101 protein-coding genes and 1 tRNA gene (1 of these 102 running past the window's edge) are annotated in these 115343 nt (G+C 68.2%); 59 read left to right on the forward strand and 43 right to left on the reverse strand.

The window, feature by feature from the left end:
• Positions 1 to 67 precede the first annotated feature (67 nt).
• A tRNA-Ala gene (locus B4V04_RS14640) sits at positions 68 to 139 on the reverse strand.
• 255 nt (positions 140 to 394) lie between these two features.
• Here B4V04_RS14640 and B4V04_RS14645 point away from each other — a divergent pair.
• From B4V04_RS14645 to B4V04_RS14655, 3 genes are all read left to right on the forward strand, one after another.
• Positions 395 to 1168, forward strand: a complete 774-nt coding sequence (locus B4V04_RS14645; protein ID WP_498232467.1) for a DUF120 domain-containing protein — start codon at positions 395 to 397, stop codon at positions 1166 to 1168.
• A complete protein-coding gene (gene ribB / locus B4V04_RS14650) occupies positions 1168 to 1920 on the forward strand; it encodes a 3,4-dihydroxy-2-butanone-4-phosphate synthase (protein ID WP_498232468.1) in 753 nt (250 codons plus the stop codon). Before B4V04_RS14645 ends, ribB begins: the two co-directional genes overlap by 1 nt.
• A gap of 383 nt (positions 1921 to 2303) precedes the next feature.
• Positions 2304 to 3233: a branched-chain amino acid transaminase gene (locus tag B4V04_RS14655; protein ID WP_498232469.1), complete on the forward strand. Its 930-nt coding sequence runs from the start codon at positions 2304 to 2306 to the stop codon at positions 3231 to 3233.
• A gap of 66 nt (positions 3234 to 3299) precedes the next feature.
• Here the strand turns inward: B4V04_RS14655 and B4V04_RS14660 are convergent, their stop codons facing one another.
• Together B4V04_RS14660 and B4V04_RS14665 are read right to left on the reverse strand one after the other, a co-directional pair.
• A complete protein-coding gene (locus B4V04_RS14660) occupies positions 3300 to 4004 on the reverse strand; it encodes a DUF502 domain-containing protein (RefSeq protein WP_498232470.1) in 705 nt (234 codons plus the stop codon).
• 152 nt (positions 4005 to 4156) lie between these two features.
• A complete protein-coding gene (locus tag B4V04_RS14665; protein WP_498232471.1) occupies positions 4157 to 4996 on the reverse strand; it encodes a proline dehydrogenase family protein in 840 nt (279 codons plus the stop codon).
• A 106-nt stretch (positions 4997 to 5102) separates the two neighbouring features.
• On the opposite strand from B4V04_RS14665, the gene B4V04_RS14670 reads away from it, so the two are divergent.
• The 5 genes from B4V04_RS14670 to B4V04_RS14690 all read left to right on the forward strand — a co-directional run bounded on the left by B4V04_RS14670 (position 5103) and on the right by B4V04_RS14690 (position 9619).
• A complete protein-coding gene (locus B4V04_RS14670; protein WP_498232472.1) occupies positions 5103 to 5645 on the forward strand; it encodes a CDP-2,3-bis-(O-geranylgeranyl)-sn-glycerol synthase in 543 nt (180 codons plus the stop codon).
• 257 nt (positions 5646 to 5902) lie between these two features.
• Positions 5903 to 6085, forward strand: coding sequence for an HVO_0416 family zinc finger protein (locus B4V04_RS14675; protein ID WP_144799872.1), 183 nt, complete (start codon positions 5903 to 5905; stop codon positions 6083 to 6085).
• 88 nt (positions 6086 to 6173) lie between these two features.
• On the forward strand, positions 6174 to 6332 hold the full coding sequence (locus B4V04_RS14680) for a DUF7563 family protein (protein ID WP_008002314.1): 159 nt from the start codon (positions 6174 to 6176) through the stop codon (positions 6330 to 6332).
• An 84-nt stretch (positions 6333 to 6416) separates the two neighbouring features.
• Positions 6417 to 8261, forward strand: a complete 1845-nt coding sequence (locus B4V04_RS14685) for a UvrD-helicase domain-containing protein (protein ID WP_498232473.1) — start codon at positions 6417 to 6419, stop codon at positions 8259 to 8261.
• Positions 8258 to 9619 carry a M24 family metallopeptidase gene (locus tag B4V04_RS14690; protein ID WP_498232474.1) on the forward strand — a complete coding sequence of 454 codons (1362 nt, stop codon included), beginning with the start codon at positions 8258 to 8260 and terminating at the stop codon, positions 9617 to 9619. The genes B4V04_RS14685 and B4V04_RS14690 overlap by 4 nt, the downstream gene beginning before the upstream one ends.
• 15 nt (positions 9620 to 9634) lie before the next feature.
• Here B4V04_RS14690 and B4V04_RS14695 read toward each other — a convergent pair whose 3' ends face one another.
• Positions 9635 to 9907 (reverse strand): DUF7533 family protein, encoded by a 273-nt coding sequence (locus B4V04_RS14695; protein WP_498232475.1) that lies wholly within the window; start codon positions 9905 to 9907, stop codon positions 9635 to 9637.
• A gap of 124 nt (positions 9908 to 10031) precedes the next feature.
• On the opposite strand from B4V04_RS14695, the gene B4V04_RS14700 reads away from it, so the two are divergent.
• Positions 10032 to 10649 carry a riboflavin synthase gene (locus B4V04_RS14700; protein WP_498232476.1) on the forward strand — a complete coding sequence of 206 codons (618 nt, stop codon included), beginning with the start codon at positions 10032 to 10034 and terminating at the stop codon, positions 10647 to 10649.
• 32 nt (positions 10650 to 10681) lie between these two features.
• On the opposite strand, the gene B4V04_RS14705 is transcribed toward B4V04_RS14700, so the two are convergent.
• Together B4V04_RS14705 and B4V04_RS14710 are read right to left on the reverse strand one after the other, a co-directional pair.
• On the reverse strand, positions 10682 to 11380 hold the full coding sequence (locus B4V04_RS14705; protein WP_498232477.1) for a phosphoglycerol geranylgeranyltransferase: 699 nt from the start codon (positions 11378 to 11380) through the stop codon (positions 10682 to 10684).
• A 117-nt stretch (positions 11381 to 11497) separates the two neighbouring features.
• Entirely contained in the window at positions 11498 to 12577 is a 1080-nt protein-coding gene (locus B4V04_RS14710) for a tubulin/FtsZ family protein (RefSeq protein WP_498232478.1), read from the reverse strand.
• 75 nt (positions 12578 to 12652) lie between these two features.
• Here B4V04_RS14710 and B4V04_RS14715 point away from each other — a divergent pair, with 75 nt between their 5' ends.
• From B4V04_RS14715 to B4V04_RS14770, 12 genes are all read left to right on the forward strand, one after another.
• The gene (locus tag B4V04_RS14715; protein WP_498232479.1) at positions 12653 to 13225 is read left to right on the forward strand and encodes a DUF7310 family coiled-coil domain-containing protein; all 573 of its coding nucleotides are present in this window, start codon (positions 12653 to 12655) and stop codon (positions 13223 to 13225) included.
• A gap of 78 nt (positions 13226 to 13303) precedes the next feature.
• The gene (locus B4V04_RS14720) at positions 13304 to 13801 is read left to right on the forward strand and encodes a DUF7311 family protein (protein WP_498232480.1); all 498 of its coding nucleotides are present in this window, start codon (positions 13304 to 13306) and stop codon (positions 13799 to 13801) included.
• Positions 13802 to 13834: 33 nt separating this feature from the next.
• Entirely contained in the window at positions 13835 to 15760 is a 1926-nt protein-coding gene (locus B4V04_RS14725) for an ATPase, T2SS/T4P/T4SS family (RefSeq protein WP_498232481.1), read from the forward strand.
• Complete coding sequence (locus tag B4V04_RS14730; protein WP_498232482.1) at positions 15757 to 17592, forward strand: type II secretion system protein; 1836 nt, start codon at positions 15757 to 15759, stop codon at positions 17590 to 17592. The genes B4V04_RS14725 and B4V04_RS14730 overlap by 4 nt, the downstream gene beginning before the upstream one ends.
• Positions 17593 to 17654: 62 nt before the next feature.
• Positions 17655 to 18143 (forward strand): DUF7283 family protein, encoded by a 489-nt coding sequence (locus B4V04_RS14735; RefSeq protein ID WP_498232483.1) that lies wholly within the window; start codon positions 17655 to 17657, stop codon positions 18141 to 18143.
• On the forward strand, positions 18124 to 18564 hold the full coding sequence (locus B4V04_RS14740; RefSeq protein ID WP_498232484.1) for a DUF7285 family protein: 441 nt from the start codon (positions 18124 to 18126) through the stop codon (positions 18562 to 18564). The genes B4V04_RS14735 and B4V04_RS14740 overlap by 20 nt, the downstream gene beginning before the upstream one ends.
• Complete coding sequence (locus B4V04_RS14745; protein ID WP_498232485.1) at positions 18561 to 19247, forward strand: DUF7284 family protein; 687 nt, start codon at positions 18561 to 18563, stop codon at positions 19245 to 19247. Before B4V04_RS14740 ends, B4V04_RS14745 begins: the two co-directional genes overlap by 4 nt.
• Positions 19241 to 22486 carry a DUF7286 family protein gene (locus B4V04_RS14750; RefSeq protein WP_498232486.1) on the forward strand — a complete coding sequence of 1082 codons (3246 nt, stop codon included), beginning with the start codon at positions 19241 to 19243 and terminating at the stop codon, positions 22484 to 22486. The genes B4V04_RS14745 and B4V04_RS14750 overlap by 7 nt, the downstream gene beginning before the upstream one ends.
• A gap of 42 nt (positions 22487 to 22528) precedes the next feature.
• Positions 22529 to 23017, forward strand: coding sequence for a DUF5791 family protein (locus tag B4V04_RS14755; protein ID WP_498232487.1), 489 nt, complete (start codon positions 22529 to 22531; stop codon positions 23015 to 23017).
• A complete protein-coding gene (locus B4V04_RS14760) occupies positions 23014 to 23928 on the forward strand; it encodes an NAD-dependent epimerase/dehydratase family protein (protein WP_498232488.1) in 915 nt (304 codons plus the stop codon). The genes B4V04_RS14755 and B4V04_RS14760 overlap by 4 nt, the downstream gene beginning before the upstream one ends.
• 79 nt (positions 23929 to 24007) lie before the next feature.
• A complete protein-coding gene (locus tag B4V04_RS14765; RefSeq protein WP_498232489.1) occupies positions 24008 to 25183 on the forward strand; it encodes a DHH family phosphoesterase in 1176 nt (391 codons plus the stop codon).
• 73 nt (positions 25184 to 25256) lie between these two features.
• A complete protein-coding gene (locus tag B4V04_RS14770) occupies positions 25257 to 25388 on the forward strand; it encodes a hypothetical protein (RefSeq protein WP_498232490.1) in 132 nt (43 codons plus the stop codon).
• Between the two features lie 32 nt (positions 25389 to 25420).
• Here B4V04_RS14770 and pan1 read toward each other — a convergent pair whose 3' ends face one another.
• Positions 25421 to 26635 (reverse strand): proteasome-activating nucleotidase Pan1, encoded by a 1215-nt coding sequence (gene pan1, locus B4V04_RS14775; protein ID WP_144799889.1) that lies wholly within the window; start codon positions 26633 to 26635, stop codon positions 25421 to 25423.
• Positions 26636 to 26775: 140 nt separating this feature from the next.
• Here pan1 and B4V04_RS14780 point away from each other — a divergent pair, with 140 nt between their 5' ends.
• The 4 genes from B4V04_RS14780 (at position 26776) to rad50 (ending at position 31555) form a co-directional block, all read left to right on the forward strand.
• Positions 26776 to 27039, forward strand: a complete 264-nt coding sequence (locus B4V04_RS14780; RefSeq protein ID WP_094525277.1) for a MarR family transcriptional regulator — start codon at positions 26776 to 26778, stop codon at positions 27037 to 27039.
• A gap of 90 nt (positions 27040 to 27129) precedes the next feature.
• Complete coding sequence (locus B4V04_RS14785; RefSeq protein WP_498232491.1) at positions 27130 to 27528, forward strand: DUF7966 family protein; 399 nt, start codon at positions 27130 to 27132, stop codon at positions 27526 to 27528.
• Positions 27525 to 28871: a DNA double-strand break repair protein Mre11 gene (mre11, locus tag B4V04_RS14790; protein WP_498232492.1), complete on the forward strand. Its 1347-nt coding sequence runs from the start codon at positions 27525 to 27527 to the stop codon at positions 28869 to 28871. Before B4V04_RS14785 ends, mre11 begins: the two co-directional genes overlap by 4 nt.
• On the forward strand, positions 28868 to 31555 hold the full coding sequence (gene rad50, locus B4V04_RS14795; RefSeq protein WP_498232493.1) for a DNA double-strand break repair ATPase Rad50: 2688 nt from the start codon (positions 28868 to 28870) through the stop codon (positions 31553 to 31555). The genes mre11 and rad50 overlap by 4 nt, the downstream gene beginning before the upstream one ends.
• 1 nt (position 31556) lies before the next feature.
• On the opposite strand, the gene B4V04_RS14800 is transcribed toward rad50, so the two are convergent.
• Genes B4V04_RS14800 through B4V04_RS14810 form a run of 3 tightly spaced genes read right to left on the reverse strand, consistent with a single transcriptional unit; the run spans position 31557 to position 32777 of the window.
• Entirely contained in the window at positions 31557 to 32027 is a 471-nt protein-coding gene (locus tag B4V04_RS14800) for a DUF7346 family protein (protein WP_498232494.1), read from the reverse strand.
• A gap of 26 nt (positions 32028 to 32053) precedes the next feature.
• The gene (locus tag B4V04_RS14805; RefSeq protein ID WP_498232495.1) at positions 32054 to 32551 is read right to left on the reverse strand and encodes a DUF7322 domain-containing protein; all 498 of its coding nucleotides are present in this window, start codon (positions 32549 to 32551) and stop codon (positions 32054 to 32056) included.
• A 52-nt stretch (positions 32552 to 32603) separates the two neighbouring features.
• Positions 32604 to 32777 (reverse strand): DUF7331 family protein, encoded by a 174-nt coding sequence (locus B4V04_RS14810; protein ID WP_498232496.1) that lies wholly within the window; start codon positions 32775 to 32777, stop codon positions 32604 to 32606.
• Positions 32778 to 32879: 102 nt separating this feature from the next.
• Between B4V04_RS14810 and B4V04_RS14815 the strand changes: the two genes are divergently transcribed.
• The 4 genes from B4V04_RS14815 (at position 32880) to sufD (ending at position 40661) form a co-directional block, all read left to right on the forward strand.
• Positions 32880 to 36908, forward strand: a complete 4029-nt coding sequence (locus B4V04_RS14815; protein WP_498232497.1) for a DNA polymerase domain-containing protein — start codon at positions 32880 to 32882, stop codon at positions 36906 to 36908.
• Positions 36909 to 37041: 133 nt separating this feature from the next.
• The gene (locus B4V04_RS14820; RefSeq protein WP_498232498.1) at positions 37042 to 37962 is read left to right on the forward strand and encodes an ABC transporter ATP-binding protein; all 921 of its coding nucleotides are present in this window, start codon (positions 37042 to 37044) and stop codon (positions 37960 to 37962) included.
• A 52-nt stretch (positions 37963 to 38014) separates the two neighbouring features.
• Positions 38015 to 39445, forward strand: coding sequence for a Fe-S cluster assembly protein SufB (gene sufB / locus B4V04_RS14825; protein WP_498232499.1), 1431 nt, complete (start codon positions 38015 to 38017; stop codon positions 39443 to 39445).
• 1 nt (position 39446) lies between these two features.
• Entirely contained in the window at positions 39447 to 40661 is a 1215-nt protein-coding gene (gene sufD / locus B4V04_RS14830; RefSeq protein WP_498232500.1) for a Fe-S cluster assembly protein SufD, read from the forward strand.
• 35 nt (positions 40662 to 40696) lie between these two features.
• Here sufD and B4V04_RS14835 read toward each other — a convergent pair whose 3' ends face one another.
• The 3 genes from B4V04_RS14835 to B4V04_RS14845 form a co-directional block, all read right to left on the reverse strand.
• Positions 40697 to 40882, reverse strand: coding sequence for a hypothetical protein (locus B4V04_RS14835; RefSeq protein WP_498232501.1), 186 nt, complete (start codon positions 40880 to 40882; stop codon positions 40697 to 40699).
• Positions 40879 to 41223: a HalOD1 output domain-containing protein gene (locus B4V04_RS14840; RefSeq protein ID WP_498232502.1), complete on the reverse strand. Its 345-nt coding sequence runs from the start codon at positions 41221 to 41223 to the stop codon at positions 40879 to 40881. Before B4V04_RS14840 ends, B4V04_RS14835 begins: the two co-directional genes overlap by 4 nt.
• 113 nt (positions 41224 to 41336) lie before the next feature.
• Complete coding sequence (locus tag B4V04_RS14845; RefSeq protein ID WP_498232503.1) at positions 41337 to 41978, reverse strand: helix-turn-helix domain-containing protein; 642 nt, start codon at positions 41976 to 41978, stop codon at positions 41337 to 41339.
• 162 nt (positions 41979 to 42140) lie between these two features.
• On the opposite strand from B4V04_RS14845, the gene B4V04_RS14850 reads away from it, so the two are divergent.
• The 5 genes from B4V04_RS14850 (at position 42141) to B4V04_RS14870 (ending at position 45091) form a co-directional block, all read left to right on the forward strand.
• Positions 42141 to 42797: a helix-turn-helix domain-containing protein gene (locus B4V04_RS14850; protein ID WP_498232504.1), complete on the forward strand. Its 657-nt coding sequence runs from the start codon at positions 42141 to 42143 to the stop codon at positions 42795 to 42797.
• A 133-nt stretch (positions 42798 to 42930) separates the two neighbouring features.
• Entirely contained in the window at positions 42931 to 43308 is a 378-nt protein-coding gene (locus tag B4V04_RS14855) for a DUF7344 domain-containing protein (RefSeq protein ID WP_498232505.1), read from the forward strand.
• Between the two features lie 85 nt (positions 43309 to 43393).
• On the forward strand, positions 43394 to 43993 hold the full coding sequence (locus B4V04_RS14860) for a DUF5789 family protein (RefSeq protein WP_498232506.1): 600 nt from the start codon (positions 43394 to 43396) through the stop codon (positions 43991 to 43993).
• A gap of 131 nt (positions 43994 to 44124) precedes the next feature.
• Positions 44125 to 44610, forward strand: coding sequence for a ferritin-like domain-containing protein (locus B4V04_RS14865; protein ID WP_498232507.1), 486 nt, complete (start codon positions 44125 to 44127; stop codon positions 44608 to 44610).
• A gap of 43 nt (positions 44611 to 44653) precedes the next feature.
• The gene (locus B4V04_RS14870) at positions 44654 to 45091 is read left to right on the forward strand and encodes a metal-dependent transcriptional regulator (RefSeq protein WP_144799907.1); all 438 of its coding nucleotides are present in this window, start codon (positions 44654 to 44656) and stop codon (positions 45089 to 45091) included.
• Positions 45092 to 45127: 36 nt separating this feature from the next.
• Here B4V04_RS14870 and prf1 read toward each other — a convergent pair whose 3' ends face one another.
• The 4 genes from prf1 to B4V04_RS14890 form a co-directional block, all read right to left on the reverse strand.
• On the reverse strand, positions 45128 to 46378 hold the full coding sequence (gene prf1, locus B4V04_RS14875) for a peptide chain release factor aRF-1 (protein ID WP_498232508.1): 1251 nt from the start codon (positions 46376 to 46378) through the stop codon (positions 45128 to 45130).
• Positions 46379 to 46865: 487 nt separating this feature from the next.
• On the reverse strand, positions 46866 to 48683 hold the full coding sequence (gene argS, locus B4V04_RS14880; protein WP_498232509.1) for an arginine--tRNA ligase: 1818 nt from the start codon (positions 48681 to 48683) through the stop codon (positions 46866 to 46868).
• Between the two features lie 211 nt (positions 48684 to 48894).
• The gene (locus tag B4V04_RS14885; protein WP_498232510.1) at positions 48895 to 49500 is read right to left on the reverse strand and encodes an OsmC family protein; all 606 of its coding nucleotides are present in this window, start codon (positions 49498 to 49500) and stop codon (positions 48895 to 48897) included.
• Between the two features lie 250 nt (positions 49501 to 49750).
• Complete coding sequence (locus B4V04_RS14890) at positions 49751 to 50560, reverse strand: helix-turn-helix transcriptional regulator (RefSeq protein ID WP_498232511.1); 810 nt, start codon at positions 50558 to 50560, stop codon at positions 49751 to 49753.
• A gap of 782 nt (positions 50561 to 51342) precedes the next feature.
• Here B4V04_RS14890 and B4V04_RS14895 point away from each other — a divergent pair.
• Positions 51343 to 51600, forward strand: coding sequence for a hypothetical protein (locus B4V04_RS14895; protein WP_498232512.1), 258 nt, complete (start codon positions 51343 to 51345; stop codon positions 51598 to 51600).
• 417 nt (positions 51601 to 52017) lie between these two features.
• Here B4V04_RS14895 and B4V04_RS14900 read toward each other — a convergent pair whose 3' ends face one another.
• The gene (locus B4V04_RS14900; RefSeq protein ID WP_498232513.1) at positions 52018 to 52953 is read right to left on the reverse strand and encodes an NAD-dependent epimerase/dehydratase family protein; all 936 of its coding nucleotides are present in this window, start codon (positions 52951 to 52953) and stop codon (positions 52018 to 52020) included.
• Between the two features lie 95 nt (positions 52954 to 53048).
• A complete protein-coding gene (locus B4V04_RS14905) occupies positions 53049 to 54659 on the reverse strand; it encodes an ABC transporter permease (RefSeq protein WP_498232514.1) in 1611 nt (536 codons plus the stop codon).
• 115 nt (positions 54660 to 54774) lie between these two features.
• Between B4V04_RS14905 and B4V04_RS14910 the strand changes: the two genes are divergently transcribed.
• From B4V04_RS14910 to B4V04_RS14920, 3 genes are all read left to right on the forward strand, one after another.
• Entirely contained in the window at positions 54775 to 55341 is a 567-nt protein-coding gene (locus B4V04_RS14910) for a gluconate 2-dehydrogenase subunit 3 family protein (protein WP_498232515.1), read from the forward strand.
• The gene (locus B4V04_RS14915; protein WP_498232516.1) at positions 55338 to 56993 is read left to right on the forward strand and encodes a GMC family oxidoreductase; all 1656 of its coding nucleotides are present in this window, start codon (positions 55338 to 55340) and stop codon (positions 56991 to 56993) included. The genes B4V04_RS14910 and B4V04_RS14915 overlap by 4 nt, the downstream gene beginning before the upstream one ends.
• 65 nt (positions 56994 to 57058) lie before the next feature.
• Entirely contained in the window at positions 57059 to 57853 is a 795-nt protein-coding gene (locus B4V04_RS14920) for a dolichyl-phosphate hexose transferase (protein ID WP_498232517.1), read from the forward strand.
• A gap of 661 nt (positions 57854 to 58514) precedes the next feature.
• Here the strand turns inward: B4V04_RS14920 and B4V04_RS14925 are convergent.
• The 4 genes from B4V04_RS14925 to B4V04_RS14940 are packed head-to-tail and all read right to left on the reverse strand — an operon-like array spanning position 58515 to position 64407.
• Positions 58515 to 60767 carry an ArnT family glycosyltransferase gene (locus tag B4V04_RS14925; protein ID WP_498232518.1) on the reverse strand — a complete coding sequence of 751 codons (2253 nt, stop codon included), beginning with the start codon at positions 60765 to 60767 and terminating at the stop codon, positions 58515 to 58517.
• Positions 60768 to 60782: 15 nt separating this feature from the next.
• Positions 60783 to 61922: an extracellular solute-binding protein gene (locus tag B4V04_RS14930; RefSeq protein ID WP_498232519.1), complete on the reverse strand. Its 1140-nt coding sequence runs from the start codon at positions 61920 to 61922 to the stop codon at positions 60783 to 60785.
• Positions 61923 to 61961: 39 nt separating this feature from the next.
• Entirely contained in the window at positions 61962 to 63143 is a 1182-nt protein-coding gene (locus tag B4V04_RS14935; protein WP_498232520.1) for an alpha-1 4-glucan-protein synthase, read from the reverse strand.
• Between the two features lie 22 nt (positions 63144 to 63165).
• On the reverse strand, positions 63166 to 64407 hold the full coding sequence (locus B4V04_RS14940) for a lysylphosphatidylglycerol synthase transmembrane domain-containing protein (RefSeq protein WP_498232521.1): 1242 nt from the start codon (positions 64405 to 64407) through the stop codon (positions 63166 to 63168).
• A 229-nt stretch (positions 64408 to 64636) separates the two neighbouring features.
• Between B4V04_RS14940 and B4V04_RS14945 the strand changes: the two genes are divergently transcribed.
• Together B4V04_RS14945 and B4V04_RS14950 are read left to right on the forward strand one after the other, a co-directional pair.
• A complete protein-coding gene (locus B4V04_RS14945) occupies positions 64637 to 64909 on the forward strand; it encodes a DUF7967 family protein (protein WP_498232522.1) in 273 nt (90 codons plus the stop codon).
• Positions 64910 to 64980: 71 nt separating this feature from the next.
• On the forward strand, positions 64981 to 65541 hold the full coding sequence (locus B4V04_RS14950; RefSeq protein WP_498232523.1) for a rhomboid family intramembrane serine protease: 561 nt from the start codon (positions 64981 to 64983) through the stop codon (positions 65539 to 65541).
• Positions 65542 to 65618: 77 nt separating this feature from the next.
• On the opposite strand, the gene rpsJ is transcribed toward B4V04_RS14950, so the two are convergent.
• From rpsJ to B4V04_RS14980, 6 genes are all read right to left on the reverse strand, one after another.
• A complete protein-coding gene (gene rpsJ / locus B4V04_RS14955; protein ID WP_004048854.1) occupies positions 65619 to 65927 on the reverse strand; it encodes a 30S ribosomal protein S10 in 309 nt (102 codons plus the stop codon).
• Positions 65928 to 65930: 3 nt separating this feature from the next.
• A complete protein-coding gene (gene tuf / locus B4V04_RS14960) occupies positions 65931 to 67196 on the reverse strand; it encodes a translation elongation factor EF-1 subunit alpha (protein ID WP_498232524.1) in 1266 nt (421 codons plus the stop codon).
• 189 nt (positions 67197 to 67385) lie between these two features.
• Positions 67386 to 68372 (reverse strand): homoserine dehydrogenase, encoded by a 987-nt coding sequence (locus tag B4V04_RS14965; protein WP_498232525.1) that lies wholly within the window; start codon positions 68370 to 68372, stop codon positions 67386 to 67388.
• Positions 68369 to 68977: an amino acid-binding protein gene (locus B4V04_RS14970; protein ID WP_498232526.1), complete on the reverse strand. Its 609-nt coding sequence runs from the start codon at positions 68975 to 68977 to the stop codon at positions 68369 to 68371. The genes B4V04_RS14965 and B4V04_RS14970 overlap by 4 nt, the downstream gene beginning before the upstream one ends.
• On the reverse strand, positions 68974 to 69156 hold the full coding sequence (locus B4V04_RS14975; protein ID WP_498232527.1) for a hypothetical protein: 183 nt from the start codon (positions 69154 to 69156) through the stop codon (positions 68974 to 68976). Before B4V04_RS14975 ends, B4V04_RS14970 begins: the two co-directional genes overlap by 4 nt.
• 180 nt (positions 69157 to 69336) lie before the next feature.
• Entirely contained in the window at positions 69337 to 71526 is a 2190-nt protein-coding gene (locus tag B4V04_RS14980) for an elongation factor EF-2 (RefSeq protein WP_144799980.1), read from the reverse strand.
• A gap of 243 nt (positions 71527 to 71769) precedes the next feature.
• On the opposite strand from B4V04_RS14980, the gene B4V04_RS14985 reads away from it, so the two are divergent.
• Positions 71770 to 72414, forward strand: coding sequence for a bifunctional 4-hydroxy-2-oxoglutarate aldolase/2-dehydro-3-deoxy-phosphogluconate aldolase (locus B4V04_RS14985; RefSeq protein ID WP_498232528.1), 645 nt, complete (start codon positions 71770 to 71772; stop codon positions 72412 to 72414).
• A 261-nt stretch (positions 72415 to 72675) separates the two neighbouring features.
• Here the strand turns inward: B4V04_RS14985 and polC are convergent, their stop codons facing one another.
• The 4 genes from polC to B4V04_RS15005 form a co-directional block, all read right to left on the reverse strand.
• Positions 72676 to 77784, reverse strand: coding sequence for a DNA polymerase II large subunit (polC, locus tag B4V04_RS14990; RefSeq protein ID WP_498232529.1), 5109 nt, complete (start codon positions 77782 to 77784; stop codon positions 72676 to 72678).
• A gap of 16 nt (positions 77785 to 77800) precedes the next feature.
• Positions 77801 to 78220, reverse strand: coding sequence for a PPC domain-containing DNA-binding protein (locus B4V04_RS14995; RefSeq protein ID WP_498232530.1), 420 nt, complete (start codon positions 78218 to 78220; stop codon positions 77801 to 77803).
• 190 nt (positions 78221 to 78410) lie between these two features.
• Positions 78411 to 78788 carry a NifU family protein gene (locus B4V04_RS15000; protein WP_498232531.1) on the reverse strand — a complete coding sequence of 126 codons (378 nt, stop codon included), beginning with the start codon at positions 78786 to 78788 and terminating at the stop codon, positions 78411 to 78413.
• 95 nt (positions 78789 to 78883) lie between these two features.
• A complete protein-coding gene (locus B4V04_RS15005; RefSeq protein ID WP_498232532.1) occupies positions 78884 to 79210 on the reverse strand; it encodes a DUF5783 family protein in 327 nt (108 codons plus the stop codon).
• Positions 79211 to 80101: 891 nt separating this feature from the next.
• On the opposite strand from B4V04_RS15005, the gene B4V04_RS15010 reads away from it, so the two are divergent.
• The 4 genes from B4V04_RS15010 to B4V04_RS15025 all read left to right on the forward strand — a co-directional run bounded on the left by B4V04_RS15010 (position 80102) and on the right by B4V04_RS15025 (position 86616).
• Positions 80102 to 81676, forward strand: a complete 1575-nt coding sequence (locus B4V04_RS15010; protein WP_498232533.1) for an ABC transporter substrate-binding protein — start codon at positions 80102 to 80104, stop codon at positions 81674 to 81676.
• Positions 81673 to 82485, forward strand: coding sequence for a phosphatase PAP2 family protein (locus tag B4V04_RS15015; RefSeq protein ID WP_498232534.1), 813 nt, complete (start codon positions 81673 to 81675; stop codon positions 82483 to 82485). The genes B4V04_RS15010 and B4V04_RS15015 overlap by 4 nt, the downstream gene beginning before the upstream one ends.
• Before the next feature lie 186 nt (positions 82486 to 82671).
• Entirely contained in the window at positions 82672 to 83220 is a 549-nt protein-coding gene (locus B4V04_RS15020) for a helix-turn-helix transcriptional regulator (RefSeq protein ID WP_498232535.1), read from the forward strand.
• Between the two features lie 225 nt (positions 83221 to 83445).
• Positions 83446 to 86616 (forward strand): PAS domain S-box protein, encoded by a 3171-nt coding sequence (locus tag B4V04_RS15025; protein ID WP_498232536.1) that lies wholly within the window; start codon positions 83446 to 83448, stop codon positions 86614 to 86616.
• Positions 86617 to 86742: 126 nt separating this feature from the next.
• Here B4V04_RS15025 and B4V04_RS15030 read toward each other — a convergent pair whose 3' ends face one another.
• The gene (locus B4V04_RS15030) at positions 86743 to 86904 is read right to left on the reverse strand and encodes a hypothetical protein (protein ID WP_498232537.1); all 162 of its coding nucleotides are present in this window, start codon (positions 86902 to 86904) and stop codon (positions 86743 to 86745) included.
• A gap of 246 nt (positions 86905 to 87150) precedes the next feature.
• Positions 87151 to 87768: a DUF7344 domain-containing protein gene (locus B4V04_RS15035; RefSeq protein ID WP_498232538.1), complete on the reverse strand. Its 618-nt coding sequence runs from the start codon at positions 87766 to 87768 to the stop codon at positions 87151 to 87153.
• Positions 87769 to 88021: 253 nt separating this feature from the next.
• On the opposite strand from B4V04_RS15035, the gene B4V04_RS15040 reads away from it, so the two are divergent.
• From B4V04_RS15040 to B4V04_RS15055, 4 genes are all read left to right on the forward strand, one after another.
• Positions 88022 to 89164: a DegT/DnrJ/EryC1/StrS family aminotransferase gene (locus B4V04_RS15040; RefSeq protein ID WP_498232539.1), complete on the forward strand. Its 1143-nt coding sequence runs from the start codon at positions 88022 to 88024 to the stop codon at positions 89162 to 89164.
• Positions 89157 to 90146 (forward strand): Gfo/Idh/MocA family oxidoreductase, encoded by a 990-nt coding sequence (locus B4V04_RS15045; RefSeq protein WP_498232540.1) that lies wholly within the window; start codon positions 89157 to 89159, stop codon positions 90144 to 90146. The genes B4V04_RS15040 and B4V04_RS15045 overlap by 8 nt, the downstream gene beginning before the upstream one ends.
• A gap of 262 nt (positions 90147 to 90408) precedes the next feature.
• Positions 90409 to 91011 carry a DUF7344 domain-containing protein gene (locus tag B4V04_RS15050; protein WP_498232541.1) on the forward strand — a complete coding sequence of 201 codons (603 nt, stop codon included), beginning with the start codon at positions 90409 to 90411 and terminating at the stop codon, positions 91009 to 91011.
• A gap of 304 nt (positions 91012 to 91315) precedes the next feature.
• Positions 91316 to 92626 (forward strand): helix-turn-helix transcriptional regulator, encoded by a 1311-nt coding sequence (locus B4V04_RS15055; RefSeq protein WP_498232542.1) that lies wholly within the window; start codon positions 91316 to 91318, stop codon positions 92624 to 92626.
• Between the two features lie 63 nt (positions 92627 to 92689).
• Here B4V04_RS15055 and B4V04_RS15060 read toward each other — a convergent pair whose 3' ends face one another.
• Positions 92690 to 93604 carry a glycosyltransferase family 2 protein gene (locus B4V04_RS15060; RefSeq protein ID WP_498232543.1) on the reverse strand — a complete coding sequence of 305 codons (915 nt, stop codon included), beginning with the start codon at positions 93602 to 93604 and terminating at the stop codon, positions 92690 to 92692.
• 116 nt (positions 93605 to 93720) lie between these two features.
• Between B4V04_RS15060 and B4V04_RS15065 the strand changes: the two genes are divergently transcribed.
• From B4V04_RS15065 to B4V04_RS15075, 3 genes are all read left to right on the forward strand, one after another.
• Entirely contained in the window at positions 93721 to 94770 is a 1050-nt protein-coding gene (locus B4V04_RS15065) for an AAA family ATPase (protein WP_498232544.1), read from the forward strand.
• 136 nt (positions 94771 to 94906) lie between these two features.
• Entirely contained in the window at positions 94907 to 95845 is a 939-nt protein-coding gene (locus tag B4V04_RS15070; RefSeq protein ID WP_498232545.1) for a hypothetical protein, read from the forward strand.
• A gap of 138 nt (positions 95846 to 95983) precedes the next feature.
• Complete coding sequence (locus B4V04_RS15075; protein WP_498232671.1) at positions 95984 to 98284, forward strand: oligosaccharide flippase family protein; 2301 nt, start codon at positions 95984 to 95986, stop codon at positions 98282 to 98284.
• A gap of 15 nt (positions 98285 to 98299) precedes the next feature.
• On the opposite strand, the gene B4V04_RS15080 is transcribed toward B4V04_RS15075, so the two are convergent.
• From B4V04_RS15080 to B4V04_RS15095, 4 genes are all read right to left on the reverse strand, one after another.
• Entirely contained in the window at positions 98300 to 99775 is a 1476-nt protein-coding gene (locus B4V04_RS15080) for a PQQ-binding-like beta-propeller repeat protein (RefSeq protein ID WP_498232546.1), read from the reverse strand.
• A 293-nt stretch (positions 99776 to 100068) separates the two neighbouring features.
• A complete protein-coding gene (locus tag B4V04_RS15085; protein WP_498232547.1) occupies positions 100069 to 101289 on the reverse strand; it encodes a glycosyltransferase in 1221 nt (406 codons plus the stop codon).
• A gap of 57 nt (positions 101290 to 101346) precedes the next feature.
• On the reverse strand, positions 101347 to 102984 hold the full coding sequence (locus tag B4V04_RS15090; RefSeq protein WP_498232548.1) for a right-handed parallel beta-helix repeat-containing protein: 1638 nt from the start codon (positions 102982 to 102984) through the stop codon (positions 101347 to 101349).
• Positions 102985 to 103086: 102 nt separating this feature from the next.
• Positions 103087 to 104112 (reverse strand): glycosyltransferase family 2 protein, encoded by a 1026-nt coding sequence (locus B4V04_RS15095; RefSeq protein WP_498232549.1) that lies wholly within the window; start codon positions 104110 to 104112, stop codon positions 103087 to 103089.
• A gap of 166 nt (positions 104113 to 104278) precedes the next feature.
• Between B4V04_RS15095 and B4V04_RS15100 the strand changes: the two genes are divergently transcribed.
• Positions 104279 to 104962 (forward strand): helix-turn-helix domain-containing protein, encoded by a 684-nt coding sequence (locus tag B4V04_RS15100; protein WP_498232550.1) that lies wholly within the window; start codon positions 104279 to 104281, stop codon positions 104960 to 104962.
• Positions 104963 to 105048: 86 nt separating this feature from the next.
• Here the strand turns inward: B4V04_RS15100 and B4V04_RS15105 are convergent, their stop codons facing one another.
• From B4V04_RS15105 to B4V04_RS15115, 3 genes are all read right to left on the reverse strand, one after another.
• Entirely contained in the window at positions 105049 to 106566 is a 1518-nt protein-coding gene (locus B4V04_RS15105; protein ID WP_498232551.1) for a pectate lyase family protein, read from the reverse strand.
• Between the two features lie 149 nt (positions 106567 to 106715).
• Entirely contained in the window at positions 106716 to 107285 is a 570-nt protein-coding gene (locus B4V04_RS15110; RefSeq protein ID WP_498232552.1) for a metal-dependent hydrolase, read from the reverse strand.
• Positions 107285 to 108367, reverse strand: coding sequence for a DUF1616 domain-containing protein (locus B4V04_RS15115; protein ID WP_498232553.1), 1083 nt, complete (start codon positions 108365 to 108367; stop codon positions 107285 to 107287). Before B4V04_RS15115 ends, B4V04_RS15110 begins: the two co-directional genes overlap by 1 nt.
• 431 nt (positions 108368 to 108798) lie before the next feature.
• Between B4V04_RS15115 and B4V04_RS15120 the strand changes: the two genes are divergently transcribed.
• The 6 genes from B4V04_RS15120 to B4V04_RS15145 form a co-directional block, all read left to right on the forward strand.
• Positions 108799 to 109380, forward strand: coding sequence for an N-acetyltransferase (locus B4V04_RS15120; RefSeq protein WP_498232554.1), 582 nt, complete (start codon positions 108799 to 108801; stop codon positions 109378 to 109380).
• Positions 109377 to 110765 carry a nucleotide sugar dehydrogenase gene (locus B4V04_RS15125; RefSeq protein WP_498232555.1) on the forward strand — a complete coding sequence of 463 codons (1389 nt, stop codon included), beginning with the start codon at positions 109377 to 109379 and terminating at the stop codon, positions 110763 to 110765. The genes B4V04_RS15120 and B4V04_RS15125 overlap by 4 nt, the downstream gene beginning before the upstream one ends.
• Positions 110758 to 112044, forward strand: coding sequence for a nucleotide sugar dehydrogenase (locus tag B4V04_RS15130; protein ID WP_498232556.1), 1287 nt, complete (start codon positions 110758 to 110760; stop codon positions 112042 to 112044). Before B4V04_RS15125 ends, B4V04_RS15130 begins: the two co-directional genes overlap by 8 nt.
• Positions 112045 to 112053: 9 nt before the next feature.
• The gene (locus B4V04_RS15135; protein WP_498232557.1) at positions 112054 to 113079 is read left to right on the forward strand and encodes a DUF354 domain-containing protein; all 1026 of its coding nucleotides are present in this window, start codon (positions 112054 to 112056) and stop codon (positions 113077 to 113079) included.
• A 380-nt stretch (positions 113080 to 113459) separates the two neighbouring features.
• Positions 113460 to 114548, forward strand: coding sequence for an ATP-grasp domain-containing protein (locus B4V04_RS15140; protein ID WP_498232558.1), 1089 nt, complete (start codon positions 113460 to 113462; stop codon positions 114546 to 114548).
• 48 nt (positions 114549 to 114596) lie between these two features.
• A protein-coding gene (locus tag B4V04_RS15145; protein WP_498232559.1) for a hypothetical protein crosses the window boundary here: on the forward strand, positions 114597 to 115343 show its 5' portion. It continues 1221 nt past the right edge of the window; 747 of the gene's 1968 nt are visible here — the first part of the coding sequence; it begins with the start codon at positions 114597 to 114599; its stop codon lies beyond the right edge, outside the window.

Consider the following 115343-nt stretch of genomic DNA (forward strand, 5'->3'; position numbering starts at 1 on the left):
CACGGATTCGGGAGGAGAGCGGCTGAGACCCGGCTCCTCGGTCCTGAGGAGTCGAGTAAAATTCAGATGGACTCGCGGGGATTTGAACCCCGGGCCTCTTCCTTGCGAAGGAAGCGATCTGCCGCTGATCTACGAGCCCGCACCCGGAACCAATCGCCGTTCGTATTTGTACCTTACCTTTCGACGACCCGCACGCGGGTGGTTCGCAGGCGACGACGCCCGTCACAGCTCGCGACGAGCACCGCCGATACCGACGGAATTAGATAGCCGCCCGCCCGACGTGCAGTCGAAACGATCCCCTTGCGCCCCACCTCCACTTCTTAACCTGTTTAACGTTTTTGAGACGCATCCCACATTCGTTACTCTTTTGCGTGCGGGCGACCCAGATCCGAGCATGGCAGAAGCGACGGCGACGACGGACCCCGACCCGGCCGCGATCGCGGCCCTGAAACACGTCGGGCTCGTCGGCGGCCTGACCGAGACGAAGGTGTCGTGCGCGGCGCTGGGCGACCGCCTCGACGCCTCGACGCAGACCGCCTCCCGGCGGTTGCAGACCCTCGAATCCGCGGGGTACATCGAGCGCGACGTTGTCGGCGACGGCCAGTGGGTGCGCGTCACCGACGCGGGCGAGGCGGCCCTGCGCGCGGAGTACGCCGACTACCGCCGGCTGTTCGAGAGCGAGGTCGAGCTCGTCCTCCGCGGCGCCGTCACCGGCGGGATGGGCGAGGGACGCCACTACATCACCCTCTCCGGCTACGCCGAGCAGTTCCGCGAGCGCCTCGGCTACGAGCCGTTCCCGGGCACGCTCAACGTCGACCTGACCGAGGAGAGCGTTCGCCGCCGCGGCGAGATGGCCGGCATCGACGCGGTCCCCATCGACGCGTGGGAGGACGAGGACCGCACCTACGGCGCGGCCTCGTGTTACGGCGTCACCCTCGTCGCCGGCGACGAGCGCTACGAGGAGGTCCACGCGATCGTCCCCGACCGGACCCACCACGACGACGACCAGCTGGAGCTGATCGCGCCCGAGCGGCTCCGCGACGCGCTCGCGCTCGACGACGGCGACGAGGTCGAAGTCCGGGTGGCGGCGACGAGCCGGGCGGACGAGCCCGCGGAGGGCGCGGACGACGCCGCCGACCCCGACGCCCCCGGGACGGAGGCGGCCTGATGCGCGCCGACGTCGACGCCGACGGCGACGCGGAGGTCGCCCCCGAGGCCGAGGCCGGAACGACCGCCGACGGGGAGGCCGCCGACGCGGCCGAGTCTGTCGAGCGCGCGCTCGCGGCCTTCCGCGCCGGCGACCCGGTCTGCGTCCACGACTTCGCCGACCGCGAGGGCGAGACGGACATCGTCTACCCGGCCGGCGCCGTCGACGAGGCCGCGGTCGCGCACATGCGCAACGACGCCGGCGGGCTGATCTGCGTCGCGGTCGCGGACCCCGTCGCGGACGCGTTCGGGCTCCCGTTCCTCGCCGACGCGCTCGACCACCCCGCGGTCGACGACGACCCGGACTACGACGACCGCTCCTCGTTCTCCCTCCCCGTGAACCACCGCGAGACGTTCACCGGGATCACGGACGAGGACCGCGCGCGGACCATCGTCGAGCTCGCGGGCGCGGCCGCCGCCGTCGACGCCGACCCCGCGGGGTACGGCCCCGAGGACTTCGCGGCGGAGTTCCGCGCGCCCGGCCACGTCCACGTGCTCCGGGGCGACCGCGACGGGCTCGGCGGCCGGACCGGCCACACGGAGCTCGGACTCGCGATGGCCGAGGCCGTCGGCACCGCCCCCGCCGCCGTGGTCTGCGAGATGCTCGACGACGAGACGGGCGCCGCGCTGGCGCCCGCGGACGCCGAGGCGTACGCCCGCCGGCGACAGATTCCCTACGTCGAGGGCGCCGCGCTCGTCGAGGCGCTTAAATAAGCGAACGATGCGGTGGCGCGCGCCTCCGAGCGGCCGCCCTCGGCGGCCGCGAGGTGCGCGTGCGAGGGAGTCGCTGGCGCCGAGGGCGCCAGCGACGAGGCTGGGGAGGCGTGAGGTGCGGTTGCGGTCGGGGTGGGACTCAAAGGGGCAGCCGCGAGAGGCACGGAGGCGACGCAAGCACCGCAAGGAAGGAGCGTAGCGACTGACTGAGAAGCGCAGCGAGCGTCCGTGCCTCTCGCGGCTGGGGCTTTGGTGGTGTTCTCCGTCGCCCCAGTATCCACGATATATAAGTGAACAGCGAGGACTCCGGCAGCATTCGACTCGTAATCGACCGCGTTCTCCGCATGTCGCAGATTTAAGACCGACGGCCGCAACCTCCGACCATGGGATTCGACGAGATGGACGTCGACACGATCTGGAAGAACGGGGAGTTCCTCGACTGGGAGGACGCGACGACCCACGTTCTGACCCACGCGCTCCACTACGGGAGCGGCGTGTTCGAGGGCGTCCGCTGTTACGACACCGAGCAGGGGCCGGCGGTGTTCCGGTGGGAGGAACACCTCGACCGACTGTTCGACTCCGCGAAGATGTACGACATGGAGATCGAGCACTCCCGCGAGGAGATCACCGACGCGACCCTCGAGCTCCTCGACCGGCAGGACCTCGACTCCGCGTACATCCGCCCGATCGCCTACTACGGGTACGACTCGCTCGGCGTCTCGCCGAGGGACTGCCCGACCGACCTCGTGCTCGCGGCGTGGCCGTGGGGCGCGTACCTCGGCGAGGAGGCACTCGAAGAGGGCGTCGACGTGATGGTCTCCTCGTGGCGGAAACACGCCTCCTCGCAGGTGCCGACGAACGTGAAGACCACCGGCCTCTACGTCAACTCCATGCTCGCGGGCGAGGAGGCCCGGCGGAACGGCTACGTCGAGGCGATCGTCTTAAACAAGGAGGGGAACGTCGCCGAGGGGCCGGGCGAGAACGTCTTTATGGTGAACGACGGCGAGATCTACACCACCGGGCCGGCCCAGTCCATCCTGGAGGGGATCACCCGCGACACCGTCATCGCGCTCGCCGAGGAGCGCGGCTACGAGGTCCACGACGAGGCCGTCATCTCCCGCGGCCAGCTGTACACCGCCGACGAGCTGTTCTTCACCGGCTCCGCGGCCGAGGTCACCCCGATCCGCTCCGTCGACGACACCGAGATCGGCGCGGGCACCCGCGGGCCGGTGACCGAGGAGCTCCAGGGCGCCTTCTTCGACCTCGTCGAGCGGCGGACGGACGACCACGACGACTGGTTCACGTACCTGTAGGCGGGCGGTACGCTCTCGGTCGGCGTCGCTTCGTCGCCTTCGGAAGTAATCGCCGCCGCGCCGCGGTCAGTCGTTCCCGCCGTCCGTCGACGGGCGCTCCGTCTCTCCGGGGGTGCCGTCGGTGCGGACGCCGCCGACGCCGCCCGGCCGCCGGGTGCGGTCGTCGGGAGCGGCCTCCTCCTGAACGGGGACCTGGTGGGCGGACTCGGCGAAGCCGGCCGAGAGGACGCGGGTCATCCCCTCCTCGACGGTCTCGCCGGTCTCCTCGATGCGCTCCGGCTCGACCTCGATGACGAAGCCGGTGGTGATGTTCGGCGCCGTCGGCATGAACAAGACGATCTTCCCGTCGCGGGTCTTCTTCCCGGTCCGGAACGCCGTCATCCGGATCCCCGGCCACGTCTCGATGTACACCGGGCTCTGGAGCTCGTCCGTCCCGGAGACCGCCGTCTCGATCGCGAGCTTGGAGGCGTTGTACACCACGCGCAGCGCCGGGATCCGGTTTATCGCGCCGTCGACGGCGGATTCCGCGATCCGTCCGAACGTCGTCCGCATGAGGTAGCCGACCGCGAGGACGACGGTCGCGAACACCGCGAGCGCGATGATCACGCGGGAAATCGGCTCCAGCGGACCGGGGATGATCGCCGGCTGCAGCCCCTCGATGAGGGGGATCGAGGCGATGTAGCGGTAGATCCACTGGATGACGAGGAGGAGGACTAGGAGGGGCGCCAACACGATGAGCCCGCTGGCGAAGTCGCGTTTCCACGTGGACATCTATCGGGTGGGTATGCGGCGGCGACCCTTAAGAGGGCTTCTACCGGAGCGGCCGGCGGGCGAGGCGACGGGCGGGGAGACGGGCGAGGCGAGGCGACGGGCCGGGCGAGGCGGGCGGGGAGAGGCGGGCGACGAGCACACCGGCCGCGGGCTCACCGACCCGCGACCGCCCGCAGGGCGAACGACAGGTTCTCTCTGCGCTCGCGGACGCGACGGTAGAAGTAGGAGAGCCACCTGTCGCCGTACGGCGCGTACTGGACCGCGTCGACGCCCTGCGCGGCGAGGTCGCGCTGGGCGTCCTCGCGGACGCCCATCAGCATCTGGACCTCGTAGCCGGTGCCGTGCTCGCGCGAGAGCCGGTCGGCCAGCGATATCATCGCGGGGTCGTGGCTGCCGACGGCGACCCCGCGGTCCCGGCGCTCGAAGAGGAGCCGGAGGTCCTCGCGGTACGCCTCGTCGACGCGCGACTGCTCTCTGTACGCGATCGACGCCGGCTCGTCGTACGCCCCCTTCACGAGCCGGATCTTCCCCGGTACGTCGACGAGGCGGTCGAGGTCCTCGCGGGTGCGCTTGAGGTTCGACTGGACGCACTGCCCGACGCTCCACGGGTAGTCGGCGGCGATCGACTCGAAGGCGTCGAGCGTGGCGTCCGTGGTGTCGGCGCCCTCCATGTCACACCAGACGAAGACGTCGCGCTCGCGGCCGTGAGCGACGATCTCGCGGTAGTGCTCCTCGAACAGGTCGCTCGAGACGTCGAGCCCGATCTGGGAGGGCTTCACCGAGACGCAGGCGTCGAGGCCGCTGTCGGCGATGTCGTCGATCAGCCCGAGGTAGGCGTCGACGTCGGCGCGCGCGTCGGCGGGACTGTCGTAGTGCTCGCCGAGCAGGTTGACGACGACGGCGATACCGTCCTCGTTGCAGGCCCGGACGTGGTCGAGGGCTTCCGGGACGCTCTCGCCGGCGACGAACCGCCGCGCGATCGGAGGGATCATACCGGATCTGAGGGCGGCGACGACTTCACTGTTGTCGAAGCGCGGGTCTCGTGGGTCGGCGAGACGGATCCGTGGTTTATATACTCCCGACGGGAGTGGACCGCGTATGATCGGTTCGCTCGTGGCGACGGCGTTCTGGGCGATGGTGCCCGCGTACGTGCCCAACAACGCCGCGGTGCTCGCCGGCGGCGGCCGCCCCATCGACGGCGGCCGCGAGTGGCGTGGGGCGCGCCTGCTCGGCGACGGGAAGACGTGGCGCGGCACGGCTGTCGGCACCCTCGTCGGCGTCGTCCTCGCGCTCGCGCTCAACACGGTCAACGGCCCCGCGAGCGCCGCCCTCGGCGTCGACCTCCCGACGTTCGCGCTCCCCGCGGCGGTCGCGCTCGCGTTCGGCGCGATGTGCGGCGACATCGGCGCCTCCTTCCTCAAGCGCCGCTCCGGCCGCGAGCGCGGCGCCGCGTTCCCCGGACTCGACCAGCTCGACTTCGTCGCCGGGGCGCTGCTGGCTGTCTTCGTCGTCGACACCGACTGGGCGCTGGCGACGTTCACGCCGTCCGTCCTCGTCGTCGTCCTCGCCATGACCCCCGTCCTCCACGTGGTCACGAACGTCGGCGCCTACCTCCTCGGGCTGAAGAACGAGCCCTGGTAGGCGGGGCGGTCGGTCCGTCGCTTGCGGAGGGGCGCGCGTCCGGCCCGACCGCGACCGTCGAACTCGCCGCCAGTCGCCACCGGCGCGCTCCGCTCGCGGCCTTACTGCGTGAATAGTTCACAATAAACACGACACAGCACGCCGACGTAGAGACGTGCACACGATCTGACGGGATAACCGATCGTTCGTGGTCGATGTGACGGTTCAGTGAGAACCACGGGAAGATATATATACTCGCGTGCCATTCATTAGCACGCATGTCTAGTAGTGCACCCAGTTCGGACGACGACGTGCTCGACGAGTTCCTGTCCGATCGCGGCCACGAGACCGAGATCGTACGCTGGGAGCGGTCCTATAACAAACTCCAGTGTCCGGAGTGCGGTGCACTCCACCCCGAGGGAACGGCGCGGTGTGAGGTCTGCGACTGGCGCCCGACCTGACGCTGACGCCGGCGCACGGGCGGTTAGCGGTTTTCTTTCGGTTACACTCGGCGGCAGTATTATGTAGTATCAATCGATAGTGACGACCATGCCGACCTGCCAGAACTGCGGTTCGTTCGTCACGACCGATTACGTTCGGGTGTTCACCCCGAACGAGGTCGATCGCCCCCGCGTCTGCCCCGCCTGCGAGGACCTCGTCCGCGACGGCGCCGACGTTCGGGAGGCGCGCGCGACGCGGAGCAACTGACCTGTCAGGCGACGGATCGTAGCGTTTCGACCGGAACGACCCCGAGCCACGGCGTTTAAGGAGAACCGGGATCAGGGATACACAATGACCGAGCCCACGGTGACGCGACTGTTCGGCGGTCCGGGCAGCGGGAAGACCACGGCGCTGCTCGACCGCGTCGAGGGGATCCTCGAAGACGACGACGCCGACGTCCGCGACGTGCTCGTCGTCTCGTACACGCGCGCGGCCGCCGCCGAGATCCGCGAGCGCCTCGCGGAGCGGCTCGACGTCTCCCCGCGCAGCCTCCAGGGGAACGTCAGCACCATGCACGCGAAGGCGTACGAGCTGTTGGACCTCTCCCGGGGCGACGTCGTGGGCGAGGACGACAAGGAGGCGTTCTGCGAGGAGTACGGCATCGAGTTCGAGGACCAGCACGGCGGCGCCGGCCGCCGGACCGCCCGATCGACGACGATCGGGAACAAGATCATCGCCACCTCCCAGTGGCTCCAGCGCACCGAGCGCGACGTCGCCGACTGGTACGACGTCCCCTTCCAGTGGAACGTCGAGGAGGTCCGGCTGCCGCCCGAGGAGGACCCCAACGCCCAGAAGGGGAACAAGTACACGCCGACGTGGCCCTCCGACGACGACCGGATCGACATCCCCGAGACGATCCGCGCGTGGCGGGCGTACAAGGGCGACAACGACCTCGTCGGCTTCGCCGACATGCTCGAACGGGTCGCGCAGCGCTCGCTCGTCCCCAGCGTCGACTACCTGATCATCGACGAGTTCCAGGACATCACGACGCTGCAGTACAACGTCTTCCAGGAGTGGCGCCCGCACATGGAGAAGGTGCTCATCGCCGGCGACGACGACCAGGTCGTCTACGCGTGGCAGGGCGCCGACCCCGATCTCCTCCTCGACACCGACGTCGACGAGGACGTCGTCCTCCCGAACTCCTACCGGCTCCCCTCGGAGATCCTCAACGTCGTCAACGCGGAGATCCGCCACATCGACAAGCGCCAGGAGAAGGACCTCCACCCGCGCAAGGAGGGCGGCACCGTCGAGGCGATCCAGTCGCCGTCGATGATCGAGCTCGTCCGGAACGTCCGGTACACGGTCGAGGACGACGAGGGCGACATCATGTGTCTGTTCCGCGCGCGGTACCAGATGTTCGACTTCATCGACGAGTTCATCGACCACGGGATCCCGTTCACGATGCTCACGGACGGTCGGATGTGGACCGACCGCGTGCAGGACTACGTCAGCGCCATCGAGAAGGCCGAGGCGGGCGACCCCGTGAACGGCTTGGAGGCCCGCCGGCTCGCCGACATGCTCCAGGACTCCGCGTTCGGGACCCACGACCGCGACGAGTTCTACGACTTCCTCGACGACCGCGAGGAGGCGGCCGACGCCGACGACGTCTCCCTGATCGAGGTGACGGCGGACGAGCTCGACGACCACATCCCGTTCATGCCGGACACCGCGAGCGCCGACGACATGGTCCGGAAGGTGACGAGCTTCCAGCGGAAGTCGATGGGCGCGTACTTCGGCGGCGACTACGAGGGGATGGACCCGACCCGCGTCCGCGTCGGCACGATCCACTCCGCGAAGGGCCGCGAGGCCGACCACGTGTTCGTCGCGACCGACCTCACGGAGAAGGTGGTCGAGCAGATGGCGGCCTCCATCGACGACCCGACCGACGTCGACGGCGTCGAGGAGTTCACGAAGGCGACGAGCCCCGTCCCCGTCCTCACCGACAACGAGCGCCGGGTGTTCTACGTCGGGATGTCCCGCGCCCGCGAGCGACTCGTGATCATGGAGAGCCTCATCGGCGGGGCGCCGACGCTCCCGATCAGCGTCCTGCTGTTCAACGAGCTCCGCGACGAGACACCCGAGGAGCTCGTCGAGGAGGTTCAGGCCGAGCTGGCGGTCCCCGAACCAGAGCCGTGAGCGACGGGGGCGAGGGGGGCGGTGGCGACGGCGCCCCCGCCGGAGGCGGCGCCCGACTTCGCCCCCTCCGGACCGATCTCACCCCGATCGCCGAGGCGGTCGAGGCCGCCGACGCCGACGCGTTCGTCGCCGTCGGCGACCGCTTCGACGACGACCTGCGGTACCTCACCCGCTTCTCCGGACCGGACCGCGCGTATGCGCTGGTGGTGGTTCCGGACGGAGACGGCGGGAGCGGCGGCGAGGACGAACCCGACGCCGGCCGCGCCGTCTGCTGTGCCCCCGCCCTGTTCGCCGAGCAGGCCGAGCGGGAGTTCGTCGCCGGCGCGAGGGCTCGAAACGGCGATAGCGGCGGAAGCGGCGCCGCCGAGTTCCACGACGGCGTCGTCCGCGAGGTCCGGACCGAGAGCGTCGGCGACCACGCCGGGGAGCGCGCGGCCGCGGCGGTCGCCGAGATGGTCGCCGAATCCGACGGCGACCCCTCCCTCCTCGTCCCGCCGTCGATCCCCCACGACGCCGCCGTCTACCTCGAACGCGCCGGCAACGAACTCGCGTCGACCGACGCGGTGACGGCGGCGCGGGCCCGGAAGACCGACGCCGAACTCGACCGCCTCCGCCGCGTCCAGCGCGCGACGGCCGCGGGGATGGCTCGCGCCGAGACCGTGCTGGCGGGCCCGGAGACCGTTCCGGCGGACGGCGAGGCCGACGAGCCCGAGGCGGGGAGACCGGTCCTTCGCTGGGAGGGCGCCCCGCTGACGACCGAGCGGCTCCGCCGCGAGGTGAACGCGGTCCTCGCCGCCCGCGGCGTCCGCGACGCCGGCAACACCGTGATCGGCGCCGGGCCGTCGGCGGCGGACCTCCACTACGTCGGCGACGAGACGATCCGACCGGGCGAGACGGTGCTGCTCGACGTCTCGCCGCGCGGCCCCGACGGCTACTACGGCGACATGACCCGGACGTTCGTCGTCGACGGCGACGGCGGCTGGGAGCGCCGCGCCTACGTCGCGGTCGAGGCCGCCCGGGAGGCCGCGCTCGCGGAGGTCGAGCCGGGCGTCCCGGCCAAGACCGTCCACGGCGAGGCGGCCGCCGAGCTGGCCGCGTACGGGTTCGACCCGAACGCCGGCAAGGGAGAGACCGGGTTCACCCACGGCACCGGCCACGGCGTGGGGATGAGCCTCCACGAGTCGCCGTCGCTGACGGGCGCGGGCGAGCTGCGGCCGGGTCACGTCGTGACGATAGAGCCCGGCGTCTACGATCCCGACGTGGGGGGCGTCCGGCTGGAGGACCTCGTCGTCGTCACCGAGGACGGGTACGAGATCCTCGCGGAGTACCCGTTCGGGATCGTTCCGCGGGAGCGGTAGGGAACGCGGCGCGGCTCACTTCTCCGACGCCGAGTCGGTCGCTTCCGCCTCGGCGGCGTCCTCGCCCCGGAGCTGCCGGGGGAGCAGCCCCGAGACCAGCCCGCGGAGGATCCGGCCCGGGTCGAGGAAGTACTGCGGGAGGACGACCATCGCGACGGCGACGACGAGCAGCCCGGCGCCGAGCGCGACCTCGCCGGCGAACAGCCGGACGACGGCGTAGTTCGCGAGCGGCAGCGCGAACACGAGCGAGGCCGCGAGCCCGATCATGTCCATCAGCCCGAGGTTCATTGAGAGCGGGTTGGCGCCCGGCGTTCAAAAGGGACGCGGCGGCGACGCGACGGCGACGCCGGGAGGCGATCGAAACGCCGCCCGAACACCGAACCGATATGTGTCGCGCGCGCCCAGTTCCGGTATGTTCACCGGCATCGTCGAGGGCACCGGCACGGTCCGCGACCGGACCGAGACCGCCGACGGGCTCCGACTTCGGATCGGCGTCGACGGGTTCGACGACCTCCACCACGGCCAGTCGATAAGCGTCAGCGGCGTCTGCCTGACCGTCGAGGAGTACGCGGTCGGCGACGAGGAGACCGACGACGACGGCTGGTTCGAGGTGTTCCTCGCGAGCGAGACGGTCGCGAAGACGTACCTCGGGGAGCTCCGCGAGGGTGACGCGGTCAACGTCGAGCGCGCGATGCCGGCCGACGGCCGGTTCGACGGCCACGTCGTGCAGGGCCACGTCGACACCGTCGCCGAGGTGACGGGGATCGAGCGCGTCGGCGAGGACTGGCGGTTCGCGTTCGCGATCCCCGAGGGCCACGCCGACTACCTCGTCGACAAGGGGTCGGTGACGCTCGACGGTATCTCGCTGACGGTCGCCGAGAAGCGCGACGACGAGTTCGACGTCGCGATCATCCCGACGACCTACGAGCTCACGACGCTCTCGGAGAAGTCGGTCGGCGACCCGGTTCACCTGGAGGTCGACGTGATCGCGAAGTACGTCGAGAACATGGTCGACGGGTACGCGGGGTAGCCGGCCTCCGGGACGGGACGATACCGGTCGCTTCAGGCGTCCTTCGCGCCCTTCACCGTCTCGCGGACGGCGTCGACGCCCTCGTCGTGGAGCAGGTCGCCGACGACGATCACGTCGCTGTGGGCGGCCATCTCGTTGGCCGACTCGTAGTCGCCGATCCCGCCGCCGTAGAAGAGGGTGGCGTCGTCGAGCGCGTCGTGGGCGGCCGCGACCTTCTCCGTGTCGCCGAAGGTGCCCGAGTACTCGACGTAGACGATCTCCTGGCCGAACATCCGTTCGGCGACCTTCGCGTACGCCCACACGTCGTCGGCGCTGAGGTCGCAGTCGGCCTCGGTCAGCTGGGCGACCGACGCCTCGGGGTTCAGCACGATGTACGCCTCGGTGTGCGTCCGTTCCCAGTCGAGGTCGTCGATGCGGACCCACTCCTTGTGGGCGCCCGTGATCCAGAAGGGGCCGCCGGCGTTGAACACCGTCGGGATCAGGTAGCCGTCGAGCGCCGGCGAGTCGATGACGACGCCCGGGTTCGAAGGCTCCTGGTACAGCGGGACGTCGTACTCGGCCGCGGCGTCGACGACGCGCGTCATCTTCTCCGCGGTGATGTCGAGGGTCCCGCCGATCTCGATCGCGTCGGTGCCGGTGCGGCAGACGTCCTCGAAGGTCTCGCCGTCCCGCAGCTCCTTGTCGGGATCGACCTTCAGCACGTGGTCCCAGTCGTCCCACGGGTTGCTCATCGGGAACGACTCCACCGGGCGGCACCAAAAAGGTGCGGAACCTGCCTCGTCGGCCCCTGGCGGGCGACGCTCTTCCCCCGACACCGGACGACGCGGAAGGCGGCCGAACGACCCCGGTCAGAGCAGGTCGTCGAGCTCGGCGTTGTCGAACGCGGACGCGGGGTCGACCCGCTCTTCCGGCTCGTCGCGGACCGCCTGCCGGGCGCGCTCGAGGAACGCCTCGACTCGACGGGAGCGCTCGACGCCGGCGAGCAGCACGAGCGCCGCGATCCGGTCGGAGTCGAGCGGGAAGTCGCCGCCGCGCACCTGCATCGACCCCGTCTCCTCCTGGAGCCACTTGCGCGCCTTCTCCGCGCCCTTCCGGGAGATGCGGTCCGGGTCGCCGGCGACGGCGACGAGGGCGGCGTCGGCCTCGGTCGCGCTCGGGAGCGACATCCCGGTCATCACCGCGCTTCGGACCGTACTCATCACGGTCGTGACGTTCTCCTCGGCGTCCTCGGCGGCCGGGGCCGAAGCGAACCCGACGGCCGCCATCCCGCCGGCCCGCAGCGTGTTGATCACCTCGCTCGTGTCGACGACCGACTCGGCGACGCCCTCGACCGACTCGCCGGCGGCCAGGAGGAGGCCGACGCGCCGCGCCATCGACTCGTTGATCGCGGCGAAACCTCCCTCCACCGACTCCCCCGAGGAGCGCCACGCGTCGTTGTCGAGCAGGACCGTCGCGTCCGCCTCCCGCACCAGCGTCTTCAGCGACCGCCCCGCGTTCACCTGGTACATCGCCCCCTCGTCGCGGCCGGGGAGGATTCCGATCGCGTACACCGGGACGTCGTACACGCGGCTCAGCTCGCGGACGAGGACGGGCGCGCCGCCCGAGCCGGTGCCGCCGCCGAGCCCGGCGACCACGAACAGCGCCTCGGCCTCGGCCGTCACCTTCGGCGCGAGCGCGTCCAGCACCTCGACGGCGTCTTCGTCCATCACCTCGGCGCCCAGCTCGTTGTCGCCGCCGACGCCGTGTCCGTTCACCCTGGACTGCCCGACGAGGACCGTGTCGAGCGGGAGCGGATCGAGGTCCGCCGCGGCCGTGTTGACCGCGAGCGCGTCCAGCACCGCGCCGTAGCCGGCGTCGGCGTCGAACTGCGCGAGAGCGGTCGCGAGCTTCCCGCCCGCCTGTCCGACGCCGAGGAGGACTGTCTTCATGATCCGAAGGTTACCAATCCGGCGTATTACGCTTTCCCCCGAGATTTAAGTGCGAAATCGAGGCCAACCGGGAGCATGTCGAACGCCACCGACGAGAGAAGCCGGCCGTCGGGCCGCAGAGAGGAGACGACCGCCGAGGCCGACGAGACGGCGGTCGCCCGCGGACCGAGCGACGTGAGCAACGGAGACCGGCTCGACGAACGTCTCGGCGCCGTCGAGCGGGCCCTGACCGCGTCCGACGCGACGGTCGCCGACCTCGGTGACGGCGCCGCCGCGGCCGCGGAACGCGAGGCGCTGGAGTCGCGCGTGGAAGAGCTCGAGTCTCGCGTCGAGGAGCTGGAGGCCGCCACGCAGGCGATCCGGGGATACGTGGGATCGGTTCGGGCCGTCAACCGCGAAGTCGAACGGCGAGCCGACCTCGCGTTAGCGAGGGCGAGCCGAGGCGAGGACGCCGACCGAGCCGCCGAACGCCCGAGCGACGGGCTCCCCGCCGACGCGGTGCCGAGCGAGGACGCCCTCGACGCCGCCGTGCCGGAGGACGAGCCCCGCGCGCCGGAACCGGCGGATCGGGACGACGTCGATGGGGGAGACGGCGGGAACGAGTCGCGGCGAGACGGCCCCTTGGACCGCCTCCGTGAGTCCCTGTAGGGCGGACCGCGGGACGGGTTCGGGGGATACGGCGCGGACCGCGGGTGCGGCGCTGACCGCGAGTGCGGAGAGCGAACCGTGATCCGCGTCGTCCTCACCGTCCTCGTCGCCGTCGCCCTCCTCGCGGCAGCGACGCCGGCGCTGGAGGACGCCCGGACGACCACGGCCGCCGAGCGGCTCGAGGCCGAGACGGACCGCATCGAGCGGGCCGTCGGCGGCCTCGTCGCGGGCTCCGTGAGCGTCGCGAACCCGTCGCTCGCCGCGCGGACGACGGTGATCGTTCGCGCGCCGAGCGGGTTCGGGGCGGCGCCGATCGACCGCGTCGCGCTCGTGGAGACCGGAGGTGGCGGCGGGGCGGCGACCGTAGAGTCGGGCGTCACGGAGGCGGACGTCGCGCTCCGCTATCGGATCGACGGCGGACCCGAGCGGACCGTGCCGATCGCGCCCGGAGGCGTCGATGCGGCGGTCGCGGTCGACGGCGGTGCGATCGCGCTCCGGCCGGGCGGCGAGAGCCGGCTGGTGCTCCGCCTCGTCGACGACGCCGGGCCGACCGTCCGGATCGCCAGGGTCGGGTGAGCGTTTATATACGATGCCGGGAGCACGCCCGCCGTGAACCTCGATCTCCCCTCGCTGTCGCGGAGCGGCGACGGCGAGCCGTCGCTGCGATCGCTACCGTGGACCGACGACGAGCGCGACTGTCGGTGCGAGCCGTCGTTCCGAGAGCCGGTCGGCACGGGCGTCGGCGACCGGGTCGTGCTCGCGGTCGACGCCGGGGAGTGTCCCGGCCGCGGCGACCTCGCCGAGAGCCCGGACTGCCTCGCGACCGTCGTCGAGGCGCTCGCCGAGCGCGACGCCGACGTGATCAGGACCAGACACCGGGGACGCGAACGGGCGTACGCCGGGCGGGCCGCCGCGTGTCTCGTCGCGGCGGGACGGTTCCGCGAGCGGGTCGGGTTCCACGAGACCCGGCTCGCCGACCGCGTGGCGCGCGATCCGGTCGGCGCCGCTCGGGAGGCCGCCGGACGGGAGGGGCCACCGGCCCGGATCGCCGCGGAGACGGGCCTGTCGGCGGTCGTCGAGGGCGCCGGGGGGGTCGGAGACGCGTTGCGACCACACGTCGGACCCCGTATCGCGGCCGCACGGGTCGCGACCGCGCCGCCGCCCGGGGCCGCGCTCGCCGACCGCTGGGAGCTCGACACCGGCGCGACCGTCCGGCTGTACGAGGGGTCGGGACCGCTCCGGACGTACCACCTCACGCCGCCGGTCCGGGAGCTCGACGACGGAGCGGTCGAGCGGCTCGACGACGCCAAGCGTCGGTTGCTCGACGAGCCGACCGGAGGAGAGCGGGCGCCCGGCCGCGCGGCGCGAGCGGCCGCCGAGGACGGCGACCCCGTCTCGACGCTGTCCGAGGTGCTCCGGCGACACACGCGCGGCTACGGCGCGTTCGAACACGTGTTCGCGGACGACCGGGTCAGCGACGCGACCCTGTCGGCGCCGGTGACCGAGAATCCGCTCCGGGTCGTCGTCGACGGCGAGCGCTGCCGGACGAACGTGCGGCTCCCGCCCGAGGGGGCCGCCACGCTGGCCTCCCGGCTCCGGCGGACCAGCGGGCGGGGATTCTCCCGGGCGAGCCCCACGCTCGACGCGACGCTGGAGACGGACGCGGGCCGCGTCCGAGTGGCCGCGACGACCGACCCCGCCAGCGACGGGCTCTCGTTCGCGTTCCGCCGCGGCGACGCCGAGGCGTGGACCCTCGCGCGGCTCGCGGACGTCGGGACGGTCACCCCGGCCGCCGCGGGGCTCCTCTCCGTCGCCGTCGAGCGCGGCGTGACGGGGCTCGTGGCCGGCGGGCGCGGCGCCGGGAAGACGACCGCGCTCGGCGCGCTCCTGTGGGAGCTCCCCGCGGAGACGCGGTCGATCCTGATAGAGGACACGCCCGAGCTCCCGGCGGGCGCCCTGACTACCGCCGGACGAGACGCGCAGCGGCTCCGCGTCGGCGACGGGGCGGAGCCGTCGCCGAGCGACGCCGTCCGGACCGCGCTCCGGCTCGGCGGCGGCGCGATCGTCGTCGGCGAGGTCCGCGGCGAAGAGGCGCAGGCCCTCTACGAGGCGATGCGCGTCGGCGCGGCCGGTGAGACGGTGCTCGGAACGATCCACGGGGAGGATCCGGCCGCCGTCCGGGAGCGGGTGGTCTCCGATCTCGGCGTGTCGCCCTCGTCGTTCGCCGCGACCGACCTGATCGTCCTCCTCGACGATCACCGCGTCGACGCGATCGCCGAGGTGGTCGGTCACGGAGACGGCGCCGCGTTCGACCCGCTGTTCGAGCGCACGGCCGGAGGGCTGACCCCGACCGGGCGGATAGACCGCGGCGAGAGCCGGCTCGTCGAGCGGCTCGCGGGGACCGAGGAGTCGTACGCTGAGGCCAAGGCGGCCGTCGAGGAACGCGGCGAGCGGATCCGCGAGGCGGTCGCCACCGGTCGGACGGAGCCGGAGCGGTACGTCGAGTTCGTCGCCGCGAGCGGTGAGAGCGAATGACGGGAGCGGTCGACGGTCCGACCGGCGGCTCGCCGACGGCGCCCCCGAGCGAGGACGGCGACGCGGACGAGTCGGCCGAGCTCCGACGCGCGGTCGCGTTCCTCGGCTGGGAGGCCTCGGCCGAACGGGTCGTCGAGCTCGGGTATCGGGTCGGGATCGGCGTCGGTCTCCTCTGCGTCGTCGCGCTCTCGGCTTTCGTCGGGCCGATCCCTGGGGCTCTCGCCGGGCTCGCCGGGGGGTTGGCGGCGACCCACGCGGTCCATCGAGCACCGGTGTGGCTCGCCGCGCTTCGTCGGACCCGAGCGCTCGGCGCGGCCCCCGGTCTCGTCGGCCGGCTCGTGTTGCGGATGCGGCTGGACCCCTCGGCGGAACGTGCGGTCCGGTTCGCCGCCCGCACCGGAGACGGACCGCTCGCCGACGGACTGGCGCGCCACGAGCGCGGGAGCGCGGACGGGCCGACGAGCGGGCTCCGGGCGTTCGCCCGCGAGTGGCGACCGTGGTTCCCCGCGATCGACCGCGCCGCCGCGCTGGTCCGGACGGCCGCGTCGGCGCCGGCGGAGCGGCGGGGGCGCTGTCTGGACCGCGCGCTGGACGCGACGATCTCCGGGACGACCGACCGGCTCGCGGCGTTCGTCGGCGAGGTTCGCGGCCCCGTCTCGGCGCTGTACGCCTTCGGCGTGCTCCTCCCGTTGGCCCTGATCGCGCTGCTGCCCGCGGCGGCCGCGTCCGGCGTTCCGGTCGGATCCGGCGTCGTCGCCGGGCTGTACCTCTGCGTGCTTCCAGCCGGGCTGCTGGCCGCGTCGGCGTGGCTGCTCTCGCGGAGACCGGTCGCGTTCGCGCCGCCGTCGATCGACGGCGATCACCCGGACGTGCCGGAGCGGGGGCGACACGCCGCGGCGGTCGGGACGCTCTCGGGAGTCGCCGCGGCCGCGATCGCCGCACGACTGGTCGCCGGGTGGACCGCGCCGGTGGCCGGCGTCGGCACCGGAGCGGGGGCGGCGCTCCTCGTCGGGGTACGACGCCGGCGGGCGGCGCTCTCCGAGGTCCGCGCCGTCGAACGGAGGCTCCCGGACGCGATGACGGTCATCGGCGGCGACGTGGCCGAGGGCGTCGCCGTCGAGACGGCGATCGCGAACGCCGGCGAGCGGCTCGACGGCGCGACCGGCGAGCTGTTCGAGCGCGCGGGGCGCCGGAGCGAGACCCTCCGAGTCGGCGTCCGGGAAGCGTTCCTCGGCCGGGGCGGCCCCGCCGTTCCGGTCCCGTCGCCGCGGGTCCGCGGCGCGGTCGCCCTGCTCGCCGTCGCCGCCCGGGAGGGGAGCCCGGCGGGCGACGTGCTCCTCGAACTCGCCGACCAGCTGGAGGAGCTCCGCGCGCTCGAAACGGACGCTCGGCGACAGCTCGCGACGGTGACCGGGACGCTGACGAACACCGCCGCGGTGTTCGCGCCGCTCGTCGGCGGGGCGACGGTCGCGCTCGCGACGGGGATCGACACCGTCGACGCCGGCGGGCTGGGCGCCGGAGCGACCGCCGGCGCGGACGCGCTCGGGGTCGGGGTTGGGGGCGGGGGTACCGCCGGCGCCGGAGGCGGAGGTGTGACCGAGCCGACCGCGGGCTCCGCCGCCGGCCCCGGCACCGGAACGCTCTCCGTCCCGGTGCTCGGTCGGATCGTCGGCGCCTACGTCCTGATCCTCGCGGCGCTGCTCACCGCGTTGGCGACCGGGCTGGAGCGCGGCTTCGACCGGACCCTGGTGGCCTACCGCGTGGGGATCGCGCTGCCGACCGCGACCGTGACGTACCTCGTCGCGTTCGTCGGTGCGGGTGCGCTGCTGTAGGCCGGAGCGCGTCCGCACGCTCCGGACGACCATTTAAATACCAAGCCGCGGCCAGCCGTCCCGTGTTCGAGACTCACCTCGACGCGACGTACGCGTGGCTCGGCCTCGCCGTGGTGAGCGTCGCGACGGCCGGCGTCGCCGCGACGCTTCCGGCGTCGCCGCCGCCGGACGCTGCCGGCGTCGCGCACACGATCGAGACGGTCGCCGACGGGGAGTATCCCGCGACGGCGGAACACGGGATCGCGGCGGACCGTATCCGCCTCACGCCCCGGTCAGTCTCTCTCGGCGGAGACGGCGGAAGCGCCCGGACGCCGCTCCGCGGCCCGCCGATAACGCCGGTCCCGTCCGGCGAACGGGACGGGGGCGGCGACGACCGGCTCCGGCGGGTGCTCGACGGCGTTCCGCCGGACGCCGCGTTCGACGACCCCGACGCGCTGGCCGCGGCGGCGGAGCGCGCGCGCAACGCCGACCGCGAGTGGCGACCGGCGCCGGAGCGGCTCACCGTGCGGCGAGTGCATTACGGAGGGGTACATGTCACGCTCGTCGGGTGAGCCGTCCGACGCCCGGAGCGGGACAGCGGACCGCGCCGCGGTCGAGCCGCTCGCCGCGCTCGTCGCGGTGCTGGCCGTCGGGGCGGCGCTGGGACTGTACGCCGTCGCGCTCGACGACGCGACGGTCGATCGGGAGCGGCCGGGCGCCGAGCCGTCCCTCGACCGGGCCGAGCGGGCGGCGACCGTCGGCGGCGTCGTCGAGCCGGACCGGCTCCGCGACGCCGACGCGTTCCGGTATCCGACGACGGTGACGGTGAGCGCCGAAGGGAGGACGTGGCGGATCGAGTCGGGCCCGAACGCACCGGAACGTGCGGCGGTCGAGGGCGACGGCGCGACCGCGGTCGCCGAGCGACCGGTGACCGTGCGAGTCGGTCCGGGGCGGAACGTCCGCGGGACCCTTCGCGTGGTGGTCCGCCGGTGACGAGCACCGTGCTCGACGTGACGGTCATGCTCCTCTGCGTTTCGACGAGCGTCGTCGCGCTCGGTGGCGTCGGCGGGGACGCGGGGACGAACGGGCCGACCGTCGACGAGACGGCCGATCGGCTGGTGACCGAGACGGTGACCGTGGAGTACCGGACGCCCGAGGCGGCGAACGACACCCGGACGGTACACGCGACGCGCGCCGAACTGCTCGCGCTGCTCGTCGCAGGGCGCGGAGGCGACGGCGACCGCGCCTCGCGAGGCGGCGAGGACACGGTCCGGGACGCGTTCGAGTCCCGATCGACGACGGCGGTCGCCGGGGGGCTCGACGGTCGGACGCGGATCGATGCGACGGTTCCGGCGGCCGCGAACCGGGAGCGCGGGCCGTCGAGGTCGACGTCCGACCGACGCGCTCCGAGTCGCCGACCGACGCGGCGAGGGGCCGGCGCGGTGGCCGTGTCGGGCGGGCCAAACGCGCCGAGACCGCTCCGTCTGGATACCGTGCGCACCGGGAGCGCCGGGGCGTGGACCGAAACGGATCGACCGACAGACCGGATGAACACGGTCTCCGTCGGCCCCGAGCCGCCGCGAAACGCCGACGTGGCGACGGCGGTCGTCACGCACCCGGCGCCGGACGCGGTCGAGGGGGACGGCTCCGTCCGAATCGTCGTGAGGAGGTGGTGAGCGTGGCGGGACGCGACGGAGTGCCCGCTCGCGACGGACGGCGGTTCACGGTCGACGAGCGGGCGCGCGTCCCGTTCGCGCTGATCGGCGTGCTGCTGCTCGTGACGAGCACGGCGTACGCCGCGGGGGTCGCGGACCAGGGACTCGTCGGCGAGGACCGGAGCGTCGAGCGGGCCGTCGAGCGCGTCGACGCCGACGCCACCGCCGCGCTGCGGGCCGCGGCGCGCGAGGCGGCGCACGACGCGGCCCGGGAGCCGGTGACGCGGGCGCCGGAGAGAGGCGCCGCTGCCGGGACGGTGCGCGAGGGGTCGGCCTTCGCGGACGCGTTTCGGATCCGGCTCGCGGTCGCCGGCGCGGACGCGCTCTCCGCGGTCGACGCCGAGATCGGGTCGGTGACGGCGACGGCGTCGCTGCCGGCGGTCCGGGACCGGGGGGACCTCGCGGCGGCCCGCGACCGCGTCCGCGTCGAGCCGGCGGCGAACGGGACCGCGACCCGCGTGACCTTCGAGGGGGTCGCGACGACCGCGACACGGGACGGGCGGACGGTCGTGAACCGCACCGCGGACAGGACCGTCGTGGTGGCCGTCCCGACGCTCGCCGCCCACGAGCGGACGGAACGGTTCGAGGAGCGGCTGGACAGGGGCCCGGTCGAGGGCCCTGGCCTCGGTCGACAGCTCACCGCGAGCCTCTATCCGATGACGTGGGCGAGGGGATACGCCCAGTACGCCGGGGCGCCGGTCGAAAACGTCCTCGCGAACCGACACGTGGAGCTGTCGACGAACGCGGGACTCGTCAGGACCCAGCGGGACGTCTTCGGGACGAGCGATCCGGACGCCCGCGGCGGGGTCGCGCGGGCGACGGCGCGAACCGGGGTGAGCGACCTCCTCGCGCCCACCGGGGTCAAGGAGGCCTCGTGGACCGACGCGGTGCTCGGAGCACCGACGCCGACCGGTACCGCCGCGGCGCGAGCGGGCCCCGGAGGGGACTCGAACGGAGAGACGAGCGAGGACGACGCGTTCGAGGTGAAACGGGACCGGACGGACGAGGAGGCGCCGGTTCCGATCGGACACGCGGCGGACGTCGGTGCAACCCGCGTCCACGACGACCTCGACGAGGTGATCGGGGGCGCGTACCGGGTCGAGGCCGACGTGGAGACCGCGACGGCGCAGGTCGCGGACGGCGGGCGGCTCTCGCCACCCTCTCCGGACGGCGCGGCGGCCGGCGAGTGGGAACGCGTCGACGCGTCGCGGTCAGAGCGCCTGGAGGGCGTCTCCGGAAGCGACGTGCCGCGGGGAATCCCCGCGGGTACCGTCGACCCCGGGGAGCCGGTCTCGTTCGGCGACGCGACCCGCGAGGTGACGGTCGAACGCGCCGCGACGGCGACGTGGAAGCGGGAAGTCGTGGAGCGGGGTCCGAACGGGAGCGTCGTCGACCGCACCGTTCATCGGACGACCACGAGCGACGAGGCGACGGACCGCTACCGAGTCCGCGTCTCGGTGACGGGGCGGCACGCGCCGAGAGGCGGCGCACCGGACCGGCCCACTGCGACGTTCGGGGCGGCGAGCGCGACCGGTGCCCGGGACCTGCGGGAGACGCCGGCGGCCGCGCGCTCGGCGCTCGACGTCGACACGGCGACCGGGGTGGACCGACTCGCTCGCGACGCCGTCCGGAGCGGCGACGTCGACGACTCGACGGTCGTCCACGGGTCGCCGTCGGGCGTCGGACGAGACCGCGTGGCGGCGGACGTCGCCGCGCTCGCCGCCGAGGTCCGGGAGTTCGAGACCGACGCGTCGATGGAGGCGGCGGCGATGGGCGAGGCGGAGCCGTACGCCGATCTCGCCGACGCGGTCCGCGACCGGCGAGCGGCGCTCGTCGACGCGCCGGCGACGTACGACGGCGCGGCCGATCGGGCGCGGGTCGCCGCCCGCGCGGCGTACGTCGACGCCGTCATCGAAGAACTGGAGGCGGCCGCGGCCGATCGCGAGACCGCGACTGACAGCGTGCTCGACGGCGTGAACGACGCCTTCGGCGGCCCCTCCGTCGGCGAGGCGATCGCCGCTCGCGAGGCCGCGAAGGATCCGGGCACGTACACGGTCGCCGACGACGGCCCCGGGGGAGCGGTGACCTTCTCGCCGCGGGGATCGCCGGGGTACCTGCCGCGGACGACGGTCGACGGCGAACGGGTGGAAGGCGGGGAGGACGGCTCGACGCGGCCGCTCGCCGTCCGCAACGTGAACTACGCCACCGTTCCGTACGGCGAGCTGTCGAGCGGGATCGTGGACCGGATCCTCCGCGCCGGCGACACCGTCCGGATCGGCACCGCCGGGCGGGCGCTCCTGCTCGCCGACGAGGCGCTTGCCGCGAACGAGGACCCGGGGCTCCGCAACGACCGGGACGCGCTCGCAGAGCGGATCGACGGCTCGCTGCGCGAAGTCGACCGCGAGCTGGAGGACGAACTTCGGGACCGGACCTCGCTGTCGCGGGAGGAACGGCGCGACGCGGTCGACGAGGCCGCCGCGTCCTACGGCTCGGCCGGCGACAGGGCGGCCGCGGTCGGCGAGGGCGAGTACGCCGAGCGGGTCGCCGCCGAGGCCGCCGTCGCCGGATCGCTCTCGGCCGCGGCGGAGGCGTCGCTGGCCGCGCACCTCCGCGTCGCGACGCGGAACGCGGCGGGTCGAGACGACGTTCGGGTTCCGACGCGGGTCGTCGAACCGCCGACGAAGGGCGCGCGGGTCCTGCTCAGGGATCGCATGGAGAAAGCGATAGAGAAGGAGGCCGCGCGCGCCGGCGGAGCCGCGACGAAGGAGCTGAGCGAGAGAGCGGCCGAGGAGCTCGGCGAGGAGTGGTCGCTGAAGCCCGCCCGGAGCGTCGGGGCGGGGCTCCCGGTCGCGCCGGTGCCCGGCTACTGGATAACGACGGTGAACGCCTGGCGGGTGCAGGTCCGCGGGGAGTACCCGCGGTTCGCGCTGCGCGCCGACGTCGGCACGCCGGACGCTCCGTTCGAGTACGTCCGACAGGAGGGCGACGTGACGATCGAGATCGACGGGGAGACCGTTCGGCTCGGGGCGACGGAGCCGGTCCGATTCGAGACGGGGACCGTCGTCGCGGTCGCGGTGCCCGCCGGCCCGCCGGGAGTCGGCGACGTCGACGGAGTCCGTGACGAGCGCTCGGCCGGGTGGCCCTGTCCGGGCGCGGCGGGAGCGTCTGACGGAGGGGAAAAAGCGTGCGCGACCCCGTGAGTCGACCGCAGCCGTTTTGAGAGGCGCCGACCGAGGGCGACCATGTTTCACGAGGTCGTCGAGGACGGGACGGCGTCCGGCGTCGACGCGGGCAGGGCCCCCGACGCCGGCGAGAGCACCGACGCGGACGGGGACGAGGTGACCCCGGCCGCGTTGCTCGCGGCGTTCGAGGCGATGGTGCGCGAGTCGGTGACCGAGGCCGGGTGCGAGCGCGTCGTCGACGAGACCGGCGTCGACGAGCCGGCCGTCGAGGCGGCCGCCGCGGGCGACGCCGCGGGGCTCAGCGTGACCGACGCGGCGGCGATCGTCGCGGTGACCGCCGACCGCGACGCCGACGCGCTCGTCGCGGAGCTGCGCGACCACCTGCTGATGGGGATGGCGACGGCCGTGCTCGACGTCGACACCATCGCGGCGGCGATCGACGCGGACCTCACCGGACAGGAGGTCCAACAGGCTCTCGAGGGACGCGCCGGAATGACGCTGGCACAGCTCGCGGAGGTCATGGCGGTCATCGAGCGGCGCAAGCGATGAGGGTCGTCGTCGTCGGCTGCGGCTACGTCGGCCTCCAATTGGCGGCGCAGCTCGCCGAGCGGGGACACGCGGTGACGGGCGTGCGGCGGTCGGACGCCGGGATCGACGCCATCGAGGAGATCGGAGAACAGATCGACGGCGCCGTCGACGCGGCCCGCGCGGACGCGACCGACCCGGCGTCGCTCGACGCGCTGCCCGACGCGGACGCCGTCGTCTTCGCTGCCAGCTCGGGCGGTCGCGGCGCCGACGCGGCCCGCGAGGTGTACGTCGACGGCCTCCGGAACGTGGTCGAGGCGTACGCCGCGCGGCCGTCGCCGCCGGACAGGCTCGTCTACACCTCCTCGACTGGCGTGTACGGCGACCACGACGGCGCGTGGGTCGACGAGGAGACGCCGATCGACCCGACCACGGAGAAGACGCGAGTCCTCGCCGAGGCGGAACGGATCGCGCTCGAGGCGGGCGACGACGCCGGGATCGACGGGACCGTCGCCCGGTTCGCGGGGCTGTACGGACCGGACCGGTATCGGCTGGAGCGGTACATCCAGGGGCCCGTCACCGCGGGGTACCTCAACATGGTTCACCGCGACGACGCCGCGGGGGCGATACGGTACCTCCTCGAGGCGGACCGCGCGCGCGGCGAGGCCGTCGTCGTCGTCGACGACGAGCCGGTCGACAAACACGCGTTCGCCGACTGGCTCGCCGACGAGTGCGGCGTGCCGCGGCCGGAGAAGCGGTCGAAGGCCGAGCGGATCGCGGCCGGCGACCTCTCCGCGGCCGCGGAACGGCGGATCCGAACGAGCAAGCGCTGTTCGAACGACCGCCTGCGCGCGCTCGGCTACGAGTTCGCCTACCCGACGTTCCGAGAGGGATACCGCGACGCGGTTCGGTCGTTCCGCGCGACCGAGGAGTAAGCGACCCCCGATCCCGACGTCGTCGGTCGGTCGGAACAGTAACGAACCTTCATGTGGGGGGAGGGAGTCTCGGGGACACATGTGGAGCCTGAGCGCGACCGACGAGCGGCTCTCGCAGGCGGGGACGCTCGCTCGAGAGAACCCGGAGCTGACGGCGGTCGCGGTCGTCGTCGCGCTCGTCGCGGTCGCCGGGGGATACCTCCTGTTCCGCGCCCGCTGGACGACCGGAGTCCGGTTCCGTCGGCTGCTCGCCGACCAAGACGAGATCACGGTGCTGATGCACCCGAACCCCGACCCGGACGCGATGTCGTCCGCCCTCGGCGTCGCGTCGCTCGCCTCGCAGGTCGGCGTCGACGCGACGGTGCAGTATCCCGGACAGATCCGCCATCAGGAGAACCGCGCGTTCCGAACGGTGCTCGACCTGGAGCTCGAGACGATCGAGCACGTGAGCGACCTCGCCGCGGAGTCGGTCGTACTGGTCGACCACAACGAGCCGCGGGGGTTCGCCGGCGCGGACGGCGTGCTCCCGGTCGCGGTCGTCGACCACCACCCCGGCGACGGCGCGGGAGAACGGTTCACCGACGTCCGCACCGACTACGGCGCGACTGCCTCCGTCGTCGCCGAGTACTTCAAGGAGAACGACGCGACCCCGGTCCCGCCGGACAAGCACGCGAGCGAGACCGACAGCGACCTCACCCTCCCGACGGACACCGCGACCGGGCTGCTGTACGGGATCCTCTCCGACACGAAACACCTCACCGTCGGCGCGAGCGAGCCGGACTTCGCGGCCGCCGCGTACGTGTACCCCGGCGTCGATCAGGACCGCCTCGACCGCATCGCCAACCCCGCGGTCGACGCGGAGGTGTTGGAGGTGAAGGCGCGCGCCATCGCCGGGCGCCGGGTCGAGGGCTCGTTCGCGGTGGCCGACGTGGGCGGCGTGAACAACGTCGACGCGATCCCGCAGGCGGCCGACGAGCTGATCCAGCTCGAGGGCGTCAGCGCCGTCGTGGTGATCGGCGAGCGGGACGGGACGGTCCACCTCTCCGGGCGCTCTCGGGACGACCGGGTCCACATGGGCAACGCGATCGAGTCGGTGCTCGCGGACGTCGAGAACGGCGACGGCGGCGGTCACTCGCGGATGGGCGGCGGGACCGTCGCGCCGCGGATCGACCCGACCGGCGACGAGGGGCCGAAGACGGTCGACCGGGACGAGCTGGCCGAGGCGCTGTTCCGAGCGATGGCCGGCGACGTGTGACCGACGCCGGGGAGCGGAGAGAGATCCGGCGTCCGGTGCCAGTTTTTAATTGTCGGGCCGCGGAGTGAGCGGTATGAAGCTCGATCTCCCGACCGACGACGGCTGGCGCGCGCTCGCGGGCGTCGGCGTCGGCTACGCGCTCGCGACCGGACTGATATTCCTCCTGCTGTTCGCGGTGCCGTACCTGATCGTGCGGGGCCTGTAGCTGCGGGAAAACGGCCTGCGAGCGCCCGAATCTCAGGCGAACGCGAGCGAGTCGTCGGCGCCGCTCTCGTCGTCCTGCTGGAGCTTCTCGTGGGCCTCGAGGAAGTCGTCGAGCGTGACCTCGGTGCGGTCGTCGCGGATGGCGAACATCCCGGCCTCGGTGCAGATGGCCTTGATGTCGGCGCCGGATGCGTCGGGGGTCATCTCGGCGAGCTCGTCGAAGTCGATGTCGCTCGCGAGGTTCATCTTCCGGGTGTGGATCTGGAAGATGATCTCGCGGCCGTCGGTGTTCGGCTTGGGCACCTCGATGAGGCGGTCGAACCGGCCAGGGCGGAGGATGGCGGGGTCGAGCATGTCGAAGCGGTTGGTCGCGGCGATGATGCGGACCTCGCCGCGCTCGTCGAAGCCGTCCATCTCGGAGAGCAGCTGCATCATCGTGCGCTGGACCTCGGCGTCGCCGGAGGTCTTCGAGTCCGTCCGCTTCGAGGCGATCGCGTCGATCTCGTCGATGAAGAGGACGGCGGGCTGGTTCTCGCGGGCGACTTCGAACAGGTCGCGGACGAGCTTCGCGCCCTCGCCGATGAACTTGTGGACGAGCTCGGAGCCGGCCATCTTGATGAACGTCGCGTCCGTCTCGTTGGCGACGGCCTTCGCGAGCATCGTCTTCCCCGTGCCCGGCGGGCCGTACAGCAGGACGCCGCTCGGCGGCGTGATCCCGACGTCCTCGAACATGTCGGGGTGTTCGAGGGGCATCTCGACGGTCTCGCGGACCTCCTGCATCTGGTCTTCGAGCCCGCCGATGTCGGCGTAGGTGACGTCCGGGGAGTGCTCGACCTGCATCACGCGGGCGCGGACGTCGGTCTCCTTCTCCAGCTTCTTCACGACCGAGAGGGAGTTGTTGACCGCGACCCGGTCGTCGGGGTCGAGCTTCTCGCGCATCTCCGCGGTGATCTCCGTGAGCGCCTCCTGGTTGTTGCCGTGCTGTTTGATCACGGCCCCGTCGGGCGTGATCTCCTGGACGGTCGCCACGAACAGCGGGGACTGCTTCAGCTTCTTGTTCTCGTGGGTGAGCCGCTCGAGCTTCTGCTGGTACTTGTTGTTCTCCGCGTTCGCGTCGAGGAGCTTGTCGCGCATCTCCTCGTTCTGCGACTCCAGCACGTCGAGCTCCTCCTGGAGGGACTCGATCTTCTCCTGTCTCGACGCCGACCCCTCGTAGGGCATCTCGACGTCGTCGACGGTGTCAGTCATTGTCCGTAATAAGGCGTCTCGCGCGTAAGAGGTTTCGGGTGGGGGAGAGTAGAGCGAGACGAACCGACGAAGTAATTCCTAGTAGTAATTAAATAGGATAGTAAATATTATCTAACGGCATGAGATATGGGTAGGTACGCATGAGCACCACCGACGCCGTCACCGCCGACGAGGACGTCACGGACCGCTGGAGCGCCGTCCGCGATCTCCCCCCGAGCGCGAAGCTCGTGGCCAAGGTCCTCGACTACAACGACACGCTGACGCAGAGCGAGCTCGCCGAGGAGACGCTGCTTCCGCCCCGGACCGTCAGGTACGCGCTCTCGCGGCTGGAGGAGGAGGACGTGGTCGACTCGCGGTTCTCCTTCACCGACGCCCGGAAGCGGCTGTACACGCTCGCGGTGTGAGTCGGCGAGGGGGAGGCGGACGCAGACAAATCGTCGACGGCCGCCGACCGGGATCCCCCTCCTTATCCGCGATACCGACGCAGGGGCGCCATGGTCTCGACCGCCGCCGTCAAACGGGCGCTGACCGCGCTGGCGACGCGCACCGACACCGCGACCCGGCCGTACGTCGCCGTGATCGACGAGGCCGAGGCCGCGCGAACCGACCTGCGTCGCGCCGCCGCCTTCGTCGACTCGGTCGGGCTCGACCGGCTGTCGGAGGCGGTCACGGCCGCGGAGCGCGACGGGAACGAGACCGCGGCCGAACGCGGTCGCGCCGCGCTCGCGACCTACCGGGAGTTTCGAGAGGCGGCGGCCGGCGGCCGCGGGTCGGCCGGCGGCGACCGCGGATCGACCGACGGCGACCGAGACGAGGCGACGCCGGCCGCCGACCACTTCCGCCCCGCCCCCGGAACCCCTAAACCCGACACCGGCCAAGAGCCGGGCAGATGACGCGGGTGATCCACACCGGCGACACCCACATCGGGTACGCGCAGTACCACTCGCCGGTCCGACGACAGGACTTCCTCGACGCCTTCGCGGCCGTGGTCGACGACGCGGTCGACGGCGACGTCGACGCGGTGGTCCACGCGGGCGACCTCTTCCACGACCGACGGCCCGAGCTCGACGACCTGATGGGCACGATCTCCGTGCTCCGACGGCTCGACGACGCCGGGATCCCCTTCCTCGCGGTCGTCGGGAACCACGAGTCGACGCGGGGCGGCCAGTGGCTGGACCTGTTCGAGCGGCTGGGGCTCGCGACCCGGCTCGACGACGGGCCGACGGTCGTCGGCGACACGGCCTTCTACGGGCTCGACCACGTCCCCGTCTCCCGCCGGGACGCCCTCGACTACGCGTTCGCCGACCACGACGCCGACTACGCCGCCCTCGTCGCGCACGGCCTCTTCGAGCCGTTCGGCTACGCCGACTGGGACACCGAAGAAGTGCTCGCGGAGAGCGACGTCGACTTCGACGCGATGCTCCTCGGCGACAACCACACGCCCGACGTCGCCGAGGTGAACGACACGTGGGTCACCTACCCCGGATCCACCGAGCGCGCGAGCGCGAGCGAGCGAGAGGGACGCGGCTACAACCTCGTGACGTTCGACGCCGACGACGCCGGGGGCGACGACCGCGTGGAGATCCGCCGGCGCGCGCTCGACACGCGCCCGTTCGTCTTCGTTGACGTCGACCTCCGCGAGGGCGAGGGCGCGGCGCGGGTCCGCGAGCGCGTCCGCCAACACGACCTCGGTGACGCCGTCGTCCTCGTGAGCGTGACCGGCGACGGCGACCCCGTCACCCCGGCCGCGATCGAGGAGTTCGCGACCGAGGAGGGGGCGCTCATCGCCCGGGTCACCGACCGCCGCGAGGTCGAGACCGACGCCGAGGTCGACGTGAGCTTCGCCGACCCCGAGGACGCCGTGCGGGAGCGGATCGAGGAGATGGCCCTCTCCGAGGCCGCCCGCGACGTCGACGAGGCGGTCCGCGCCGACACGCTCCCCGACAGCAACGTCCGAGAGACGGTGAAGGGCCGAGTCGAGGAGCGGATCGACGACCTCGACGCGTTCGCGGGCGGCGAGGACGAGGAGAGCGACATCGAGGACGGGGACGTTGATGCCGAGGACGAGAACGCCGACGCCGAGACCGAAGACGACGGTCAGGAAGCCGGGGACGAAGAGGTCGAAACCGAGGACGAAGAAGACAGTCCCGACGGAGCGACCGAAACCGGGGACGACGAACCGACCCCCGAGACGCCCGGGACCGACGGACAAGTGTCCATGGAGGACTACCTGTGAACTTCGACCGAATCCGCCTCTCGAACTTCAAGCCGTACGGCGACGCCGACCTCCGGCTGACGAAGGGCGTCACGGTCATCCACGGGCTCAACGGCAGCGGCAAGTCGTCGCTGCTTGAGGCCTGCTTCTTCGCGCTGTACGGGTCGAAGGCGCTCGACGGCACCCTCGACGACGTCGTCACGAAGGGCGAGGAGGAGACGGAGGTCGAGCTGTGGTTCACCCACGACGGGACGCCGTACCGGATCGAGCGGCGGCTCCGGGTGTACGACGACCGGATCGATCACCAGTGCACGCTCGAAGCGACCGACGGGACCGACGTGGCCCGCGACGGCGCGCGGGCCGTACGCGAGTTCGTCACCGAGCTACTCCGGATGGACGCCGAGGCGTTCGTCGGCTGCGCGTACGTGCGACAGGGCGAGGTGAACGAGCTGATCGACGCCACCCCGCGGGAGCGGCAGGACACCATCGACGACCTGCTCCAGCTCGGGAAGCTAGAGGAGTACCGCGAGCGCGCCGGGGACGCCCGGCTCGGCGTCGAGGACGTGCTGGAGAACCGCCGCGGGCGGCTCGACCAGCTCGACGATCAGATCGCGGCGAAGGAGGAGCGCGACCTCCACGAGCGGCTCAACGGGCTCGAGAGCGAGCTCTCCGAGGTCACCGAGGAGATCGACCGCTACGAGGACCAGCGCGAGCGGGCGAGGGAGACGCGAGAGGCCGCCGCGGAGACGCTCTCGACCCACGCGGAGAAGCGCGAGGAGCTGGAGTCGGTCGAGGCGGAGATTGACGAGATCGAGGAGGCGATCCGGGACGCCGAGCGGGAACGCGACGAACACCGCGACGCGATCCGGGAGGCCCGCGAGCGGATCGACGAGACCGAGGCCGCGATCGACGGCCGGCTCGACGAGGCCGGCCTCGACGCGGCCGACGAAGAGGCCGTCGCGGCCCGCCGCGAGGCGCTCGACGACCGCGAGGCGGAGCTCCGCGAGGAGCTCGACGAGGAGCGGGTGAGCGCCGAGGCGTTCCGAAATCAGGCGACGAACCTCGCCGGGAAGGCCGACGACCTCGCCGAGCGCGCCGCGGAGCTGGAGGACGAGGCCGACGACCTCGCCGAGGAAGCCGACGCGGCCGCCGAGGAGGCCGACGAGCGCGAGTCCTCGATCGAGGAGCTTCGTGAGGAGGCGGAGGACCTCCGCGAGCGGTTCGCGACCGCCGACGTCGACCGCGACGACGTCGCCGACGAGCGCGAGGCGCTCCGGGAGCGACGCGGCGAGGTCCGCGAGCGGATCGCGGAGCTGTCAGCGGAACTGAAGAACGCCCGCGAGCGAGTCGACGAGGCCGAGGAGCTGCTCGCGGCCGGCAAGTGCCCCGAGTGCGGCCAGCCCGTCGAGGACTCGCCGCACGCGACCGGGATCGAGGGGGACCGGGAGCGCGTCGACGAGCTCGAGGCCGAACTCGAGGCGGCCCGCGAGCGCGAGACGGAATTCGACGACCGGATCGAGGCGCTGGACGGGCTCGCGAAGGCCGCGGACCGGCTCGACGAGATCGACGAGACGGTCGAGATGCTCGGGGAACGGGTCGAGGAGAAGCGGGCGGAGGCGGAGCGGAAGCGAGAGGCCGCGGCGGAGAAGCGGGAGGCCGCGACGGAGAAGAGCGGGGAGGCCGAGGAGACCCGCGAAGTCGCCGCGGAGAAGCGCGAACAGGCCGAGACGGCCGCAGACCGGGTAGCGGAGCTCGAGGAGGCGCTCACCGAGGTCGACGACGCGCGGGAGGCGGTGGACGCGGTCGAAGAGCGGGTCGAGGCGATCGCGGAGACGGAGTCGGCGATCGAGCGCCGCCGCGAGAAGCGGGAGACCCTCGCGGAGCTGAACGACGAGCGCCGCGACCGGCTCGCGGACAAGCGCGAGCGGCGCGACGAGCTCGCGGCCGCGGTCGACGACGCAGCGGTCGACGAGGCGAAAAAGCGGAAGCGGGAGGCCGAGGAGTACCTCGAACGCGTCGAGGGGGAGCTGGATCGGCTCGCGGAGCGGCGGACGGAACTGGAGAACGCGATCGGCAGCGTCAACGGGGAGATACGGGAGTTGGAGAACCTCCGTACGGAGCGCGAGGAGCTGGCCGCGACCGTCGAGGCGCTCGAGGGGCTCCACGAGGAGACGAGCGAGCTGGAGGCGATGTACGGGGACCTCCGCGCGGAGCTTCGCCAGCGCAACGTCACAGAGCTGGAGCGCACCCTCAACGAGACGTTCGACCTGGTGTACGGCAACGATGCCTACTCGCACATCGAGCTCGACGGCGAGTACGCGCTCACCGTCTACCAGAAGGACGGCGAGGCGCTCGACCCCGGACAGCTCTCCGGCGGCGAGCGCGCCCTGTTCAACCTCTCGCTGCGATGCGCGATCTACCGGCTGCTCTCGGAGGGGATCGAGGGCGCGGCGCCGACCCCGCCGCTCATCCTCGACGAGCCGACCGTCTTCCTCGACTCAGGACACGTCTCCCGGCTCGTCCGCCTCGTCGAGGAGATGCGGGGCTTCGGCGTCGAGCAGATCCTCATCGTCAGCCACGACGACGAGCTGGTGGGCGCCGCCGACGAGCTGGTCACCGTCGAGAAGGAGCCGCGCTCGAACCGCTCGACGGCCCGCCGCGCGGACGCCGCCGAGCTCGACGTCGCGTCGCTCGCAGACGACTGATTCAGCTGTCCGCAGGGCGGTCGTGCTCCGTCTCATCGCTTCCGGTCGACCCGCCCCGCAGGAGTGCGATCGCCTCGCTCGCGTCGTCCGTCGCGGCGTATCCCCGCCGGCCGTCGACGTCGACCTCGTCGATCAGACCGGCCGCGCGGAGTTCCGTGACCGTTCCGTGAAGGTCGGACTCGCACAGGTCGGTCGCGTCGAGTAGCTCGATCACGGGGAGCGGCCCCTCGTCGACGACCACGGCGAGCAGGCCGAGCGACCGGTCGTCGTGGACCGCGCGAATCGCTTTGCGGACCGACGCGGGGATTCCGGAGGCCGCGGTCGCCAGCGGCGACTCGCCGTCGACGACGCTGAGTTCGTCGTTGTCGACGTATCGCTCCGCGCCCGTGGTCGGGTCGCGGACTCGGCTCGACTCCGCCGAGCGCTTCACGAGGAGGTACGTGTCGCCGTCGGCGTCGCGGACCGTCTGCATGGACGGAAGAGCGTGTCCCGGCGGCATTACGCTTCCGGGAGCGCGAGGTCGCGGTCGTCGTCGGAGGGACGGTCGTCGTCGGAGGGACGGTCGTCGTCGGAGAGGCGGTCGTCGTCGGAAACGGATTCGCCATCGTCGGAAACGGACTCGGTGTCGGCCGAATCGGCCTCGCCTTCGGCCGCCTCGTCCCGCGAGCGCTTCCACGCGCGGTACGTCTGGTAGGTCCGAACGCCGGCGAGGAGCCCGGCGACGAGGAGGACCGGTCCGACCCGCGACCACCCCTCGAAGAACCACACCATCGGGCCGAGCGCGACGAGGAGCACCGCCGCGTTCGCGTAGATCACGGCGGCGACGAACGCGCGGAGCGTGTCAGAGTCGACGTCGCTCGCGCCCTCGAAGTCGCCGCCGTCGTCGAACGTCTTCACCGAGGGCGCCTTCGGGATGTCCGGCGTCATCTCCCGCTCGGCGTCGGAGCTCTCGCCGAAGGAGACCTCGCCCTCGTCGTCCTCGTCGAGGCTGAACACGACCTGCCGTACGCGGGGACGGGGCAAAGGAGTTCCGTCCGTTCGCGCCGCCTCAGACCGCGTCGGCGAGCCGAACCGTTCGGCTCGCTTCGACCCACGCGAGGGGGTTCGCGGCGTCGAAAAGCACCACGCTCCCGTCGTCCTCGTACACCTCCACCTCGGTGTCGACCGCGTCGCGACCGGCCGGGCGAGCCACCTCGGGTTCCGAACGTGGGTCCGAAGACATAGAGCGTGGTAAGTAATCACACATTAAATGCCTTTCCGTGGCGGGAGTCCTCGCCGCACCCGAAAGCCGAGTTTTTTAGCCCGGTGCCGCCGAAGGACCGATATGACTCAGTCGGGGCTGTCGGACTTCTCGTCTGCCGGGGACGCCGGCGACGGGACGGGCGACGGCGCGGAGGCCGAACGAGAGGACCTCGCCGCGCAGGAGGCGGCGGCCGTCGCCGGCGGCGGACGGGGGCACGTCAGCGACGTCGTCGACGTCGACGAGGCGAAGTTCCCGGAGTCGACCGGGACCGTCGAGCTGATGATCACCCAGATCGACTACGCCGTGGAGGGGTACGGGAGCGACGAGTACCCCGTCGTCCACGTCTTCGGCCGGCGGCCGGCCGAGAACGTCGACGGCGACGGCGAGGACGACGTCCGCGAGCACGTCCGCGTGCTGGGCGTCGAGCCGTACTTCTACGTCCCCACCGCCGACCTCGACCGCGACCCCGTCGAGGCGTACGACGTCGTGATCGGGACGCGCGAGGAGGGCCCGGACGGCGAGCCGTACGAGAGCATCCGCGGCGAGCCGCTCACCCGGATCGTCACTCGCACGCCGCGCGACGTCGGGAACATCCGCGACGACTTCGAGACCAGCTTCGAGGCGGACATCCTCTTCCCGAACCGCTTCCTGATCGACAACGGGATCAACGGCGGGATGCGGGTCGAGGAGCGCCGGCTCGACGACGGCTCCGGGACGATGCAGGTCCACGAGGGACAGCTGGAGCCGGCCGAGGTCGACGCCGACCTCCGCGTGAACACCTTCGACATCGAGGTCGATGACCGGCGCGGCTTCCCCGAGGACGGCGAGGAGCCGATCATCTGTCTCACGAGCCACGACTCGTACGACGACGAGTACGTCGTCTGGCTGTACGACGCCCCCGAGGCCGAGATCCCGCCGCCCGAGGACCTCCCCGACTACGAGGGGATCGTCGGCGACGGCGGGGAGATCGATTTTAGAGTCCGCACGTTCGAGGAGGAGGCCGCGATGCTCGACGCGTTCGTCGACTACATCGACGACACCGACCCCGACCTCCTGACGGGGTGGAACTTCGAGGACTTCGACGCGCCGTACGTCCTCGATCGGATGGAGGTGCTCGACGACGGCAGCGAGTACGACCTCTCCGTCGACCGGCTCTCCCGGATCGGGGAGGTGTGGCGCTCCGGCTGGGGCGGCCCCGACATCAAGGGCCGAGTCGTCTTCGACCTGCTGTACGCGTACAAGCGGACGATGTTCACGGAGCTGGAGTCGTACCGGCTCGACGCGGTCGGCGAGCGCGAGCTCGGCGTCGGCAAGGAGCGGTACACGGGCGACATCGGCGACCTCTGGGAGCAGGACCCCGAGCGCCTCTTGGAGTACAGCATCCGCGACGTGGAGCTGTGCGTCGAGATCGACCGGAAACAGGACGTGATCGCCTTCTGGGACGAGGTGCGTACCTTCGTCGGCTGTAAGATCGAAGACGCGCCGACCCCCGGCGACACCGTCGACATGTACGTCCTCCACAAGGCGTTCGGGAAGTTCGCGCTCCCGACGAAGGGCCAGCAAGAGTCGGAGGATTTCGAGGGCGGCGCCGTCTTCGACCCGATCACGGGCGTCAAGGAGATGGTGACGGTCCAGGACTTAAAGAGCCTCTACCCGATGTGCATGGTGACGATCAACGCCGGACCGGAGACGAAAGTCGATCCCGACGCGTACGACGGCGAGACGTACGTCGCGCCCAACGGGACCCACTTTCAGAAGGAGCCGGACGGGATCATGCGCGAGATGGTCGACGAGCTCCTCTCCGAGCGCGAGGAGAAGAAGGCGCTCCGGAACGACCACGACCCCGGCACCGAGCCGTACGAGCAGTACGACCGACAGCAGGCTTCTGTAAAGGTTATTATGAACTGCTTCACGCCGGATACCGAGGTCGTGACCCCCGACGGCGTGCGGTCGATCACGGACCTCGATGTCGGCGACGAAGTGTACTCCCTCGATCCGAACACCGAGGAAATGGAAATCAAGACCGTCGAGGAGACCCACGCGTACCCTGATTATCGGGGCGAACTCGTTGACGTCGAGACCTCGAAGATCGACTTTCGCGTGACGCCGAACCACCGGATGCTCGTCCGAAAGAACGAGACGAACGGGATCACCGAAGACGGGTACGGTTTCGTGGAGGCGGGCGACCTCGACCGGGCGACGAACTACGAACTGCCACACGATTGGGAGGGACCGGACGGCGACCGGATCGACGAGGTCGATCTGACCGAACTCGTCGACGGCGAGTACGAGGTGTGGGTCCGACCGAGCGTCCACGGCCACACGTTCACCGCCGAGCTGGGCTGGACGCCGCGGCGTGTCCCGAAAGCGGACGTCGGCCAGACCGGCTACGTGTTCACGGCAGAGGAGTTCGAGGAACACCGCGAGTACGTCGAGTCGGTGTGCGAGACGAGTTTCGTTCACCGCGAGTCCGGCCGGAAGTGGATCCCGCGGACCTACGACGGCGACGATTTCCTCGGTCTGCTCGCCTGGTACGTCACCGAAGGAAACGTGTACACCTCAGAGGAGAAGACGTTCGGTGAGAATCACCGGGGCTCCGCGACGACGGTGAAGATCGCACAGAACGCCATCGCCGACGGGGGCGGCCATCACGCGAGCATCGGCGAACTGCTCGACGGGATGGGGTTCGACTGCTACGTCGACGACCGCGCGTATCAGTTCACGTCGGAGCTTCTCGGAGATCTGCTCCGAGAGATCTGCGGCGGCGACAGTTCCGAGAAACGGATTCCGGACATCGTGTTCGATGCGACCCGGACACAGAAGCGCCGCTTCTTGGAAACGCTGATCGACGGCGACGGGGATCGACAGTCGGGATCGTGGCGGTACACGACCTCCAGCAACCGGCTCCGTGACGACGTGCTCCGACTGTGCACACACCTCGGCTTGACTGCGAGCTACAACCGTGACGGCGGGAGCTGGCGGATCTACGTGACGGAAGACGCGAAGAACACGCTGCGGATGCATCGGAGCGGATCGCGGAGCGAGGCCGAAGACGGCGTCTACTGCGTGACCGTCGAGGACAACCACACGCTCTTCGCGGGACGGAACGGGAAGTTCCAATTTGTCGGGCAGTCGTTATATGGCGTGACGGGGTGGGATCGGTTCCGGCTCTACGACAAAGAGGGCGCAGCGGCCGTCACGGCGACCGGTCGGGAAGTCATCGACTTCACCGAAGAGGCGGCTAACGAGCTCGACTACGAAGTCGCCTACGGCGACACCGACAGCGTCATGCTTTCGTTGTCTGACATGTCTAAGGAGGAAGCGATCGAGACCTCCTTCGAGATAGAGGACCACATCAACGAGCGCTACGACGACTTCGCGCGCGACGAGCTGAACGCAGAGTTCCACCGCTTCCAGATCGAGTTCGAGAAGCTCTACCGACGGTTCTTCCAGGCGGGCAAGAAGAAGCGATACGCCGGCCACATCATCTGGAAGGAGGGGAAAGACGTCGACGACATCGACATCACCGGCTTCGAGTACAAGCGCTCCGACATCGCTCAGATTACGAAGGAGGTCCAGCAGAACGTCATCGAGACGATCGTGACGGGCGACGACATCGACGAGGACATGGAGGAGGTGAAAGAGTACCTCGTCGACGTCATCGCGCGCGTGCTCGACGGCGACGTCGATCTCGACGAGATCGGGATTCCGGGCGGGATCGGCAAGAAGCTGGACGCCTACGACACCCCGACCGCGCAGGTCCGGGGCGCCAAGTACGCGAACCTCATGCTTGGGACCAACTTCGGGAGCGGATCGAAGCCGAAGCGGCTCTACATCGAGAAGGTCCACCCCGACTTCTGGGAGCGGATGGAAGAAGAGGAGGGGCTCGACCCGCAGCGCGACCACCTGTACGGGGAGTTCAAGCGCGACCCCGACGTGATCTGCTTCGAGTACGCCGACCAGGTCCCCGACGAGTTCGAGGTCGACTGGGAGAAGATGCTGGACAAGACGCTGAAGGGACCCATCGAACGCGTCATCGAGGCGCTCGGGATGTCCTGGGAGGAGGTCAAGACCGGCCAGGAACAGACCGGACTCGGCTCGTTCATGTAGGCGAATCGTTTCGGGGAAAGGAGTTTTCGATCGTTAGAAAAATTCTTACTGAATTCGAGAGTTTTGGCAGGGAAAGTCGTAACCATTAACCCCCTCAACCACCACCGTCAACGTACGAGGCACGAGAATACACATGGCTACTCTCGAAATCAACGATCTTCACGCACGAGTGGCGGAAGAGGGCGGCGAACGCATCCTTCGCGGGGTCGATCTGACCGTCGAGTCCGGCGACATCCACGCGCTGATGGGGCCGAACGGCTCCGGGAAGTCGACGCTCGCGAAGGTCATCGCCGGCCACCCGGCGTACGAGGTCACCGACGGCGAGATACTGCTCCACCTCGACGAGGAGGACCTCGCCGACGTCGACGCCGACCTCGACGACGAGGACTACCACTGGGAGCTGCTGGAGCTGGAGCCGAACGAGCGCGCCGCGCTCGGCATCTTCCTCGGCTTCCAGTACCCGGCGGAGATCGAGGGCGTCACCATGACGAACTTCCTCCGGCAGGCGCTCAACGCGAAGGCGGACGAGCGCGAGGAGCTGTTCGAGGACGAGGACGCCGAGGAGGCCGACGCCGACGAGGACGACGAGGGGTACGAGACCTCCCCGATGGAGGGTCCCGCTGACGACGGCGAGATCGGCGTCGCCGAGTTCCAGCAGATCCTCTCGGAGAAGATGGAGCTGCTCGACATGGACGAGAAGTTCATGCAGCGCTACCTCAACGCCGGCTTCTCCGGCGGCGAGAAGAAGCAGAACGAGGTCCTGCAGGCCGCGATGTTAGAGCCCGCGATCGCCGTGCTCGACGAGATCGACTCCGGGCTCGACATCGACCGGCTCCAGGACGTCTCCGAGGGCATCAACGCGCTCCGCGACGAGCAGGGCACGGGCGTCCTCCAGATCACCCACTACCAGCGAATCTTAGACTACGTCGAGCCCGACCACGTCCACGTAATGTTAGACGGACAGGTCGTCAAGAGCGGCGGCGCGGAGCTCGCCGAGAAGCTCGAGGACAAGGGGTACGACTGGGTCCGCGAGGACGCGTTCGAGACGGCGTAACCACAAATGGTCACGCAACAGGAATAAACGGGGGAGCACGTAAGACATTATCATGAGTTCACAGCAAGACGACCTCAAAGAGACAGACACCGAGGCCCGCTTCGAGTTCAAGAAGGAGGAGAAGTCCGCCTTCCAGACCGAGAAGGGCCTCACCGAGGAGACGGTCCGCGTCATCTCGGAGGACAAGGACGAACCGGAGTGGATGCTGGAGCGGCGCCTGCGCGCGCTCGAGCAGTTCCAGGAGATGCCGATGCCGACCGACTGGCCCGGGCAACCGGACCTGAGCGAGGTCGACGTCGACGAGATCATCCCGTACATCCGGCCGGACGTCGACGTCCGCGCCGGCGTGGACGACTGGACGGAGCTCCCGGACGAGATCAAAGACACCTTCGACAAGCTGGGCATCCCGGAGGCCGAGAAGAACGCGCTCTCCGGCGTCGGCGCGCAGTACGAGTCGGAGGTCGTCTACCAGAACATGCAGGAGCGCTGGGAGGAGAAGGGCGTCATCTTCTGTAACATGGACGAGGCCGTCCAGGAGCACGAGGAGCTCGTCCGCGAGCACTTCATGACGAAGTGCGTCCCGCCGAGCGACAACAAGTTCGCGGCGCTCCACGGCGCCATCTGGTCCGGCGGCTCGTTCGTCTACGTGCCGGAGAACACCACCGTCGACATGCCGGTGCAGGCGTACTTCCGGATGAACTCCGAGGGGATGGGCCAGTTCGAGCACACGCTCATCATCGCCGAGGAGGGCTCCGAGGTCCACTACATCGAGGGCTGTTCCGCGCCGAAGTACTCGGCGTTCAACCTCCACTCCGGCGGCGTCGAGGTGTTCGTCGGGGAGGACGCGCACGTCCAGTACTCCACGGTGCAGAACTGGTCGAAGAACACGTACAACCTGAACACGAAGCGCGCCATCGCCGAGAAGGGCGGGCGCATGGAGTGGATCTCGGGGTCGATGGGGTCGAAGGCGACGATGCTGTACCCCTCGACGATCCTGAAGGGGCGCGGCGCCTCCGACAACCACATCACCATCGCCTTCGCGGGCGAGGGCCAGGACATCGACACCGGCGCGAAGGTGTACCACAACGCGCCGGACACCAAGTCGACCGTCGAGTCGAAGTCGATCGCGAAGGACGGCGGCCGCACCAACTACCGCGGCCTCGTTCACATCGCGGACGGCGCCGAGAACTCCTCGACCGCCGTGGAGTGCGACGCGCTGATGTTCGACAACGAGTCGACGTCGGACACGATGCCGTACATGGAGATCAACGAGTCGAAGGTCGACGTCGCCCACGAGGCGACCGTCGGGAAGATCGGCGACGAGGACATCTTCTACCTGCAGTCGCGCGGCCTCGACGACGACGACGCCAAGCAGATGATCGTTTCGGGCTTCATCGAGCCCATCACGGAGGAGCTGCCCATCGAGTACGCCGTCGAGCTCAACCGGCTCGTCGAGCTGGAGATGGAGGGCTCGCTCGGATAACATGAGCACGAAAGCAATCGAGAGCCTCTCGGAGGACACGGTACGACGCATCGCCGACGAACGCGACGAGCCCGAGTGGCTCCTCGAGACCCGTCTGAACGCGCTCGCCGCGCTGGAGACGGCGGACCTGCCCGACGTCATCCAGACGCCCGGCCGCCGCTGGACCGACCTGGAGTCGCTGGACTTCGAGTCGCTCGTCGACCCGCTGAACCAGTCGGACACCACGGAGCGGGCGGCCGGCGACGACGAGGTCGTCGTCCTCCCCTTCACCGAGGCGTTCGACGAGTACGGCGACGTCATCGAGGCGAACTTCGGCTCGGTGCTCGACCCCGAGCACAACTACCTCACGGCGCTTTCGGTCGCGCTCTTTACCACCGGCACGTTCGTCTACGTCCCCGAGGGCGTCGACGTCGAGGACGTGACGGTGCGCGCGGAGATGAACTCCCGCTCGCTGTTCAGCCAGACGCTCGTCGTCGCCGAGGAGTCGTCCTCGGTGACGATCCTCGAGTCGATCGAGAGCGGTGACAGCGAGGTCGACGGCGACCGCTACTTCTCGAACCTCGTCGAGATCGCCGCGGGCGAGAACTCGAACGTCCAGTTCGGCTCGCTCCAGAACCTCGACGACGACTCGTACACCTACTCGCTGAAGCGCGGCGAGACGGACGCGTACGCGACGGTCGACTGGATCGAGAGCAACTTCGGCTCGAAGCTCACCCGCTCCGACGTCGAGACCGAGCTGAACGGTGACGGCTCCGAGAGTCAGATCGTCGGGACGTTCTTCGGCACCGACGACCAGCACTTCGACCTGAACGCCCGCGTCTGGCACCAGGCCGAGCACACGACGGCCGACCTGGTCACGCGCGGCGTGCTCGACGACGTGGCCCGCTCCGTCTACGAGGGCGTCCAGGACGTCGGCGAGGACGCGTGGAACACGTCCAGCTACCAGCGCGAGAACACGCTGATGCTGTCGGACGACGCCGAGGCCGACGCGTCGCCGAAGCTGATCATCCACAACCACGACACCGAGGCGTCGCACTCCGCGACGGTCGGGCAGGTCGACGCCGAGGACCTGTTCTACCTCGAGAGCCGCTCGATCGACTCCCGCACGGCGCGGAACATGCTCGTCGAGGGCTTCTTCGTCCCCGTGTTAGAGGAGATCGCGGTCGACGAGTTCCGCGACGACGTTCAGGAGCTCGTCCTCCAGCGGCTCCGGTAGGCGGAGTCGCCGCTTTTTCGCCGAGATAGATCCCGTCACTCGGAGCCGCCCGGCTTCTCGACCTCGGCGACGATGACGTCCCAGTCGGGGTGTTCCGCGCCGTTTCGGCACTCCCACCCGCCCTCGACGTCGACGCCCGTCCGGTGCGCGCGGCGAAGCAGCGCCCGCAGTTCGGTGCGGAATCCCGCCTCGTCCGACGTCGTCTCGTCCTCGGAGCTCACGCGGACTGGAGCCCCTCGCTCCCGGTGCTGCCGTCGTCGTCGAGCGTGCGGTTCGCGATCACCGCGTCGTCGGTGACGGTGACCTCGCGTCCCGCGACCGTGGAGGTGACGCGAACGTCGCCGTCGGTCGAACCCCTGAAAAGCGCGTCGAGCGACTCGACGTCGATCGATTGAAACAGCGGGTCCATCTCGGTCGGGTCGACGTCCAAAATCTCTGCGAGGGTCGCGATGACCGCCGTACTGGCCGAGGTCTTCATCCGGTCGTACCGTGCCAGATACGTCTCCGACCCCGGACGGAAAACGAACGACTCGAGAATTGTTCCGGCGTCTCTGACGGACATATAACGGTGTAACGGTCTGCGTCGGTTCAAGTGTACTACTGATAGTACAGAAGGTATTTATAGGGAACGGGCGATCCTCGGCGTCGCCGGATCCCGAAGCGAGCGGCGACGCGTCACGGCGTGATCAGCGTCTTCGCGATCAGTCGGCGGTGGCCGCGTCTGAGCCGGGAGGACAGCGACTGTTGCGAGATCCCGAGCTCCGCCGCGACCTCCTCCAGCGACGCCGTCCGCGGCGAGTCGAAGTGCCCCATCTCGTACGCCAACACCAGCGCCTCTCGCTGCGTGTCCGTGAGCTCGTACCCGGCTCCCTGCACCGGTAACAGCGAGTGGACGGCGGTGATCTCGATCGGGATGTCGTGAGCCTGGCAGTCCGTTCGGAACTCGCCGATCCGGTCGCGGCTCTCCCCGCGGACCTCGAACTGCCACCCCTCCTTGGTGCCGATACCCGAGAGCACGACGATGTTGGCGTGCGCGAGGGCGTTCAGGACGCCGTAGTAGTCGTCGTTCCACTCCGCGCGCATGAGATACTCGCCGTCGACGTCGTCGATGAGCTCGATGCTCACGACGCCCCGATGCGCGTCGAAGGCGGCTTCGATGTCTGACGCGCGCGCACCGCGCACCCAGAAGTACGGGATGATGAGCGACTCGTCCGGAATGAGTCGCTCCAACTCCACTGTCACCTCCGGTAGGTTCTCGAACACCGTCCCCAGCGGGAACTCGTCCGCCGGGCTCGTGAACTGCATGACCGTGGCCATACGGGCCGATCGGTCCAAACGGAGATAACCCGCGAGTATGGTGTGCCAAGCACCCGACCGCCTGACGGAACGGGGTTCGAACGTCACGCTCAGCGCGAACATGGTATACCATGGCCCTCTTCTTTATACGGGGATCGAGAACTACTCATTCGGAATCGATTAATGAGTGTGATCGTGGAGTTCCGGGTGTCGTCCGGGAGCTTCGAACTCGGACGGATACTCGCGGTCGAGGGGAACTCCACCGTCGAACTCGAGACGCTCGTCCCCCTCGGAGGGGCCACCGTCCCGCTGTTCTGGATCCACGACGCCTCGCGCGACTCGTTCGTGGACGGGGTCCGGCGTCACCCGACCGTCGAGGCGGCCACGCCGGTCGAGGAGTTCGAGGACCGCACGCTGTTCACGCTGGAATGGGACGCGAACCGGGACGACCTCATCGAGGCGGTGCAGGCGAGCGGGGGCCAGATCCTGGACGGCGTCGGGGCTCCGTCGACGTGGACGTTCGAGGTCCGATTCCCGAGCCAAGAGTCGCTCAGCGCGTTCTCGACCGACTGCGAGGAGGCCGGGATCAACCTGGAAGTGACCCGCGTGTACGAACCTTCGGAACCGGACGTACAGCCGTGGTACGGGATCACCGAACCGCAGTTCGAGGCGCTCACGCTCGCGGTCCGGGCGGGATACTACGACATCCCGAGAGGGTGCACGACGAAGGAGCTCGCCGACGAGCTCGGCATCTCCGACCAGGCCGTCACCGAGCGCCTCCGACGCGCCATCGCGGCGCTCGTCACGCACACGCTCCCGGTCGTCGACACCGAGCGCTGAATCTCGTCTCTCTCCGCCTCGCGATATGATGGCAGACATGGTGTACCATGGGGAAGCGAAATACGAGTGACGAGAGTAGGCCTGTCGTGCGAAATTCACAGAGAGCGACACGTCCACGGATCGGAGATATCGCGTGACGAAAGGCGAGCCGGAACGCGAGCGTTCGATCGGTGCGGAGCGTTTCGACCCGGACGGGGTCCTGTCTGCGATCGCCGACGGACGGCGACGGGCGGTCCTCCGGTCGCTGCGCCGGGACGACGACGGCGCTTCCGAGCTCGACGCGCTCGTCGACGACATTCGGGACGAGTCTCGACGCGAGGGGACGACGACGGACGCCGAGCGGCGGCGGATCCGAATCGGGCTGCATCACGTCGACCTACCCAAGCTGGAGGCCGCCGGTCTCGTCGAGTACGACCCGGACGAGAAGCGAGTGCGGAGCGTCGAGGGGGCGCTCGCCCGGCGGCTGCGGTCGGTGATCGACGAGCACGAGGCGGAGGCCCGGAACGGATAGCGGGGTGCGGACGTTCATTATTTCGAGACTGTTATAATTTCATACTACCTACAGGACTATACGGTCGGGAGCCGTAGACGGGAGAATGGCAGACGACAAAGCGGGACGGGAGGACCAAGCCCGGGACGAGGAGAACCGACAGCGACGGCGCGACGTCGACGCGGAGCTGGAACGCGGCGACGAGCCCGAACCGGAGCTCGACACCGCGGATCTCGGAGAAGTCGAGACCGAGCTCGAACGGCTGGAGTTCCCGACCACAGGGGCTGAGATCGTCTCGAGGATCGGCGACCGCGAGATCGCCTCCCCGGCGGAGCGGTACACCGTCGAGCAGCTGGTCCCGGACACGGACCGAGCGGTGTTCGACTCCCCTGACCGCGTCCGCGTTCGGATACAGCGACCCACCGTCGCCGCGGCGATGAAGCGGATCGTCGAGGCCAGCGAGGCGCTGCCGAACGAGGAGCTCGACGGCTCGCAGTACGACGCCTACGAGCGGACCTTCCAAGAACTGAAGCGGGTCAGCCCCGACGACGACGACGAGGCGATCGCGGAGGTCCGCGACTGGGTCGTCGAGCGGATCCGCGAGAAGGGGAAGCTCCCGACCTCGCGAGGGATCCGTCGACAGGCGGCGAAGGTCTCTCGGCGAGAGGGACACCGGGTCCGGAACAGCGACTGGCTCGGGATATAGGCGGTCGACCGCCCTCCCGCCGTGCGGGCCCGTCCGAACGACCCCCGGCTGAAGGGGAACACCTTAAGTCGGCCTGCGCCCGAATGCGAATGTATGCGAACGGGCGTATCGAGCGGTGACGGGTGGTGGCCGTGAGCGTGAGCCAGCGGATCGCCTCCGACGACCAGCTCGCCCGGCTGCTGCAGATCGGAATCGTGTTGGAGGAGGTGGTCGAGGCGCGGGCGCATCACCACTATCGAGGCGTCGAAGCCGATCTCGACGACGAGATCGAGGCGCTGCTCGCGGACGCGGCCGAGGAGTCCGCCGACCACCGCGAGCGGTTGGAGTCGCTCATCGCCGGGCTCGGGGTCGACAGCGTCCCGTTCGACGAGATCGAGTCGCTCGTCGACGCCCGCTACGGCCGGACCAAGCCCGAGGACTTCGACGGGATCCTGTACGATCAGCTGTGTAACGAGGAGACGGCCTACAAGTTCTACGACGACCTCATCGAGGCGATCGAGGCGTCCGACGCGGAGTTCTCGATCGACCGGGAACGCCTCCTGGAGACGCTGCGGACGATCCGGGAGGAGGAGGCCGAGGGCGTCAGCGAGGTCACGGAGGTCATGGAGCGACGATGAACCGACGCATCGAACCGACGACGGTCCCCGACGGAGGAGAGCCGTGAACACCGCAGACCAGTACCTCAAAACGATATACGTCGTACAGGAGCAGGAGGACGGCCCGGCCTCGACGGGGTCGATAGCCGACGCCCTCGACGTGAGCCCGGCGAGCGCGAACGAGATGATCGGCAAGCTGGAGGAGCGCGGGCTCGCCGAACACGAGAAGTACAAGGGGGTCCGGCTCACCGACGACGGGATCATCCGAGCGCGAGACGCGCTCCAGACCTACTGTATCATCGAGCGCTTCCTCGCGAACGTGCTCGGCGTCGAGGAGTTCCGCGCGGAGGCCCGCGAGCTGGAGGCCGTCATCGACGACACCGTCGCCGAGCGGCTCGACACGATCATCGACCGACAGCCGGAGTGTCCGGACTGCTTCGACCCCGAGACCGACGCCTGCGCGTGCCTGGAAGTCGCGATGGCGCCGGTCGAGTCGGAGTGAGGCGGGAGACGCGTCCCCGTCGTCGGGGCGGTCGATTTAGACGCCCGTGGAGTACCGCAGAATTCCCGCGATGCCGCCGAACGCGTCCATCAGCTGTTCGCCCTTCTCGAAGTCCGTGGAGATGAACTTCGTGTCCGTCCCGCGCTGCTCGGCGATGTTCATCAGGTGTTCGATGACGTCGTCGCGCTCGTCGACGTCGGCCGGCTCGCCGCACTCGGAGCACTCGTGGTCCGGAGTGGAGTGCCGCGAGTCGATCACCTCGTACTCCTCGTGGCCGTTCGGGCACTCGTAGACGACGACGTCGGAGCGGAGGTCCTCGGAGATGAGCAGCCGGTCGACCGAGCCCATGATCAGGTTCCGCCGGGTCTGCTCGAAGCCGTACGTCGCCTCCTCGCCGGTGTGGAGCTTCTCGAAGAACTCCTCCATGTGGCGTTTGTCCTCGACGATCTCCTGGTCGGCGAGCGCCTCGCTGGCGTTGTCGACGAGGTCCTTCAGCCCGGACTCGTCGGTGTACGCCACGTCGAACTTGCCGAGCACCTTGTCCTGGAGCTCGTGGTGGAGGTAGTCGCCGTCGAGGAACTCGTCTTTCGTCGGCGAGGGGCCGCCGACGAGGATGCCGTCGAGCTCGTGACGCTTGTCGACGAACAGGTCGTTGGCCATCCCCGCGACCTCCTGATAGAAGTTGTCGATCGCTTCCAGCCGGAGGCGGGCGAACCGCTGCGCGGACTGGCCCCCTTTCCGCTGTTTGCCGGGGACGAGCGAGGAGGCCGACTTGACGGGCTCGATGCGCTTGCCCTTCAGCCAGCCGACGTTGGCCTCGCGGCGGTCTAAGACGATGAGCCCGAACAGCCCGGAGTCCTCCAGCATGTGCTCGAGCGGCTCGGTGAGGAACTCGGAGTCGCAGTGGTAGCGGAACGACTCGACGGGCTGGGGCGGCGACTCCAGCGTCCGGGTGACCATGTCGGTCTGGCCGCCGCCGGCGTCGATCGCCCCCGAGAAGATCACGATCCCGTTCTCGGGCGGGAAGGTGTCGTAGTAGCGGAGGCGGTCCTTGATCGACGTGAGCGCGTCCTGCACGGCCGTCCGGGTCTGCTTGGACTTGATGTTGGACGCCTCGCTGTGTTCCTGGGTGACGTGGGCCACCACGTCGGAGATCTGCCGGTCCTCGGGAATGTAGATAGTGACGAGCTGCGTGCCGGAGCCCTCGAAGTCCTTGAGCTCCTCGATGACCTTCCGGAACTCGTACTTCCGTCGGTCCTCGCTCGCCGCTTGGGCGTCGCTACTCATTACCCGAACTACGGCGGCGTGCGTGTAAGTAAGCTTTGACCTCCCCGTTAGAGCGGCGGTACCGAGTCGCACGGATCGTCGAACGCGTGAGTAGTTATACTGATGAGCGGTGGCGCGCGCCCGTGAGCGGGCCGAAGGCCCGCGAGCGGCGTCGCGCGAGGGAGTCGGTCACCCGGAGCAACGCGGAGGGCGACCGACGAGGCTGGGGAGGCGTGAGGAGCGGGGTGGTTGCGGTCGGGCGGGACTCAAAGGGGCAGTCGTGAGGACGAAGACGGGCGACGCAAGCACCACAGGGAGCGAGTGAAACGAGCGACTGAGGAGCGCAGCGAGCCCATCGAGTCCTCGCGACTGGGGCTTTGGAAGTGTTCACCGGAGTGTTGGCAACTGCGTACAGCCGAGCGACTTGGGCTTTGGAAGTGTTCACCGCACCAACGACGACACCACTTCGATCAAAAAGAACCGAATGACCGAACCGATCGCCCCGCTCCTACATCGACTCGGGCGCCTCGACTCCGAGCACGTCGAGCGCGTTCGCCATCGTGTGCTTCGCGGCCGCGACGAGCGCGACGCGCGCGGCGCGGAGCTCGTCGTTCTCGGCCGTGACGACCGGACACTCCCGGTAGAAGGCGTTGTACGCGTCGGCGAACTCGCGGGTGAACGTCGCCACCGTGTGCGGCTCCAAGTCGTCGGCGGCCTCCTCGATGACGGCGGGGAAGCGGGCGACCTCGCGGAGGAGCTCGCGCTCCGCCTCCGTGTCGAAGACCGCGGCGTCGACGTCGAGGGCGTCGGGGTCGACCGCGCTCTCGGAGCCGCCGGCGCCGCCCGTCACGCCCGGCACGTCGACGCCTTCGGCCGCGGCCTCGTCGAGGATCCCGGCGCAGCGCGCGTGGACGTACTGGACGAACGGGGCCGACTGCGCCTCGAAGTCGAGCGCGTCCTCCCACTCGAAGGTGATCGCCTTCGCGGGCTGTTTCGAGACGATGTCGTACCGAACCGCGCCGATGCCGACCTGGTGGGCGATGCGCTCGACGTCCTCGTCGGTGAGGTCGTCGTCGCGGATGCGGTCGTCCATCCGGCTCTCGACCGCCTCGCGGGCGCGGTCGATCGCCTCGTCCAGCAGGTCGTCGAGCATCACGCCGGTCCCGCGTCGGGTGGACATCTTCCCGTCGGGGAGGTTGACGTACGAGTAGATGACGTGGCCGAGCCGGTCGGTGTCGTTGCCGAGGAGCTCTAAGGTCGCGTCGAGCTGGTCGGCCTGCAGCTTGTGGTCCTCGCCGAGCACGGTGACGGCGCGGTCGTAGTTGTCGAACTTCCACTCGTGGTGGGCCAGGTCGCGGGTGGTGTAGAGGCTCGTGTCGTCCGAGCGCAGGAAGACGAGGTTCTTCTCGATCCCCCACTCGTCGAGCTCCAGCTGCCAGGCGTCCTCCTCGTAGACGGCCTGATCGGTCTCTTTCAGCCGCGCGGCGATGTCGTCGGTGGAGCCGTCGCGCATGAACCGCGTCTCCTTGACGAACTCGTCGAACTCCGCCGGGAGCCGCGCGAGACACTCCTTCATCCCGCCGAGCACGGCGTCGACGACCTCGCCGACGCGCTCGTACGTCGCCTCGTCGCCGACCTCGAGCCCCTGCAGGATCGCGGCGATCTCCTCCTCCGCGGCCTCGACGTCGTCGGGGTCGGCCTCCTCCAGGAACGCGTTCCCCTTCCGGTAGTAGCGGACGAGGTCGTACTCGGCGCGGTCGCGGGCGGGCTCCTCGTCGAGATCCGACTCGTCGAACCGCTCGTACGCCCACGTGAACACCGCCATCTGGCGGCCCGCGTCGTTGACGTAGTAGTGGCGGTCGACGTCGTAGCCGGCGTACTCCATGAGGTTCGCGACCGCGTCCCCGACGATCGGGTTGCGCGCGCGGCCGACGTGGACCGGGCCGGTGGGGTTCGCGCTCGTGTGCTCGACGACGACCGAGGTCTCCCGGTCGGGGAGCGCGCCGTAGCCCGCGTCGGCGGCGGCCGCGTCGAGCGCGTCGACGAGGTAGCGCTCGCCCGCGTGGAAGTTGACGTACGGCCCGGCCGTGTCGACCGAATCGAGGTAGTCGTAGCCGGCGACGTCGACCGCGGCGGCGACCTCGCTCGCGACGTTCGGCGGCGCGTCGCCGACCTCGCCCGCGAGCCGGAAGGCGACGCTGGAGGCGAGCGTCGCGTCCATGTCGTCGGGCGGGCGTTCGATGCCGAGGTCGTCGGTCGGGAGGTCGAGCGTGGCGAGCGCGTCCGAGAGCGCCGCCTCGACCTCCGACCGGAACTGCCTGAACATACCGTCCGTTCGTCGGTCGGCCTAAAAGGCCCTTCCGAAGCGGCGCGCGGGAGGACGACGGACGGAACGTGCGCGAGGCTGCGGTGGCGTGCGCCCCCGAGTAGCCGTTGATAGCGGCCACGAGGAGCGCGTCGAGGTCGCCGGCGAGATGCTTTTCACTGCTGCTCAATGCGTTTCACACAGGGTGATTCCGGCGTTCGGGTCAACCCCGTCAGTCGTCGGCCGCCGCCTCGGCCGGCGTGTTCACCGTTAGCTGGACATCTTGGGCGAGCGAGACGAGCGTGTAGACGGGTGCTCGTCGGGCCCACTCATCGACCAGGTCGTCGTCCACGTCCTCCCCCTCGATTTCGATCTCAGCGGTCAGGTTCTCGTAGACCGAGTCGGCCTCCTTGAGTTCGGCCAGACTGAATAGGACCGCCGGATCGAAGTCGGTCCGGACGCGCGTCCGGAGCTGGTCGATGTCGACACCGTTTGCGGCGGCATTGATGCTGATGCCGACGTTGATACAGGCGGCGAGCGCGGACAGTGCCGCTTCGATCGGTTCGATCCGATCGGTCGCGCCGACCCACCCACCGGCGTCCAGCACCTCCTTCCAGGCGCCGTACGGGACGGTGTATTCACGCGTCTCGCGAGCGACGGTCTCGCCGCCGAGGTCGTAGCTATCGATCTTCGCCAGGCTGTGCGCGGCCGTCCCCTCGTAGGTCGCGGACGCCCCGAGGCCGAGCTGAACGGCTTCGGGATTCTCGGCTGCGTGTTCGGCGAACCCTTCGAGAGTTCCCAGGTCGATACCGTGCGATAGTTGTTGTTCGTCGGTCATCGGTTTCTCCGCCGGGGTAGAAACGTTCGAATCTCCTCCCGGCCAGAGTCGGTACGTCCCCGTGAATATTGTAGCTATTTCGTGGGAATTCGGCAGTCTCAGCCGGTCTTCCACCTACTGCAAAACCGACCACCAGTTGCAATCTACCGCTCACCGGGTCCACGACATCTCGATCAATCCCATGTTCTCGCCCACAGGAATATGAGCACGCTCCATCGCGTTGCTAAAAAAAATTGCACTTGTCTGTCATCTATGATTCGGCGGACCGTGCACTGGACGAGTAGGCGTCGTAGACGGATGTCGCCCATTCGCGGACCACCGGTGCGTCGGTATCGATCAGTGCACAGACCGTTCCACTGTCTCGCTCGTAACAACTGATCGTAACGCGTTCGTCGAGCAGACCGACTCCGTACGGCGGAAGCTCATCGTGTTCCAAGATCGTGAAATTGTCCTGTCGCACCATTTCTGAACTGCGATTCGGATACGTCGAAAGAAAGTATGCGTGACACTCCGGTCGGTCGATCAACGTCATGTCTACGCCCTCGCGGACCAGTCGGTAGAGCACGTCGAAACACAGATCCATCAGTGCAACCTCCGGGTGGAGGAACCGCACGGTAGTCATCTCCCGGAGAAGCGACGCGAGTCGTTTCACCGGCTCATAAGGCGTATCGGGTTCAGCGACGGTTATTGTCAGCTCCGACCACGTCTCGAACGGGAACTCTCCGATCTCGTCAGGGAGCCAGTGCCAGATGTCCCGTAACGTTCGCTCGGTTTCGACCAGTTCGAGCAGATCCCCCATCCCGGATGCGATAGCCTCCCCGAGGCGTGTCGCGACGTACTGATACTCGTCTTTGCGGATCCAGAGCCGGTCGGTGAATTGGTCCAGCGTCCGACGCATCGTGGACGACGAAACCCCGGTCAACTCGCACAGTTCGGAGCAGCTCTTCGGACGCTCCGTCAGCGCGGCGAGCGTCGAGACACGGTGGTCGGACCGTGTGAGATACGCTATGTCGGCGATCGATGAGTCTTCATTATGATGTTTCACGTTAACACACCCCATAATAGAGGCACGCTCAGGACCGTCAAAACGGTTGTGCCCTCACGCACCACGCTCGATGGTCGGGTTATCGAGTCACTGCTGAATCCTGATCGAGGCGGGACGGTCCACGAAACAGGACACCGCTCGCTCGTCAGTACCCACCCTGTCACATCGAAGTCGACTCACATGGGACAGATCTGCCTTGAGTAGATATATTCTGACCTAGTTGTGATCAGTACAGGTCATGTATCGGTCACCACCGGTTGACCGTAGCACGTTGGGCCCCTGGTCGGGCCGTGCATTCAGTTCAGATCGTGCGGATTTATCACACGCTGCAAAGTTATCATACGATGAATCTATGTATGTAACTAACAATGATCAAAGTCGTGATGGAATCAACCGAACCAGACACGGATCAGGAATTATACGAATCGCTCCAAGAGCTTTCGCAAAAGGAAGTTCGCGAACTCTTCGAAAAAATGTGGTTCGGAACGGACTGCGGAGACGAATGGAGACTTAATCCTCCATGGGGTGGGCTGAATCCGTCCATGTCTTCCAACGAGTGGCTGTGGCCGGGGCCGGGGTCGTCTGGACCAACGTGGCCGGGACCGGGATCGCCTGGACCAACGTGGCCGGGACCGGGATCGCCTGGACCAACGTGGCCGGGACCGGGATCGCCTGGACCAACGTGGCCGGGCCCAATATCGCCTGGTCCCACATGGCCGGAGTTCCCGGATTCTCCAATCGGTCAGAGATCTGTCCTTGGGTTACAATCCACCCGTGAGCCCACTGCGTCAATTAGATTGACTGCCCGATCCGATCTTCGCGAAGAAGATTCAGAGGAAACTCATGTCGACGTAGATATCACGACTGAGGGGTACGGGGATCCTGACCAGATAAGAATAGCGGGTGCTGGATGGAAAAGGATAATTGAGACGGGGGCAGGAATTGCGAAGGGCATTATCGGGGGAGGTGGGAACGGAGGTGGAATCAACGTTGGCGGTGTTACCGTTGAGGACTGTACGATAGTTTTCGAAAATGTGACAATACAGGAAAACTGAAATAATCTCAGTATTATCGACTGATTAGATCCCGTGATTCTCGCTCTATTGAGGATGGAAGGCAGCGTCGAGACTCCGACGTTCGCCTGACTGTGTCGCAAGCTTTGTCGTCTCGGTCTCCGCCAACGGAACTCTCAGTGCCGCCGGCGGGTTTCCCGGCCGCCACCGACGACCGCCCGCTCCACCGCCACCCGCGATGATCACCATACTGCCCTCGTCGGTGGTATCGTGCGGATGGCTCCCGATGACGGTCCGTCCCCGCACACTCAAAATCCATCATATGCTTGACCTGTATTGACCGAGTCGATCAGATTGAATCTGAAGGAAACTCCGTCCGAGATACGCGCGCTGTGTTCAGCATACTCTCGACAAATCCTCAGAAGCTAAATATTTCGGCAGAGCCGAAACGACCGCTCCCTATTCCACGATCTCGTCGATAAGCTCCCGAGCGCTCCGCCGCACCGCCGCGTCGCTCTCGATCGCGGGCTCCCAGCCGAGGTCGACGAGCCGCTCGATGGAGAGACGCATCTTCGGCACGTCCCCGGTCCAGCCGCGGTCGCCGCCGGTGTACGCGTAGTCGGGGTCGACGCCCATCTCGTCGGCGACGATGTCGGCGATGTCGGTGACCGACGTGGTCGTCCGCGTGCCGAGGTTGTAGACGTTCAGGTCCTCGTCGGCGTGCTCGACGACGTACTGGATCGCGTCGACGCATTCGGAGACGTGCATGTACGACTTCTCCTGTCGACCGTCGCCGAGGATCTCTAACTCGGTCGGGTCGGCGTCGAGCTTCTGGATGAAGTCGGGGATCACGTTGCCGCGCTGGTGCGGGCCGACGATGTTCGCGAAGCGGAACACCCACGACCGCACCCCGTACGAGTGGGCGTGCGTCGAGATCAGCGCCTCGTCGGCGAGCTTCGAGGAGCCGTAGATGGAGATGGGCTCCAGGGGGCCGTGGTCCTCCGGCGTCGGGCGCGGTGCCTCGCCGTACACCGTCGACGAGGAGGTGAAGGCGAGCCGGTCGACGTCGACCTCGTGCATGCGCTCCAAGACGTTGTACGTCATCGCCGTGTTCTCCTCGAACAGCTCCCGGTCGTCGTCGTAGTTCGTGTCGGTGTACGCGGCGAAGTGGAAGACGACGTCGAGGTCGCCCGTGACCGCCTCGGCGACGTCGCCGGGGTCGGTGAGGTCGGCCTCGACGAAGTCGGCGCCGTCGGGGACCCGATCGCGGGTCCCCTTCGAGAGGTCGTCGGCGACGCGAACCGTCGCGCCGCGGTCGAGGAGCCGGGCCGCGAGGTGGCTCCCGACGAGCCCCGCGCCGCCGGTGACGAGTGCAGTCGAGTCGGAGAGGTCCATACGCCTCCCTGACGGGGGATCGAGTAATACGTGTGGGGTTCCGGTCGGCGGGGCCGGCGGTCGGCCCCGGAGCGAGAACCCTCCCTCGCCGCCGCTCAGAGCCCCTCCTCGCGGCCCTCCTGCGCGAGGATGACGACCATCGAGAGGCCGGAGATGACGAGCAGGATGAGGGTCGGGACGACCGCGTACTGGTACAGCGCCGTCGCCTGCGCGCGCCAGATCTGCGTGACGATCGTCTCGAACCCGGACGGGCGGAGCACGAGCGTGACCGGGAGCTCCTTCATCGTCGTGAGGAAGACGAGGGCGGCGCCGGCGACGACGCCCGACCGCACGAGCGGGAACGTCACGCGCCTGAACGCCCCGCTCGGCGACTCGCCGAGCGTGCGTCCCGCCTCGACGAGCCGCCGGTCGACCTGGAGGATCGACGTGCGGGCCGACCCGACGGCCTGCGGGAGGAAGCGGACCACGTACGCGAACACCAAGAGCGGCAGCGTCTGGTAGAGCCACGGCACGTAGCCGGAACCGAAGTAGACGAGCGCCAGCGCGAGCACGATGCCGGGGACGGCGAACCCGACGTACGTGGCGCGCTCGAAGACGGTCGCGAGCGGCGAGTCGTGGTTCGCCGCGAAGTACGCGACCGGGATCGCCGCGAGCGCGGCGGCGACAGCCGCCGCCGCGGAGACCGACACGGAGTTGAGCACTTGCACCGGCTCGAACGTCATCGAGGGGCGGCGGCCGGACTCCGACCTGACCAGCCACAGCGCGAGGATCCAGAGGGGGACGAGCAGCGCGAACCCGGAGACGCCGGCCGGCAGCAGCGTCGCCGGCCAGCGGAGCCACCCGAGCGACACCCGGTCCTCTGTCCGGCCGGCGTCGTCGCCGCTCGTCTCGCGGTCGGAGCGGACGGCCCACTCCAGCGCGAGCACGAGGACCACGACGACGAGCAGCTGGAGGGAGAGCAGCGCGGCGTAGTCGCGGCCGAACGCGTTGTACTCGACGTAGATCTGGCGGGTGAACACGGGAAGACGCATGATCGACGGCGTCCCGAAGTCCGAGACCGCGTACAGCGCCGCCAGCAGCGACCCGGCGGCGATCGCGGGGCGGATGGTCGGGAGCGTCACCCGGCGGAACGCCGAGAGCCGACCGTGGTTCAGCGTCCGGGCGGCCTCCAGCAGCGTCGTGTCGAACGACAGCAGCGCGGCGCGGGTCGTCAGGTAGACGTACGGGTACGTGTACAGCGTGATGACGAGGATCGAGCCGAAGAGCCCGTGGATGTCGGGCACCCGCTCGACGCCCAGCGGTGCGAGCACGGTGTGGAACTCCCCCTGCGGTCCGAACGCGGAGACGAACGAGAAGGCGCCGACGTAGCTCGGAACGACGAGCGGGAGCGCGACGGCGACGGACCAGAAGCGGCGGAACGGGAGGTCGGTCCGGGCGGTGAGGTACGCGAGCGGGACGCCGAGAACGATAGAGAAGACGGTGACGCCGCCCATCAGCAGCAGGCTGTTGACGAGCACGTCTGCGGTCCCCGCGCTGAACAGGAGGTCGATCGCCCGGCCGCGCTCGACGGCGGCCGCCTCGATGACGAGCCACGCCAGCGGGAACACGAGCGTCGCGGCGATCGCCGCACACAGCAGCGTCAGCCCGATCGGGAGCCGTCCGTCGCCGTCGGTGAGGCGGTCTCGGAGCCAGTGTCGCAGGGTCATGGTGCGGGAGGCGGGGTCGCTCTGTCCGAGCGTTACCGCGCCCGCCGTTAGGGGTTCCGATCGCGGCGAGCGCGCTCCGACGGATATAAGAATTTAGGGGAACCTAAAATCTTCCATGGAACTGACGCGACGCGACGCGGCGGCCGCGCTGGCCGCGATCGGCGCGACGGGCGGCGTCGCGCTCGGCGTCCGTCGGGCGGGCGACGGCGGGGAGAGACCGGGAGAGGCCGACGACGGGGAGACCCCCGGCAACGAGGATCTCCCCGACGACGAGGCGGTCTGCGAGGCGATGACCGCGGTCGCGGGGGTCGTCTACCCGGAGTCGGTCGCCGGCGTCGAGGCGTTCGTCGACGCGTTCCTCGACGGCCGTCTCGACGGGTCCGCCCACGGGGAAGGGATCCGGGCCGCGGTCGCCGAGGTCGAGTCGGCGGCGCGGTCGTGGTACGACGCCCCCGTCGCCGACCTCTCGGCGGCGGACCGGGACCGACTGCTCCGCGAGCTCGGCGCCGACACCGCCGAGGAGGACCCGAACGGGTCGGCGGCGGAGCGGGTGCGGTACTACGTCGTCAACGAGCTCCTCCTCGCGCTGTACGCCTCGCCGACCGGCGGCGAGCTCGTGGGGATCGAGAACCCGCAGGGACACCCCGGCGGCGCGGAGAGCTACCAGCGAGGGCCGCCGTGAGCGGCGCCGAGAGCGTCGGTGACGGGCGGTCGGACGCCGGCGACGGGGGGCGCGACGTCGACCGCACACCGGTCCCGGACGCCGACGTCTGCGTCGTCGGCGCGGGGCCGGCGGGGGCGCTCGTCGCCGACCGGCTGGCCGGCGACCGCGAGGTCGTGGTGCTCGACGCGGGACCGCGGTTCGACCCCGCGGACCGGCTGGCGCGTCAGGAGCGGGCGATCCGCCCCTCCTACGACCGGCCGGACGTGTGGGGCGTCGGCGGCGCGCGCGACGCCCACGAGAACGCCGGCGACTGGTTCTACCCGCTGAACCACGCCCGCGTGAAGGGCGTCGGCGGGTCGACGCTCCACTGGCAGGGGATGGTGATGCGGCTCCACGAGGACGACTTCAACTCGGGGTCCGCCCGAGGGGTCGGTCCCGACTGGCCAGTAGAGTACGCCGACCTGCGGCCGTACTACGCGGAGGCCGAGCGCGAGCTCGGCGTCGCGGGCGCCTCGGACAACCCGTACGCGCCGCCCCGAGAGGAGCCGCACCCGATGCCCGCGTTCGAGCCCTCCTACAGCGACTCGCTGTTCGCCGAGGCCTGCGAGTCGCTCGGGATCGACATGCACTCCGTGCCGAACGCCCGCAACTCCGAGCCGTACGAGGGGCGGTCGCCCTGCGTCGGCTACGGCACCTGCCAGCCCGTCTGTCCGAGCGGCGCGAAATACGACGCGACGGTCCATACCGAGCGCGCGGAGGAGCGGGGCGCGACCGTGATCGACCGCGCCCCCGTCCAGCGGCTCGACCACGACGGCGACGACAGAGTGACCGCGGCGGTGTACGCGACGCCGGACGGCGAAGAGCACAGGCAGGAGGCCGACGCGTTCGTCGTCGCCTGCGGCGGCGTGGAGACGCCGCGGCTCCTCCTCCTCTCCGCGTCCGACCGCTACCCGGACGGGCTCGCGAACCGGAGCGGCCACGTCGGGGAGTTCTTCATGGACCACCTGTTCGCCGGCGCGGGCGGGACCCTCGACGAGCCGACGCGCCAGAACCACGTCGGCTTCTACACGAGCGCCTGCGACCAGTTCTACGACGAGGCCGACGCCGAGCAGGCGCCGTTCAAGCTGGAGTTCTTCAACTACGCCGGTCCCTCGCCCGTCGAGATGGCGCTGTCGGGCGACGACTGGGGCGACTCCCTCTTGGAGCGACTGCGCGACGGGTACGGGAACCACGTCGCGATGGGCGGGCTCGTCGAACAGCTCCCCGACGCCGACAGCCGCGTGACGCTCGCCGACGACCGCACCGACGACCGCGGCAACCCGGTCCCGCGGATCGAGTGGACCGTCGGCGAGCGCGCGCTCGACACGATCGAACGGGCGAACGAGATCCAGGTCGAGATCTTAGAGGAGCTCGGCGCCGACGTCGAGTGGGTCGCCGGGCCGGACACGACCGGCCCCGCCTACCACCACATGGGAACGACCCGCATGAGCGACGACCCCGAGACGGGCGTCGTCGACGCGCGCTGCCGGACCCACGACCTGTCGAACTGCTGGATCGCCTCCAGCTCCGTCTTCCCCACGAGCGGGGCGATGAACCCCACGCTCACCATCGCCGCGCTCGCCCTCCGCGTCGGGGACGACGTCGCCGAGTGGCTCGGCAGCGGGAAATGACTGCCGGCCGGCACTATTTTAGGTAAACCTAAAAACTCAAGTGCGTGCGAACGGAGATGCGGGTAATGAGCGATTCAGCACACGTGACGAACGGCTCCGCGGCCGTCGTCGATCGGGACGAGACCGACGAGACCGCATCCGACGACGCCGCCGTCAGTTCTGACGATACCGGCGAACCGTACACCTTCGACGACCTGAGCGTCGTGATGGGGACGTACAACGAGGAGGAGGCGATCGCGACGGTGCTCGAGGACGTCGACGAGGTCACCGACGGGAAGGCCGAGGTCGTCTGCGTCGACGGCTCCTCCGACCGGACGGCGGAGATCGCTCGGGAGCACGGCGCGCGCGTCGTCGAACAGGAGCCGCAGGGGTACGGCGTCGCGGTGCGGGAGGCGATCCTGACGCCCGACCGCCCGGTGGTCGTCACGGCCGACTGCGACGACACCTACCCGATGGAGGCGCTGCCGGAGTTCCTCGCGGAGATCAACGACGGCGCGGACGTGGTGAGCGGCGACCGGCTCTACCACGGCGCCGACGCGATGCCGGCGTTCAACCGCCTCGGGAACCACGCGTTCGCGGCGCTCGCGAGCCTCCTGATGGGCGACCGCGTCCACGACACCACCACGGGGATGCGCGCGTACCGCCGCGAGGTCGTCGAGGAGATCGGCTGGACCGAGAACACCGGACTCTCCGCGGAGCTCCTGATCCGCCCGCTGATGCGCGGCCACGACGTCCGCGAGCGCCCGATCCGGTACGCCGAGCGCCTCGGCGAGACGAAGCTCGACCCGATCGGCGGCGGCGCCGCCATCGCGAAGTCGATCGTCACCGTCTGTCTCGAGGAGCAGCTGCGGCGCTTCTGAGGGCGCTTCGCCCCCGACACGGTCGTCGGACGGCGGTCCGGACGTACACTGTGGGCACAGTGGGCCGCCGCCGGCGACGTTTTTTACGACCCCGAGCGACGGCGCCGATTATTTATAAATGGACACGGCGGTGGCGCGTGCCGGTGAGCGGCCGTCAGGCCGCGAATCGCACGCGCGAGGGAGTCGCTGGCTCCCGGAGCGAAGCGGAGGGTGCCAGCGACGAGGCTGGGGAGGTGTGAGGTGCGGTTGCGGTCCCGCGAGCGAAGCGAGCGGGAGCACGGAAGTCACAGCCCGCGCAGCGAAGCGAGCAGGAACGTCTTCCGGCGGTGCGGGGCGGGACTCAAAGGGGCAGCCGTGAGGCGGGCGCAGGCGTTCACGAGAGCAGAGCTCTCGTGAGCCAATCAGAACGCGGAGCGTTCCGATGACGACGTAAGCACCGCAGCGAGGGAGCGGTGGCGACCGAGCGAGGAGCGCAACGAGCGTGCGCCCGCCTCACGGCTGGGGCTTTGGAGGTGTGCGCCGCCAGTTCGACAGCAACTAATTATAAGCGAGCGGCTGGGTCTTTGGAGGCCCTTCCGGAGCAGGCGACCAGGTCCCCACGAGCGGACGGGGGATCTACAACCGCCACCACGGCACTACTGTCTTCAGCGCGATCCGCGTCCTATTCGCTCGCTTCGGCCTCCGTCTCGAAGACGACCCACTCCGGGTGAACGCCCGACTCGTCGGGGAGGTACGTCCCCTCGTTCCCGCACTCCGTGACGAGCCGGCAGGTCGAGCGCTCGGGCGGCCAGACGGCCTCGACGCCCTCACCCCCGTCCGTCACCCGAACCGTCACCTCCTGCCGGTAGGTGTACGTCGCGCCCGCGGGGTCGACGAGCGTCACCGTCACGGCGACCACGTCGCCCTCGGGGTCGAAGGGGACGGGCTCGCCCGAGTCCCCCGCGCCGGGCAGTCGGACGCCCTCAGGCGTCACCGTCCAGTCGACCGCGATCGACTCTCCCGGATCCGCCACCGTGTAGGCGGCGCGGTCCGGACCGCCCGGGGCGCCCCGCCGCGGGTCGACGCGAACCCGCGCGCGAGCGACGCGGTCCGGGACGCCGACGGTCGTCTCGGCGTCGATCCGCTCCCCGCCCCGCACGTCCAGCGGCTCCAGCTTCGGCGTGACGCGGGCGTCCGGGCTCGGGGCCCAGACGCCGCGGTAGGCGTAGCGGTACAGCGTCCGGTCCGGGTACGCGTCGAGCACCGCGAAGTCCTCGACCGGGTCGCGGTCGAGCGCGTACACGACCTCGCCGTCGAGTCCGGGGCCGTTCCGGAGGTACTGGAACGGGTGGTTCTGCCACTCGCCGTACGGCGTGGGAACGAATACGAGCCCGTTCTCGAACGCCGTCTCGTCGAACGGCGCGTACGCGGCCTCGTACTTCGCGTCGATCGCGGCGTTCCGCTCGATCGGCTCGGCGGCCGCGTCCGCGGCGGCGACGCCGGCGACGACGACCGCGACCGCGACGACGACCGCGACCGCGACGCGCGCGGCCCGGGCAGACCCGACCGACGACGCGGAGCCCCGGGCGACCAGTCGGTCGCGAGCGGCGGCCACCGCCCGCGCCCCGGCGGCGACGGCGAGCCCCCCGAAGACCGACAGCGGCACCAGCAGGTCGAAGTGGTAGAAGGGGCCGAACAGCGACGCGAGCCCGTCGGTCGGGTCCGAGAGGTCGGCGAGCGCGTTGTGAGTCCCCCAGAAGAACAGGTTCCCGACGACGACCGAGACCGCGATCCCGACGAGGAGCAGAACGGCCGTCCGCCGGAAGCCGGGCGATCCGGAAGCGTCGACGGTCCCGCCCCCGCCGTCGGCGGCCGCCGCGAGCGCACGGGGGTCGCCGCGCGTGCGACACCGCCGGAGCGCGATCGCACCCCCGACGAGCGCCGCGAGCGTCCCGAGCGGGCCGGCGACGAACCACCGAGTTGCGAGCTCCTGGATCGCGTACCGGTTCGACTCCAGCGCCAGCGCGAGCGTGTAGTCGACGGAGTGGCCGAGGATGCGCCGCTCGCCGAACCCGGGGCCGTCCATCGGCGCGAACACCTGGTACGGAAAGACGAGCGGCGACCCCGTCATCCGGACGTTGTACGCGAGCGTGACCCCGACGAAGAGGGTGCCGAAGAAGGCGGTCAGTCCGTGGCGGCAGACGGGGTCGGGAAGCCCGCGGAGGCCGTCGCTCGCGACCCCCCGCCCGACCCGCCACAGCGCGTGACAGATGAACGGCGCGGCGAACAGCACCGCGGTGTACGGCCGCGCGAAGAAGGCGATCCCGATCGCGGCGCCCGCGACCCCCGCGGCCGCGAGCGACCGGTCCCGGACGCTCCGGAGGTACGCGACCGCGAAGACCAGGTTGAAGAACGTCGTCGGCGCGTACGGGAGGAACACCGCGGAGGTCGCGATCGCCATCGGCGACGCGGCGAAGAGGACGGCGGCGGCGAGCCCGGCGCGGCGCCCGAACGCCAGCGACCCGAGCAGATACACCAAGGCGGCGTTGCCGGCGGCGACCGCCGCGAGCGTCACGCGCGGCTCGCCGAATAAGGCCAATGAGATCGCGAACGTCGCCGCGGGCACGGGGTTGTACTTCGGGTAGAGCCGGCCGCCGTCCTCGATGAAGAACCACGGGTGGAAGGCGTCGGCGAGCGGGCCGGCGTGGAACTCCAGCTGGCCGGCGAGGAGGAGCGCGGCCTGCGTGAGGTAGACCCCCTCGTCGTGGTTCACCGAGTGGTGCGAGAAGACGGTGGCGGCGATCGCGAACGTCAGGACGCCGGCAGAGACGGAGACGAGGGCCGCCGCGAGCGTCACTCGGTCGGCGCGGGCGAGCCGCTCTCGGAGACGCGTCGCGAGCCGACGGGGACGGGCGAACGGGGGAAGGACTGCCACGGGCGGCGGGCGAGCTCAGATCTCGACGCCGGCCTCGCGCATGAGGTCGATCGTCGGTTCGAGGTTCGACAGCTGCGACAGGTCGATATCCGGGACGTCGAGCTCGTCGATCGTCGGGAGGTCGCCGATCGGCTCGACGTCGGGGATCAGCGGGTACTCGAAGGTGGACCGCGCGAAGTAGTCCTGCGCCTCCGCGGACAGCAGGTGCCGGACGAAGTTCGCGGCGAGGTCGGCGTCGGCGGCGCTGTCGACGACCGCGGCGCCGGCGACGTTGAACACCGCGCCCGCGTCGCCCTCGGTGAACGCGGTGGCGATGGGCGCGTCCGGGTTCCCGTCGAGCACGCGCTGGATGTAGTAGTGGTTCGTGAACGCGGCGTCGATCTCGCCGTCGGCGATCTCCTGGCAGGTGACGAACTCGTCCGGGTACGTCGAGGCGCCGCGCTCGACCATCGCCTCGAGCCACTCGCGAGTGGCCTCCTCGCCCTCGAGGATCCGCATCGCGGTGATGAACGCCTGCGCGGAGCCGTACGACGGCGCCCAGCCGAGGTCGCCCTCGAACTCCTCGGGGTACGCCATGATGTCGTCCGGGAGGTCGTCCTCGGAGAACTCGTCGGTGTTGTACGGGACGGTCCGGGCGCGCCCGGAGGTGCCGACCCACTGGTCGGTCCGGAACTCCTCGCGGACCAGCCCGGCGATGTCGTCCGGGATCGCCTGCGTGCGCCCCTCGTCGGCGAGCGCGCCGAGCGCGCCGGCGTTGACCGAGTAGAACACGTCGGCCGGCGACCCCTCGCCCTCGTTGGCGATCTGGTTCACGAGGTCGGTGGAGCCGCCGTACCGAACGGTCAGGTCGAGGTCGTCGTACAGCCCGTCGATGTAGCTGACGAGCTCGCCGACGAGGAACTCGCCCCGCCCGGAGTAGACGGTGAGTTCGCCCTCCAGCGGGGGCATCTCGGCCATCGGCGTCCCGCCGGGGGCCCCGCGGCCCTGGCGACCGGACCCGATCTGGCCGACCGCCGGTCCGCCGTCACCGCCGTCACCGCCGTCGCCCTCGTCGTCGCCCATGCAACCGGCGATCCCCGCCGCGCCGACCGCGCTCGCCGCCGCGAGGAACCGGCGTCGCCGAACGTCGCGTCCGTTAGATTCGTGGTTCGTCATGTGTTTTAGGCTTGCCTAAATACTTTTAATCGTGTCGGTTCAGTCGTCCGCGGGCGCCGGCGTGCGCTGAATCGCGTCGAGGCAGTCGAGCCAGTCGCTCATGTACTCCCCGCAGTGGTTGAGGAACGCGCCGTTGTTCCACTCGGAGAAATCGCCTTCCGCGAGCGCGTCGGCCATCTCCGCGAACGCCGCCGCGAACGAGTCGGCGTCGCCCCCCTCCTCGTCGACGACTTCCCAGACGTGTTCGTTCAGCTCCAACCCCGCCACCTCGTTCGCGAGGTCGTCGAACGTCGAGCGCGCGGCCTTGTTGTGCTCGCACAGCGGGCGACCGTTGTAGATCCGCTTGTCCAGCACGTCGCAGGCCCGCTTGAGGAAGACGCCCGACCAGATGTCGTCGAAGCGGCCCACGTCCCACTCGTTGTCGTCCATCGGCATCTGGTAGAAGGCGGGGATCACCTCGCGGCGGAACGCGAGGTTCATCGAGCAGACGGTGAGGTAGTTGCCGCGCGCGGCGACGAAGTCGCCGCCGAAGTCGTCGGCGGTCGTCCGCGTCTGCGCCTGCCCCTCCAGGTCGCCGTCCATCAGGATCCGGACCGCGTCGAGGTCCGGGACGTTCGTCCACAGCCCCTGCGAGGCGACGACCTCGCCGGACTCGACTTCGGCGGTGCCCGTCTCGACCGTCTCGTCCATCGCCGAGTACGGGTAGCCGCGGGGGTAGAGTCCGTGCTCGTCGGCGTTCTGATAGAGCACGTTCACCCAGCTTTCGTCGGAGCCGACGGACTCGACCTCGCCCTCGAGCGCGAGGTTCTCCATGTGACGGCCGAAGTAGTCCTCGTCGTCGTGCGGGAGCGTGTCGTCGTCGATGAAGAGGCCGTAGTCGAAGGCGTCGTCGGCCCACATGTACAACAGCCCGAAGCTCGTCTCGGCGTGGCTCGCGGCCGGGACGACGTGGCCGTACTCCGCGACGTCGTTGGCCTCGTACCACTCCTCGCGGCGGGTGCCGTCGAACACCTCGCCGGAGACGTCGAGGTCGTCGAGCATGGCGCGCATCTCCTCGACGTCGCAGAAGTCCTCGGTGACGAGCACGAAGTGGAGCCGGGAGACGTCGAACCCGTGCTCCCGTGCGTTCGCGACGTACGCGCGGAGGCACTCGTACTCCCGGATCGTGGGGACGATCACGCAGATGTCCCCGCTCGCGGCGGCTGAGCGGCGTTCTTCCATACTCCGATGTTTTTAGGCCAACCTAAAAACCTGGCGGTCCGGGACGCGACGACCCGCTCTCATCGGTCGCGTTCGACGCCGCGTCGCCGGTGCTCTCCACGTCGGGGCCGGCGGCGCCTTCCGTCCCGGACTCCCCGACGACGCTCCCCCCGTCGGCCTGCACCGAGGGCGTCGGCTCCCCGTCTCCAGCGGGGCCGGCCGTGGGCGAGAGGCCGAGCGCGAGTGCGGCGAGGCCGCCGCCCGCGAGCGTGACGGCGTTCTTCAGCGCGTGGTCGAGGATCGCCGCCGCGAGCGCGGTCTCGACGGGCAGTCCCGTCGCGCTCACGACGAGTCCGGTGAACGCCGCCTCGTACAGCCCGATCCCGCCCTGCGAGAGCGGGAGCACCTTCGCGAGGTTGCCGACGCTGACCGCGAGCGTCCCGACGACGAGCAGCGTCGTCGCCGGGGCCGTCCCGCCGACCCCGCCCGTGAGCGCGGCGAGCACGAGCACCGCCGTGAGGACGTCCAGCGCCCAGACCGCGAGGCTCCAGAGGAACACCGCGCCGAGGCGCCGGGGATCGGCGGCGACGACGCGGACGGACGCGCCGAACCGGACGGCGGCGTCGACGGCCCCCGCGAGTCGCGACCCCGCCGCCCGGGTGCGGAGCGCGGACCCGAACCGCCGGTCGCTCCGGGCGACCGCGACGGTCGCGACCGAGAGGCCCGCGGCGACGGCGGCGATGCCGGCGGCGGCCGCGAGCGCGGTCGAGGGCGCGACGGCGCCGACGGACTCGCCCGAACCGGGCGACCGGCCGGTCAGGAACAGGAGCGCGAGCGCGACGCCCCCGAGGACGCCGATCGCCACGAGGTCGAACGCGCGCTCGACGGCCAGCGAGGCGACGCCGGTCGGGTACGGCACGTCCCGGCGCTCCTTGAGCAGGTACGCACGGACGCCGTCCCCGGCCCGCGCCGGAACGGCGAGGTTCGCGGTCTGGCTGGCGAACACGGTCGCGGTGAGGAAGCCGGTCCGGCAGCGCCGGCCCATCGCCGCGAGCACGTCGCCGTACCGCCGCCCCCTGAGCGGCCACGAGAGCAGGTAGGCGCCGAGCGCGACGGCGAGGAGCGTCGGATCAGCCGCCGTCACCGCCGCGACGACCGCGTCCGCGTCGAGACCGCGGGCGAGGATCGCCGCGCCGAGTCCGAGGACGAGGAGCGTCCCGAAGGCGGTGAGTCGCCCGCGCGAGAGTCCGGCGCGGAGGCGCGCCTGGAGGCCGCTCCCCGTCACGGACGCGACTCCCCTCGACGGGGCGATCGGGGGCGGCCGGCTATCGCACCGGTCCGCGGGCGTTCGAGGCGCCGTTCGACGGTCATACGTTGATTTAGGCTGCCCTAAAACATATAACGCTGACGGTTCGGCGAACGGGGAGGGGCGCCGTCACGGGGACGGACCGCACCGCTCCCGGCGGGTGCCAACCAGCGAAAGCCGTTTTTGTGCGGAAATCGAAATATCGCACATGACAGACACCGTGCGAATGTGGCTCGTCGAGCGGACGTACTCCGACGACGAGCAGAACATGGTGATCCTCACCTACGCCACGCCCGACGGCGAGCGGTACTTCCGAAAGGAGCGCGCGCTCACCTCCTTCTCCGACGTCCGGGACACCACCGCCGCGGTCGACGCCGCCCCGGCGAACGTCGGGAGCGTCGACGACCCCGCCGACCGCGAGCGATACGCGGCGGAGGCCGAGCGGATGGCGGCGACTCACGCCCCCGACGACGTGATCTGACCGGCGACTCGGCCGGCGCGACCCGGCCGGTGCGACCGCGCTTAAGTCGGTCCACCGCGAACGTGCCCTCGATGCGCGCCACCTTCGAAACGCTCGCGATCGCGGCGATCGTCGGGGCCGTGCAAGGGGCGCTGCGCCTCGTCGGCCTCGCGGGGCTGTTCGCGCTGTCGACCCCGCTGTCGCTGGCGCCCTGGACGGTCGTCACCAGCGTGTACGCGCACGGGTCGATCGGTCACCTGCTGGCGAACGCGCTCGCGCTGCTCCTCGTCGGCCCGCTCGTCGAGCGCCGGACGACGCGACCGCGGTTCCACGCGTTCGTGGTGACGACCGGGGGGCTGGCCGGGATCGCGCAGGTGACGGTCGGCGGGCTGGTCGGCCCCCCGACCGCCGTGTTGGGACTGAGCGGCGCGGTGTTCGCGCTCGGCGGCTACCTGCTCGCGGGCAACGTCGTTACCGCGACGCTGTTCGACCGACTGCGGCTCCCGCCGCGCGCGCAGTTCGCGCTGTTCGGGCTCGCCGCCGTCGCGCTCACCGCGACGACCGCGGCGCCCGGCGTCGCGCTGATCGCTCACGCCGTCGGCGCGTTCTGCGGCCTCCTCTCGGGACGGGTCGGACTGCTCGACGTTCGGTAACGCGAGCGGAGAGGAAACCGCGACGCCGCCGCTGGCGACGGTGGAAAATACGGAGAGAGCGAAATACGCCCTAGCGCTTAGTCTTCGAGAACGATCTCGATGCTGACGTCGTTCGGCACTTGGACGCGCATGAGCTGGCGGAGCGCGCGCTCGTCGGCGTCGATGTCGATCAGACGCTTGTGGACGCGCATCTCCCAGTGCTCCCACGTCGCCGTCCCCTCACCGTCCGGGGACTTTCGCGACGGGATCTCGAGCGTCTTCGTCGGCAGCGGGATCGGGCCCGACAGGGCGACCCCCGTCGAGTCCGCGATCTCGCGGACGTCGTCGCAGATGTCGTCGAGGTCCTCGGGGCTCGTGCCGGCGAGGCGGACGCGTGCCTGCTGCATCGATTATCGCTCGTTGACTTCGAGCACCTTGCCGGCCGCGATGGTCTGACCCATGTCGCGGATGGCGAAGCTGCCGAGTTCCGGGATCTCGCCGGACGGCTCGATGCTGAGCGGTTTCTGGGGGCGCACGGTGACGACCGCGGCGTCGCCGGACTTGATGAAGTCCGGGTTCTCCTCGGCGACCTCGCCGGACGACGGGTCGATCTTCTGGTCGATCGACTCGATCGTACAGGCGACCTGCGCCGTGTGGGCGTGGAAGACGGGCGTGTACCCGGCCGTGATGACCGACGGGTGCTGCATGACGACGACCTGCGCCTTGAACGTCTCGGCGACGCTCGGCGGGTCGTCGGCGGGGCCACAGACGTCGCCGCGACGGATGTCGTCCTTGCCGATGCCGCGGACGTTGAACCCGACGTTGTCACCGGGCTCGGCCTTGGGCACTTCCTCGTGGTGCATCTCGACCGTCTTCACTTCGCCGCCCACGTCGGACGGCTGGAAGGAGACGTTGTCGCCGGTGTTGAGGATCCCGGTCTCGACGCGTCCCACGGGGACGGTCCCGATGCCGGAGATGGTGTAGACGTCCTGGATGGGGAGTCGGAGCGGCGCGTCCGTCGGCGGCTCGGACTCCGGCAGGTCGTTGAGCGACTCCAGCAGGGTGGGGCCGTCGTACCAAGGCGTGTTGTCGGACGCCTCGGCGACGTTGTCGCCCTCGAACGCGGAGATCGGCACGAAGGTCGTGTCGTCGGTCGCGAAGCGGACCTGGTTGAGCAGGTTCTTGACCTCCTCGATGACCTCGTCGTAGGTGGACTCCTGGTAGTCGACCAGGTCCATCTTGTTGACGCCGATGATGAGCTCGTTGATGCCCAGCGTGCGGGCCAGGAACACGTGCTCTCGGGTCTGGGGCGCGACGCCGTCGTCGGCCGCGACGACGAGCACCGCGTTGTCGGCCTGCGAGGCGCCCGTGATCATGTTCTTCACGAAGTCACGGTGGCCCGGGCAGTCGACGATGGTGAAGTAGTAGTTGTCCGTGTCGAACTCCTGGTGGGCGATGTCGATCGTGACGCCGCGCTCGCGCTCCTCGGCGAGGTTGTCCATCACGTAGGCGAACTCGAAGCCGCCCTTGCCCTTCTCTTCGGCTTCCTCGCGGTGCTGCTCGATTACGTGCTCGGGGACGCTCCCCGTCTCGAAGAGGAGGCGACCCACGAGCGTGCTCTTGCCGTGGTCGACGTGGCCGATAATGGCCAGGTTCTGGTGCGGTTTGTCACTCATGGGGTAATCACGCGCTAAGGCGCTCTGTGAGTAAGTTTCGGTTGATTCCACTAAAACGGTTTCGATACGGACCACAGAGTATCGCGCCGCAGTCGGGCGATTCTCGACAACGAGGGGCACGACAGCGCGACACACAGAGCCCCGCGGCGACCCGAGAGATCCGCCGCACCGAGAGCGTCGCCGTGCCGGCTACTCCAGCCGCCCGACGTCGCCGAGCACCGCGCTCGCGGTCTCCGGGCCGCCGGCGCCGCGTCCCGAGATGTTGAGCCGCCCGGCGTGCGAGGTCTCGATCTGGACGATGTTCTGCGTCCCGGAGACCGCGAGCGTCCCGTTCTCGGGGACGAGCCGCGGGGCGACCCGGACCGTCTCGCCGGTCGCCTCGCCGATGAGCCGGACCGTCCGGCCGTCCTCGGCGGCGAGCCGGAGCGCCGAGCCGGGCACGTCGCGGATCCCCGCCACGTCGGCGTCGTCGAGCGTGAACTCCCGGGCGTCGGCCGGGTCGTCGGCCGCGCCGAACGAGAGCACGTTCGCGAGGATGACGCACTTCAGCGCCGCGTCGGTCCCCTCGACGTCGAAGGAGGGGTCGGCCTCGGCGACGCCGAGGTCCTGCGCCTCCGCGAGCACGTGCTCGTAGTCGAGCCCCTCGGCGGCCATCCGCGTGAGGATGAAGTTCGCCGTGCCGTTGAGCACGCCGCGCACCGCCGTGACGTGCCCCGGCTCGATGTCCTCGACGGTCGAGACCGCCGGAATGGCGCCTCCGACGGTGGCCTCGAACCGGATCTCGCCGGCGCTGTCGTCGACGGCCCGCCGGAGGTCGCCGAACCGCTCCGCGACCGGCCCCTTGTTCGCGAGCACGGCGTGGCGGTCGCGCTCCAGCGCGCGAGTCACGTGCGAGAAGCCGGGCTCCGCGTCGCCCAGCGTCGTCGGCGTCGCCTCGACGAGGACGTCGTAGTCGGCCGCCAGCGCGTCCGCGGGGTCGTCGTCGCCGACGATCCCGCGCTCGGCCTTCCGGGCCACAACCGCGTCGGGGTCGACGCCGTCGTTCCGACCGCCCACCCCGTCAGCGACGGCCGCCGTCGAGGAGTCCGCGACCGCGACGACCTCGTGGCCGTACTCGCCCGCGAGCTCGACGACGGAGCGGCCGACGGCGCCCGCACCGATGACGGCGAGTCTCACGCCTCCACCCCCGTGAGCGGCTCGACGAGGCGCAGCTCCTTCTCCTCGGCCAGCTCCCGGACCGCCGCGAGCGCGGCCTCGGTCTCGCCGGCGCGGGCCTCCAGGCGGAGCCGGGCGCTCGACACGTCCTCGGTGCCCTGCGGCGCCGCCAGCGACACGTCGGCGACCGACGCCGACGCGCAGGCCTCGATCCGCGAGAGCGTGTCGGAGAGGTCGGTGTCGATGAGGTGGCCGAATAAGAGCAGCGTCACCTCCTCGGCGTACCGCTCCGTCCCGGCCTGCATCACGTTCACGCCCTCGGTCCGGAGCGCCTCGACGATCCCCTCGAAGCGCTCCTGGGTCGCCTCGAAGTCGACCTCGACCGGGATCCGCCCGCGGGGCGTCTTGTTCCCCCGCTCGTGGTAGATAGAGAGGAGGTTCCCGCCGTTGTCGGCGATCGGCCGGAGCGCGGCGAGCAGCTGCCCCGGCTCGTCGACGAGCTCGAGCCGCACCGTGTGCGTCGAGGGCGTCGTCGAGGCGTGGCCGCCGTCCGGGGTGGCGTCGTCGTCGTCGGGGCTGGCGTCGTCGTCGGACCGGCCGTCGACGCCGTCGTGGGCGTCGCTCACGCCGCCACCTCCGCGGGACGCGCGGGATCGACAGAGGCCGGGTCGACACCGACGGCCGCCGTCGGCGAGGTCGCGGTCGGCGCCGCGGTCGCCGTCCGGCACGGTCCTGTCGGCGGCGCGGAGCGGTCGCTTGCTGGCTCCGTCGCGATGCGCCGAGCGGGAGTCGTGCCCGTCTGCATACCCGAAAGGAGTCGGGGGATCCGGTATAAGCCTTCGGCGATGGCAGGCGTTGCCTCGCTCCCGTCCGTGTGAACTCACGGCACGGGTGACGGGAAGGGGACCGACGGAGCCGGAATCGGACGCGTGGAAGGAGAGACGCTAAACCGCAGAAAGCCGCGACCGCGGACCGCGTCGTCGACTCAGAAGTAGTCGATCGACTGCGGCAGTTCGAGCTTCATCCCCTTGCGCTCGCGGATCTCCATGATCTTCTCGCGCTGGAGGTTGTCGACGAGGACGCGGAAGCCCGCGTTCTCCGTGTTCCACGAGGCGCGGCCCTCGGTGGCCGAGCGGATGTCGGAGGAGAAGCCGATCATCTCCTCGACGGGCGCGATGCCTTCGACGACCATCAGGTCGCCCTCCTGGTACATGTCGTCGACGCGGCCGCGGCGACCCTGGATCTCGCCGGACGCCGCGCCCATGTGCTCCGAGGGGACGTCGATCCGGACGTCCTGAATCGGCTCGAGCAGGCGGACCTCGCCGTCGATCAGCGCGCGGTGGACCGCGTCGCGGACGGCGGGGATGACCTGCGCGGGCCCGCGGTGGATGGTGTCCTCGTGGAGCTTCGCGTCGTGCAGGCGGAACAGCGACCCCTGGACCGGCTCGGCGGCGAGCGGCCCGTCGTCGAGCGCCTCCTGGAGCCCTTCGAGGACGAGCTCCATCGTCTCGTTGAGGTGCTGAATCCCCTTCGTGTCGTCGATGAGGATGTTGGTCCGGTGGATGTCCTCGACGTTCTGGGAGGTGTCCTTGTCCATGCCGGCCTCCTGGAGCGCCTCGCGGCGCTCCAGTTCGGGCATGTCCATCGAGACCTCGCCGAGCTGGATGGCGTCGACGATGTCCTGGGACATCGGCTGGACGGTGATGTAGAACTTGTTGTGGCGGTTCGGCGAGACGCCCTCGACCTCGCGGGACGCCTCCTGGGGCTGTTCGCGGAAGACGACGATCGGCTCGCCGGTGATGACCGGGATCCCCTGGTTGTCGCGGATCCGCTGGGTGATCACTTCGAGGTGGAGCTCGCCCTGCCCGCTGATGAGGTGCTCGCCCGTGTCCTCGTTGATCTCGATCTGGATCGTCGGGTCCTCCTTCGCGACCTGCTGGAGCGTCTCGATGAGCTTCGGCAGGTCGTCCATGTTCTGGGCCTCGACGGACTTCGTGATGACCGGCTCGGAGATGTGCTCGATCGACTCGAACGGCGTCATCTCCACGGAGGAGACGGTGGAGCCGGCGATGGCGTCACGGAGGCCGGTGACCGAGGCGATGTTACCGGCCGGGACGTGCTCCACCTCCTCGCGCTCCGACCCCATGAAGAGGCCGACGCTCTGGATGCGGTTCTTGCCCGCGGTGCCGGAGACGTACAGCTCCTGGCCCTTCTCCAGCGTGCCGGAGAAGACGCGGCCCGTCGCGATCTCGCCCGCGTGCGGGTCCATCGAGATGTCGGTGACCATGAAGACGACCTCGCCGTCCTCGTCGACCAGTCGCATCGTGTCGGCCAGGTCGGACTCGGGGTCGCCGCGCCAGATGCGCGGGACGCGGCGGGGCTGGGCGTCGACCGGGTTCGGGAAGTGCTCGCAGACCATGTCGAGCACGACGTCCGACAGCGGCGTCCGCTCGTGGAGCTCGTCGCGCTTGTCGTTCTGTTCGAGGTCCATGATGTCGCCGAAGTCCATGCCGGTCCGCTGCATCGACGGCATGGAGACGCCCCACTTGTACAGCGCGGAGCCGAACCCGACCGTGCCGTCCTCGACGGAGACAGTCCAGTCCTCGGGGATGTCGTCCATGTTCTCGGCCATCCCGCGGATGAGCTCGTTGACGTCGGCGATGACGGACATCAGCCGCTCCTGCATCTCCTGGGGGCCCTCCTGCAGCTCGGAGATGAGGCGGTCGACCTTGTTGATGAACAGCGCCGGCTTCACGCCCTCGCGGAGCGCCTGCCGGAGCACCGTCTCGGTCTGAGGCATCGCGCCCTCGACGGCGTCGACGACCACCAGCGCGCCGTCGACCGCGCGCATCGCGCGGGTGACGTCGCCCCCGAAGTCCACGTGACCCGGGGTGTCGATGAGGTTGACGAGGTGGTTGGTGTCCTCGTACTCGTGGGTCATCGAGACGTTCGCCGCGTCGATGGTGATGCCACGCTCCTGTTCGTCCTCCTTCGTGTCCATCGCGAGCTGCTCGCCCGCGGTGTCCTGGGAGATCATGCCGGCACCGGCCAGCAGGTTGTCGGAGAGCGTCGTCTTCCCGTGGTCGACGTGGGCGGCGATGGCGATGTTCCGGATGTTCTCCGGAGTGTCCATCAGCCGCTCGCACTCTTGAACGATCTTCTTGCGTCGGCCCATTATACCGCTTGTTACCGATAGCAGGGTCAAAAGGGTAGTGTTTCTCCGCGGCCGTTTCCCCGGGGATCGACCCCGATCGCCGGTGATTTCGTGTCGATCGGTCGCACGATCGGGGAGTCATGAGCGGGGATGTCACGGTCGGCTCTGACACGGACGGTGAGAGATCACGGGCGAATCTGACACGGACGAGCGCCCTCCGCGTGCATCCGGGTCTATTTAAGCGATCGTCGGAAACGGAGGCGTATGAACGAGACGCTCTCACGGCTCGCCGACACCGGCGTCGTCGCGGTGCTGCGCGGGGTCGAGGCCGACCAGCTCATCGAGATCACGGAGGCGCTCCGCGAGGGCGGGGTCACCGCCGTCGAGATCACCGCGGACACACCCGACGTCGCCGGGAAGCTCGGAGAGGTGACGGGGTCGTTCGGCGACGAGGTCGTCGTCGGCACCGGCACCGTCCTCGACAGCGAGACCGCCCGGACGACCCTGATGGCCGGCGCGGAGTTCGTCGTCTCGCCGAGCCTCCACGAGGACGTGATCGAGACGTGCAACCGCTACGGCGCCGTCACCGCGCCCGGCGTGATGACTCCGACGGAGGCGATCCGCGGCTACGAGGCCGGCGCCGACTTCGTGAAGGTGTTCCCCGCGAAGACCGTCGGCCCGGCTCACCTCGGGGCGATGAAGGGTCCGCTCGGTCAGATCCCGATGATGCCGACCGGCGGCGTCGGTCCCGACAACGCCGGCGACTACGTCGAGGCCGGCGCGTTCGCGGTCGGCGCCGGCGGCGCCCTCGTCGACTACGACGCCGCCGACCGCGGTGACTACGAGGCGATCACCGAGACCGCCCGCGAGTTCACGCGGGTCGTCGAGGAGGCGCGGACCGACGGCTGAGGGAACGACCGGTGCCGTGACGGTCCCGGTATAATCCCATGCCATACCATGCCACATAAACAAGCGTGCGAGTGCGCAAGCCTGAGGTGACTTCCAGCCCGCTCTGTGAGAGGCACACCCGTCTGGAAGTCATCCCGAGACCCCTGTCGGAACCTATCCCCCGGTCCGCCGCCGGGAATCCCCCTTCCCGGCGGGACCGGTCGCCCCGTCGCCCCGTCGCGTCCCGCGCCGCGACGGCACGCGTGCCGCGGCCGTGACGCCTCACATGAAGTCGGCGATGCCGGACTGCTTGTTGGTGTCGTCCTCGAAGATCGATTCGAGCGACTCCTCTAACACCTTCAGCCGCTGTTTCGTGTAGGGCCGACAGCCGAACCGGTCGGCGACCTCGATCGCCGTGTCGACGTACTTGTTCACCGACCCCTGGTGGACGGTGAGGTTCACCCGCCCGCCGCACTCGCGGCAGTCCCCCGAGAGCGGCATCCGGCGGTACTTCTCGCCGCAGTCGAGACACCGCGTCTCCTGCCGCGAGAACGCCCGGAGGTTCCCGATGATGTCCGGCAGGAAGTGGTACTCGATGACGCGCTCGGCCACGTCCGTCTCGTCGACCGCGCGGATCTTCCGGGCCAGCTCCAGCTGCGCGTCCATCTTCTCCATCATGTCGCCGAGCGTCTTGTACGCCGAGAGGTCCGGCCCCATCGCGATGTCGGTCGTGTCGTGGGTGTGGTCGAACCCGTGGTACTCCCCGTCGGTCCCGAGCGTGTCCTCGCCGAGCTGGATGCGGTCCTCCAGCTCCTCCGGGTCCGTCAGATCCAGCGTCGCCTCGTAGAACTCGCGCGGGTACTCGCGCACGATGTCCATGTTGTGCGCCTCGTCGTCGATCTCCGAGGGGTCGATCCGCGAGGACATCACGAGGGGCGCGTCCATGCGCCCGCCGCGTTGGTCGGGGAGAAATTCTTTCGAGAAGTTGAGGAGTCCGTCCATGAGGAGCATCACGCAATCCTCGTCGCCGTCGCACTGATCGACCGACAGATCGTTCGCTATCAGCGAGTGAGTGTCCTCAACGGTGAGACAGTAGACGTGGTCGGTATCGCTCTCGACGATCTCGACGTCGTCGACACTCTCTACGAGATAATCGCCGACTCCCCCGTCCGAAACCGCGGAGGCGTACGGGTCGATCGACGAGACGTTCGTCTCCAACTGATCGGACTTTCGAGAGAGGTGGAATCCGGCGGTCTCGGAGAAACGCACCGCGTCGTCCGAAGAGACAGAGATGACGTACGCCTGTGCGGTCAGGCTCGCGTCGTTTTCGTCGTAAAACTCGGGGAACTTGTCGTGAAGTCGAACGCGTTCCGGTCGAGCGACGGTCGCGTGAACGCCAAGTCGCCTGAGAAGTGCAAGCAGGTCTTCCCGGAGTTCCTCGCTTACCGTCGTCGCCGTGATACGGAGCGATTCCGCATCGATAGTGCCGTCACCGCTGAAGTATCCGCTCAGATACGCGCCGACACTCTCATCAGGCGCATCGAATATGGGAGCGGGAACGCGTTTCGTGTCCGCGTGAACCCCGGCATCGAGAACCGAATCGAAGAAAACGCGGAGCAGACGGCCGGACACGGTCACCTTCGCGTGGTTCTCCTCGTAGGGGTCAACCCCGAACTCGTCGCGCAGAACGTCGAGGAAGAACTCCCGCGCCTCCGATTCGGTCCCACATATCGTCGTCTGGTGGATCGTCCCCTTTGGGGTGTCCTGTTCGCGAGCGAACCCCTCCGCGGCGTAGTAGCCGAGCAACGTCGCGACGCGGTCGTTGAGCTCGACGAATCGATCGATTTCGGTTCGGTCCCGTTTCATCCCGAGCGTCACGTCGTCGGGGACGAACGCGAGGAGATCATCGAGCGAGGAGAAGCATCGCTCGATATACGACACGGGGAAGCTTTCCCGGTACAGGTAGTTGCTCAGCGTCTTTTTGTTGGTCCCGAACACCTCGGTCATGCTCTGGAGCGGATAGAATCTCCCGTCCCAGTCGTCTGCGAACGTCTCCTCGAACAGCTCGTACAGCCGGTCTTTTTCCAACCCCTTGATCATCAGGCGGTCGGTCGGAACCTCCTCTGATTGAATCAATTCGGCTAGTAGATCGAATCGCTGTGACTTCTGATCGGCTTCGTCGCGCTCGATCGAATCAGGGACGACCAGTTCGTCGGTGGTGTCGACGTCTCCGGCGTCTTTGCTGACGATCTCGTCATGCCCCGAGTCGTAGACGTGAACGCCGTGATCCGGCGTAACCGTTATGCACCGCCCGGATTCCGTGCGGACCTCTATCATGTGATCGGGAGCGGGATGTTTGCTAACCGCTTCGATCGGTCTGAACACCCGTTCTCCGCCAGCAGTCAACGCCGGTACCCGGAGGTCTCCGTCGACGCCTTCCAGTTCGCCTATCGCCGTCCCGAAGTCGTCGAACTCGACCTCGGACTGATCGAGGTACGTCTCGACGAAGTCCTCGATCCCGTCGTGTCGGAGGCTACCCGTCTCGTCCTCGAACCATATCTTCGTCTCCGGATGGAAGCAGTTCCGACGCTTGGCGGCGTGAAAGTACGGATGAGCGTACCCTACCGCGGCCGACGTAAATCCTACCACTCTACCGACAGTTGCCGCGCTCGTGTGGGGCGCCATCCCGAAGACGAGCTCGCCGACGAGGTCGTCGCGCTCGTTCACCTCGTAGAAGCGGGGGAGCCCGTAGAACTGCTCGAGGAGGTCGTCGACGAAGTCGGCGGTTCGCAGCATGTGCTCGGCGGCGCCGTCCGAGAGGACGATGTCCTGCACCCGGAGCTCCACGAGCTGGTCGTCGTGGCGCAGCGGCTCGCCGTCGATGTCGGTCTCGTAGCCGATCTCGCGGAGGTGGTCGGCAGTGACGTCGAGCTCCTCGGGCCGGACCGACGTGACCGGGAGGTCCGTCATGTCGTACCGGACGGTGCCGTCCTTGAACGACGTGACGCCGTTCTTCGCGCGGAGGATGCCTTTCTCCATCGGCTCGGGCGTCTTGTTCCGCGAGGTGAGCCCCTGGACCCCCTTCAGGATCTCGAAGGACGCCTCGCGCTCGCCGACGTTCGCCAGCGCGGAGCGGTACGCGTCGTTGAGGTCGACCTCCTGGTACGTCGCCGCCCGCACCTCCCACTCGCAGCGCGGGCACTCGACGCGGCCGGCCTCGTCGGGCTCGCAGACGGTGCCGCAGTCGTTACACTCGTAGTGGGGCTCGGTGTGGACCTCGCAGTCGGGGCACCTGGCTGTGTAGGTGTGCTCGTCGCACTCGGGACAGAGCCGGTCCGAGACCTGGAGCTCCAGCCGACCGCGGTGGCCCGAGTCGTCCATCACGCTCGCGGCCTCGGCGACGTCGCGCTGGGGGCCGCCGGCCTCGTTGATCGGGAACAGGGTGTGGACCGCCGGGGAGAGGTCGCGGCTCTCCGACTTCTCGGGCCGGCCCATTCGGTTGCCGATCCGGGTCGGCGCGCGCTCGCGGACCTCGAACGGCGCGACCTCGTTGACGGCCTTCACGGCGTTCTCGCCGCCGTCCCACTCGCGGGCCGCCGCCGAGAGGTCGCCCTCGTCCCACGTCTTCCGGAGGCCGTCATCGACCCCGAGCGACCGCGCGAGCGGGCGCCACGTGGGGATCCGGAGCGCGTCGGGCGTGGCGGTGTGCTCGACCAGCAGCGCCTCCAAGGCCGTTTGCGTCGTCTCGGTGCGCTCGATCGCGAGGACGCCCTCGACCACGTCGCCGGCGGCGACCGCGCCGGCGAGGGCCTCGAACGCCCCGACCGACACGTCGTGCCAGAGGTAGGTGTACTCGGGGTGGAGCGGGCACTCGTACTCGCGCGCCCACGCGAGCGCCTCGTCGACGTCGGGGCGTTCGAGGTCGACGTGGGGGTCGTCCCGCATCGCCTGCACGTCGGCGCCGGCGTCGGCGAACTCCTTCACCCACCACTCGTACACGTAGGAGGCGGGCGCGAGCGGGTGGTTGTTCTCGACGAACTCGCCGTAGTTGACGAGGTACTCGCCTAAGTCGAGCACCTTCTCCACGCCGTTGCGCACCGCCTTCGCCTCCTCCGGATCGTCGATGCGCCGGACCTCGCCGTTGGCGAGCCGGACCGTCGGCCCCTCGATGGAGTCGACGGGGACGACCCCGTGGGCCTTCCCCGGCCGCTCCGTCTTGATCTGCGTGCCGGCCGCGAGGAAGTCGTCGACGAGGTGCATCGTCGCCGGGTGGACGCCGCCGGTCGCGAACCCGTGGTTGCGCGCGCGACCGTACCGGAGCCGGAACCCGCCCGCCTCGCTCGGGTGGGTGAACACGGGCCGGCCCGCGATCAGGTCGCGGAGGAACTTCTGGGAGGGCTTCGCGCGGGGCGGGCCGTCGGGCTCGTCCGCCCCGGACTCGGACTCGCTCTCGTCGACCTCGGCCTCGCTCGCGTCGCTCCCCGAGCCGTCCGCCGAGTCCGGCGACTCGCCGTCCGACCCCGCCGCGTCGCTCTCGCCGGAGCCGTCCTTCCCGATCGTCCCGTCGATCAGGTCCTGGAGCCACGGCCAGTCGACCTCGTCGAGATCGCGGGTGTACCGCTGTATCTTCGGCGCCTTCAGCGCGATCCCCTCGGCGGCGACGAGGCACATCCCGCCGCGCGCGGAGTTGGTGTCGACGCGTTCGAGGTCGCGGAACCCGGAGACCTCCTCGTCGCTCGTCGCCTCCCCGTCGAGCATGATGGGGATGTGCTCCGCGATGAACTTCGACTCCTTGTCCTTCGGCGTGTACTGGAGTCCGGTCTCCTTGTCGTAGAGGGCGATCTCCTCGGCGTAGCGCTCGACCTCCACGTCGCGCGGCTTGTACTCGTCGATGCCCAGCAGCGACCGGGCGTAGTCGGCGACGAGGACGGAGAGCGCCTGCGCGGTCCCCCCCGCCGACCGGATCGGACCCGCGTAGTAGACGTTGACGAACTCGGTGCCGTCGTCGTTCTCCAGCAGTTCGACGCGGTCGATCCCTTCGATCGGCGCGGCGACGACGCCCTCAGTGAGCAGGGCGACCGCGGTCCGGACCGCGCCCTCGACCTTCCCGGCGCGGGAGTCGTAGTCGCCGACGGTCCCCTCGACGAAGTCGGTGACGAGCTCTAAGGCCGCCTCCTCGCGGGACATCTCCCCCTCCAGCTCGCGGACGCGCTCCGCGACGCCGTCGATGCCGAGGATGTTCTCGACCCGGTCGGCCATGTCGCGGGCGACGGGGATCTCGACCTCCGGCTCCGGGTCGTACCCCTGCCCCTTCGCCGTCTCCGCGAGCTCCAACGCCTCGTCGAGCCGGTCTTCGATCCGGGCGAAGTAGCGCTCGTCGTCCGGCCTCATCGCCGCGAGAGCCGCCTCACAGCCATAAGTCGAGGTCGGTCGTCGGGTCGTGCGACCGCTCCAGCGGCTCGTCGAACGCGCGCAGGTGACACTCGCCCGCCCAGACGGTCCCGGAGTCGAGGTGGCCGGCGAGCGCCTGTCCGCTCGGCCGCGACAGCACGGCGTGGGTGTGCGCGAACACCTCGCCGTCGAGCAGCGAGACGTTGCCGACGCAGGCGGCGACCTCCAGCGGCTCGTCGAAGGTCACCGACTGGTACTCGGTGTCCTCCTGGTCGTAGAACCAGACGTCCGCGTCCTGCACGGCGCCGAGCGCCGTGAACCAGCCCGCCTCAACGTCCTCCGCGCGGGCGAGGTCCTCGATCTCCTCGCGCCAGTCGGTGCCGGTCTCGAATCGAGCCACGTACTCCGCCGTCGTCTCGACTTCCCGGTGGTGCATAGGAACCGTCCACGGTGGCCGGGGGCAAAAAGGCTTCAGTCGCGGTGAGCGCGACCGGCCTTTGACAGAATTAATATAGCGGCATCTAGTTTACGCACGGACGACGGCGCCACGGCGGAAGATCGAGAGACGCGCCGCTACGGCGTCGAAATCGGGATAAAACGGAGAATCGAGAGCTACCGGGGGCGGTTCAGAACGGGGCCTGCGGGCCTTCGTCGTCGCCGTCGTCGTCGGTCGTCTCGCCGGGGAACGACGGCGACATGCCGCCGCTGCTGGTCCCACCGAGGTCGCCGTCGGCGCCGGAGTCCATGCCGGTGTCGGCGTGGACCGTCTCGATCTCCGGGATCTCCTTGACCATCCGGGACTTGATCGCCTGGATCGTCATCGGCGAGATCCCGCAGCCGGAGCAGGCGCCGCCGAGTTGGATCGTGACCTCGCCGTTCTCGCGGTCGAGGTGGCTGATCGCGGCGCTCCCGCCGTGCATCTGGATCTGCGGGAAGTTGCGCCGCAGGAAGTTCGTGATCCGCTCGCGGAGCTCGTTTTCCCCGTCGGCAGTGTCCGTGCTCATGCCAGCGAATTGGCGGTCGGCGGGCTTATGCCTTTGGTTCGACCGGACTCGAACCGCGAGAACCGACGTTTCGGGCGACGAGCCGGTGGCGATCGCTACTCCGGCCGGTCGACCTGAAACGTCCGGTGGAGCTCGGTCTCGATCCGCTCGACGTACTCCTCGAGCGTCTCCTCGAACGTCTCATCATCGACGAGGACGCCCTCCAGCCGGTCGCGCGGGTTCTCGGGGAGCTCGACGTAGAACTCGCCGTCCTCGTAGAACGGCTCGGACTCGTTGAGGATCGTCTGGTCGATCCCGTGGATCAGCTGGGAGTCGTGGCGCTCGTTCATGTGGTTGAACGCGTTCTTGTACGCGCGCTGGAGCTCCTGGAAGTAGTGGACGTACTTGTCCTCGAACTTCTCGGGGTCGAACTCGTCGGCCATGTTCTGAGCGAGGATTCGACGGGGAAAAAGGCGCTCGATCGGCGGCCGAGTGGCTAAGATGGGCAGACACCACGACAGAGGCAGCGTGACGACCGTGTCCGGCGACTGCCCGGTAGGCTGATCGAGACCGAATAAACCGTATTTAGCGATATCAAAATAGCATTCGGTGCCAGACTGCAGTGCCAGGAGAGGAGTCAGTTTTGACGGAATTGCCGTCGACTCGCGGTGACCCGCTCTAGTTACTACTCGATCTTGAGCTTCTGTGATTGAACGACGGGACGAGCGGACGAAACCGCGAGATTTCCGTACTGCTGGATGGGCTGACGCTCCCGATCGGTAGGCTCAGTAAAGGGCCATCCGATCGGTCGTGCAGGACCGGCACCGGGGCAATGAGCGCAACGCACTCACTGTAAACACGAGTGGTAGTCCATTCGTCAGCGGGCCTTCTCCGGGAGTGTTCTGGGCGATCTCACTCTCGAGTCGCACTTCGGGCGCTGAGATGTTCGGTCGCGGATTCCCTTGATCGAGGCGGGCCGCAGTCGACGCGCTCCTGGGTCGGCTTAGTGGGTGGCCTCTCCGATTCGATAGCGGACGCTTAGGTCCCGAGTAATAACGTCTTCCGTCCTACTTCAGGGCGTATTGCAACGGTTGCCCCCTTCGAAGATGTCATCTCTCAAACTCAGTAGACGGTCGCTTCTGGCGCTCGCCGGTGTCGGGCTGACGGGTGGGTGTACTCGGCGGGTCGAGACCGCAGCCTCCCGCGACGAACAGCGACCGCTCTCAGTACGAATCAAGACAGTTCCTGCCGACGGGGACGCGGCAGCGATGAAACTCGCGCGATACCTAGCGACGCAACTCCAACAGGTCGGGATCGGTGCTACCGTCGTCCCAATGAGTCGCGAGCAACTCCGCCAGTCGGTCCTCACGAACCACAACTTCGAGATGTACGTCTACCGCCTCCCGCTCCGTCGAGACCCGGATTTTCTTCGTCCGGCCCTGCACTCCCGATTTGCACCCGACGGCGGGTGGCAGAATCCATTCGGCACCGAGGACCGACCGCTCGACAAACTACTGAAGCGGCAGCGGACCGAACGCGGAACAGCTCGGACCTCGACGCTACGTGAGATCCAATCCCGCCTCGTCGAGAACCAGCCGTTCACCCCCATCGCAGTCCCAGACTCGACGTGGGCGAGTCGCCCTGATCGGGTCGAATGGCCCGGCAGCGTACCGCCGCACAGCGCCTTGTCGTACCTCTCGGCCCGAACGGTCGACTCAGATTCGACCGCGACGACGTCGACGACGGCGACGTCGACTTCGGAAACCCGACTTCGGATGGCGCTGACCGACGCGCGACCGACCGAGAACCTGAACCCGTTATCCGCGTCGTTCCGGGCCGGCAGATCGATCGTTCGGCTCATCTACGATTCGCTCGGCCGGACGTACAACGGAGCCGTTCGACCGTGGATGGCCTCGTCGTGGACGTGGCACGCGGGCGACTCCAACGCGCTGTCCGTCGACCTCCGCGGGGGCGTCGAGTGGCACGATGGGAGGTTGGTAACCGCATCCGACGTGGCGTTCACGTTCGACCTCCTCTCCGATACCGCTCTCGGGTCGCTCGACCGACCGGTCCCGTCGCCGCGGTACCGTGGCCGCACGTCGCTCGTCAACGAGATCACCACGCAGTCGTCGCACGAGCTGACGCTCGAGTTTGGCGACGTGGACGAGTCGGTCGCCAAGCGCGCGTTGTCGGTCCCGATACTCCCGAAACACGTCTGGGAGCAGTACGCGCGCCGGACGAAAGCGGTCCGGATAGACGGTAGCGACCGCACGGAGGCACTCGAGCGGAAGAACCTCGATCCGGTCGGAAGCGGCCCGCTTCGGGTGACCGAGGCGGCCCCGGGAGAGTCGCTCTCGATGGAACCGTTCGAGTCGCACTTCCTCTCGACCGGGACTGTCGGCGAGTCGCTCGTCGAGTTCGACGGCGGCTTCTCGTTCGACGCGCTGGAGTTCACCGTCCTCCCGTCCGGTGGAGCCGTCGTCGAACTGCTGTCGGATGGCACCCTCGACGCGTCGGCGAACTCGCTGTCCCCCGGAGCGGCGAAGAAGGCGAGGGAAGACGACGAACTCGCCGTGGAAACCGGAGAACCGCAGTGGTGCTATCACGTCGGCTACAATCACCGAAGGCCGCCGTTCGACGATGCCGGGTTCAGACGGGCGGTCGCCCGACTCGTGGACCGGTCGTCCCTCGTTGAAACGCTGTTCGACGGCGAGGCGACACGGGTCGTGTCTCCGCTCGGGACGACGCGGTACGCGCCCGAGGGCGACGAGTGGGACGACTCGCTCGCCGAAGTCCAGTTCCTCGGCGAACGGGGGACCGATTCCCTCGACGTCAAAAGAGCGAAGTCGACGTTCTCTGACGCCGGGTACACGTATTCGTCTGACGGCGAGCTTCTGATAGACGAATGAACGCCTCGCCCCTGCTGTCGATACTGGGAGCTGTCCTCAGTGGAGCGGCGCTCGCGCTCCTCGGTGCGACGCTCCTCGTCGTCGGTCCGACTCGGCTTCGGCTCAGCGTCGGCACCGTCCGTGAGCGCGTTCGAGACGCCGCGCCGTACCTCGGGTTGCTCGCCGTGGTACTCGTCGTAAACAAGGTCGCTCGTGACGTCGGTCCGGCGGTCTCGTGGGCCATTGGGTGGAACGTGACCGGCCTCATCTACGCTGTCGAAGGCGACTTCGTCGGACACGTCCAGTCGCTGGCGACGCCCGCGCTCACTGCCGTCTTCTCGACGGTGTACCTCTCCGGGTACGTCTTCCTGCTCTCGTTCCCGTTCGTGGCCTACCTCTTCTCGGACGACCGGCGACCGCTGAAACTCACCGCGGTGGCGTACGCGGCGAACTACGTGATCGGGCTGACCTGCTACATCCTGTTCATCTCGTACGGGCCGCGAAACCTCCTCCCGGAGCACGTCGACTCGCTCCTCTACGCGACGTACCCGCAGACGCAGATCCTCACCGGCGAAGTGAACGTGAACACGAACGTCTTCCCCTCGCTCCACACCTCGCTGTCGGTGACGACGGCCATCGTTGCCCTGCGGACGCGGAGGACGTATCCCGTGTGGGCGGTCGTCGCCCCGATCCTCGCGGCCATGGTCGCCTTCGCGACGATGTATCTCGGAATCCACTGGGCCGTCGACGTCGCCGCCGGGTGCGTCCTCGGCGTCGTGAGCGTCGCCGTCGGAGACCGGCTCATCGACCGCCGCACGAACGGGACATAACCACCCGTGACCGGGGCGGTCCGTCCTCGTCGCCGTTCGTTCTCACCGTCCGCCCCGTACCGACGTACCGGCCGGTGGTCCGTGAGGCTGTCGAGCGCGTCTCCACTGCGAGGTCGTCCCGCCCTTCCGGGGCATCCCAAACATAGTTGGTGGAAGACCCAACACCGTGAAGGCGGTATTACCGATATGCCGAAACGAACCGACGACGAAGCTCATTCGTCCCTCCTCTACCCCGATCGGATCGAGGATGAGTCTTCATCCAACCAACGGTCGTCACCGCGTACGCCGGTTCTCTCGACGCTCAAGCGTGCGCTCACCGCCGTCGTGCTCTCCCTCTGGACGGTCGTCGAAACGAACGCTGCAGCGACACGGTCCGCCGGTGCGGAGTCCCGCAGGTCGTCCGCCGCTCTCGGTACGCAGTCGGACGAGCGGTCTGCGGTGGCTGCCGGCTCGGACTCCGGTCGAACGAATGTCGAATCCCGCGTCTCCGCGACGGACGCCGACCATCCGCTGGTGGGTGTCGACCCCGAACTCCTCAATCCCGAGCGCCGCACCCTCCAAGTCCTCATCGTCGAAGGCGGCGTGGTCGAACAGTCGGCGTTGGTCGAACGCACCCGCTGGACGGACTCGACGATCAGTCGAACGCTCTGTCGGATGGAGACTCAGGGGCGGATCGAGCGACGACGAGAGGGAACCGGGAAGCTCGTTCTCCTGCCGCAGAACCGGGAGAACTGACCGCCCTCCGACACGCCACGTTGCCGTTGAGGGGCGATTCGATCCCAAAGTAATTAGGTTCCTTCGAGAAATGGACGCGTATCAGTATTTGCGCTGCTCGTTTCGGGACTGACCTCGATGCGCGTTGCGGGTACGCGTCGGGGACAGCGACCGGGGGTAACAGAGACACCGATGACATCTCAGACAACTGTTCCACAGGATTCGAAGGAAACGGTCCTCGGACGAATGACGGACGCGGTCTTCGCGCTTGACGACCGATGGCGGTTCACGCATCTCAACGATCGCGCGGAGGAGGTGCTGGACGCCGAGGAGGAAAATCTCCTCGGCGAGGCGGTGTGGGACGAGTTCCCAGAGGCCCGCAACACGACGTTCTACCGGGAGTACCGCCGAGCGGTCGAAGCGCAGGAACCCGTCTCGTTCGAGGAGTACTTCGAGCCGTTGGAGACGTGGTTCTCCGTCCGGGCGTATCCCTCGGAGTCCGGCCTCACCGTCTACTTCCGTGACGTGACCGACGAGCACGACCGGCGAGCCGAACTCGAACGCGAACGCGCGCGACTCGCGGTTCGAGAGCGGTTCGACGACGTCCTCACCGACGTGTCGAAACTGGGAACGAACGCGTCGAGCCTCGCCGACTTCCAGAGCCGACTGACCGATCGCTTCCACCGTGTCGACGGGATCCGCGCCGTTCGGATCGATGAGGTCGAAACCGGGGAGCCTGCGGCGGACCGACAGGACGGCGTCGGGAACCTCGAGTTCGGTCCGGAGCTCCCGGGCGGGTTCGTCGACGCCGTCGACCGCCGCGACGTCACGCGAGTGTCGACCGCACAGACGAACGCGGAGCGGTCGGATATCGCCGGTGACGAGTTAGTGTTCGTTCCGCTCGTCACCGGGAGCCAGTTCTACGGCGTCGCGACGTTCTCTGTCGAGGAGCGTCTCGGCGCGTACGCGTGCGAGTCGTTGTTCGGTCACGTGGCCGAGACGATCGAGTGCGCCGTCGAGAACCTGTTCCGTCGTCAAAAGTGGCGATCGGTCGCCCACACCCTCGAACAGGTCGACGCGGGAGCGTACGTCGTCGATGCCGACGACGACATCGTGTGGGTGAACGACTCGTTCGCCGAGTACGTCGGCATCGACCCCGTCGACATCGTCGGCAGCGACAACGAGCTGTTCGTCGAACACCGTCTCGCGTCGGTGCTCGCCGACGCCGAGCAGTTCACGCGGCGTCTCTCAGGCGCCGAGTCGACGAGCGACGACCGACCGGAGGGCCGTACCGCCCGGGTCACCGAGAGTTACGACCGGGAGGAACGGGTGCTCGAACACGAGGCGGAACCGGTCGAGGTCGGCAGGTTCGAGGGCGGAACCGCTCACGTCTTCGAGGACGTCACCGAAGAGGCGGCCGCGGAGCGATCGCTGGCCGAGACCGAATGGATCCGCGAGTCGCTCCTCGAGAGCTTCCCGGGGATGGCGTATCGGTGCCGAGACGACAGCGAATGGGAGATGGACTTCGTCGCCGGAACCGTCGAGTCGCTCACTGGGTACGGCGCCGGAGAGATCCAGTCGACCGTTTCGTGGGGCGATACGGTCGTGGACCCGCGAGACCGACGGAACGCCCGGGAGTCGATCCGATCGCAACTCGAAGACGGCGACACGTTCGAGGTGAACTACCGGATCGCCCGCCGCGACGGCACGACCCGGTGGGTCTGGGAGCGCGGGCGCCGCGTCGAGACGCGAGACGGGACGCGTCTCGCCGGGTTCGTCAGTGACGTGACGGAGAAGCGAAACACGAAGGACCGCCTCAAGTGGGAGGAAGGCCGGTTCCAGTCGCTCGTCGAGCACGTCTCCGGATACGCCATCTTCACCGTGAACCGCGAGGGGCGTATCGAAAGCTGGAACGACGGTGCGGAGGTCATCACCGGATACGATGCGGACGAAGCGACCGGAAGACACCTCTCGTCGTTCGCCCCTGCCGATAGGGACGACAGCTGCCTCTCCGAGTCACACCTGACCGAAGCGTCCCTCTCCGGCGAGTCGTACGACGAGGGGTGGGTACAGACCAGCGACGGCCGCCCGTTTTGGGGCCGCGTGGTCCTTCGGGCGATCACCGACGAGGACGGCGGTGACGTGTACGGGTTCGTTGCAGTCATCCGGGACATGACCGAGCAGCGGGAGCGGCGGCGTGAGCTCGAACACCAGCGCGACGAACTCGTCACGCTGAACCGAATCAACGCCGTCGTTCGCGACATCGACCGGGCGCTCGTTCAGGCGCGGAGTCGCGAGGAGATCCGTACCGCGGTCTGTGAGCGGCTCGCGGACGACGAGCGGTACGAACTGGCGTGGATCGGCGAGAGCGACCACGCCCGCAACGTGGTCACTCCCATCGAGTGGGCCGGAGACGAGACGGAGTACGTGGACGGCCTCGACGTGAGGATCGACGGCGAGCGCGGGGCCGGTCCGGTCGGACGGTCACTCGAGTCCGGGACCATCTCGGTCGTCCAGCGGATCGCCGACAACCCGGCGTTCGGCCCGTGGCGCGAGGACGCGCTCGAAAACGGGTTCGAATCGAGCGCGTCGATCCCCATCGAGTACGGCGGCGTCCCCTACGGCGTCCTCTGCGTCTACAGCGGCGAGGCCGAGGCGTTCGACGAGCGCGAAAAGCGACTGCTCGCCGAACTCGGAGAGATGGTCGGATACGCCCTCAACGCCGTCGACCGGAAGCAGGCGCTCGTCGAAGAGTCGATGACCGAGATATCGATGGAGCTGACCGAGAGCCTCTCGGATTTCACCGACCTCACGCAGGGCACTGACGGCCGCGTGACGCTCACCAGTTCGGTCGAGACGGGCGACGGGGCGTTCCGGCAGTACATCCGTACGGAAGGCATCGATCCCGCCGACGTCGCCGAGGTCTTGGAGGAGAACGAGCGGGTCCGTTCCGCCGAGGTCCTCAGCGACCACGCGGCGAACGGGTCGCTCGCGATCAGTACGGACACCGCGCCCCTCATGCAGACCGTCGCCGTCTACGGCGGTCGCGTCGGCGAGGTCGTCGTCGAGGGCGATACGGTCTCCATCGACGCTCGGTTCCCCACGGAAACGAACATCCGTTCGGTCATCGAGCGGTTCCGCGAGCTGTACCCGGACCTCGAAGTGATCGCCAAGCGCCCCGTCTCGCCGGAGGACGAGGCAGAGCGTCTCGCGACGCTGGTCGCAGACGAACTGACTGGTCGGCAGGCCGAGGTGCTGGAGACGGCGTATCAGGCCGGCTACTACGAGTGGCCACGCGATACGGACGGGACGGAGCTCTCGAACCAACTGAACGTGTCGGCGGCAACGCTGTCTCAACACCTTCGCACCGCACACAACAAAGTCGTCGGGAGCATCGTCAAACAGCGACTGGAGTGACGGCGGGCATCGCCGCGAGCGCGAGAGCGCGGTCCGGGTCGGTGACGGAGGCGGACCGCGACCGAACCGATGCCGGGACTCGCGTTCGCTCCCCGGGCGCAGCGTCGACGGCGGTGACCGAGTCGGTTACAGTGCGAGCGACACGGTCCCGCAGAACATGAACAGGGAGACGAACTGCCGTGCGCGAACCATCGAGACGTCGAAGTATTCCGAGTGGCCCAGTCCCGAGGAGACGAGCGCCAGTGCGACGAACGCCGCGCTGACCGGCGCGAACTGACCGGTGAACATCGGTTTACGCATCGCCTCCGGTGCGCCGTCGTGAGGTGTCGGTACCGCCTGTCGATCCCTGAATGACCATGAGTGCCAATCGATGCACCGACATTTATTTATCAGGTGTGTAAGCGCTCCGGGAGAGTCAGCGACGGGAGTCTTGGGGTCCCTCTCCGGCGTACGCGTAGCTCCGCCGGGGTGCGGACTGCCGTTACGGACGGGAAGCGCGACGCGATCGGGGCGGACCGTCACCGTACCCGCCCGTCAGTCGCGCGCGAGTGCTCGACGGCCGAAGAAGAGCACGACGAGTGCCGCGGGAATGAGCGAGGTGGACGTACCGAACGGGTTGAGGCTTGAGACGGCGAGGGCGACGCCGGCGACGCCGAAGAGGAGCACCCCCAGTTCGACGGCCCGTTCGCCCGATACCTCGCCGTCTCCGATGGACCGCATCGCCGTGCGACTATCGTCGGTCCGTTCAGTCGCAAAGGTGGGTCGGCGCGCCCCGCTGTCGGCGGTCGCGTCGTCGGTCTCGTCCGCGGTCAGGGCGTCGGCGGCACGCGACGAGAACACCTGACCGGTCTCTCGTTCGAATTCGAGTCGGCCGGCCGAGTCGAGGTGCGGGAGGTCGAAGTCGTAGAGGACGCTGTGGATCTCCTCGTCGGTGGGGACCATTCCGTCGGTCTCCTCCTCGAACCACTCCGAGAGGGCGGTGGTCAGCTCACCGATCGTAACGGGGGTCTGAGGGCGTTCGTCGACGATCGAGACGATGGTGTCCCGGCGCAGCGGCTCGGAGACGCCGCCGAGGTCGGGTCTGTCGTCGAGCCTTGGCCCCGACCCCTCTTCGAGGTCGTCCGAGCCGGTCGGCGACCAAGGGGGTACCATTGACGGGAGGAACTATGGGATCTATAAAAATAAAACCCGTGGTGGCGCTGGGGCCTGATTCGGGATATTTCCCCTTGTTAGCCTCCGAGACCCTTATCTGACCCATAATAATTGCCGCATAGGACTTGGAACCCGACAGCGGGAGCGGGACCGCACGCGAAGCTATGAGAGGATCACACCTATTCCACGACGGATGCGAGCGACCGTCCGAAGACGGCATGAGCGCGACGAACGACGGCGACGGGAGGCGTCTATGAGCGGAGACGTCAACATCGCCAATCCGATCCTGGGCGACGAAGAGGTCTCGCGCATCGAGTCGGTCGTCGAGTCCGGGATGATCGCCGACGGTCCCGAAGTTCGCGAGTTCGAAGCCGAGTTCGCGGACTACTGCGACGCCGACGAGGCCGTCGCGACGTCGAACGGCACCACGGCGCTCCACGCGGCGCTCGAAGCGGTCGGTGTCGGGCCCGGTGACACGGTGCTCACCACGCCGTTCTCGTTCGTCGCGACGGCGAACGCCATTCGGTTCGCGGGCGCCACGCCGGTGTTCGCGGACGTCGATCCCGAGACGTTCAACCTCGACCCCGAACGCGTCGAGGCGAAGCTCGAGGCACTCGATGGACGCGTCGACGCGATGGTCGTCGTCCACCTCTACGGCCTCCCGGCTCCGATGGACCGGTTGCGCGAACTCGCGGACGAGCACGACGTGGCCATCGTCGAAGACGCCGCACAGGCCCACGGGGCGACGTACCACGACAGCCCGGTCGGGTCGCTCGGCGACGCCGCGTGTTTCTCGTTTTACCCGACGAAGAACATGACCACGGGCGAGGGCGGCATGGTCGTCACCGACGACCAACAGGTCGCCGACGCCGCGGCGAGTTTCATCAATCACGGCCGCGAGACCGACGGGTATCGACACGTCTCGCTCGGACACAATTTCCGAATGACGAGCATCGCCGCCGCGATGGGGCGGGCGCAACTCGAACGGCTGCCCGGGTTCGTCGAGCGCCGCCGTGAGAACGCGGCGAGACTCGACGAACTGCTCGCGGAGACGAACGCCGTCACACCGGTGAGTCCCGACGGCTGTGGGCACTCCTACCACCAGTACACGATCCGCGTCGGCAACCGCGATTCGGTCGCCGAGCGGCTCGACGAACACGGGATCGGAAGCGGAGTGTACTACCCGCGATGTATCCACGACCAACCCGCATATGACGCACTCGACGTGAGTGCCCCGGCCGCGGAGCGCGTCGCTGATCAGGCGCTGTCACTCCCAGTGCATCCGGCACTCGACGAGGAGGAAGTCGAACGAGTCGGGAGCGTCCTCCGCGACGAGGTGACCGTCGAGCCGCCGACCGACCCCGCGCGGACGACGATGGAGGTGTCCAATGACTGACGACCCCGTCCGCGCGGGCGTCGTCGGCGTCGGCAGCATGGGGCAGAACCACGCCCGCGTCTACGACGAACTCGAGGAGACGGACCTCGTCGGCGTCTTCGACGTGGACGACGACAACGCGGCGGACGTCGCCGCGGAGTACGGGACGACTTCGCGGTCGATGGCCGATCTCCTCGACGTCGTCGACGTCGTCTCCGTCGCCGTGCCGACCCAGTTCCACTACGAGAACGCGAAGCGCGCGCTCGAAGCCGACGTGGACGTGCTCGTGGAGAAACCGTTCGTCGCCGACCCCGAGAAGGGCCAAGAGCTCATCGACATCGCGGACGAGCGCGACCTCACGTTACAGGTCGGCCACATCGAACGGTTCAACCCCGCGGTCCAGACGCTTCGTGACCTCGTGGACGAGTTGAACATCTACGCGGTGTCGACCGAACGGGTCGGGCCGCCGATAGACCGCGCCATCGACGACTCGGTCATCATGGATCTGATGATCCACGACCTCGACATCGTGCTCGACATCGTCGACGGCGACGTCGACTCGTACAGTTCGGTCGGCACCCCCGACTGCCGCTACGCCAACGCAACCCTCCGATTCGACTCCGGCGTGACTGCGTCTCTCACCACGAGCCGCGTCACCCAAGAGAAGGTCCGCGGACTCACCATCTCAGCGGAGGAGTGCCGCGTCAAGGTCGACTACATCGACCAGAGTATCGAAATCCACCGCTCGTCGGTGCCGGCGCACATCGACGACGACTCCTTCGTGCGCCACCGACACGAGAACTTCGTCGAGACGCTCACCGTCGAACAGGTCGAACCCCTGAAGAGCGAACTCAGCTCGTTCGCGCACGCCGCCGAGACGGGAGAAGACCCCGTCGTGGACGGAAAGCAGGGGCTCCGCGTGCTGAAATTGACGAAATCGCTGGACAGCGCGGCGCAGTCGGGATCGGCCGATAGCCCGAACATTTCTGCCGACGCGGACTGACCGTCGCCGATCGGCGGCGTGAACCGACGTAACCGGCTGCAACAATCCGAATTAAGCCGATTTTCGATCCGACGATGTCTGACGGTTGTTGAAAACCCAACAATGCCCCCGTCTTGCGATTTGGGGGGTTGAAACAGTGTGAAACAGTCGTGGAAACGGAAATGAAATACCTTAGAGCCGGGCGTAAACAGCCGAAAACATTTGGAAAATCCGGAACTATCTCACCGGTTTATTTGGTCCCTCCGTGATGGTACGAGCGACGATGACTGCCCAAGTAGACGTCCCCGACGACTCGCTGCTCGAACCGCAAGCGGAGGAAGAGACGACGGCGCTCGACGCTGACGAGATCTATCACCTCCTCCAGAACGAGCGCCGCCGGAACGTCCTCGAGTATCTGCGCGGCCGCGAGGGCCCGGTCCAGATGCGCGACATCGCGGAGCAGGTCGCCGCGTGGGAGCACGACACGACGGTGCAGGCGCTGATGTCCGATCAGCGGCAGCGCGTGTACATCGCACTGTACCAGGCGCATCTCCCGAAACTCGACAAAGAGGGGATCATCGACTACAACCAGAGCCGAGGTATCGTCGAGAAGAACCCCGCCGCCCAGAAGCTCATCGCCCACCTCGAACAGCCGGGAGACGACGACGAGTCCGACGCCGACGCCGACGAGTCGGAGCACGCGTGGGGGACGTACTACCTCGGCGTGTCGGGCGTGAGCGCGCTCCTGATCGGTGCGTCGGGTCTGGGGGTCCCCGCTATCAGTTCCGTTCCGCACCTGTTCGTCGCCCTCGCGGTCATGAGCGTGTACACCGCGCTCTCGTTCTGGCAAGTTCTCGACGACTCCGGCGCCGCGGCCGACGAATAACGCTTTCCACACCAGACGCCCGGACAGGCGCCGACTGTCCCGATGTAACCGCCGCTTGCGGTGCGTAGTGGGCATGTGAGCGCTTTAGCGCGGTGAGTACCCAGTACGACCACCGGAGGTCGCCGGATCCGCCCTCCGTGAGATTAATATGGGTTAGCGTGATTCAGTGATATACCACACTGTTGGATCTGATGAATATAACTGTGCGCTCCCGACCGGACCGAAAAGGCGGGACACTCGATTGCGGGGTAACTCCACACCACTGTCCGAGTGGCGACACCCGCACAGAGCCACATTCGTCGTAATGATGTCTCAGACCCGAGCCCTGTTGGTGATGGCCGCGTTCGTCCTCGTCACGATCGTCGCCCCCGCGTCCGTCACCGCGGCACCGGTCGCACAGCAGAACGGGACGATCGTCCAAGCCGAGTTCACCGACCCGGTTCCGGTCGAAGGCGCCAACGGGTCCGCGTACCTCTGGGAGTCGGAACCCAACGGCCTGCGGGTGACGGTCCCCCCCTCTAACGGGTCGGAGCTCTACAAGGTCTGCGTGCAGAACGAGACCGGTGCGCAGATCGTCTGCGACAACCAGAGAGCCGCGTCAGGGGACCGAACGGTGACGATGGACCTCGCCGACCTCTCGGCGTTTCGGGAGACGCAGAACGTCACCGTCGTCCTCTGGCCCGGCTCTCCGGGCGAGTCCGAGCCGGTCGGCTCCGACACGATACGCATCAGGGTCGTCGAGAAGGACGGCGACATCGACGGCGACAAGCTCTCGAACGCAGAGGAGCTGTCGCACAACACCTCGATGCTCCTGATGGACACCGACAGGGACAGCCTCAGCGACGGGGCCGAGGTGAACAACTACGGCACGTCGCCGACGTCGGCCGACACCGACGACGACAACCTGTCCGACGCGACCGAGCTATCGAGATCGCTCGACCCGACGGACCCGGACACCGATAACGACGGGATTCCCGACGGCGTCGAGGTGGAACGCGGATTGGCGCCGAAGGACCCGGACGCCGACACGGACGGCGACGGCCTGTCAGACGCCTACGAGTACGCGCACGGGATCGACCCGACGAAGGTGGACACCGACGGCGACGGACTGAACGACGGGTTGGAGGTGCGGCTGGGGACGGACCCGGCCGACGGCCGCACCACGCCGATGCTCCTGTTCGCGGGGCTGACGCTCTTCGGTATCTTCGCGGTCACGGCGCGCTGGGCCTGGCCCTCGTGGCGGCACCGGGTCGACCGGGACGTTCCCTCGTGGCTCGGGGCGGGAGGGGCGTCCGCCGACGACGGGGCGTCCGCCGAACGCGATACAGACGAGCCAGCGGTCGCACCGGGGTTCGACCGCGCGGAACGTCAGGGGTCGTCGGAGCCGGTACTGACTGACGAGGACAGAGTCCTCCAGATCCTCCGCGAGAACGACGGGTGGGTGTATCAGAGCGTCATCGTCGAGGAGACCAGTTGGTCCAAATCGAAGGTGAGCCGACTGCTCTCTCAGATGGCCGACGAGGGGACGATCGAGAAGGTCAGCGTGGGGCGACAGAACGTCGTCGCCGAGAAGGGGTCGATGCCCGAGGGGTTCGGGTCGCCGTTCGACGAGTGACGGCGGCCGACGGCCGCGTCCGTCTCTCGGGGGTCCCGCCGAGAGGCCTCCGACCGCCCGTTTTCAGGCGTCGAGTCGCGTCTGGACGCCTTTGAGCGCGTTGAAACAGAGGCTCGGGAGCTGACTCGGCGACGGCGTCGTCCCGGCGCGGAGGAACGAGAGCCCGGTGTCGAACCGGCCTTCTCGCAGATACAGCGACGCGAGGGTGTAGTGGTGGGTGCCGGTCACGTCGTACCCCTCGGTCTCCAGTTCGACGACGTCGTCGGCGAACGTCCGGAGAAAGTGTCTGTTCGCCTCCCTGACGGCACCGGCGCTCGGACCGCCCGACGGGTAGCGCCGTAAGAGCGGTTCGTCGACGTAAGCCAACTTCCCCTGCTTGAGCACGCGGATGAGGAACTCGGTGTCCTGATACCGGTCGAACGATTCGTCGAACCCGTCGATCCGGTCCACGACGTCCGACTCGACGATGAGCGTCGACCCGGCGCTGGTGTGGAGGTTCTCCATGAGCACATCCTTTACGAGCTCTTCGCCGCCCTCTGCGCCCTCTCTCGAGCTGTGCCCTCCGAAGAACGACTTGAGGCGTTCCCACCCGGGAGCCGCGTCCTCATCGTTGACGACGGTCGTTCCGCAGTAGGCGGCGACCCACTCGTCGGACCGCCGTTCTATCGTCTCTACCTGCTGTTCGAGTTTCGTTGGTGCCCACACGTCGTCCGAGTCGAGGAGCGCGATATAATCGCCAGTCGCGGCTTCGATGCCGGTGTTTCGGGCGGCGCTGCCGCCTCGATTCGTCTCGTGTTCGAGGTAGGTTAGACGCGAGTCGTCGTATTCGTTCACGACGGACGCCGTGTCGTCGTCGGAGGCGTCGTCGACGACGACGACCTCGACGTCCTCCAACGTCTGGTCGAGCGCGCTGTCGATGGACCGTGGCAGGACGTCCGCTCGGTTGTACGTGGGGATAATGACGCTCACAGTAGGCATCGAGAATCGAGTGAGACTCGTCACGGAGAGTGCTTTATTATCGCTCCGGTAACGCGGACGACGGCCGGCGGCTTATCGCTCCGATAATAATAGTCGGACGGACCGAGCGGGGGGATATGGACACCACCGAGTTACAAACGCAGAGTACGCGCGTCCTCGACGAGGTATCTCGTGCCGTCGTCGTTGACCGCGCCGTCCTCCGACGGATCCTCACAGGCGTACTCTCACGGGGACACGTGCTCCTCGAGGGCGTACCGGGGAGTGGAAAGACGCTGACCGCACGGGGGTTCGCGACCGCGCTGGGCCTCTCGTTTTCGCGGATCCGGTTCACGCCCGACCTCCTCCCCGCCGACGTGACCGGGACGCACGTCGGCGGCGAACGCGACGGATCGGCCGAGTTCAGCGAGGGACCGGTGTTCGCGAACGTCGTCCTCGCCGACGGGATTACCCGCGCCCCACCGAAGACGCAGGGCGCGCTCCTCGAAGCGATGGCCGAGGGGCAGGTGACGGTCGACGGTGAGACGCATCCGCTTCCCGAACCGTTTGTCGTCATCGCCACACGGAACCGCGTCGAACAGGGCGAGGAAACGTTCCCGCTCTCGGAGGCGCAGAAGGATCGCTTCCTGATCAAGGACACCCTCAGCTATCCCGACGACGAGGCGGAGCTGACGTTACTCGACCGACGCGACGCTCGGGACGAACAGACGCCGTCCGTCTCGACGGTCCTCTCGAAGGGGAGCGTCCTCGTGATGCAACGGGTCCCGGAGCGGATTCGCGTCGACGACGAAATCAAGCAGTACATCGTTGACATCGTCCAGCAGACTCGCTCTGACGAGCGTGTCGCCGTCGGCGTCTCCCCGCGCGGGTGCCAGCACCTCTTCGAAGCCGCCCGGGCGACGGCCGCAGTGCGGGGGCGCGAGTTCGTCGTCCCGGACGACGTAACGGACGTCGCCCACTCGACCATCGCACACCGTCTCGTTCCGGCCGCGGAGGCGACGGTGGACGGCGTCGACCGGACGCGACTGGTCGACGAACTGCTCTCCGCAGTCACGGCCCCGAGGGTCAGCGGTGAAGCGGGCGTGAGCACCGTCGGCGCGACTGCGAGCGTGACAACTCGCTCGCAGAACGCCGAAACGACCTCCGAGCGTCCGAACGAGACGCATTGAGCGGACTCGCCCGCGCTCGCGCCCGCCGCTTTACCGGTCCGATAAGTCGGGGCTACCAGGTCGATAATAACGGAGGGGCATTGTGATGAACGAACCGGATATGGAACGGCAATCGCGGACACTGAAACGCGCGAGTATGGCGCTCATCGTCGGACTGCTGGTGGCGACCGCGGGCTGTGCGGGTCTCCCGGGCGGCGATACGGGAACGGCAACACCCGACTCGGCCGGCGAAGGGGCGGCTGAGACGGCCGATTCGAACACGACGAACACGACAGACACGTCGGAGACGACGACGGGATCGAACGAATCGGACGGCGACTCGCACAGCCACGAGAACGAGTCCGACTCGAACGCGTCGACCTCTATTGAGGCGGAGTACACCGGAGAAATGGCCGCGATGGTCGGCGAGGAACGCGTCGACCTCTCGGCGAACGCTGAGGGCGAGGACGCCATCAACATGGCCGACAGAGACACCTGGTACACGAACGAGAGCGTGACGCTCTCGGAGGCGCTCGGGGCCGCCGGCGTCGAGGCCGAGGAGTCGACGCTCACCTACGACGGAGAGACCTACGAGGAGTCCACTGACGGGACGAAGATCAGCTACCGCGTCGGCAGCCACGAAGTCGACCCCGAGGAGTACACGCTCGAAGACGGCGACAAGATCTGGGTTCTCGTCGTGACTGACGACGCGGACGTCACCACGCCGGGCGAGTACATCCCGCCGGAGGACCTCCACGTCCACGGGAGTATCGACTTCACCGTCGACGGTGAGGAGCTCGACTTCAGTCGTGACAAGTATCAGCAGGCCGGCCACAACGACCACTTCCACTTCGAAGGCGGACACGCCAGCCCGTGGCACGCGCACTCCGCGCACGTCACGGTCGGCTACGCGATGTCGACGCTCGAAGGCATCAACGTGAGCGACGACGCCATCACCTACAACGGGACGGCGTACGCCTTCGACGGCGAAGACGGAGCGGCCACCGTGAAGGTGAACGGTGAGTCGGTCGACCCGAACGAGTACTACCTCAAGAACGGCGACTCGGTCACGATCGCGATCGAACCGTCTGACTGAGATCGCTCCGTTGTCAATGTATACGAGCCACCGGACAGCACGTGACCAGTACCCGAGACACCACCGAGAGAGGCGTCTCGAACGGCCGATGTCACTCGTCGAGCGCGACGAGCGGGGGCATCGACCGTGAGTCGGAACATGGTCACGGCGTTCCTCTCCGTCGTGGGCGGGCGTATCTTCATCGTGCTGTCGTCGGTGGTGCTCACCCCGATTCTCATCACGACCCTCGGGTTCGAACTCTACGGACGCTACAGCACCCTCACGGCGGTGTTCGGTATCTCGACCATTCTGATGAGTTCGGGCATCAACAGCGGCGCCCGCAAGTTCCTCTCCGAGGAGCGCTCGATTCGGAACTGGAAGACGCACGTCTTCGGCTACTACTTCCGCCTCGGGACGCTCCTCGCGGTGCTGACTGCGCTGGCGTTCGCCGGCGCGGCGCGCTTCGGTCTCGTTACCCAGCACCTCGGTGAGCAGTACGTCGTCGGCTTCTACGGCCTGGCGGGACTGACTATCGCGACGCAGTTCCGCGAGTTCTCTCGCCGGTCGCTGATGGGCCTCAAGCAGGAACATCTCTCGGAACCGCTGCGCGTATTCAACAAGGTCGGTTCGCGGATCGCGCTCATCGGAATCGCCTTCCTCGGCTTCGAGATCGGGGGGATGATGGTCGGCCTCATCGTCGTCAACGGCCTCGTCGCCCTGCTCGCGCTGTGGTGGCTTCGAACCAACATCTCGCTCCGCGGTGTCGTCACCAGGTCGCCGGGCGGGTTCCCGACGAGGGAGCTGTTCAGCTTCAACCACCTCTCGGTGGTCTACATGCTGTTCCTCACGTCGATGTACCACGTCGACGTGTTGATGCTCGCTTCGGTCGTCACCGAGACGCAGGTCGGCTACTACAAGTCCGCGCTGGTCATCACTCAGTTCCTCTGGGTGATCCCGCGGTCCATTCAGTCGATGCTCATCCAGTCCGTCTCGGACCTCTGGGCGAAGGGCCGCATCGACCAGATAAACGAGATCGCGTCGCGAGTCACCCGGTACGGGATGCTCGTCGTCGTGCTGTTGTCGATCGGGCTCGGGGCGCTCGCGAAGGACTTCGTCCCGCTGTATCTCGGTGACGGGGCGATGCCGGTCGTCACGCCGCTCCTCATTCTCCTCCCCGGGACGATCGGATTCGCCATCGTCAGACCGATCCTCGCCATCAGTCACGCGAAGGCGGACATGAAACCGCTCATCGCGGCGACCGGGGCCGCAGCGCTTCTGAACCTCGGCCTCAACGCGATTCTCATCCCCCGATACGGAATTCTCGGGGCGGCGGTCGCGACGACTGTCGGCTACTCGTCGTTGCCGGTGTTCAACCTCCTCAGCGCCCGTCACCTCGGATTTAAACCGTTCTCGGACGCGCGAGTCGGTCGGGTGTTGGCGACGGGAGCCATCGCGATCGTCCCCATCTACCTCCTCTCGGTGACGCTCGAGAACAGCCTCGTCGCGTTGGCGGTCGTCCCCCCGATCGGGTTCCTCGTCTTCGTGACGACGGCGTTCCTGGTCGGCGCCGTCGGGGTCGACGAGGTGCTGGACGTGATGGGGTCGCTCCCGGACCCCATAGGGTCGCGCGCATCCGCCGCCCTCGCGAGCGACGGCGGCCCCGGCGGGGTCGGGAGGCGCTCGCGGAGGACCACGTCGTGGACCGACCGACACGCGGACACACTTCAACGCGCCCTCCTCGTCCTCGGTATCCTCCTCTCGATTTCCGGGGTCGTGCTCGCGGCGGGCGTGCCCGGCATTGACGTGAGGCCGTCCATCGACGGCGACTCGCCGATCCCGGATGTGAACAACACCGAACCGGTCACCGACGCGCCGTCGTCGACGAACGAGACGCAGACCACGGACTCGCCGTCGAACACCTCCGACGGTTCGACGGATCAGAGCGGAGACTCATCGACGGACGATCCGCCAACCACGACCGAGGACGGCAGTACGACCGAGGACGACAGTTCGACTGAGGACAGTACGACCGAGGACAGTACGACCGAAAACAGCACGACTGAAGACAGCAATACGACCGAAAACAGCACGACTGAAGACAGCAATACGACCGAAAACAGCACGACTGAAGACAGCAATACGACCGAAAACAGTACGACGGAAAACAGTACGACGGAAAACAGTACCACGACCGAGAACACTACGACGGAAAATAGTACGACGGAAAACAGCACGACTGAAAACACCACCACGACCGAGAACACTACGACAGAGAACAGCACGACCGAGAACACTACCACAACGTTGTCATTGACGACGATGGCAACCACAACCGAGAGCGTCACGGCAACGTATAGCGACAGGTCGGCGTTCCTGACGGGGCGTCCCACGACGGCGAGGAACTGGCTTCTCTCGTCGTGGCCCCCCACCAGCGGGACGCCGTGGTTTCAGTCGAGTTAGAGCGCAGGCGGAATGCTACAGTCGTTTCGGACGGTGGTTTGGGCCGATTTCGTCGTCAGTCGCCGCGAGCGATAACACTCTCGTCGACGAATCACGGTCATCTCCGGTTGCTTTCACGTAGATTCCATGATCGGTCACGACGGGTGTTTGGGCGAACAGTTCGTCCTCTCCACCGCTTTCTGGCGGTTCGGCGTACGCCCAAGACACCTCTCCGTCTGCGGTGTCAACGGCGACGACCGTCGGATACTCGCTGATCGGTGCGACGTCGTAGTAGCGACCTGACGCGTCTTCGGTAAGCGGGGCGTCCGTCCCGAGGTACACGTGGCCGTCCGTGGCCGTTGGAGACCCGTAGAGGGGGTAGGGTGAGGTCCAGACCCACTCGCGCGTTCCTGACGCCGTGTCGACCGACCACAGCGATGCAGAGATCGCGGCGTCCACGGAGGAGTCGACTGTCGTGAAGGCGTAGACAGAGCCGTCGGCCACGACGAGCTCACTGAGCGTGTCACGGGGGTCGCCACACGACCGAGTGAGCGAGCAATTCCACTTGACGCTCCCGTCTGCGAGCGACTGGGCGACGAGGGCGTTTTCGTGTTCGGTTTGGGTCGCGTAGTAGATCGTCTCGTCGTGGACGGCTGCGTCAGGCGCGTTGCCGGGTCGCTGCGCTGCGGCGACGTCTGCAGGGAGTTCGTGACGCCACTGTTCGGACCCATCTGCCACGGATAAGCCCACGAGATAGCGGGAATCGGGTCCTTCCAGACGGGCGTAGACCGTCTCGTTTCGAACCGCGAACAAAGTCGTCGTGGTCAGGTCAGTTTGGCGCACCCACAGCTGCTCCCCCGACTCAGCATCGAAGGCGTTCACGTTGTTGTTCTCCAGATTCTGTGCAACGAGGGTCCCGTCTGCGACCAGTGGATTCCGCCAGTTGTAATCGTCTTGATTCTTCCACTCGAGGGCGCCCGTCTGGGTATCGAACGCGAACACCCCGCCGTATTCCCATTCGCCATCGTTGTTCGACCCGTCACTCGCGACGATGACCGTGCCATCACTGACCACTGGTGCGTCGAGCACTCGGCCGACTCCACTGGCTGTCGCGTCATCGCCACGTGACGGCGGGACGTGCTCCCACACCTGTTCACCAGACTCCTTGTCGTAGGCAACGAGTCGGCTTCGACCCGAGACGTCGTCGAGAAGTTCGGTCGTGAACACGTGTCCGTCACCGACGGCCAGTTCGGTCGGATCGGACGGATTGGTCGATTCCGGCGTGTAGAATCGCGTCGTTACCGATGGACCGACAGCAGCAGCGGTGGCGTACCCGGTTTGCGCGCCGTTACCTCGCCGCATCGGCCAACCGGGAGTGTCGGCTGCGGGCCCGTCTTCCGTGGATTCGTCACTCGCCTGTGCGAGGGCAGAGAAACTGCCCGTAGCGAAGAGGGCTGTACCGACAGCACTACCAGCGGCTTCGAGGACCGATCGACGTGGAATGTCTGTCATTATTCCGAGTGCCGTTTGCTCGGGTGGACGGGTTATTATTCCTCAGATAAAGACGGGGTGACAGTTGCAGTCGAACGTGAAAACCGGCAGAGGAGAGTCGAACGGACAGCATAGATCGTGCGATGTGCTAACGTGGCGGGCAGTGCGCGGAGCTACGGCCGATCGATTCACTCCAAAGAGAGCTAGAACGAGTCGGGTGCCCCGCTGAACCGGTCCGCTGTGGCTCGCAAGGGGCCTCTATCAACGACCGAGTCTTCACGGGGGCTTCGCCCTAATCACGTCGACGCAGACCCTCAGTGCCCCGCCGGAATCGGATCAGTTCGCCGCTCTTCGAGGACCTCGACGTAGAGGTCCGCGATCTCCTCGCAGACGTTCTCCCACGTGAACTCGTTCGCGTAGGCCTCGATGGCGTCGGCGTCCCAGTCCCGGTCCAACGCCTCGAGGACGGCGTCGGCGAGTTCGTCGTGTGACTCAGGCCCCTCGACGAGCAGTCCGTAGTCGTCGCTCGTGATGACCTCTTCACTGCCGCCGTTTTCCGTTGCGACGACCGGCGTTCCGCAGGCCATCGCTTCCAGTTGAACGACGCCGAAACTCTCGCTGTAACTCGGGAGGACCATCAGGTCGGCGGCGTTCATCCAGTCGTTCAGCGTCTCCGACTCGACGTAGCCGAGGAGCTCCGTCCGGTCGGCGATGCCGAGTTCCTCGGCGAGCGATTCGAGTTCGTCGCGCATCCCGCCCTGCCCGCCGATGACGAGTCTGGCGTTCGTCTCGGCGTCTCGGACTCGCGTCATCGCGCGCATGAGGTGTTGGAACCCCTTCCGCGGCTTCAGCGTCCCGAGGGCGAACACGACCGGCGTGTCGCCGCCGATACCGAGCCGCTCGCGCGCCGATTCGGTCGGAACCCGCTCGAAGATGTCCGTGTCGTACCCGTTCGGAACGTGGACGACGTCGTCGTTGTACGGTTCGAGTTTCGAGCGATCGCGTCGGTTGACGCGGATCAGTCGATCGGCGTCGGTCCACGCCCGTGTCAGTCGGTCGTTGTCGGAGTCCAGCTGTTCTTGGAACCAGTTGCGATTCGCGTGAACGGTGAGGAGGTACGGGACGTCGAACTCCTCTTTCAGGCGCGCGCCGACGTACCCCGACGTCCACGACATGTGGCAGTGGATCAGGTCGAACGAGACCGGGTGGCTCTCGAGCTCCGTTCGAACCTTCCGGGCGTGTTGCTGTCCGAGGAAGTGGTCGCGGTGGAAGTCGACGGGGAGATACAAGAGGGGCGTCTCGACGACGTGGACGTTTTCCGGGACGTCCGACCGGGCGATCTTCGAGTCTTTGCCGAATCCGTCTCCGCTGTCACCCGGGAGCCGTGAAGCCACGTCCGCGAACCAGTTGTACCGGACACAGACGGTGACCGTGTCGAAGTACTCCGCGAGCACGTCGACCTGTGACTTGACGAAGTGTTTGTACCCGTGCGAGACGACGAGGAGGTTCTTGTCGGCCAGTCGGTCCCGGTCCATGGCCTCACGTGTCCGCGCCGGGCTCTTTCTTATCGTGTAGGTAAGCCGAGAGCCGCCTCAGGCGGGCGGCATCTCGGTGTTGTCGACGATGAAGCCTTCCGCCCCCTTATCGATGTATCCGCCGTAGAAGACGGAGTCCGTGACGATCACGTCGGTGCCGTCCGCGTACAGTTTGATGGCTTGCCGACCGCTGTAGGATCGGGCCGTGATCTCGTCGAACCGCGTCCGACTCCCCGAGTTGATGAAGGGGTGGTGCGTCGCCTCGTAGGTCCCGCCAACGAACAGGTTGTCGTCGGCCAGAACCTCGACGCAGCGACGGTAGCTGTCTCCGGGTTGGTCGATAGTCAAGTTCTCGAAACGGCCGTTCGCGCGCTCGACGCGAAGCGCCTCTCGTTGGGCGTTCCCCGGTGCAGGCCCGGTGATGGTGACGTTCCGCAACAGGACCATCGAGTCTTCCGGGGTGTTGTTACCCTGGATGAACACCGCGAAGTTCGACCCGTGGATGTCGATGGTCGTGTCGAGGACGTCGACGCTGCCGGAATCGTCGGTCACCTGGATGCCGCGAGAACACCCGCCGTCGTCGTTCAACGTGATGGAACAGTTCTGAATCGTCGCCGTCTCGACGTCGTCGAGGACGAGGATGGCGTTCTCTGCCGGGCCGGTGACCTCGATGTGGGTGTTCTCGACGCGGAGGTCGGACCCCTCGTCGAGCCGAATGCCGCGTTGACTGATTCCCGGGACCATCTCGTCGATGACGACCGTGGCGTCGCGAATACTGCTTTGGTACCCCTTGATGCGGATCGAGGAGACGGAGCTGTTCTTGTAGGTTCCGCCCTCGACGTGAACCGTCCCGTGCGCACCCGAGGCGTACAGCCCGTTGTCCGGGAACCGGCCGAGTTCGCAGTCCACGACGCGGAGCGTCCCCGCGCTGTACGGATCGATGAGCATCCCCGTCGGGCCGAGGTTGATGTCGCCGATGGTGTCTTCGGAGTACGCGCCGCCGTCCGGCGCGCGGAACCGTTCGACGAGTCCGCGTCCGTTCGCCGCGGTCACGCTGAACAGCGCCGGACCGAGCGTGCCGGTGTCGTGCTGTCCCTCGATAGTGACGTCTCGGACTTCGAGCCCGTCGGTGACGTACGCCTCGATGGCGCGGATCCCCGACTGCGCGCCCGTGAAATCGAAGGTGAAGCCCTCGAAGAGGAGGTCGCGACCGGGCGAGTAGATGACGCCGAGCCGGAAGAGCCGAGCCGCCCCGGAGAACGCGCCCGCGGTGACCAGGTTGCCGTCGATCGCGTCGATTCGCCCGTGGCTGATCGTGGCGTTCGGGCCGTAGAACCCGAGGTTGTCGAACCCGGTCTCCCTGAGTTGCTCGTTCATCAGGTACCGCCCCTCCGGGAAGACGAGTAGGGTGTCGTCGCCGACGGCGTCCGAGAGAGTGTCGTCGATCGGGACGCCCCCGGTCGGGTCCGCACCGGCCTCGACGACGTTCACCACGCTGGAGAACCGGTCGAGATACGCCTGCGGAACGTCGACTGTCATCGTGCTTGCTTGGACGCTGGCCACGGGTTTCGTGAGCGTTCCCCCGACCGCGAGCGCGCCGACCGCGCCGAACAGATAGCTTCGTCTGGTGATCTTCGAGCCGGCGGTGTCGTCCCCCTCGCGGGGCGATCCGGACGCTGAGATATTTTCCTTCACCTAGGAGTGAACGGGCTCCCCCGGTCACCCTCTTTCTCTTCAAATGGACATTCTTTAAATACAGACAGTCTTTAATTCCTGAGATTCGATCGGCCGTGACGGTTACTCGGTGGGAACCGTCGTGTCGTACGTGTCGTCGTCTACCTGCATCTCGAGCGCCTGATTATCGTCGTGGTCGAAGACCGTTCCGAGGAGGAGGAACGCGGCACCGAAGAGGAGTCCGATGGCCCAACTGCCGGTGCCGGACGGCCCGTCGCCGTCGCCGGAGAGCCCCGAGCCGGCGAGGCCGAGGGCCGAGATGCCCGAGACGGCGGTTCCGAGGAGGTAGAACGCCGCCAGCGGGTGGAAGTCGCGGAGCATGTACTTGTTTTTCACCCGCCAGAAGTAGTTCTGGAGCAGCATCCCCGAGACGCGCGGGATGTACTCGCCGTAGTCGATGTGGCTCTTCCAGTCGTCGTCGTACAGGTACTCGGCCGAACACGCGACGTCGGCGACGCGGAGGTTCTCCGTGTTGAGTTTGACGAGCAGGTCGTTGCAGTACCCGTAGTATTCGTACATGCTCTCGATGTCTGCCTCCCTCAGCGCCTCGTGGGAGATGGCGGTGTACCCGTTCTGCGGGTCCATCGTCTTCCAGTACCCGCTCGAAATCTTCGTCAGGTACGAGAGCACGGAGTTACCGACGAGGCGGAAGCTCGGCATGGCCGCCAGGTCGTCGCTCTTCATGAAGCGGTTGCCTTTCGAGTAGTCGGCGTCGCCTTCGGCGATGGGGTCGAGGTACTTCGCGAGCTCGTTGGGGTCCATCTGCCCGTCGCCGCCGAGGACCGCGGTGATATCGACTCCGTCCTCGAGCGCCCGGAGGTAGCCCGTCTTGAGTGCCCCGCCGACGCCGCGATTCTCGTCGTGTTGGATGGGAACGATGACATCGTCGTAGGCCGGCGATTCGGGGGTGTGGTCGGCGTTGAACGCGTCGGCAGATTCAACGATCTCGTTCCACGTCCCGTCGGTGGATCCGTCGTCGATGACGTACGCGATGTCGACGAACGAGGGCATCGTGTCGATGACGGCTCCGACATATCCCTCTTCGTTGTACGCCGGCACGACGACGGCGATCGAGTTGTCTTTGTACATTTGAGTGGTGCGCTATCAGTCAGTTGGCGCTTACTGGACGTTATTATAGGCATCGTAGTGTGTCGTGCCGAACTGACGGCGAGTAGTCACGAATCTCCGGCATGTCAGCTTCGCGGTCTTACTATCTACATAATAACCCGTCTACCTCGGTGACGACGACGTATCGATGACCGAGAGACGTGAGGGCGTTTCGCATCCGATATGTCTCGAGGTGCGTCTCGAAGACTCTCGACTGATCTTATCCTCGTTCACCGCGTCGCATCAGGGTCCGGTGACACTGGCGTTCCAACCGACGCAGGGACTCGGATGGGACTGCGCGTTCGTCGCCGTCGAGGAGAGCGACGTTGCGGGAAGCGACATCGAGCGGCTGAGGACCGAGTTGGAGCGTGATCCCACGGTGACGGAAGCGGAGTATATCGGAACGATCGGCGACGAAAACCGGTTCAAAGTCCTCTTCGAGGGCGGAGTCCCGCTCCTTCCCCCGGAGACGACTGAGATGGGCGTACACGTCATCTCCACTCGGCACGCCGATGGGGATTGGAACATCCTGATGCACGTTCCCGCTCACTCGACGCTGCACCGAATACAGTCCCATTATCACGACCACGGGATCACGTTTCGCGTCAAACGACTTCACGTCGCTCGAGAGACGGATATCGGTGCCGAGACGGCGCTCCCACCGGGACAGCACAAAGCGCTGCTCGTCGCCTACCGAAACGGCTACTTTCAGGTCCCTCGAAACGTCTCACAGGAGGAAATCGCCGACGAGCTCGACATCTCAAAATCGGGTGTGTCACAGCGTCTCCGTCGAGCGATCGACCGGCTCATCGAAGCGACGCTGGACCCGTGAAAGGCCCCGTCGGTCGGCGGTAACGCTGTTGTCGGTGGCGGACCGGAGAGCGCTCCGCGTACGCGTCGGGTACCGACCGGAGCCGATTAGAGGAACCAGTTGCCGTCGTAGTCGACGTCGACGGTACCGGACTCCCAGACGCCGTTGTAGAGTGTGGATTCGACGATGTCGACGCCCGAGCAGCCGTCGAGGATCTTCATCCCCTCGTAGTCGCCGAGCGACCGCGCGGTGATCCCGCGGAACCTCGTCCCGTCGGCGTCGTTGACGATCGGAATGTGCGTCGTCTCGAGGTCGCCCCAGCGGAAGGTACAGCCGTCGCCCGTGACCTTGATACCGCGTCGGTAGTCGTCGCCCGTCTGCTCGACGTCGAACCGATCGAACGTCCCGTTACCCCGCTCGATACGGACGGCGTGGCGACCGTTGGAGCCGTCACCACTCCCCGTGACGCTCGATTGTAGGACGTACACCGGATCGGCGCCCGCACTGCTGGACCCTTGGACGTGGAGCGCTTGGCCGGGCGCGTTGAACTCGATCTCGGTACCGATGATGTCGATCTTCCCCGCGTGAGGCGAGACGGAAACCGCCTTCGTGGGGACGTCGCCGTCGACGACGACCCGCGAGTTCTGAATTCGCGCCCACTCGACGTCGTTCAGAACGCTGATCGCATGGCCGTTGGGGTCCGTCAGATGAACGTCCGTGTTCTCTATCCAGTTGTATTTCCCGCCGTCGAGGCGGATCCCGCGCTGGTTCGCGTCGCTGTCGCGTCGATCGTCGACGATGACCGTGGCGTCGTGGATCGAACTGTAGTCACCCGAGAGGCGGATGCTCGCGATGTTACTGTTCTTGAAGAGACCTCCGTCGACGACGACCCGTCCGCCCTCAGTCGAACAGTAGAGGCCGTTATCCGGCCACGGGCCGACCTCACAGTCGCGAACCCAGATTTTGCCGTCGTGGTGCGAGGTGACGATGATCCCCGTCGGCCCCACGTTGATGTCTCCCGACGTGTTCGCCGAGAACTCGCCCCCGTCCGGTATCCGGACGTTCGCGATGGTTCCGATACCGGACGGGTCGGTGATATCGAAGAGGAACGGGCCTTTGTTTCCGCTGTCGTGTTCCCCGCGCACTTCGAGGTCCTCGACGAGCAGATCGTCGCTGACCTGTGCCTGCAGTGCTCGCAGACCGGTGTCGTCGGCCGTGAAGTCGAAGTCGAACCCCTCGACGTAGAGGTCCTCCCCCGGCTGGTCGAACGTCCCCAGTTTGAACAGCCACTGCCCGTCGTAGTCGGCCGCCGGGACGATGGTCGCGTTGTCGCCGCGAAGGTCGAACCCACGGAAGCCGACGTGGCGGACGGTGTCGTCCATCAGGTATTCCCCCTCCGGGAAATACAGCGTCGTCCCGTCGTCGAACGGTATCTCGTCTAAGACCGGGTTGATAGACTCCCCTCCCGTCGGATCCGCTCCCTCCTCGACGACGTTTATCCAGTCGTCCTCGGCGGTCGCGGTTCCCGCGAACGAGAGCGCCCCGAGTACCCCTCCGATCCCCTGTACTGCTCGCCGACGCGTTAGTAGTCTCTCTCCGTCTCCATCTACGCTCGTCTTGCGCATCGGGTGGATCTGACTGAGCCCGCCTATTGAGTATTTTCGGGGTTTATCGCACTATTCAGCTGGAAAATGCGGATTGAAATACATATGCCCATGTCGATTCTCGCATCGAGGCGCGTATGTTACGATATGTCGGGGGCGACGGCGCGGAATCAGCGGCCCGCGTCGACGATCCGTCGAACTCGACGAATCCCGGGCGTCCCGTCGAGCACCCAGAGGACGACGACGCACGCGAAAACCCCGGCGTATCCTAGGACCAACACGAGGTTCTCCGGGTCCGTCATCTGCGCGACGAACGACCCGAAGTAGGTCGCGAAGCGTTCGATAAACCCGAGGCGAGTCTCGTAGGCGTCGAACGTCACGACGGGCCAGAGGAGGCGTCCGAGGTTCGGGCCGTTCGCTCGGAGAGCGAGGGCGTCACCGGCGAGGTGCGAGCCGTAGGGCAGGAGGAACGCGGCCGCGACGCGCGCCCGGTTCCGCGTCCACAGCGCGCCCGCGACGAGGGCCGCGACCGGAAGGCCGATCAGCACCGAGTGTGCGGGACCGTACCCCGACGGGACGGCGCCGAGCGTCCACGACAGCGTCTTGTCGACGAGGTCAGGCGCCTGCGTCGCCAGCGCGAGAGTCAGCCCTTCGGTGTCGCTGATAGGCTTTCCCCAGGCGATCCGATGCAGGACGGAGTACCAGACGTAGCCGAAGATCAGGTGTTCCCACGGCCACATCAGGCGCTCGCGCCCCCAGTCGGCGGCGACCGAATCGACGGCGTACCGCCGTCGCCGTCGCCGACGGCGACGACCAGTTGGACGGTCCGGTAGGCGTTCTGGCGAGTCGGGTTCTCGGGGGCCTCACCCCGGTAGACGTGGAATACGAGCCGGAGCGAGTCGCCCGACATCGTGGGCGTCACGTCGCGCTGGAGGTACGCCGTCTCCCCGTCTTCGACCGACTGTTGCGCCCGCCAGAGCTCGCGCTTCTCGACGACTCGCGACCCGTTGGCGGTTCTGTCTAACCGCTGGAGTTCACTGACCACGGTGTACCTCTGGGTCTGGTGTTCGTGGTTCGCGATAGCGAGCGTCGTCTGGGTGGGTTCACCCCGCGTGAGCTGCTGCGGATACCCGCCGGCGTCGTACTCGGACCCGTTCTCGGTCACGAGGTACGCTTCGGTGAACTCCGCGTCGGGAGACTGCGTCTCGACCATGGCGAAGCCCACGCTGCTGAGGAACAGGAGGACGCTCACGACGACGAGCACGTGGACGACGAGCGAGATCGACGACCCGCGAGACCCGCCGGAGAGCGGTGATCTGGTGTCGCCAACCGCGTCCGGCAGGCTTCCCAGCGCGACGGCGAGGGAGGGGAGGCCGGCGCGCGTTTCTCTCGGGAGCGTCGCTCGCCGCACGATGGCGACGGCGGTGAACAGCATCGTCACCGCGAACGCGCCCACGCCGGTGATCGGCGCGGCGAAGCCGAGTCCGAGGAAGTTCGTGATCAGCGCGATGCCGCCGACGATAGCGAGGCTCAACGCCGCCGCGAGGGCCAGCCGGACCGAGAAGAGGAGGCCCGCGGTGTGCGTTGTCGGGCGCGTCAACGCCTGGTCGGCGTCCATCCTATCGGATTCGACGTCCGAACGTCGCTCCGGGAAGACGGCCGCGAGGACCGCGTATCCCGGGTAGAGGACGATGAGCGGGACGACGAAGAGGCTTCGGAGGATCGACCCCGGCACGCCGAGAAGGATGACCGCGAGTGCGGTCACCGCGCCCACGACGACGAGGAGCAAGTCGAGTGTCCACCGGGGGTGAGACGTGTTCATCGACCGCGGCTTGTCGTGCCCACCTCAAAAATGGCCGAGATCGTTCACACCCGAAACACGGCGAATACAGCCCTTACGGAGCCGATAAGGACGGTATCTAAACACCGGGCGTACCCCCGTGAAGCGAGCGATACGCCGATATTTCGACGAGTCGCCCGGCGGCGTCTCGGTGGAATTCGCCCTACGAAACCCCCAATGTGGCACGCTCACGGGCGCTCTGGGCCTTACTGTCCCGATAATAATGGCTCTCTCGTGTGACCGGTAGTTCGAGTCGCGGGCTACGGCGGTCCGCGGAGTGATACACAGATGCGTACCAGAATCAAATTCGCCGCGTTGCTCGTCGCACTGCTCGTACTCGCTACCACCCTCCGCTCGACCGACGACGGGTCGAGTCCGGACGGGACCGAGGCGGCCGTCGACTCGACAGGGCCATGAACTCGTACGTCACGGGAACCGGGTGTGAGATCGACGACGACGTTACCATCGGCTATCCCGCCGGTGATGACCCCGAGCGGACGGTCATCGGGGACGACGCGACGATTCGCTCCGGAACCGTCATCTACAGCGACGTCGAGATCGGTGACGGATTCGTCACGGGCCACGACGCGCTCGTGCGGGAGGACACCCGACTCGGCGACGACGTGGTCGTCGGCACCAAGACCGTCGTCGACGGGACCTCAGTCGTCGGCTCGAACGTCAGCCTCCAGAGCCGCGTCTACGTGCCCACCGACACCCGCATCGGCAACGACGTCTTCGTCGGCCCCGGCTCGGTGCTGACGAACGACCCGTATCCGGTCCGCCAGGACGTCGAGATGGTCGGCCCGACGCTCGAGGACGGCGTCTCCGTCGGCGGCAACGCGACCGTGCTCCCCGACGTGACCGTCGGCGAGGACGCGTTCGTCGCCGCCGGGGCGGTCGTCACCGAAGACGTACCGTCGGAGACGCTGGCCGTCGGAACGCCCGCTGACCACCGTCGGCTGCCGCCGAAACTGCAAGCAGAGAACTCGATATGAGCTCACAAACAGCCCTGACTAACCTCTACGGCTCGACTCGCTCCGAAGACGAACAGATCGCTGCACTCACCTCCGGTGACGTCCCGGTCGGCGTCTACGGACTCGGCAAGATGGGCCTCCCGCTCGCCTCGGTCTACGCCGACACCACCGGCAACGTGACCGGTGCGGACATCGACGGCGACGTCGTCCGCGAGATCAACGGCGGACGAAGCCACATCGTCGGTGAGCCCGGTCTCGGGGACCTCGTGGAGGACCTCGTCGCGGACGGCGCGCTCACCGCGAGCACCGAACCCCGCGAAGTCGCCGAAGCGGCGGCCGTCCACGTGGTCATCGTCCCGACGCTCGTCGACGAGGACGACCGCCCGGACCTCTCGGTCATCGAGGCGGTGACCGAGGCCATCGGCAGGGGGCTCGACGAGGGCGACCTCGTCATCTTCGAGTCGACGCTTCCGCCGCGTTCCTGTCGCGACGTCCTCCTCCCCCAGCTCGAGGCCGAAAGCGGCCTCTCGCTGGGCGAGTTCGGCCTCGCGTTCTGTCCCGAGCGGACCTCCTCCGGGCGCGCGCTCGAGGACATCCGCGGCGCGTACCCGAAAGTCGTCGGCGGTGCCGACGCCGAGAGTGCCCGCGCCGCGGCGCTCATCTACGACCAGATCTCCTCGAACGAGGTCATCACCGTCTCGGACACGACGACGGCGGAAGCGGTCAAGGTGTTCGAAGGCGTCTACCGCGACGTCAACATCGCCCTCGCGAACGAGCTCGCGACCCACGCCGACGAGTTCGGGATCGACGTCACCGAGGCCATCGACGTGGCCAACACCCAGCCCTTCTGTGAGATCCACACGCCGGGCGCCGGCGTCGGCGGCCACTGCATCCCCTACTATCCGCAGTTCCTGATCAAGCAGTTCGAGACCGAGGCGCCCCTCATGCGGACCGCTCGCGACGTGAACGACGAGATGCCGCACGTCACCGCACAGACGGCGCTCGACGAGCTGCGGGCGCGCGGCGTCGACCCGGAAGACGCCTCCGTCCTCGTCCTCGGACTGACCTACCGGGCCGGCGTCGAGGAGATTCGCAAGACGCCGGCGCTCCCCGTCATCGAGCATCTCGACGACGCGGGCGCTGGCGTGTTCGCGAGCGACCCGATTCTCGACGACACCGCCGTCTTCGAGGACGCGGGCGCGACCATCGTCGGTGACGTGAACGGCCACGACCTGTCGGTGGACGCCGTCGTCCTCGTGACCGCTCACGAGTCGTTCGACTACCTCGACGTCCCGGAGCTCGGCGTCGACTCCCGCCCGGTCGTGTTCGTCGACGGGCGACAGGCCGCGACCGAGTACCGCGACGACGAGGACGTCGCCTACCGAGGAATCGGTCTCCATGACTGAGACCGTCTGCGTCGTCGGGCTGGGCTACGTCGGCCTGCCGTTGGCCATCGAGTTCGACGACGCCGGGAAGTCGGTCATCGGCTACGACGTGGACCCGGACAAGGTCGCCGATCTCGACGCCGGGATCGACCCGACCGGGGACGTCACCGACGAGGGCGTCGCGAGCTCCGACGTGACGTTCACGACCGCCGAGTCGCGGATCTGGGAGGCGGACTACGTCATCGTGACGGTGCCGACGCCGGTCGACAGCATGGAGAACCCGAACCTTCAGTACGTGGAGTCGGCCGCCGAGACCATCGGCAGACACGTCTCGCCCGGAACGACCGTCGTCCTCGAGTCGACGGTCTACCCCGGCGCGACGGAGTCCGTCCTCGCCCCGGCCCTCGAGTCCGAGTCGGAGTTCACCGTCGGCGAGGACGTCTTCGTCGGCTACTCGCCGGAGCGCGCCTCGCCCGGCGACACCGGGCGGGGCGTCAGCGACGTGGTCAAGGTCGTCGGAGCGAACACGGAGGAGGTCCGCGAGGACCTCGCCGACCTCTACGGGAGCATCGTCGACGCCGGTATCCATCGGGCCCCGGACATCGAGACCGCGGAGGCGTCGAAGGTCATCGAGAACGTCCAGCGGGACATGAACATCGCCCTGATCAACGAGCTGGCCATCGCCTGCGATCACATGGGGCTGACGACGAAAGACGTTCTCGAGGCGTCCGGGACCAAGTGGAACTTCCACGACGAGTACTCGCCCGGGTTCGTCGGCGGGCACTGCATCCCCGTCGACCCGTTCTACCTCACCTATCAGTCGAAGCGGGACGGGTTCTCGCCGAAGCTCGTGTTGCAGGCGCGCGAGATCAACGAGTACGTCCCCGTACACGCCGCCCGCAAGACGGTCAAGACGATCAACGACGCCGGTCGGGTCCTGCAGGACACGCGCCTGTTAGTCCTGGGTCTCGCCTACAAACCCGGTGTCGGCGACATCCGCAGTTCCGAAGTCGGATCGATGATAGAGAAGCTAGACGAGTTCGACATCGACTGCGTGGGGTACGACCCGCACGCGAACCCGGACGAGTCACGGGACGTCTTCGACATCGAGGTGACCGAATCGGTCGACCTCGCGGCCTACGACGGAGTCGTCGTCGCGACGGCCCACGAGGAGTTCACCGACTACGAACTCGAGTCGATGGCGTCGGATCTCGATTCCGACCCGATCATGGTCGACGTGGCGGACGTGTTCGACGCCACCGAGGCCGCCGAGCACGGGTTCCACTACGCACAGCTGTGAGTGATTGACATGGATGTCCTCATCACGGTTCAGCATCCTGCGCACGTCCACTTCTTCAAGCACGCCATCGAGGAGCTGGAGGAACTCGGCCACGAGGTCCACGTCCGCGCGCTCGACAAGGACGTCGCGTTGTCGCTCCTGAACGGATACGACATCGACTACGAGGTCGTCGGGTCTCGCGGTGGGTCGCTGGCCGGCACGGCGGTGTCGACGCTCGCGATCGAGTACCGCCTGTACCGCGACGCGAGAGCGATCGGCCCCGACGTGATGACGGCGATCGGCGGTATCGAGGCCGCACACGTCGCGAAGCTGATCGACGCGGACAGCGTCATCTTCACCGACACCGAGCACGCGACGCTGTCGAATCGGTTGACGTTCCCCTTCGCGGACGAGATCGCGACGCCCGACTGTTATCTCGACGACGCCGGCCCCAACCAGTACCGATACCCGAGTTACCACGAGCTCGCCTACCTCCACCCCGACCGGTTCGACCCGGATCCGTCCGTGCTCGACGAACTCCCCGTCGACGCCGACGACACCTACGCGGTCCTTCGGTTGGTCAGTTGGGGCGCGGCGCACGACGTCGGCGACGAGGGACTCGCCGATCTCACGGAACTGGTCGATCGCCTCGAGGAGACGGGGGCGGAAGTCCTCGTCTCGGCCGAGGACGACGCACTCCCCCCGGGGCTCGACGGGTACGGTATCGACATCGACCCGAATCTCATCCATCACGTTCTCGCGTACGCCGACCTCTTCGTCGGAGAGAGCGGGACGATGGCGTCCGAGAGTGCCGTCCTCGGCACGCCGTCGGTGTACGTCCACAGTGCGAACCCCGGCCTCATGCGTGACCTCTCGGCGCACGACCTGCTGTTCGGGTATCACGGTGAGCGTCGGAACGAACGCGCCGCGAGTCGGGCAGTCGGCATCCTCGAGTCGCCGGAGATCGACTGGGAGCAGCGCCGCCGGGACCTCCTCGAACAGAAGACCGACGCGACGGACGTCGTCGTCGATCGAGTGCTCTCGGCCGCAGAGTAGCTTCGGATCCGCCGTTCTCCGGACGTGATGCGTCACCGGTCGAACGACCGAACGACGGTCGGAACGACTCGTCGCGATCGGACGCGCGTCGCCGGCGGCGTCGTCTCTGTTCTCGCGTTCGTCGTCCCGGGCGTGAGCGAGTCGTCCCGGGCGTGAGCGAGTCGTCCCGGGCGTGAGCGAGTCGTCCCGTGTGAGTCCGGGCGGGTCGTCGACGGACCGAGTCCCACCGGGAGTCGAGGTCGGGGAGTGCCCGTCCGGCCCGTCGCGCTGAGCGTGCGGCCACGCACGGAGACCCCGATCCGGCTATACGGTCGAATTTCGACGGGAGAGCACATTTATCGGCTATATAATAAGGGGCCTATGGCGCCCGTACTCTCCTGATGACGCTACCAGATACAGCTCGACGTTCCGGTCGGGAGCGGGACGTGACCGTGATGGTGACGGGTGCCGGCACGCCCGGTGCTTTGGGCATCATCAAGGCCGTCCGCCGGACCGATGCGTTCGATCCTCACATCGTCGGCGTCGAAACGATCCCCGACGCGAGCGGATTCCCCCTCGTCGACACCGCGGAGACCGTCTCCGCGGGCGACGACTTCATCCCGGACGTGATTGACGTCGCGCGGCGTGAGGACGTCGACGTGGTGTTCCCGCTCCAGCCGACGGACCTCCGGTCGCTCTCCGAGGCGAAGCCCAGATTCGAGAGCGAGGGTATCGAGGTGATGGTCTCGGATCCCGGGACGTTGTCCACCGCGATGGACACCGGGCGACTGTACGACCATCTCGTTCGACATGGCCATCACATCACGCCGGAGTTCTACCGCGTCTCGACCTGTGACGAGTTCGTCGACGCGGTTCGCGCGCTCGGATACCCCGATCGGCGCGTCTGCTTCAAGCGCCCCGCCGGCGACGAGGTGCGCGTCCTCGACTCGGAGGCGGACCGCTCCAACGTCCTGCTGGATACGCAACCGAACGACATGGTGAGCACACTGGACGGCGTCCTCCCGGTTTTCGAGGAGACGGAACCGTTTCCGGATCTCGTCGTGATGGAGTATCTGCCGGGCGAAGAGTACAGTGTCGACGTCGTCGCCCGCGAAGACGACGTTCCGGTCACGGTCTCTCGTTCTCACGATCAAATAGATGCCAGACGCTCGTACACGGGGACGGTCGAAGAGGCGCCGAAACTCATCGAGAACGCGCGCCAAGTCTGTGCGCTCCTCGACGTAGAGTACAGCGCCAACGTCCGGTTCAAGCACGCCGCCGACGGCACGCCGAAGCTCGTCGGGGTCAACCCGCACCTCTCCGAGTCCGTCACTGCGTGTGTCGGTGCAGGCGCGAACATCCCCTCACAGAGCGTGCAGCACGCACTCGGCTGGGACCTCCCGGAGGTCACCGTCGATTGGGGGACGCACGTCACCCACGACTGGCAGGAGATCGTCTTCCGCCCCGAGAAGAGCCCGACAACAATCTAACGACCCGCCGAGTCGGCATTCCCTGACTCGGCACTCACACCTCGACACATGAATCCGATTTCATCGATACACGGACGGTTACGACAGGCAGAACTCGACGTACTGGTAGCGATCGTCGGCCTGGTGCTCGCCCTCGGGATGTTCCCCCTGCGGTTCCTGTCGTCACAGATATTCATCGTGACGCTCCCGCCGATATTGGGGGTCGGCTGTCTCCTCTATCTCGCGGCGGCCCGCGGGACCCGGACAACTGACGGACTCCCGACGCTGACGCCGTCAGCGACGAGACTGCTCTCCGTCGGCGTCTTCCTCGGCCTCGCCGCGATGGTCTTCTTGGCCGCGTTACAGGGTCAGCGAAGCGTCCTGTTCATGGACGTCGGCGGCGTCGTCGGGGTCCTGCTCCTCGGGCAGATACTGCTCGCACCGGACGAGGAGCTGCGCCCGGGAGTGTTCCTCGCGCAGGTCATCGTGTTCTCGTTCGTCGTCCGGTTCGCCGCGCTCTACACCACGACGGGGTACGTCGGCATCGACATCTGGTCGCACACGACGTTCGTCGAGACGATACTCCGGACCGACTCGCTGTCGGCCATCAGCGAGATCAAGTACTACGCGTCGCCGCTGTACCATCTGCTCGCCGCGACGTCCACCAATCTGTTAGGCCTGTCGCTGCGGAACGCGCTGTACCTCTCCCTCGGCGTCGTGATGCCGCTCATTCCGCTGTTCGTCTACGGCACGGCCCGCCTGCTCGTGCCGCTCCGGTGGGCGCTCGCGGCGGCGGCGCTCTACGCGATGGGCGAC

Source organism: Halorubrum sp. B52, assembly GCF_059752555.1.

Bases quoted from the DNA above. Each gene is read 5' to 3' on its own strand.
- B4V04_RS15020 (WP_498232535.1), top strand. From the start codon at position 82,672: ATGCCGAAACGAACCGACGACGAAGCTCATTCGTCCCTCCTCTACCCC.
- B4V04_RS14905 (WP_498232514.1), bottom strand. From the start codon at position 54,659: ATGACCCTGCGACACTGGCTCCGAGACCGCCTCACCGACGGCGACGGA.
- B4V04_RS14645 (WP_498232467.1), top strand. From the start codon at position 395: ATGGCAGAAGCGACGGCGACGACGGACCCCGACCCGGCCGCGATCGCG.
- B4V04_RS15060 (WP_498232543.1), bottom strand. From the start codon at position 93,604: ATGCCTACTGTGAGCGTCATTATCCCCACGTACAACCGAGCGGACGTC.
- B4V04_RS14815 (WP_498232497.1), top strand. From the start codon at position 32,880: ATGACTCAGTCGGGGCTGTCGGACTTCTCGTCTGCCGGGGACGCCGGC.
- B4V04_RS15130 (WP_498232556.1), top strand. From the start codon at position 110,758: ATGACTGAGACCGTCTGCGTCGTCGGGCTGGGCTACGTCGGCCTGCCG.
- B4V04_RS14980 (WP_144799980.1), bottom strand. From the start codon at position 71,526: ATGGGCCGACGCAAGAAGATCGTTCAAGAGTGCGAGCGGCTGATGGAC.
- B4V04_RS14675 (WP_144799872.1), top strand. From the start codon at position 5,903: ATGTCTAGTAGTGCACCCAGTTCGGACGACGACGTGCTCGACGAGTTC.
- B4V04_RS15010 (WP_498232533.1), top strand. From the start codon at position 80,102: ATGAGTCGCGAGCAACTCCGCCAGTCGGTCCTCACGAACCACAACTTC.
- B4V04_RS15005 (WP_498232532.1), bottom strand. From the start codon at position 79,210: ATGGCCGACGAGTTCGACCCCGAGAAGTTCGAGGACAAGTACGTCCAC.
- B4V04_RS14995 (WP_498232530.1), bottom strand. From the start codon at position 78,220: ATGCACCACCGGGAAGTCGAGACGACGGCGGAGTACGTGGCTCGATTC.
- B4V04_RS15105 (WP_498232551.1), bottom strand. From the start codon at position 106,566: ATGCGCAAGACGAGCGTAGATGGAGACGGAGAGAGACTACTAACGCGT.
- sufB (WP_498232499.1), top strand. From the start codon at position 38,015: ATGAGTTCACAGCAAGACGACCTCAAAGAGACAGACACCGAGGCCCGC.
- B4V04_RS15085 (WP_498232547.1), bottom strand. From the start codon at position 101,289: ATGGACCGGGACCGACTGGCCGACAAGAACCTCCTCGTCGTCTCGCAC.
- B4V04_RS15065 (WP_498232544.1), top strand. From the start codon at position 93,721: ATGGACACCACCGAGTTACAAACGCAGAGTACGCGCGTCCTCGACGAG.
- B4V04_RS15070 (WP_498232545.1), top strand. From the start codon at position 94,907: ATGGCGCTCATCGTCGGACTGCTGGTGGCGACCGCGGGCTGTGCGGGT.
- B4V04_RS14930 (WP_498232519.1), bottom strand. From the start codon at position 61,922: ATGACGAACCACGAATCTAACGGACGCGACGTTCGGCGACGCCGGTTC.
- B4V04_RS14740 (WP_498232484.1), top strand. From the start codon at position 18,124: ATGTCACGCTCGTCGGGTGAGCCGTCCGACGCCCGGAGCGGGACAGCG.
- B4V04_RS14800 (WP_498232494.1), bottom strand. From the start codon at position 32,027: ATGCAGACGGTCCGCGACGCCGACGGCGACACGTACCTCCTCGTGAAG.
- B4V04_RS14975 (WP_498232527.1), bottom strand. From the start codon at position 69,156: ATGCAGACGGGCACGACTCCCGCTCGGCGCATCGCGACGGAGCCAGCA.
- tuf (WP_498232524.1), bottom strand. From the start codon at position 67,196: ATGAGTGACAAACCGCACCAGAACCTGGCCATTATCGGCCACGTCGAC.
- B4V04_RS14885 (WP_498232510.1), bottom strand. From the start codon at position 49,500: ATGACCGACGAACAACAACTATCGCACGGTATCGACCTGGGAACTCTC.
- B4V04_RS14710 (WP_498232478.1), bottom strand. From the start codon at position 12,577: ATGAAGACAGTCCTCCTCGGCGTCGGACAGGCGGGCGGGAAGCTCGCG.
- B4V04_RS14860 (WP_498232506.1), top strand. From the start codon at position 43,394: ATGGCAGACGACAAAGCGGGACGGGAGGACCAAGCCCGGGACGAGGAG.
- B4V04_RS14730 (WP_498232482.1), top strand. From the start codon at position 15,757: ATGACGGGAGCGGTCGACGGTCCGACCGGCGGCTCGCCGACGGCGCCC.
- rpsJ (WP_004048854.1), bottom strand. From the start codon at position 65,927: ATGCAGCAGGCACGCGTCCGCCTCGCCGGCACGAGCCCCGAGGACCTC.
- B4V04_RS15135 (WP_498232557.1), top strand. From the start codon at position 112,054: ATGGATGTCCTCATCACGGTTCAGCATCCTGCGCACGTCCACTTCTTC.
- B4V04_RS15095 (WP_498232549.1), bottom strand. From the start codon at position 104,112: ATGTACAAAGACAACTCGATCGCCGTCGTCGTGCCGGCGTACAACGAA.
- sufD (WP_498232500.1), top strand. From the start codon at position 39,447: ATGAGCACGAAAGCAATCGAGAGCCTCTCGGAGGACACGGTACGACGC.
- B4V04_RS14665 (WP_498232471.1), bottom strand. From the start codon at position 4,996: ATGATCCCTCCGATCGCGCGGCGGTTCGTCGCCGGCGAGAGCGTCCCG.
- B4V04_RS15110 (WP_498232552.1), bottom strand. From the start codon at position 107,285: ATGTGGCCGTGGGAACACCTGATCTTCGGCTACGTCTGGTACTCCGTC.
- B4V04_RS15055 (WP_498232542.1), top strand. From the start codon at position 91,316: ATGATGTCTCAGACCCGAGCCCTGTTGGTGATGGCCGCGTTCGTCCTC.
- B4V04_RS14700 (WP_498232476.1), top strand. From the start codon at position 10,032: ATGTTCACCGGCATCGTCGAGGGCACCGGCACGGTCCGCGACCGGACC.
- B4V04_RS14890 (WP_498232511.1), bottom strand. From the start codon at position 50,560: ATGGGGTGTGTTAACGTGAAACATCATAATGAAGACTCATCGATCGCC.
- B4V04_RS15120 (WP_498232554.1), top strand. From the start codon at position 108,799: ATGAACTCGTACGTCACGGGAACCGGGTGTGAGATCGACGACGACGTT.
- B4V04_RS14810 (WP_498232496.1), bottom strand. From the start codon at position 32,777: ATGTCTTCGGACCCACGTTCGGAACCCGAGGTGGCTCGCCCGGCCGGT.
- B4V04_RS15075 (WP_498232671.1), top strand. From the start codon at position 95,984: ATGGTCACGGCGTTCCTCTCCGTCGTGGGCGGGCGTATCTTCATCGTG.
- polC (WP_498232529.1), bottom strand. From the start codon at position 77,784: ATGAGGCCGGACGACGAGCGCTACTTCGCCCGGATCGAAGACCGGCTC.
- B4V04_RS14670 (WP_498232472.1), top strand. From the start codon at position 5,103: ATGATCGGTTCGCTCGTGGCGACGGCGTTCTGGGCGATGGTGCCCGCG.
- B4V04_RS15115 (WP_498232553.1), bottom strand. From the start codon at position 108,367: ATGAACACGTCTCACCCCCGGTGGACACTCGACTTGCTCCTCGTCGTC.
- argS (WP_498232509.1), bottom strand. From the start codon at position 48,683: ATGTTCAGGCAGTTCCGGTCGGAGGTCGAGGCGGCGCTCTCGGACGCG.
- B4V04_RS15080 (WP_498232546.1), bottom strand. From the start codon at position 99,775: ATGACAGACATTCCACGTCGATCGGTCCTCGAAGCCGCTGGTAGTGCT.
- B4V04_RS14845 (WP_498232503.1), bottom strand. From the start codon at position 41,978: ATGGCCACGGTCATGCAGTTCACGAGCCCGGCGGACGAGTTCCCGCTG.
- mre11 (WP_498232492.1), top strand. From the start codon at position 27,525: ATGACGCGGGTGATCCACACCGGCGACACCCACATCGGGTACGCGCAG.
- B4V04_RS15035 (WP_498232538.1), bottom strand. From the start codon at position 87,768: ATGGTACCCCCTTGGTCGCCGACCGGCTCGGACGACCTCGAAGAGGGG.
- B4V04_RS15045 (WP_498232540.1), top strand. From the start codon at position 89,157: ATGACTGACGACCCCGTCCGCGCGGGCGTCGTCGGCGTCGGCAGCATG.
- B4V04_RS15025 (WP_498232536.1), top strand. From the start codon at position 83,446: ATGACGGACGCGGTCTTCGCGCTTGACGACCGATGGCGGTTCACGCAT.
- B4V04_RS15140 (WP_498232558.1), top strand. From the start codon at position 113,460: ATGACGCTACCAGATACAGCTCGACGTTCCGGTCGGGAGCGGGACGTG.
- B4V04_RS14715 (WP_498232479.1), top strand. From the start codon at position 12,653: ATGTCGAACGCCACCGACGAGAGAAGCCGGCCGTCGGGCCGCAGAGAG.
- B4V04_RS14945 (WP_498232522.1), top strand. From the start codon at position 64,637: ATGACAGACACCGTGCGAATGTGGCTCGTCGAGCGGACGTACTCCGAC.
- B4V04_RS14695 (WP_498232475.1), bottom strand. From the start codon at position 9,907: ATGAACCTCGGGCTGATGGACATGATCGGGCTCGCGGCCTCGCTCGTG.
- B4V04_RS14660 (WP_498232470.1), bottom strand. From the start codon at position 4,004: ATGTCCACGTGGAAACGCGACTTCGCCAGCGGGCTCATCGTGTTGGCG.
- B4V04_RS15125 (WP_498232555.1), top strand. From the start codon at position 109,377: ATGAGCTCACAAACAGCCCTGACTAACCTCTACGGCTCGACTCGCTCC.
- pan1 (WP_144799889.1), bottom strand. From the start codon at position 26,635: ATGACTGACACCGTCGACGACGTCGAGATGCCCTACGAGGGGTCGGCG.
- B4V04_RS14760 (WP_498232488.1), top strand. From the start codon at position 23,014: ATGAGGGTCGTCGTCGTCGGCTGCGGCTACGTCGGCCTCCAATTGGCG.
- B4V04_RS15030 (WP_498232537.1), bottom strand. From the start codon at position 86,904: ATGTTCACCGGTCAGTTCGCGCCGGTCAGCGCGGCGTTCGTCGCACTG.
- B4V04_RS15100 (WP_498232550.1), top strand. From the start codon at position 104,279: ATGACCGAGAGACGTGAGGGCGTTTCGCATCCGATATGTCTCGAGGTG.
- B4V04_RS14820 (WP_498232498.1), top strand. From the start codon at position 37,042: ATGGCTACTCTCGAAATCAACGATCTTCACGCACGAGTGGCGGAAGAG.
- B4V04_RS14685 (WP_498232473.1), top strand. From the start codon at position 6,417: ATGACCGAGCCCACGGTGACGCGACTGTTCGGCGGTCCGGGCAGCGGG.
- B4V04_RS15015 (WP_498232534.1), top strand. From the start codon at position 81,673: ATGAACGCCTCGCCCCTGCTGTCGATACTGGGAGCTGTCCTCAGTGGA.
- B4V04_RS15050 (WP_498232541.1), top strand. From the start codon at position 90,409: ATGACTGCCCAAGTAGACGTCCCCGACGACTCGCTGCTCGAACCGCAA.
- B4V04_RS14840 (WP_498232502.1), bottom strand. From the start codon at position 41,223: ATGTCCGTCAGAGACGCCGGAACAATTCTCGAGTCGTTCGTTTTCCGT.
- B4V04_RS14770 (WP_498232490.1), top strand. From the start codon at position 25,257: ATGAAGCTCGATCTCCCGACCGACGACGGCTGGCGCGCGCTCGCGGGC.
- B4V04_RS14755 (WP_498232487.1), top strand. From the start codon at position 22,529: ATGTTTCACGAGGTCGTCGAGGACGGGACGGCGTCCGGCGTCGACGCG.
- ribB (WP_498232468.1), top strand. From the start codon at position 1,168: ATGCGCGCCGACGTCGACGCCGACGGCGACGCGGAGGTCGCCCCCGAG.
- B4V04_RS14910 (WP_498232515.1), top strand. From the start codon at position 54,775: ATGGAACTGACGCGACGCGACGCGGCGGCCGCGCTGGCCGCGATCGGC.
- B4V04_RS14780 (WP_094525277.1), top strand. From the start codon at position 26,776: ATGAGCACCACCGACGCCGTCACCGCCGACGAGGACGTCACGGACCGC.
- B4V04_RS14765 (WP_498232489.1), top strand. From the start codon at position 24,008: ATGTGGAGCCTGAGCGCGACCGACGAGCGGCTCTCGCAGGCGGGGACG.
- prf1 (WP_498232508.1), bottom strand. From the start codon at position 46,378: ATGAGTAGCGACGCCCAAGCGGCGAGCGAGGACCGACGGAAGTACGAG.
- B4V04_RS14985 (WP_498232528.1), top strand. From the start codon at position 71,770: ATGAACGAGACGCTCTCACGGCTCGCCGACACCGGCGTCGTCGCGGTG.
- B4V04_RS14705 (WP_498232477.1), bottom strand. From the start codon at position 11,380: ATGAGCAACCCGTGGGACGACTGGGACCACGTGCTGAAGGTCGATCCC.
- B4V04_RS14900 (WP_498232513.1), bottom strand. From the start codon at position 52,953: ATGGACCTCTCCGACTCGACTGCACTCGTCACCGGCGGCGCGGGGCTC.
- B4V04_RS15000 (WP_498232531.1), bottom strand. From the start codon at position 78,788: ATGAGCACGGACACTGCCGACGGGGAAAACGAGCTCCGCGAGCGGATC.
- B4V04_RS14950 (WP_498232523.1), top strand. From the start codon at position 64,981: ATGCGCGCCACCTTCGAAACGCTCGCGATCGCGGCGATCGTCGGGGCC.
- B4V04_RS14935 (WP_498232520.1), bottom strand. From the start codon at position 63,143: ATGGAAGAACGCCGCTCAGCCGCCGCGAGCGGGGACATCTGCGTGATC.
- B4V04_RS14920 (WP_498232517.1), top strand. From the start codon at position 57,059: ATGAGCGATTCAGCACACGTGACGAACGGCTCCGCGGCCGTCGTCGAT.
- B4V04_RS14850 (WP_498232504.1), top strand. From the start codon at position 42,141: ATGAGTGTGATCGTGGAGTTCCGGGTGTCGTCCGGGAGCTTCGAACTC.
- B4V04_RS15040 (WP_498232539.1), top strand. From the start codon at position 88,022: ATGAGCGGAGACGTCAACATCGCCAATCCGATCCTGGGCGACGAAGAG.
- B4V04_RS14680 (WP_008002314.1), top strand. From the start codon at position 6,174: ATGCCGACCTGCCAGAACTGCGGTTCGTTCGTCACGACCGATTACGTT.
- B4V04_RS14785 (WP_498232491.1), top strand. From the start codon at position 27,130: ATGGTCTCGACCGCCGCCGTCAAACGGGCGCTGACCGCGCTGGCGACG.
- B4V04_RS14655 (WP_498232469.1), top strand. From the start codon at position 2,304: ATGGGATTCGACGAGATGGACGTCGACACGATCTGGAAGAACGGGGAG.